Origin of the sequence: Pseudorhodoplanes sp., assembly GCA_032027085.1 — a bacterium.
Lineage (GTDB): Bacteria > Pseudomonadota > Alphaproteobacteria > Rhizobiales > Xanthobacteraceae > Pseudorhodoplanes.
Map to the genome: position 1 here is coordinate 3012908 of JAVSMS010000001.1, position 112769 is coordinate 3125676.

Genomic DNA, 112769 nt, shown 5'->3' on the forward strand with positions numbered 1-112769 from the left:
CGACGAGGACGTTGTGCAGGTGGCGTCGATTGCGGCGGTGTCGCTCGCGATCCTCGCTTTCATCTGGAAGGACCTGATGGTGACCTTCTTCGATGAGAACCATGCGCGCAGCATCGGCCTCAATACCTCGCTATTGAAGATCGTTTTCTTCACGCTGCTCAGCGCATGCACGGTGGCGGCGTTGCAGACGGTCGGCGCCTGCCTTGTCATCGCCATGGTCGTGACGCCGGGCGCCACGGCCTATCTGCTGACCGACCGTTTTGGCCGGCTCATTCTCATCAGCATCGCGCTCGGCGTGGGTACGAGTTTTGTCGGCGCCTATATCAGCTATTTCCTCGATGGTGCGACCGGCGGGGTTATCGTCTCGTTGCAGACCGCGCTGTTTCTGACGGCGTTCTATTTGGCGCCCAAGCACGGCGTTCTCGCCGCGCGACGCCGACGTCTGGCGGTGACGGAGGCGAGCGCATGATGACGGTGTTCGAGTGGGTCGCGGGTCCGCTGTCTTATCCCTTCATGCAGCGGGCGCTTGTTGTGTCGGTGATAGTGGCGGCCGTGTGCGCGGTGCTGTCCTGCTACCTGGTCCTGAAAGGCTGGTCGCTGATGGGCGACGCCATTTCGCATGCCGTGCTGCCGGGCATCGTCATCGCATATGTCCTGAACCTGCCGCTGGCGCTCGGCGCGTTTGCCGCCGGCCTCTCTTGCGCACTGTTCACCGGCTATCTGAAGGAGAACAGCCGCATCAAGGAGGACACGGTGATGGGGATCGTGTTTTCCGGGATGTTCGGCTTCGGGCTTGTGATTTTCACGAAAGTCGAGACCGACCAGCACCTCAACCACATCCTGTTCGGCAATGTGCTGGGTGTCACCCTGCGCGATGTGGTCGAGACCGCGATCGTTGCCGGCGGCACGATGCTGGTCGTACTGCTGAAGCGGCGCGATCTCTTGCTCTATTGCTTTGATCCCAATCACGCCCGTTCGATCGGATTGCCGGTGCGGGCGCTGCATTACGGCCTGCTCATTCTTCTGTCGCTTACCATCGTCGCCTCGCTAAAGGCGGTCGGCATCATCCTCGTGATAGCCATGCTGATTGCTCCCGGCGCCACGGCCTATCTGCTCACCGACAGTTTTGAGCGCATGCTGGTCATCGCCGCCGCAGTGGCGACCGTCTCGGCGGCGCTTGGCACGGTCGTCAGTTTCCATATCGACGGGGCGACCGGCGCCTGCATCGTGCTGATCCAGGCGGCCATCTTCGTGCTGGCCTTTCTGTTCGCTCCCAAGCGCGGGCTGCTGGTACGGGCCACCTGAACCTTTGCCGGTGCCGGCGCGACCAAGACAGACATGCCAATGTCTGTCGCCACGATGCGTAACCTGACACCCTTTCTCCGCCGGCACTTTCCCGGTGTCATCGCTTGTTGCGCTGCTGTCATTGTTGCGGTCATGTGGATGTGGGTCGCGCAGGAAACCATCGTGACCGTGAACGTCTTTGCCGGCTGGCGGCAGAGCGTGATTGTGTTCGGCGTGGGACTCGGGCTAGGCGGCCTCGCCGCCGAGTTGACCGCGCTCGCCGCGGCGAGTTCGCCGGGCGAAACGCCGGTTGGCAGCGTCATCATCGCCCTGATTTTCGCGCTGCCATTCTATGGTGTGATGATCCTGCTCGGCATCGCAGCGACAGAGTGAACCACCGACCGTTGGGCAAGGCGTGGGCAGCTTATGCCTACGCCTGAGCGGCGCTTCGGTGTAGATTTCGCCATCAACAAAAAGACGAAGGAGGAGACGATGCTCAAGATATTGCGCAGCGTAGCGCCGGCGCTGCTTGCTTTCGCTGCACTCCAAGGCCTCGCACCCGATGCGGCATTCGCACAGCAGCCCAAGCCGGTGTCCGTGATCGTATTTCCCGGAGGCTTCAACTGGCCGATCTGGGCGGCGCAGGAGAAAGGCTATTTCGAGCGTAATGGCGTGGCGGTGACTTTGACGCCGACGCCGAATTCCGCCTTCCAGCTCACCGGCCTGATTGACGGCAAGTTCGATATTGCGATGACGGCGATCGACAACGTGATCGCTTACATGGAGGGGCAGGGTGCAGCCAAGACGACGCAGGCGCCCGACATCATCGCCTTCATGGGCGCGGACAACGGATTCCTGCGCCTGATCACCATCCCGGAAGTGAAAAGCTACGCCGATCTCAAGGGGAAGCAGGTCTCGGTGGATGCGATGACCACCGGCTATGCCTTCGTGCTGCGCAAGCTCCTGGAGAAAGGCGGGCTCAAATACACCGACACTGAATTCGTCAGCGCCGGCGGCGTACTGCAACGCTTCCAGGCGCTGATGGAGAAGAAGCACGCCGGAACGCTGCTGATCTCGCCCTTCGAGGTGAACGCACAGGCCAAGGGGTTCAACCTGCTCACCAATGCCGACGAGGCGCTTGGCCGCTACCAGGGGCTTGTGGGGGCGGCGCGACGGAGCTGGGCGAAGGAAAACGAGGAGGCGGTCGTCGGCTATATCCGCGCTTATATCGCCGGCCTCGACTGGCTCTACGACCCGGCCAACAAGGCGGATGCCATCGCGCTCTTGCGCAAGAATCTGCCGAATATGTCGGCGGAGCTGGCCGCCAAATCCTACGACATCCTGCTCAATCCGAAGACCGGCTTCGCCCGGCATGCCGAACTCGACATCGAGGGTGTGAAGACCGTGCTTGCGCTTCGCAGCGAATACGGCGAACCGCGCAAGCAGCTCACTGACGCAGCCAAATATTACGACCTCCGATATCATGCCAAGGCGCGCGGGCAGTAAGCGCCGAAGGAATGAACGAAACGGCGCACGATTCGCGTCTCCGCCGCGCTGTCGCTGGTGACTATTTATGCGAATCACCGGAAGATGTTTGGGCCGGTTATTTCAACCGAGAAGAGGACATCATGGCGAAGAAAGCGAAGAAGGCCAAAAAGGCCAAGAAGAAAAAGAAGTAGTCTTATCGCGTTTCATAGGCCCGGGTAGCGTCCACTACCCGGGCCGTCGTCTTTTGAGGGGTGAGGCCGGAGGGTTTTCGGCCGGACGCTTGCTGCAATGGCAGGCGTTGAACATTCTGCTTTCGCTCCCCATCATCATGGGCGCCACGCGACGTAAGCCGTCTGGAGGCCCCGATGAGCGACCCGACCGTCAGGCCGCGTCCACGGACGAAGACCGCGCCGAAGACGCAGCGGCCGCCGCTCTACAAGGTGATTCTTCTCAACGACGATTACACACCGCGCGAATTCGTGGTGCAGGTGCTGAAGGCCGTGTTCCGCATGGGTGCGGACCGCGCCTACGCCGTGATGATGACGGCGCACAGGAAGGGCGCCTGCGTGATCGCCGTCTATACGCGCGACGTCGCGGAAACCAAGGCGAATGAAGCGACCGATCTCGGAAAGCAGAAGGGATATCCGCTCTTCTTCACCACCGAGCCTGAGGAATAGCCGAAATATTATAGGCCACCGAGCTGGGGGTAAGCTCGGTGGCCCGGATCGCCTGCGACGGGGGAGGGATTTCGCAGGTTCTGTCGGCTCAATGTCTGATAGCGCACATCGTTCCCCCCGATCCATCCGGCAAGTACTGAAATAACGGAGGCAAAACAAACGCCGGACGCGGTCTGAATGTTCCGTGCCAATGCGGCGGCTGACGAAAATGCGCGGCAAATGCCGTCAGTCGAAACTGACACCGAGGGTTTTTTCGGGCTGGCCGGCGGAGCGCCAGACGACCGTGCAGTCGCGGCGGATGAGGCGGTTGCGGGCCAGAGAGAGGGTGAAGCGGTCGGGCACGTCGACTGTGGCGGCGACCTGCAGCCTGGCACCCCCGCGCGAGATGTCCAGCATGATGCAGCGCTTCTCGAAATTATTGGGACCGAGAATGATCGCGGCCTGGTGGATCTTGCTGCGGGGCGAGGCGCGCGGCTTGCGCACCGGGCGCTCCGGCTCGGTCATCGAAGCATCGTCGGAAGAAGATTTCGCCGCGCGCCGGGCGTCCCAGAGTTGCAGCACACGTCGCGCCGCGTCTTGCGAGAGGCGGCAATAATCGAACAGCAACTGGTCGAACTGGAATTCGACAATGTCGTGCTGGTGCGGGCGCGACTTGAGGATCAGATAGGTCACTGACCACGGAAAGCCGGCCGCCTTGCAGGCCACCATCAGGGGGTGGTTCTGGCCGGAATCCAGAATATCCGCGACCAGTTCGAAGCTGGTCCTGCCCAGCAGGGCCAGTCCCGCCGTTGTCTGCGCGAGCTGCTCCGCCTTGCAGAATTCATGCACGGCCTTGGCGTCGAGTTGGCCCCTGGCATGCAGCGCCTGAATTTCGTGCAGAGCGGCATCACGCTGCCGGTGGATGTCGTTGTCGACCTGGTCGAAAATACGCAACAGCGTTTCATGCACATCCTTTTTGAAATCCGGCTTCACCCTTTTCAAGAGGCGCGCGCAAACCTCCTTGGTCGCGCGCATCAGCAGCCGGCGCAGGCCGGGAAGCGAAATGTCGTTCCGGGATGCAAGGATTTCGCCGAGAACCTCGTCGGTTTTCGTCTTGTCGAGGAGACGCGAATAGCCGCTGTCCGAGATGGCGGCGCCGGTATTGCCGGCGAGACTGTGCATGACGTTGCTGTCGCCGCGCTCGATCAGGATGTCGGTGACCGAGGAGCTGATGCTGTCGCGCTTGGAGACGGCGAGCAGGTGATCCTGGCTTTTGGTCCGCGCGATGTCGGCGAGATCATTGTCGGTGAGGATTTTGGATTGGGTGAGGACGGGAGATGCAACCTCGATGGCGTCGTCGCTGGCGAGCCGGCGGATGATTCCGGCCGGCGCATTTTCGGCCGCGGCCAGACGATCGCTCAATTCCGCGAGCGCCCGCGTCTCGATCTTGGCGACGAGGCGAGTGAACACGTCGTCGAACAAACTGAGTTGCTGCTCGCTGTAGCGCTCGCCATTCAGAAACAGGTCAGTGACGCGCCGCAATGTCTCGGCGGATCGGTCATGCGATCCAGAACGCAGCGATGCATCGAGTTCCGTGAGCAGGGCAGTGCCGGTCATCGGAATGCCTATGACAGCGTCGTCCCGGTCAGTTTCCGCTAAAGTCATGGAGAAACTACTAAGAGTTGCACTGCATTCACGATTCTCCGTTCGTTAATGAACCGTTGCAAAGCGACGCCGTCCGCATGGGGCTTGGTCCTTTGTTTGCGGCCTGTTTGCGGCGCGCAAACCACATCCTTCCCGCGGCGCAGGGCGCGCAGGTTTTGCTTCAGTTTTACCCCTCACAAAAATATGAGGGGTGGTGGAGCGCCGCGCGGCGCATCCATCCTGATCCGCACCTGCGGTGCGGGCGCGCGTTGACGCAGCGCGCTCGCCTCGCGGCGCTCCACCGCGGCGTTCTGATGGGGCCCGACAGCGCGGGACTGTTCCCCACCAACCCCGGGCCGCGCTTCCCGGACCGCGCACACCTGGCCGGTCCGACTTAAGCAAGCTCCTTGCGCCCCGGTCCTATTGCCGGAGGGGCGGAGCCCCGGGGCCACCCGAGTGCGGATCGTACGTTACGACCCGCCCGCAGGGCGCCGCATCCCACTCCATCCTCAAGACGTCTCCGGAAGACGCCCCTCGTGCACGGGACGATATAGGTATATTATCCTTTAGGAATAAAGTCAATAGAGGGCGAGATCCTTTATGAGAATCTTTTTTCGTCATTCCGGGGCGGCACACTTCGTGCGTGCCCGGAATGACAAGCCCTGCAGCTTCGCGCTCATGCCGCACGGCAGACTTCGCGGAGGCGAATGAGATTGCAGGGCAGCAGCATCAGGTGCAGCGCGACGACGGGATAGAGGCCCCCGGCAAAGCCATAGGCTGCGAAGGCGATGTTTGCGGCGATGCCGGTGAGCCGCAAGGCCATCATGCCGCGCATCGAAAAGGCAAGAAGGGTGAGGCCGGCGGCAATCCAGCCCAGCATGTCGACCCACATCATGCGGCTCCTGTGCGCTTGCCCAGCGTGGTGATGGTCGCGCACAGCGAAGTAGTGGTTCAAAGTTCCCTGACGCAGCCTCGCAGGAAGCTGGCTGTCAGCGCCGGGAATGACGCCGGCGTGCGCCGCATTCGGCACAGGCGTAGTGACGATAGCTGCCCGTGTCGAAATGGATGTGCGCGGAGCGGGCATAGGTCATCACCAGGCCGGAATTGTTCGCGCGCAGCCACTGGACGACAGCGGCCTTGCGGCCGGGCGCCTCGAAATCCACGGCCATCCCGTAGCGATGCATGGAGGGCCGCCGCGTGCCGGCGATGGTGGCGCCGCGCCGGCAGGTGGACACGACCTTGACCGGACCGAAGCGGCCTTCGAGCTGCGCCAGCACCGCCCGCGTCTGCGCGCTAAGACAGGCGCGCGAGACGCTGCTGCCGCCGCGCCCCGCATGCGGCCGCTGCACGACCGCGGGCGCGGCGAATGGCCATTGCCAGAGCGTCGCGTAATTGTCGGAGAAGATCTGGGCCTTGGCGGGAACGATGCTGACAGGAATCAGGAAGGCAGCGGCGAGAAGTGGGCGCATGGAATGCCTCACGTGATTGCAATGAACACGACAGCAACACGTAGAAAGCAGCGCCCAAGAAGGAAAGTTCCCCGGAAGGAGGGAGGCAGCACCTATAGGAGTAGGCAGCCGCAGGGAACAAATCGCGCCCGGACGTTATTACCGCTCGCTCCGGCGCGGTGTTTGCGTCACCGAAATGCGTCGTTCATTTCCGCGGCGAAGGAGTGGCTGGTACAACGCAGATGCGAGCGGCGCGGCAACGCTTCCCGCGTGGCTTGTTCAGGCCGTCCTCAGCTTCTTTTGCCAAGCGCAGCGCACGCAGCCGAGCCGTCTTCTCGCGCTGGGCCGTCTGTTCGATTTCATGAAAACTTTTGGTCGGCACGGCGCCTGCCTTGCCTTTGAATTGTGCTTCGGCGGCGTCCAGATGTTTCTTGTCCACATCTTCACTCTACGATTTTGCTTGTTCACGCATAGCTTCGGCTGCGCTCTATCAATGAGGTGATCTGACTGTGCAGCTTGGTTGCAGCCTGCAAGCCGCCGGTGGATTCCGCCTGCTGCAAGAGCGCCTTCTGCACCGGTTCGGGCAGATTGTGCCATTGCAACACGACAGCGGCGCCGAGATATTTCAAAACCGTGTCGTCGCCTTCAGCGAGGCGAATGGTCTGGCGGGTCATGTCTGTCATGCTGTTTACTCCATACATACAGGAATTTCGAACGCCATCGCGCTCAGAAGAGGCCCAGCAGGATCGCAGCGACGAAACCGAACACCGCGCAGATTGCGAATGTATCGAAACCGGTGGTCACGGCGATTGCCGACAGCCTCCGATCTCTGAATACTGGATGCAACATGGTGCGCTCCCTTTCTGCGGGGCGGGAGCACGTGGTCTCTCAGCCGCTGCTGCCCTTTGTGGTTATTGTTCTCATACAGCGATTTAATTCATATGGGGACGAGTCGTCTGACTTGCGAGGGGCCGGGGGAGGCCAATTTTCCCAACAATTTGCGTGGCCGAGGCTTGCCGATTGTCCTGAAACCACCATCACGCGAGCCGCTCAATCCGGCGCGGAGTCAGGCGCTTCGCGGCTGGCGAGGCAGGGATCAAGCACCGCGTGGCGCTCGTCGAGGCGCCGATAGCCACCCTTCATGAACACACGCTCGCCGACCTGCATGTCGTTCGACTGATAGGTCACGCACATGACCCGCACATCCGAACACATGACGAGATACCAGAGCGCGCCGTCGCCCTTCACCAGCGTCAGCTCGCCGGCAACCGAAAAGTCGATGCGCTCGTCCGTGGCCGGCAGGCCCTCCGCCATGGGACCGACCTGTTCGCAGGTCGCGACTGCTTTCGCCGGCTGATCCGGGGCGGAGAAGGCGGGGCGGCCGGCGAAGATGTCCTCCGCCGCGGCGGGAAGGGATGCGAGCAGGAGCAGGACGGCACAGGCGGCGCGCGGCATGGGATGACCCGGTTTGCCGCAATGCGGCGGGAGAGTGAGGAAGCCGTCGCAGGAAAAGATGGGCGGATTATGATGGCGCTCCAGATGTCGTTCGGTCCGGCACCAACGGCGAATGCCGAGGAACATCGCTGCGATGATGACGCCCGTCGCCCATGTCTGCGCCTTCACCCATCGCGGGCGTGTGCGCGCGCAGAACGAGGACACGATCGTCGTCGGCGGCTGGGTCTCGCCGGCTGAGATGGATGCGCCGCGCACATTCCGTCATCCGATTTCGGCGCCGCTTCTCTGCGCGGTCGCCGACGGCATGGGCGGACATCTGGCGGGCGAGGTCGCGAGCCGCCATGTGGGGCGGCGGCTGGCGGATACGGGCGAATATCTCGTGACTGCGCAGCGGCTGCGCGCGACGCTGTCGCGCGTCAACAACGAGCTCTACGAGATGATGGAAAAGGATCAAGACCTCGCCGGCATGGGTACGACCGTTGCCGGCCTCGTGCTGGCACGGCCGTTGCTCTGGGTCAATATCGGCGACAGCCGGATTTACCGCGCGGGCGAGGACGGCCTGTCGCAGCTCTCGATCGACGACACTCCGCCAGGCCCGCGCACTGGTCGGATCACGCAATCGCTTGGGGCCGGCGATCCCGACTGGCCGCTGCATCCGCATTTTGGGGAAGAGGCGCTGTCAGTGCCGGCGCGCTTTCTGCTGTGCAGCGACGGGCTCACCGACACGCTAAGCGACGAGGAGATCGCGGATTGTCTTGCGCTGCCCGACGGCGAAGCCGTGCTTCAGTTGTTCGATCACGCCATGCGCGCTGGCGGCACCGACAATGTATCGATTGTGCTGGTGCGGGTGGAGGAGGGCGTGTGACGCGTACCACTCAATTCATGGCCCGCATGGCGCCAACGGGCCCGCGCCGATCTCGGCTTTAGCCGAGATCGGCGTTTGATACGCGTTCGCTATAGCGGACTTGCGGTACGCGGCCCTCCCGGATTTCGCTGCGCTCCATCCGGACTACGCTTCGGGCTCGTCGCAAATTGCAGGAAGGCCTTGCGTCAATGGGGTGCCGACGGTGAGGGGACCGCTTCGCTGACCTTGGCTCGCGCAGACACAGCAGTGGAGGCGCGCCGGACGCTGCGGCTTCCACAGTCGCCGCAGGAATAGACGCGCCATGGTCCCGTGTCGAAATGCACATGACCGGACCGATAAGTGATCACCGCGCCGTTGGCATTCTGACGTAGCCAGGAGATGATCGCCGCGCGCTGTCCGGGCGGCGGCACAAAATCCACCGCCTTGCCGTAGCGATGTTGCGAGGGCCGGCCGCTGCCGGCGATGACCGCACCGGGCCGACAGGTGGAGATGACCTTCACCGGACCGAACTGTCCTTCAAACTGTGCGAGCACGGCGCGCGTCTGCGCTGTGAGGCAGGCGCGCGACACGCTGTTGCCGCGCGGTTGTTTTGGCGTGGCAGCCTGCGCTGTTTGAATCGTGCCGTTAAGAGAGGTGGTCTGGGCCTTTGCGGGAACGAGACCGGCGAGGAGGGCGATCGCAGCAGCGAGCGTTTTGTGCATGAGAGCCTCGCGTGTTGTGAATCACTGCGAGAGCAGTCGTGAGTCCAATGGCGGGCGTGTGTTTCGAGTGTGTTCAAAAGATGTGTGCATGCGTGAAAGAGGTATGACGATGCAGCGCGTGAGGTGAATATTACCGCCGCTCGTTCATGATGCGATGCACCGGCTTGATACTGTTGCGCGTGTCTCGCATTTGCGACGCTCGATTTTCAACAATGCGATAATGACCAAAACACACTGGATACATCCGCATTCACGATGACAAAGATGAAGCCCGCATTATTGAAGCGCTGCAGATCCGTGTCTCTCTACGAGATGTGAAGATGCCGGCAGCGTCAGCGGTGATGCCGACTACTCACCCGCGCGGACACGGGACGGCCGCACCAGTTTCGGAAATCCCCGATAAAGCGCCCCGTGATCACCGTCATGGTTCGCCATGCCGGGCTTGGTCAGAAGCCCGCGCGGGGCTGCGAAGCTGGTGATGCGCCGCTTCGGATAATCGTGCCAGGCGATGTTGAAGGCTGCGAGCTTCGGGAAGAACTGCAATTCGCTGTAGGGCAGGTGGTCGTGGATCCACCACGCCATCTGCGGCCAGGTCACGCCGCCGTCGAGACGATCGGCGAGCCACGGGATGACGATGCAAGCCATCGCGCCCATGCCGCCGTCGGCGCTGCGCTGATCCCAGATGTGGCGCGCGCGGTTGCGCTCATTCGAGCCGCAATTGTGATAGTGCGCGCAGCCATAGGCGTTGACCTGTGGCGAGCGATAGGCCGAACGCACCGCAATCCGTCCGAAGGTCGCCTGCAACGGCTCGAGCAGGTCTTCGCACAGCTTGCGTCCGGCTGCGACCGCAAGATCAGGATCGTCCGGCACATTGGTGAAGCCGTGCATATTGGCGATCTCGCTGTAGAGGAAATCGCGCATGTAGAAATTGGCCGACAGCCGGATGCGGCCCAGATTTTCAGCGCTGCGGACGGAGACAGGTTTGCGCATCGTTTGTCCATCGTTTGTGATGGATGATAGCGCCGCGATGCGGTCGGCGCATTCCGGTTTCTGCCCTGACGCTACAACAGTAAGGCTGTGTCAGCCTCTGCGGCCACGAAGGAAGCACGCGCATCCTCAGGCGCCACAAAATTAAGGCCGGCCTTTCGGCCGCCCTTTGGATTCGTGCAATGTCCGAGTCTTCGTCCGGGCAAGACGCGTCAGTGCATCACCGCCGCAGCGACACCGCCATCCCGTTAAGATCGAGATTGACGATCAGCCCGGTCTGGCTGCCGGAGAGCTCCATCACCGCGCCGCGCTGGTTGGTGAGGATCACCGCCTGCGGTCCGCGGATCACGGCCGCGCCCGCCGAACCCGCGCCATAGACGCCTTCGATATCCGTCGGACGGAAGATGTTGCTGACGCGGCCGCGCAGGTTGGTCTGCGACCCGCCGAAGGTGAGGCCGTAGCTCAAACCGCCGATCGAGAGTGGATAGGTGCGGCCGCGGAAGGTCAGGGTGCCGGAGCCGATAGTGCCGCCAATGACCCAGCCTGCCTTGATGAAGGAGATGCGGACCGTGCCGGTATCGGCGAAGGCGGTGGAGGAGAGGGCGGTCGCGACGATGGCGACCAAGGCAATAAGCAAGCTTTTGAAACCAAAACGTGACATGTCTTGTCCTTTCGCGTCCAAACGAGGTGTCACCTCACAATGAGACCTGTCGGGTCACCTTGTAGCCGAGTCGGGCCGGTTCGACCCGGCTTTTCAATGACCGGATATGGTCGCCGTTATCGGGAATGCCGGAGGCGACAGGTGCGTGTTCCGGGCCATAGCGGCGGCCGCTTGACTTTCTGATCCCGGGGGCGAAGAGCGGATGATTCGCCGAACGTCAGGCGAGAGGGGAAGCCCACGGCCGCACGACTAGCGAAAGGATATTGTCAGACGCGGGCAGCTTGGCCTAGCCAAATGCCCGCGCTCCGGCATGCGCGACGCCGAGATGCGTTTCAAGAATGTGGCGTTCGGACCGCAAGTTCGCGCTGTCGCCTTCATAGACGATGCTTCCGCGCTCGACGATTATGGCGCGGTCGGTGACGCTCAGGACCTTTTGCGCATTCTGCTCGACCAGAATTGCGGACATGCCTTCCTCGACGATGATGCGGCGCAGGGCGCGCATCAGCTCCTCCACCACGATCGGCGCAAGCCCCTCAAGCGGCTCGTCCAGCAGCATGACGCGCGGATTGAGCGCCAGCGCCCGCGCGATGGCCAGCATTTGCTGTTCGCCGCCGGAAAGCTGACTGCCGAAATTGAGGCGGCGTTCGGCGAGCCGTGGAAATAACTCGAAAATGCGCGGCAACGTCCAGTGGCCCGACTGCGCGACCGCGGTCAGGTTCTCCACCACCGTCAGCGATCGGAAAATGTTGCGCTCCTGCGGCACCCAGCCGATGCCGGCATGGGCGCGCTGGTCGGGCCGCAACGGCGTGATGTCGGCGCCGTCGAGGCGAATGGTGCCACCGAAATGCCGGGTGACTCCGACAATCGTGTTGATCAGCGTCGTCTTGCCCATGCCGTTGCGGCCGAGCACGGCCAGCGCCTGTCCTTGCGCCAGCGAGAACGAAAGGCCGGACAGCACGACGGCTTCGCCGTAGCCGGCCTTGAGCTTGTCGACGGTGAGCAGATCAGGCATCGGCGGCCTCGCCAAGATAGATGGCCCTGACCCGCGGATCACGCGCAACCTCGTCGGGCGTGCCATCGGCGAAGAGCGCGCCGTTGACCAGGACCGAGATGCGGTCGGCGAAATTGAACACAATGTCCATGTCGTGCTCGATCAGCAGCACGGTCACGTCCTTCGGCAGCGACATGATGCTGGCCAGGATGTCGTGGCGCTCGTCCTCGGGGACGCCGGCGGCGGGCTCGTCAAGCAGGAGCACCCGGGGCCGGCAGGCGACGGCGACCGCGATCTCCAAAAGGCGCTGCTTGCCATAGGGCAGGATCGCGGTGCGTTCGTTCATCACATCGGCGAGACGGTAGCTTTGCAGAATCTCCGTCACCTCCTCGACGATCTGCGATTTGGCCCCGACAGGCGACCAGATATCGGTGCCCAGACGCAGCCGTTCCGACACGGCCAGCGTGAGCGACTCCAGCGGCGTGAGATCGCCGAACAGCTGGTTAATCTGGAAGGTCCGCACCATGCCGAGACGGGCGCGGGCGTGCGGCTTCAGATTGGTGATGTCCTGACCTTCGAGCAGGACTTGCCCGGCGCTCGGCCGCACCACACCGGTCATGAGATTGATCAGCGTGGTCTTGCCGGCGCCGTTGGGACCGATGAGGGCGCGGCGCGCGCCTTTCTCGACCCGCAGCGACACATTGTTGGTCGGGTGGATGCCGCCATACCACTTGTCGAGCGCGACAGTTTCCAGCGCCATTGTCATTGCGAGCCATCCCGCAGGGGTGACGTCGGCGGCGCGCGGCGCCAGTCCATGCGTGCCGCCAGTCGGTGGAACGGTGCCGCCCAGGAGGCGAGGCGATCACGTCCGATCAGGACGATGGCCACGAGCAGGAGCCCGATCCAGAACGGCCAGTATTGCGGGGTGACCGCGGACAGATAATCCTGCAGCAGCTTGAACAGGATGGCGCCGATGATGCCGCCATAGAGATAGCCGGTGCCACCGATGATCAGAACCAGCAGCAGATCGGCCGAGCGCTCGAAGGAGAAGACGTCAAGCGAGGTGAAGGCCGTCGTCTGGGTCAGCAGGGCGCCGGCAATCCCCGCATAGCCCGCCGCAATGGTGTAGATCGCCACCAGCCTGGCATTCAGCGGAATGCCGATCGCCGCCGCGCGCGTCGGGTTGTCCTTGATCGCCCGCAGCGACAACCCGAAGGACGAATTCATCATGCGGCGCGCGATCAGAAAGAGCACCGCCAGCACGGCCACCGAATAGTAATAGCCGGTGTGTCCGAACATGTCGAAACGGAACAGGCCGAGCAGCGGCTTGATGGTGACGCCTTGCAGGCCGTCGGCGCCGCCGGTCAACCAGGCGTGCTTGTTGGCGAGCTCGCGCAGGACCAGCGCAACGCCCAATGTCACCATCAGGCGGGTCAGATCAGAGCCGCGCAGGACCAGAAAGCTCGCGACAAAGCCGACCGCCGCGGCCAGGCAGCCGGAAAGCAAGAGCGCAAGCAGCGGCTCGTTGACGATCTCGTGCTTAGCGAGCAGTCCGGCCGCATAGGCGCCGACGCCGAAAAAGGCCGCGTGTCCAAGCGAGACGATGCCGGCATAGCCAAGGATGAGGTCGAGCGACAGCGCGAACAGCGCCAGCCAGGCGATCTCGGTGAGGATAAGATGGCGATCGGGCGCGACGAACAGGGTGGCCGCCACCGCGGCCCAGAAGATAAGCTCGAAGGGATGCCAGGCGCGGCGGCCAGCGAGGGTTTTGCGCACCAGAGTCGTCAATGCGGGAATTTTTTCGGCGAAGGCGTGCATGGTCACCTCGCCGTGGCGCGGGCAAAGAGTCCCTCTGGACGCCAGATCAGGACCACGATCATGATGGTGTAGATAACGAAGGCGCCTAGGTCGGGCACATAATATTTGCCGGCAACGTCGGCGATGCCGAGGATGGTCGAGGCGAGCAGCGGGCCGGTCATACTGGATGTTCCGCCGACGGTCACGACCACGAGGAAAAAGACCATGTATTTGAGCGGAAAGACCGGATCGAGCCCGAGGATTTCCGCTCCGAGCGCGCCGCCAAGCCCGGCCAGCCCGGATCCGGCGGCGAAGGTGATCGCGAACATGGCGTTGACATTGATGCCAAGACCGCGTGCGACGCGCGCGTCATCGACCGCGGCGCGCAGCCGGCTGCCATAGCGGGTATGGGTGAGAATGAATTGCAGGACCGCGGTGAGCAGCCCGCACAGAACGATGATCAGCAGGCGATAACGTCCGATCCCGACGCCGAAAATCTCGAACCGCCCCTGCAGGTAATCGGGCAGCGTGATGAAGACCTGGTTCGATCCGGCAACATAGTCGGTGGCGACCACCGCCATGAAGACAAGGCCGATGGTGAACAGCACCTGATCCAGATGGCTCTTCGCATAGACATGGACATACAGCGTGCGCTCAAACAGAAGGCCGATGATCGCGGTGATGACAAAGACCAGCGGCAACGAGGCGAGAAAAGGGACGCCGAGCCGGTTGACCAGGACGAAGGCGCAATAGCCACCCGCCATGGCGAAGGCGCCATGCGCGAGATTGACGAAGTTCATCAGGCCGAGAGTGACCGACAGCCCGCATGCCAGCATGAACAGCACCATGCCGTAAGCAAGGCCGTCGAAGAGAATCGTGAGCATTCCGCCTCGCTTCTTCCCGCAGCAGGGTGGCGCGCGACGGTGACGCCGCGCGCCGCTTTGGAAGGGTCCTATTTCTTGGCGGCCTTGACCGGATCCTTGACCGCCTCGAAGGTGGCAAATTCCACATTGTGCAATTCACCACCGACCTTTTCGACTTTGCGGATATAGATATTCTGGATGATATCGCGCGTTTCCGGATCGATCTTGATCGACCCGCGCGGGCTCTCCCAGGTCATGCCTTTCATGGCGTTGACGAGCGAGTCACCGTCGGTCTTGCCGCCGGACTTCTTCAACGCCTCATAGATGAGGTGCATTCCGTCATACCCCCCCACCGACATGAAGTTCGGGCGCATGCCCGGATTGTTCTTGCGGAAGGCGGCGTCGTAGGCCTTGTTCTTTGGCGACGGATGGGCGGTGGCATAAAAATGCGCGGTGATGATGCCGAGCGCGACATCGCCATAGCGAGGGAGAATGTCGTCGTCGGTGAGGTCGCCCGGTCCGATCAGCTTCATGCCCGCCTTATCGAGACCGCGCTCGACAAATTGCTTCATCACGATGGCGCCGGCGCCGGAGGGAACGAATACGAAAATTGCATCCGGCTTGGCGTCGGCCGCCCGCTGCAGGAACGGCGCGAAATCAGGATTCTGCATGGGGATGCGCAGTTCGGCGGCAATTTGCCCGCCGCCCGCGATGAAGCGCTCCTTGAACGATTTCTCGGCGTCGTGGCCCGGCGCATAATCTGACACCATGGTCACAACCTTCTTGATGTTGTTCTTGACCGCCCATTCCGCGATGATTGAGGTCGATTGCGGGACGGTGAAGCTCGTGCGCACGATATAGGGCGAGCGCTCGGTGATGATCGAGGTGCCGGCCGCCATGACGATCTGCGGGACCTTGGCTTCGGTCGCGAGCGGTGCGACCGCAAGCGCCAGCGGGGTTAGCCCGAAGCCGGCCAGCACCTGCACCTTCTCGCTGATGACAAGTTCCTGTGCCATCCGCTTGGTGATTTCGGCATTGCCGGTGTCGTCCTTCAGGATGACCTCGATTTTCTTGCCGGCAACGGTCGCCCCATGCTCCTGCATGTAGAGGCGGACGGCGCCGATGATCTGCTTGCCGGTCGAGGTGAACGGCCCCGTCATCGGCAGGATCAAGCCGATCTTCACGGTGTCCTGCGCCTGCGCGACGGACCCGAGAGCGGCGAGCATTATTGACGTCGATATCGCAAGGATTGACTTCCTCAGCATGAGCTTCCCTCCAGTTTCACGTCTTTCATTTTTTATGTGTGCCGTTCAACGATCGAGAAAGTCGGTCGATGTGTTGTTGTTATTTTTCGTCGCGAGATACCCGGCCGTTGCTTAAGATGGCCATAACGAGAAAGGCTACCGGGAAGACCGGCAGGAGCCCCTTGACGGATGTCAAGTTTGGAAGCCTGTACACCGCGCATGAGGCATTTTGCTGCGGCGGCAGTTATGCCAATTTCCGCAAACGCGATGGCTATTGGCGATCACCTGGCCGGCTCGGCGCCATCATGTCAAATGTGTTTCGTCATCGGCGGCGACGATGTGCGAGCGAGCTTCTCTCCCTCTCACTCTTCGCGTGGATGTGCGCCAGCATCTGTGCGGATTGCGGAACGTACATCATCGCTGCAACAGCGCGAGCGGCGGTGCAGCTTGCAATGATCCTGCTATCGGCAACGACGATCAGCCGCGTTGGGAGCAAGGCTATGATCTGCTCTCCGACGGGACAGCAGCCTGTTCCTCATCAGCGGCGACGGCTTCCGCATGGAAGTCGCCCTTCAAGCCCTTCTCCTGCATCAGCATCGGATAGGCTTCGCGAAAGTCGGACTGGATGGCTTCGAACGGCACATCCGCAAACGTGCCGCGGTCCTTGAGATATTCCATGTGGCGTCGGCCGGCGCGGTCAAACGGATGCAGCAGGGAATCCGTCTGCGTGTCGAATTCGAGCGGTTTGAGATTGAGCCGCTCGCAAAGCGCCATGTCGAAAGCCGGCGTCGCCTTGACCCAGCGTCCCGCCAGATAAAGATCGGCGTAGGAGTGCCAGATGAAGATGTCGGTCTTCATGTAGTCGTGGAAGCGCGGGGAGGTCAGGTGGTTGCGAACGTCGGCATAGCCGACGCGTGCCGGCACGCCAATCGCCCGCGCACTGGCCGCAAACAACGCCGCCTTGCCGACGCAGAATCCGCGTCCGCGTTCGAGCACGGCGCTCGCGCGGAAATTGCCGGGGTCGGTCATGTCGACATAGGGGTCGTAGATGATCCCGTCGCGGATCGCATGATAGAGCAGCAAGATCCGCTCAGCCTCGCCGGCGCCCGGCTCCGCGATGCGATGCGCAAAGGTGGCCACCTGCGGCGCAGTGCTGTCGATGAAGCGGCCCGCGTCCAAATACTCTGTCATGATCCTCGTCTTTATCCTCTGCTGCATTCGGCAGTCCGCCCTTCATAACACTCAATATGGAAAGTGTCAGGCGCGCGGACGAAAGGCCTTGGGTTCGGTGTCGAGCCCGGGTGAACCGATCAGGTCAAGACAATAGGGGATGGCGGGAAATACCGCATCGAGACAAGTGCGAATGGAACTTGGCCGGCGTGGCAGGTTGACGATGAGCGTGCGGCCGCGAAGACCCGCCGTCTGGCTGGACGGGATGGCGGTCGGAACCTGTTTGAGGTTTTCCGTTCGCATCAGCTCGCCAAAGCCCGGCATCGTGCGGGTGCAGGGGGCTTCGGTGGCATCTCCACCGACCGGCGCGTACCACAACCGGCGCTCGCGCGATGAGAGACGACAAGGATCCCGATCAGCAGGCTGGCGTCAGTCACGGGCTAGGCACTTTCAGTCGGTGCATTGATCTGCCTGTTGGTTCGGCGCTGTTCGACCACAGCATGACACCAGGCACGCACGCTCTCCATGTCGGGAGAAAGTTCGGCTGCCAATCCTCCATGGAAACGATGCCATGCTTCATCGTAAGGCGGGCGCACGGCGGTCAAGACGGCTGTTCCGCTCTCGATGGCGCGCTCGAGGTTTCGCCGAAGCCCGCGACCTTCGGCTTCGGCCCTACCGAACTTGTTCAAGATCAGGAGATCGATATCCGTGGTTGATGGCCGCTCAAGCAGGGCCCCGAATTCCGCGAGGCGGCTGGTGTCGAGCCGGCATCCTTGCGCCAGCGATCCGAGCTGCTGCGAAATCTCAATCGCGGTGCCGGATGAGAGGTCCACAAGCGTCATCGCGCTGCAGGCGTTGGCCGCATCCGGCGGGTTCACCTGAATGGAACCGCCGACAATAATATTGTCGGCGCGCAGCAACGCGCCCAGACGCGCCAGAAAGTCGTCAATGCGAAATCCGGTGTGGTAGTGAATTGCGGCGAGCCGCGTGGCATCGGTGGTCGTCACGGCACATCTGCCTGCCTTGCAGCCTCGATCATGTCCTGGCCAAAAACGTAGAAAAACCAGTGCTGTGCACCTTGAGCTTAGTCAAGGGGCTTCGGCCGCAGGTTTGCTATGCGCTCCCTTTAATAAAGACAAAAAAACAGCGCGTCTCACAAGGGGAGTTAGCGATGAAGAGACTGCATAAATTTGCCGCTGCCACCGGCATCGGCATGCTCGCGTTTTTTGGCGCCGGTCATGACGCCGATGCTCAAGTCAAGATCGGGGCCGTTCTCTCGGTGACCGGTCCGGCATCGTTTCTCGGCGATCCTGAAAAGAAAACGCTGGAAACTTATGTCGAGGAGATCAACGCCAAGGGCGGCGTCAACGGCCAGAAGCTGCAACTCGTAATCTATGATGACGGCGGCGACGCCAACGCGGCCCGCACCTTCGCCACGCGCCTTGTGGAAGAAGATAAAGTGATTGCGATGGTCGGCGGCACCACCACCGGCGCGACCATGGCAATGATCCCGGTATTCGAGGAAGCGCAAGTGCCCTTCATTTCGCTTGCCGGCGCCATCCAGATCATTCAGCCGGTGCGCAAATGGGTGTTCAAGACGCCGCACACCGACAAGATGGCCTGCGAGAAGATCTTCGCCGACCTCAAGAAGCGCAACCTGACCACAATTGCAATGATCTCGGGCACGGACGCATTCGGCAAGTCGATGCGCGATCAATGCGTGGCGGTGGCGCCGAAGAGCGGCATCACCATCGCGCATGAGGAGACCTACGGTCCGCGCGACAGTGATATGACGCCGCAACTCACCAATATCCGCAACAAGGCGGCCGTGAAGGCGGTGGTCAATCCCGGCTTCGGCCAGGGGCCGGCGATCGTGACGCGCAATTATCGCCAACTCGATATCAAGCTTCCGCTGTATCAGAGCCATGGCGTTGCCTCGAAGCAGTTCATCGATCTCGCAGGTCCTGCCGCGGAGGGCGTGCGTCTGCCGGCAGCGGCGCTGCTCGTGGCCGACAAGCTGGCCGACAAGGACCCGCAGAAGAAAGTGGTCGTGGACTATTCGCGCAAATACCAGGAGAAGACGAAGCAGTCGGTCTCGACCTTCGGAGGTCATGCCTATGACGGCCTGATGATCCTCGTCGGGGCAATGCAACGCGCCAAGACTGCCGATAAGGCCAAGATCCGCGACGAGATCGAGAAGACCAAGGGTTACGTCGGCACCGGCGGAATCGTGACGATGTCTCCGACCGACCACATGGGTCTTGATCTGTCCGCCTTCCGGATGCTGGAAATCAAGAAGGGTGATTGGACCCTGGTGCCTGAGTCAGGTTCCTGAACAATCGGAAAACGGCGGCGCTAACGCGCCGCCGTTTTCGCAAGTACCACCAAGGAGCGCGAAACGGTGGCCGATTTCCTGCAGTTTCTGTTTTCAGGTCTGACTGTCGGTGCGGTCTATGCGCTGGTCGCGCTTGGCTTCACGCTGATCTACAACGCGTCCGGGATTATCAACTTCGCGCAGGGCGAGTTCGTCATGCTGGGGGGGATGTCGACCGTTTTCCTTGCGCTTGCCGGTGTCCCGCTGCCGCTGGCGGCGCTGCTGGCGGTAGCAGGCACCGTGCTGGTCGGCCTGGCTCTGCATCGTTTCGCCATTGAGCCGACGCGAGGTGCCGATGCCGTGACGCTGATCATGATCACGATCGGCGCATCGATCTTCCTGCGCGGCGCAGCGCAGGTCGTGTTTGACAAGCGGTTCCACAGTCTTCCGCATATGCTCGGTAACGAGCCGGTGCGACTCGGCGGGGCCGCCATCCTGCCGCAAAGCCTGATCGTGCTCGCAGGCGGCTCCCTGGTCGTGGTGCTGCTCTGGCTGTTCATTGACCGGACGCTGTTCGGCAAGGCCGTGATTGCCACAGCCACCAACCGGCTGGCGGCGCGGCTCGTCGGCATCAACACGAGTCACATGGTCGCGTTTTCGTTCGCGGTCTCGGCGGCGATCGGCGCGCTTGCGGGCATTCTGGTCACGCCGATCACACTGACGAACTACGACGTCGGCACGCTGCTGGCGTTGAAGGGATTTGCCGCGGCCATGCTCGGCGGCATCGGATATGCCCTGGGCGCCGTGGTCGGCGGCCTGCTGCTTGGCCTGCTCGAGGCCCTGAGCGCCGGCTATCTGTCGTCGCAATACAAGGACGCTGTCGCGTTCCTGGTCATCCTGCTTGTGTTCTTCGTCATGCCGCATGGGCTTCTCGGGCGCGCCAAGGTTGAACGGGTATGATCGCGCTCAGATTCATCGATAGCCGCTATACGCCGCTCGTTTGCGTGACGGCGTTGGTGCTGCTCTTGCCGCTTATTTTTCCGTCCGGCTTTTACTATCGCATCGGCGCCCTGGTTTTCATTTTTGCGCTGGCTGCGGTCGGTCTCAATCTGCTGATGGGATTTGCCGGACAGGTCAGCCTGGGACATGCGGGATTCATCGGCATCGGCGCCTATATGGCAGCGATAGGGCCGACATATCTGAATATTCCGTCGTGGCTCTGCATCCTGGCCGGCGCCGGCGTCTCCGGCCTGGTTGCCTTCATCGTCGGCCGGCCGATCCTGCGCCTGAGCGGCCATTATCTTGCGGTCGCGACCTTGGGTTTCGGCCTCCTGATTGCCATCGTGTTGACCAACGAAGCGGCCTGGACCGGCGGTCCCGACGGCATGTCGGTGCCGCGGTTGATCGTGCTCGGCTGGCCGGTGCGAGGCTCCGAGGTCTGGTACTGGGTCTCCGCCGCGACGCTGATCATCGGCGTTGCTCTTGCGCTAAATCTGGTGGACAGCCCGACCGGGCGGGCCCTGCAGGCGATCCATGACAGCGAGATTGCGGCGCGCGTCGTCGGCATATCGGCGGCCCGCAAGAAGCTGACCGTGTTCGTGATATCCGCAATCTATGCGTCCGTCGCAGGGTCCTATCTCGCGCTGTTCAACGGACATGTCACGCCGGATCTCGCGGGCTTTATGCGGTCGATCGAGCTTGTTGCCATGGTGGTGCTGGGCGGCATGGGCTCGGTGTTCGGCTCGATCGTGGGCGCGGCCGTCATTGTCGTGTTGCCGCAGACGCTGACAGGCTTTCATGATTACGAACAGATGGCGCTCGGTCTGATCGTGATGGGGTTCATGATCTTTCTTCGGCGCGGCATCGTGCCGACGCTGGCCATGAAGCTCGCGGGGCGGGCCGCATGAGCATTCTCGAAATCGAAAGACTCTCCGTTATTTTCGGCGGCGTTCGCGCCATCGATCAGGTCAACATTTCGATTCCGCCGGGTTGCGTTTTCTCCATCATCGGCCCGAACGGCGCCGGAAAGACCACGCTGTTCAACACCATCTCCGGTATCTACCAGCCGGCCGAAGGAGAAATACGGCTTGCCGGCGAGACCGTCACCGGCCTTGAACCCGACCAGTTGGCGCACCGGGGCCTCTCACGCACCTTTCAGAACCTGCAGGTGTTCTTCCGGCTGACCGCCCTGGAAAATGTGATGGTGGGGCGCAACCGGCACGAGACCACGAATGTCATCCATGACCTTCTGCGAACGCCGTCGGTCCTGCGGCAGAATCGTGCGACGCGCGAGGCTGCGCGCACCATGCTGGCGCGTGTGGGGCTCGCGGACGTCGCCGACAAGCCGGCCGGCTCCTTGTCCTACGGCGCGATGAAGCGCCTCGAGATCGCCCGCGCGCTCGCCACCGAACCGCAGGTGCTGCTGCTCGACGAGCCGGCGGCCGGATGCAATCCGGTCGAGACCGAGGAACTCGATGCTATCATCCGCTCGATCGTGCGCGACCGGATCACCGTCGTTCTCGTGGAGCATGACATGCGGCTGGTCATGAGCATTTCCGACCGCATCCATGTGCTCGCCAATGGCCGCAGCCTGGTTGAAGGCAGCGCCGCCGAAGTGCGTTCGCATCCTGACGTCATGGAAGCCTATCTCGGAAAGAAAAATGCACGCTCCCATGCGGTTGCTTGAGATCGACAATCTGTCGAGCGGGTATGGGCGTGTCACAGCCCTGCACGGAGTGTCGCTGCATATCGAAACCGGCGAGATCGTCAGCCTGATCGGCGCCAACGGTGCCGGCAAATCGACGCTGCTGCGGGCGATCAGCGGCGTGCAGCCGATCACCTCCGGTACGATCCGTTTCGAGGGACGTTCCATCGAACGGCTGCCGGCGCATGCGCGGGTCGCGCTCGGCATCGCTCAGGCGCCAGAGGGCCGGCAATTGTTCGGGCCGCTGACCGCGCGGGACAATCTCATGCTCGGCGCCTGGTCGCGGAAATCAGACGACTCCACGCCCGAACTGAACCGCATCTACGAGCTCTTTCCGATGCTGCGGGCGTTGAACCTGACCGCGGCCGGCATGCTGTCGGGCGGTCAGCAGCAGATGCTTGCGATTGGCCGCGCGCTGATGGCAAAGCCGCGTTTGCTGCTGCTCGACGAGCCGTCGCTGGGGCTCGCGCCAATTCTCGCGGATCAGATTCTGGACGCCATTGTGCGCCTGAAACACGAGGGCATCACCGTTCTGTTGATCGAGCAGAATGCGCGCGCTGCACTTGCAATCGCCGATCGCGCCTATGTCCTTGAAACCGGCCGGCTTACCGCAAGCGGAACCGCCGCCGAGATCGCATGCGATGAACGGATGCAGCAATCCTATCTTGGCGTATGATGCCCGCCAAGCAAGGGCTTGACCCTGATCAAGTCGGAATTAGCATCACAGCGATAACGTTATTCTGCTTCTCATCGTCCGGAGGTATTGATGAAAGAAAGCCTGCGCGCCGGAGTTTCTGAGTCAAGGCGCTTTGTCGTCGACAAGGATCGGACCATTGGATTCATGGGAGAGGAGGGCCGCGTCTACGCCACTCCCTCTCTCGTTCGCGACATTGAGCAGACCTGCCGCGACTTTCTGATCGCGCATGCCGATCCGAACGAAGACTCCGTCGGAATGGAAGTGTCCGTCCGGCATCAGGCGCCGACGCTGCCCGGCATGACCGTCGAGATCACGGTAACCGTTGCGGCGGTCGAGGGCCGCAAGGTGACGTTCGACGTCGTTGCGCGTGATGACGTCGAGCCGATTGCAGATGGCCGCCATACCCGGTTTGTCGTCGATGTCAGCAAGACCCTGGAGCGCCTGAAGGCGAAAGCGGCCAGACACGCAGCCGCGACTGTTGCATGAGATTGGGCGAGATATGGCGCAGGCCAAGCAGAGCCCCGAAAAATTCGTTTCGACCTATTGCTATCAGTGTGTCGCAGGTCCGGACCTTCTGAAGGTCCGCGTCGAAAATGGCGTGGCGACACAGGTCGTTCCGAATTTTTCCGCTGCCGAGATTCATCCCGCCGGTGGCAAGGCTTGCGTCAAGGCCTTCGGTCTCATTCAAAAGACTTACAATCCACATCGCGTCCTGCAGCCGATGAAACGCACCAACCCGAAGAAGGGGCGGGGCGAGGATCCGGGCTTTGTCCCGATTTCATGGGACGAGGCGCTCGATCTTGTTGCCGAAAAACTGCGCGCCGTGCGGGCGGCCGGATTGCTGGATGAGGCCGGCTATCCGCGCGTCGCGGCAAGCTTCGGCGGCGGCGGAACGCCGACGGCTTATATGGGAACATTGCCTGCATTCCTGGCGGCGTGGGGCCCCGTCGACATGAGCTTCGGCAGCGGCCAGGGCGTTAAGTGCTATCACTCTGAACATCTTTACGGCGAACTCTGGCACCGCGCCTTCACCGTTTCACCGGATACGCCGCTCTGCGACTATCTGATTTCGTTCGGCGCGAATGTCGAGGCCTCCGGCGGAGTCTGCGGTGTCAAGCGCCACGCCGATGCCCGCAAGCGCGGCATGAAGCGCGTGCAGATCGAGCCGCATCTGTCAGTCACCGGTGCCTGTTCGGCGGAATGGGTTCCGATCAAGCCGAAGACCGACGCGGCATTCATGTTCGCGATGATCCATGTCGTGCTGCATGAGCAGCCGCGCGAACGCCTGGACCTGAACTTTCTCAAGCATCATAGCTCGTCGCCTTATTTGATCGGGCCGGGCGGCTTCTACTTGCGCGATCCGCAGACGCGCAAGCCGCTGGTGATGGATGCAAAGAGCGCGCAGCCGGTCGTGTTCGATACGCCCGGCATCGAGCCTGCACTCGAAGGCGAGTTCACGGTCGATGGCATCGAGGTCGGTCCCGACCAGGAGATCGTGACGCATCGCGGCGTATCGGTGCAGCCGGCCTTCGCGCATCTCGTTACGCATGTGGGCGGCTATTCGCCGGAATGGGCCTCGGCCATCTGCGATGTCCCGGCAAAGACGATCCGCCGCATCTCCAATGAATTTCTCGATCACGCCCGCGTCGGCGAAACGATCGAGATCGAGGGCGAGACGCTTCCGTTGCGTCCCGTGGCCATCTCTCTCGGCAAGACGGTGAATAACGGCTGGGGCGGCTATGAATGCTGCTGGGCGCGCACATTGCTTGCCTGTCTTGTCGGCGCTCTGGAGGTGCCTGGCGGCACGCTCGGCACCACGGTGCGCCTGAACCGGCCGGCCGACAATCGCTGGTCGAGCGTGAAGCCCGGCCCGGACGGATTCATGGAATACCCCATGAATCCGACGAGCAAGGAGGAATGGGTTTCACGCCCTCCGGTCCGCAGCGCACATCGCACCTTGGTGCCGCTGGTCGCGAATTCCGCCTGGAGCCAGGCGCTCGGACCGACGCATCTCGCCTGGATGATGCAGGACGAGGATTTCGACAAACTGCCGCATGCCACGCCGCCGGACGTCTGGTTCGTCTATCGCACCAATCCGGGGATCTCGTTCTGGGATACGCGCGCTGTCGGACAGGCGATGGCGCGTTTTCCCTTTGTCGTCTGCTTCGCCTATACGCACGACGAAACCAACCATATGGCCGATGTGCTGCTGCCGGACTGCACCGATCTGGAAGGTCTGCAGCTCCTGCGCATCGGTGGCACCAAATATGTCGAGCAGTTTTGGGACTATCAGGGATTCGCGTTGCGCGATCCGGTCGCCGGTGCGCAGGGCGAGGCGAAGGATTTCACCTGGATCGCGACCGAGCTCGCGCACCGCACCGGTCTTCTGGAAGCTTATAATGGAGCTATCAATCGCGGCGCCGCCGGCGTGAAGCTGAGCGGGCCAAATTTCGATTTCTCGCTTGACCCGACGAAGGTCCACGACGTCGAGACCATCTGGGATGCGAGCTGCCGCGCGGCCAGCGCCGAACTGACGGACGGCGAGGCAACCGAAGGCCTCGACTATTTTCGCGAGAAGGGATTCCGTGTGAAGCCGTTTCCACGGCTGCAATGGTATCTCTATCCCAAGCTCGTCGCTTCCGGCCTGCGCTTCGAGCAGCCATATCAGGAGCGGCTGTTCCGCATCGGCAAGGAACTCGGCCGACGGCTGCATGAGCAGGGGATCACCTGGTGGGACCGCCAACTCGAAGAATACGAGCCGCTGCCGCATTGGCGGGATCTTGGCGGTCTGTGGGAGGGGGCGCTCGCGCGGCACTTCAAGGTTCAGATCGAGGACTTCCCGTTCTGGCTGATCACCGCGCGCAGCATGCAGTATTCCTGGGGCGGCAATGTCGGCATCCAGCTCATTCATGAGCTTGCTGGCAATGTCGCGGGCCACGGCAACGTCGTCATGAACCGTGCGGCGGCAACAGCGCTCGGCATCGCCGACGGCGACCGGGTCGAAGTGCGCTCGCCGCTCAATCACACCAAAGGCCGTGTTTTGCTGAGCGAAGGCATCCGGCCGGACACCATTCTGATGATCGGGCAGTTCGATCACTGGGCGACGCCGTTCGCCAAGGATTTCGATGCTCCGAGCATGAACGCGCTGATGCCGATGCTGCTCGACCTGACCGACGCCACCGGCTCAAGCGCCGATCTGGTCAAGGTGAAGGTCACGCCTTTGCGAGGCGCGTCATGACGCGCTGGGCGATGCTCGCCGATCTTGATCGCTGCGTCGGCTGCCAGACCTGTGTCGCGGCCTGCCGTCACGCCAACGCGACATCGCCGGCCGTGCAATGGCGCAAGGTGCTCGACATCGAGTCGGGAAGCTATCCGGATACGCGCCGGACCTTCGTGCCGGTCGGCTGCCAGCATTGCGACGACCCGCCCTGCATGCATGTCTGTCCGTCGACCGCAACGCGCAAGCGTCCCGACGGCATTGTCACGATCGATTACGATCTCTGTATCGGCTGCGCCTATTGCGACGTGGCGTGTCCCTATCAGGCGCGGTTCAAGATTGACGCGCCGCGTTTCGCCTATGGTCAGACGCCGACGGCCAATGAAATCGAGCGCGAAGATCCCGATATGATCGGAGTCGCGCAAAAATGCACATTTTGCGTAAACCGCGTCGATGCAGGTCTCGAACGCGGCCTGACGCCGGGCATGGATCCGGAGGCGACACCGGCCTGCGTGAATTCCTGCATCGCCGGTGCCCTGCATTTCGGCGATGTCGACAATCCCGACAGCAATGTCTCGCAATTGCTGGCCACCCAGGCGCATTTCCGCATGCATGAAGACGTCGGGACCGGCCCGCGCTTCTACTATCTGTGCAGCGATGCGGAGCAATCCGAGGGATCTGGTGCGGAACTGGTTGCGCAGGCGGCCTCGGAAGCGGGGCGGTTGCGTGCGCAGGGCGTCGAACCGACGCATCAGAAGCACTGGGACTGGAAGGCCGCCGGCAATTTCATGTGCGGTGGCGCCGGCACCGGGCTGTTTGTCTTTGCGGCGCTGGCCGGCCTGCAGGAACTGTCTGCCGGCTGGCTGGGCGTTGTGGCATTGGCGCTGGTCGCGGCCGGACTATTTTTGGTGCTGCTCAAGATCGGACGACCTTGGCGCGCGCTGAACGTGCTGCGCCAGCCGCAACGGTCATGGATGGCACGGGAGGCATGGATCGCCGCCGTGCTCTTTCCCGCTGCGCTAGCCGGGCTTTGGTTCGGCAACCTGCCTCTGATCGCACTCGCGGCCATCTCGGCTCTGCTCTTCCTCTACGCGCAGGCCATGATTCTGAAAGAGGCGAAGGGCATCCCGGCCTGGCGCGAGCCGTTGATCGTGCCCCTGATCGTGTCCACCGGGCTTGCGGAAGGAGGCGGTCTGTTCCTGGCGACGCTGCCGTTCATATCGGCACTGAAGCCGCTGGGCGAAACAGCTGCACTTGCGGTGATCATGCTGGTGGTTTTGCGCAGCGTGGCATGGCGCGCTTATCTGTCCGCGCTCAAGTCGAGCGGCGCGCCCGCGCGCGCATTGGATTGTCTCTTGTCCTTCCGCGTCGAGTTTCTCGTCTTCGGACTAATCCTGCCCGTCACGTCTGTCGCCGTCGGATTCGTCTCGGGCGATACCGGACCTATTCTATTCGCGTTGGCCGGCCTCGCGGTGTTTGTCGAAGGCTGGCGCCTTAAGCATCGGCTCATCACCCGCGCGGGCTTCAACCAGGGCTTTGCGCTGAAGCACGTTCCGACGCGCGGCGCCGATCGTTCCGGCGGCGCGGTCAAGCCAGGATGGCGGTTTTCATAACGCGCCGCCGAGGCGGCCGCATAATGACTGAATTTGGGGAGATCATGTGATGAACCTGCAGGCGAAGATGCGTGATACCGAGACGTTCATGTTTGAGCGGCCGGTTGAAACAATGCCGCGCGAGGCGCTCGGCGCGCTTCAGCTCAAGCGGCTGAAGGCTGTTCTGGAATATGCATATGCCAATGTGCCGCGCACCAAACAGGCATTTGACGCGGCCGGCGTAAGACCGGAGGACTGCAAAACCCTGGCCGATATTGCCCGCTTTCCATTCACAATAAAAACCGACCTGCGCGACCATTATCCGTTCGGACTGTTCGCGGTGCCGCGGACCAAGCTGGCGCGCCTGCATGCGTCGTCCGGCACCACCGGTAAGCCGACCGTGGTCGGCTATACGCATGGCGACTTAAAGAACTGGGCCGACCTGATGGCGCGCTCATTGGCCTGCGGCGGCGCGGTTCCAGGCGACGTCGTTCACAATGCCTATGGCTACGGCCTGTTCACAGGCGGACTCGGCGCGCATTACGGCGCCGAACGGCTCGGTTGCACGGTCGTGCCCATCTCCGGTGGCGGGACCGAGCGGCAGGTTAATCTGCTGCAGGACTTCAGTGCGAATGTGCTGTGCTCAACGCCGTCCTACGCTCTGAATATCGCCGAGGTGGCCGAGAGCATGGGGCATGATCTGCGCCAGTCGACCTTGCGCCTCGGCATGTTCGGTGCGGAGCCCTGGAGCGGGGCGATGCGCGAGGATCTGCAGCAGCGGCTTGGAATCCAGGCGATCGACATTTATGGCCTGTCGGAAATCATGGGCCCTGGCGTCGCCTGCGAATGCCATGTGGTGCAGGACGGCCTGCACGGCTGGGAAGACCATTTCCTGTTCGAGGTCGTTGATCCGAAAACCCTGCAGCCGCTGCCGGTCGGCGAGACCGGTGAACTGGTCATCACCACGCTGACCAAGGAAGCGTTGCCGATGATCCGCTACCGCACGCGCGACATCACGCGGCTCAGCGACGAGCCCTGCCGTTGCGGCCGCACGCATATCCGGATTATGCGAGTCACCGGCCGCGACGACGACATGCTGATCATCCGCGGCGTCAATGTCTATCCGTCGCAGATTGAGGCCGTTCTCGTCGGATTCTCGGGATTGTCGCCGCATTATCAGATTGTGCTGACGCGTGAGGGCGCGCTCGACACCATGACCGTCGAGGTGGAGGAAACCCCCGAGGCGAAGGCGGCGAACACCGATACGCGCCGAAAGGCGGACGAGGTTCGCCATCACATCAAGTCGCTGGTTGGTGTGACGTGCAAGGTGGTGGTGAAGGCGCCCGGCGAGGTGCCGCGCTCGGAGGGCAAGGCGATCCGGGTCAAGGACCTGCGCAATAAACCGCGCTGAAAACCGGACCATGATCCGATTCAATTGAATCGGATCATGGTCTCAGATTTTTTGATTGCTCTCGCATTGTTACGGCGAACCGGTTTCCACTTCGCCGGATTACGCTTTATTCCTGCGAGATCGGGGGATCGGTGTCCTGCGCCCAGCCGCTGGGCGGCGGCGGGTATTTTCGCAACAGCCGGTGCACCAGATTGACGTGCTCGGCCTCTTCTTCCACGAATTCCTCGGCCATTTTCCGGACCTTCGGATCCTTCGCCGTCTCGACGATGCGGCTGAAGAAGGAGAGGGCGCGCTTTTCGCCGGCCAGCGCCAGTTGCAGCGCATGCCAGGGCGTCATCATGTAGTGGGCCGCTGATAAATCGGCTTCCTCGGGGCTCTCGCCGCGCCGCCAGCCGCCGATCCGCGCGGCATGGGCGACGACGTCGATTTCGCCGGCCTGCTGGCGAATTTCTTCGGCATGAAGGCCTTCAGCCCTGGCAAGATCGCGGAAGACCGCCACCAGCTCCGGGTTGTTGTGCACTTCCATCTGATCGGCGAGCAGACGATAGCGTTCGACTGCGTCGATTTCGAGTTGGTAGGCGGCGCCGAACAGATCCGCCAAGGTCTCAATAGTCGGCGCGCCTTCCTTCATTGCTCGAACTCCTTCTCGAGCTCGGACGGGTCGATCGTCTCGCTGCAGATTTCCGGGCTGTAGGGACGGCGATCACCGCGATAAAGAACACCGATATTGAAGCCGTCATCGGTCATGATCCGCCGTGCCGCCCGCGCCGGGTCGTTGGTGGCGGCCACCGGCGCCGGATGGACAAGGTTCTTCCATTCCTTCTCGTCCGGCCGGAAGGTCACGCAGGGGCTCAGGATTTCCACGAAGGAAAAGCCAGGATGCTTGATTGCTTCCAACAGGATGTCGGCGGTCTGGTTCGGCTCGCCGGAGAAACAGCGGGCGATGAAGTTGGCGCCCGATGCCAGCGCGATGACGAGCGGATGGAAGGGGCGCAGACCCGTGCCGCCGGGCGACATTGCGGTGTCGAACTCCGGTTCGGTTGTGGGAGACGGCTGGCCCTTCGTCATGCCGTAAATGTGGTTGTCCATCACCACATAGGTCATGTCGACGTTGCGCCGGCAGGCATGCAGGAAGTGGTTGCCGCCGATCGAATAACCGTCGCCGTCACCGCTCGCCACAACAACGGTCAGGTCCGGTCGCGTCACTTTCAGGCCGGCGGCCAGCGCAAGCGAGCGGCCATGCACGCCATGGAAACCATAGCAGCTGGTATAGGCGGGAATGCGGGAGGAGCAGCCAATTCCCGAGATAACGGCGATCTGCTCAGGCGGCACTCCGAGCTGGGCGAAGGCACGCGTGAACGACATCAGCACGTGATAGTCGCCGCAGCCGGGGCACCAGACCGGCTTTACGTCTGATTTGTAGTCGGTCGGTTTGCAGGCAAGCTGTCTGTCGACGATTGACATCACGCACTCCATTCCATGATTGCACGATGAATTTCACCCGGTTTGATTGTCAAAGGTCCGGGCCGATTGAGCACGCGAACCGAAGCCGGTAAATCGTAGTGCGCGCGGAGATAATGGTAGAACTGAGCGCCGTGTGTCTGTTCGACGATCAGGACTCGAGATTTCCCTTTCAGAGCCGCGGCGAAAGCCTCAGGCTGAATAGGAGAGAGGAGACGAGGCGCAATAAGTGCGACATCGACGCCATCGCTAGCGGCGCGGCCAATCGCTTCTCGCGCTGCTCCGGTCAGTGAGCCCCATGTGATGATTGCGAGGTCTCCGTCACCTTCGATGGTTGCCCAGTGGTCGCCATAGACAAACTGCTGAAGTTTGTCTTGCCGCTTATCGAGTTGCGCCTGGTGGTCGGCCGCCGAACTCGTAGGAATGCCCCGCTCAGTATGGGTGAGACCGTCCGCCGTGTATTGGCCGCCGGGTGTGCCGGGAATCGCCATGGGCGACACGCCGCCGGCGGCGAGCGCGTAGCGTTTGTATCCTTCGGCGAATTCAGTGGCGCGCGTGCGGCGTCCGATGAATGCGACGTCCGCGGGACGATCAATTGCCGCACGCGCCTGTCCGACAAACTGGTCGGATAGAACAATGGCCGGCGTCTGCAGGGTTTCCGCAAGATAGGTCGCCCATTGCGTGGTGAACAGGCAATCGGCGACAGATTGCGGGGCCAGCACCAGATGTGGCGCGTCGCCGTGCAATCCATAGATGGCGATATTGAGATCAGCCTGCTCGGACTTGGTAGGGATGCCGGTTGAAGGTCCGCCGCGCATAACATCGATCACAACAACCGGTATCTCGGAAGCAGTTGCAAGCCCGAGCGCCTCGATCATCAGTGAGAGGCCAGGACCGGATGTCGCGGTCAAGGAGGGCGTTCCGCCGAAGGATGCGCCAATGATCATGTTGATGGCGGCAAGTTCGTCTTCAGCCTGCAGCAGCGTTCCGTTGACCCTGGGCAGATTCGGAGCCAGCCATTCGAGGATTTCAGTTGCCGGCGTGATCGGATAGGCCGCGGCAAAACGCACGCCGCCGCGAATGGCACCAAGTGCAGTGGTCTCGTTGCCAGACGCGAGCCAACGTTGCGCCGATGTCGGCTTGGGCGGTGCCAGGCGAAGGCCAAGAACGAGATCGGCGGCAGCCGCAAATCCGGCTTTCAATCCGGCTCGGCTCGACTCGATGGCAAGTTGTCCTTTACCCGCCAGCTGCTTTTGAAGCAGATCCGACAAAAGCTCTTCGCTCATCCCGAGCAGCTTTCCGGCGATCCCGAGCGCGATCATGTTGGGGCGCCCGTCGGTGATCGCCTTGGCCATGTCCTTCATCGGAATTTCGACGAACCGGGCTCCGGCTTTGTCGATAACTGCCGGCTTTTCCCCGCCGCGCGGATCGCCGATCACAAGGCTGTCCGGGCCGAGCTCAATCTCGGGGCCGAATCGGTTGGCGTTGAGCCAATCGATGCCGATCAACAGATCGAAACGATCGGCCATGCTTTCGACCGGCCCGGCGGCGAGACGCAACAGGGCGGCCGCTTCGCCGCCGCGGATCTGCGGACCCACGGTTCGCGTCAATAGCCCCTGCCAGCCGGCCGCACTGGCCGCCTCCAGGAGCAAATTCCCCACAGTGAGAGCGCCGGCGCCTCCGCTTCCGGCAATGGCAACGGAAAGACTGGGTGTTTCCTTCATCGCAAGAACCTTTTCCTGCAGGGCCGTGGACGATATCGCCCTCGGGCGTCCAAATACGCATTGCGATACCAATTTAACCGCTCGCCAGACCTTTTTCTTGTCATAAGTCAAGGAATAGGCGCGGCCCGCAGGCAAAGTTCGCCCCAATAACTCGGCGGAGGAACGCTATGTCGCAGGCCCCAATTCGTTGGGTAATGACTGGAAAGGGCGAGCCGCTTGCTCAAACCGTGTTCGATCCTTTGCCGCTGAAAGACGACGAGGTCGTCGTCGAAGTGGCCGGCTGCGGCGTTTGCCATACCGATCTTGGTTACTATTACGACGGCGTTCGCACCAATCACGCCCTGCCGCTGGCTCTTGGTCATGAGATCAGCGGCCGCGTTATCGAGGCGGGAGCCGACGCTCTTTACTGGACCGACAAGGCCGTTGTCGTGCCGGCCGTCATCCCCTGCGGGCATTGCGACGCCTGCCGCCGTGGCAAGCCAACCATCTGTCCCAATCAGAAGATGCCCGGGAATGACATCCACGGCGGGTTCGCAACGCATGTCGTCGTCCCCGCGCACGGACTGTGTGCCGTCGACGAAGCGCGCCTGAAGAGGGCGCGGATCGGTCTTGCCGATCTCTCCGTTATCGCCGATGCCGTCACGACTCCCTATCAGGCGGTTACGCAAGCCGGCGTCACGGCGGACGATCTTGTCATCGTCAACGGAGTCGGCGGCGTCGGAGGATATGCGGTGCAAATCGCGAATGCGATGGGCGCGACCGTTGTAGCCGTCGACGTCAATGCGAACAAACTTTCCACCATTTCCGAAAACGGTGCATCGTTGACAATTGATGCGCGCGGCATGGCAGCGCGCGATCTCAAGGCGCAAATTTCAGCCTTCGCCAAGGAGCGCGGTCTGCGGCAGACCGAGTGGATCATCTTCGAATGCTCGGGGACGCGCGGCGGTCAGGAGACCGCGTTTTCGCTGCTCAATCATGGCGCAACCCTCGGGGTCGTCGGCTTCACCATGGACAAGTGCGAAATTCGTCTCTCGAACCTGATGGCGTTTCATGCGCGTGCCCTCGGCAATTGGGGTTGCGCTCCGGAGCTCTACCCGGAAGCGCTCGACCTCGTCCTCGAAGGGCGCATCAAGATCGCGCCCTTTGTCGAGAAACATCCGCTCTGTGACATCAATCGGATCTTCGAAGAAGCCCATTCAGGCGCACTGAAGCGCAGGGCGATTCTTGTCCCCCACGCATGAGGAACGCTATGAGCCTTGAAAGCATCGTTCGCCAAGCGGCCAGCCGGGAAGCCAAGGACCATGGGCTCGTGCCCGCATCTTCGCGCGAGTCGGTCGCGAAGGGAGCGGTCATCTTCGAAAAGCGGCCGGTGAAGGACCATGCCGGACAGCCGGTGGCCGGTCTCTACAATGCGTGGATCACATTGAACAATCCTGCGCAGTTCAATTCCTACACCACGGAGATGGTCAAGAGCGTGATCCTCGCCTTCCGTGAGGCGAGCGCGGCGCGCGACGTCGTCGCGGTGGTGTTCACCGGTGCGGGCGACAAGGCCTTCTGCACCGGCGGAAATACCAAGGAATACGCCGAATATTACGCCGGCAATCCGCAGGAATATCGCAGCTATATGCGGCTGTTCAACGACATGGTGTCCGCCATCCTGGCCTGCGACAAGCCCGTGATCTGCCGGGTCAACGGCATGCGCATCGGCGGCGGCCAGGAAATCGGCATGGCCTGCGATTTCACGATCGCGCAGGATCTGGCGCGCTTCGGGCAAGCCGGGCCCAAGCACGGCTCCGCGCCGATCGGTGGCGCCACCGATTTTCTCCCCGTGATGATCGGCGCGGAACGCGCGATGGCGGCCTGCGTAATGTGCGAGCCGTTCTCCGCGCACGAGGCCTATTTCATGGGGATGATCACCGACGTCGTCCCCGCTCTCAAGGTGGACGGCAAGTTCGTCGCCAATCCGACGGTCGAGACGCAGCGCATGGTCGACGAATACGGCCGCCTGGTCTTCGGCAAGCAGAAGGCGGGCGATGCGCTGAAGGCCGGCCAGGAGCTGATGAAGCGCGGCACCGTCGATCTCAGCCTGCTCGATGAAAAGGTCGAGACGATGTGCAGCAAGCTCCTCTACACCTTCCCGGACTGCACGACGAAGTCGATCGAGGAACTTCGCAAGCCGAAGCTCGATGCCTGGAACAGGAACAAGGAAAATTCCCGCGCCTGGCTTGCGCTCAACATGATGACGGAAGCGCGCGCCGGCTTCCGCGCCTTCAATGAAGGTACGCGTGAGACCGGCCGGGAGATCGATTTCATCGGTCTGCGCCGGGCACTCGCGGCCAATACGCCGTGGAGCGACGAACTGACCGAAAGCGTGATGCCCGGAGCCGGGCAGCAACGTAAAGCCGGGTGAGCTGATGACCGCGCCACTCAAGTCCTGGGTCGAAGCCGATGGCCGCCTTTTGCGGTTGCGGCTCAATCGTCCCAAGGCAAATCTGATTGATGCGGCGATGATCGCGGCCCTGAACCAGGCATTCGGGGAGCATCTGGGCAATCCGCTTCTCTCCGCCGTGCTGCTCGATGCTGAAGGGCCGCATTTCAGCTTCGGCGCAAGCGTCGAGGAGCATTTGCCTGGGCAATGCGCCGATATGCTCGCGCAGTTGCACCGGCTGATCCTGAGCATGGTGGAATCGCCGGTGCCGGTTCTGGTCGCGGTGCAAGGACAGTGCCTTGGCGGCGGCCTGGAAGTGGCGCTCGCCGGACACTTCATCTTCGTGGCGCCAGACGCGAGTCTCGGACAGCCGGAAATGAAGCTTGGTGTGTTTGCGCCGGCGGCCTCCTGCCTGTTGCCGGAGGTGATCGGGCCGGTGCGCGCGCTCGACCTGCTTCTGTCCGGACGCAGCATCTCGGGCAGCGAAGCCGCCGCCATCGGGCTTGCCAAGGAAGCGACTGCCGATCCGGCGGGCGTGGCGCTCCGCTATTTCGACGAACATCTGAAGCCGAAAAGCGCAAGCTCGCTGCGATATGCGGTCAAGGCCGCGCGCGGCGACTATTGCGCGCGTGTGCGGGAGAAGCTCGCCGCGGTCGAGCGCAGGTATCTCGACGAGCTGATGCATACGCACGACGCGGTCGAGGGAATCGAGGCTTTTATTGCGAAGAGGGCAGTTCAATGGACGCATCACTGACGCGCTCGGCCACGGCCGGCATCGTCGCTCGTGCCCAGGACTTGTTCGAGGATCTCTCGTTCAATGCGGCGCGTGAATGGAAGGCGGCCAAGCCTGGCCGAAAGGTGGTCGGCTACATGCCGATTTACGTGCCGCGCGAGATCATCCACGCTGCCGATATGCTGCCGCTGGGCGTCGTCGGCGGCGGCGACCAGCTCGAGGTGATCCACGGCGACGCCTATTATCAGAGCTATATCTGCCGCATTCCGCGGTCGACCATCGAACTCGGCGTATCGGGCCGGCTCGATTTTGTTGACGGAATGCTGTTCCCGTCGATCTGCGACGTGATCCGTAATCTCTCCGGCATGTGGAAAATGATGTTCCCGGATGTTTATTCCCGGTATTTCGACGTGCCGCAGAATTATCGCGACGAGATCGGCGGAAATTACTACGTCAATGAGCTTGCGGAACTTCGGCACGATCTCGGCGAATTGCGGGGCAAGCCGATAACCGACGACGAGTTGCGCCATTCGATCGCTGTCTACAATGAAAACCGCAAGCTGGTACGAGAGCTCTATGCCTTCCGCGCCGAGCGGCCCTGGCAGGCGCCCGCTCCGGAAGTCTATCTGGTGTTGCGCGCGGGTCTCGTTCTGCCGGTGGAAGAGCACTCGGCAATGCTGCGCGATTATCTTGCCGCGGCCCGTGCGGAAGAGCGGCCGATGCGGGACAATTGCCGCATCGTGCTGACCGGTGCGTTCTGCGAACAGCCGCCGCTCAACTTGATCAAATCGCTGGAGCTTGCCGGCTGTTACGTGGTCGACGACGACTTGTTGTTGGTTACCCGCTGGCTGACGGCCGATGTTCCGACCGACGGCGATCCCTTGCGCAATCTTGCGACGTCCTTCCTGCACCAGTCGGAATCCACGGCGGCGAAATACGAGCCAGACCAGAAGGAAAAGGGCCAGCACCTGGTCCGGGCGGTGAAGAAGTCCGGCGCCGAAGGCGTGATCTTTGCGGCGCCCAGCTTCTGCGATCCGGCGCTGCTGGACCGGCCGATGCTGCAGCACGTCCTCAAGGACGCGGGCATTCCATTCATCGCATTCAAATACGCGGAAAATTCAGGGCAGATGCAGCCGATCCGCGAACAGGCCGGCACTTTCGCCGATTCGATCAAGCTATGGAGCGGAGCATGAGCAGGGTCATCGTCACTCCCAAAGCGGCTGCCAAGGAGGTTCTGAAAGATGCCTCCATGCAAAAGCAAAAGGACATGATGGCGGGACATTACGACCGCCTGACCAGTGCACCGGAGACCGGCGCCAAGGTGGCTTCGACCTTCGTGCCCGGAAATCTGAACGAACTGATCATGTGTTTCGACCTCGTGAACAATCTGCCCGAGGTCAACGCAATCCAGAGCGGCCTGCGGCGCCAAAGCGGCGGCTATGTGCTGGAGGCTGAGAAGATCGGTCACTCCGAGGACGTCTGCACCTACGTCAAGTCTGACGTCGGCATGATGGCGAAGGGCAACATCGCGCCGAACGGCAAGAAGTTCCCCAATCCGGATGTGCTGCTTCTGTCCTATACCGGCTGCTTCACCTTCATGAAGTGGTTCGAGCTCCTGCGCGAGCAGTACAAGTGCGAGACAATCATGTTGCACACGCCCTATATGGGCGACGGCAAGATCACGCCGAATATGGTTGAGTACATGGTCAAGCAGCTCAAGGAAGAGGTGATCCCAAAGCTCGAGCAAGTCTCCGGTGTCAAGTTCGACATCGATCGCCTGCGCGAAAACCTGAAGAAGTCGGTGACGGCGGAGGAGGATCTCGTCTGGGTGCTGCAGAGCGCCAAAAACAAGCCATCGCCGATCGACGCCTATTTCGGCGGCATCTACTATATCGGTCCGATCTTCGGCGCGTTTCGCGGCACAGACGACGCGATCGAATATTATAAGTTCTTGCGCGAGGAAGTGGCGGAGCGCATTGCCGAAGGCAAAGGCCCGGTCACGCCGGACGGCGACATGGGCAAGGAAAAGTACCGGCTGGTGGTGGAAGGGCCGCCGAACTACACGAATTTCCGGCAGTTCTGGAAGATGTTCTACGACGAAGGCGCGGTCGTCGTCGCCTCGAGCTACACGAAAGTTGGCGGCGTATACGATCTCGGCTTCCGTCACAATCCGGACAAGCCGCTCGAGACGCTCGCCGAATACTGCCTCGGCGTTTACACCAATCGCAGCCTGCCGATGCGCATCGACATGTTGTCGAACTACATCAACGAATACGAGGCGGATGGTCTGCTGATCAACTCAATCAAGAGCTGCAACAGCTTCTCGGCCGGCCAGCTTCTGATGATGCGCGAAGTCGAGAAGCGGACCGGAAAGCCGGCGGCCTTTGTCGAATCCGACCTGGTCGATCCGCGCTATTTTTCCGCCGCCAATATCAAGAACCGGCTCGAAAGCTACCTGCAGATGATCGAACAGAAGCGCGCTGGCTCGAAGGCAGCGTGAGAGGAGCGCCGTAGATGAAGACCTTTGTTGGCATTGACCTCGGCTCAACCACGACCAAGGCGGTTCTCCTGGACGAGAACCGCGAAGTCATCGGCCGCGGCATCACCAATTCGCGCTCGAACTACGCCACGGCGGCGCGGGTCGCGAGCCAGGAGGCGCGCGTCGATGCGCGCTTTACCCTGTTCCGCCGCGCGCTTGCGGGTGCTGACGGGCTTGCAACTGATCTTGATGAGTTTCTGTCGGCGCTCGAACGCGCGTTCCGTCTGGAGCAATTCGTTGAGCAGCTCGCCGATCTTGAACAGACCTGCCTTGGCCATATCAAGGGCGACCGTTTCGCTGAGGTCGAAGGCGCAGTCAAGGAGGCCCTGAGCGAGGTGTTCGAGCGGCTGCGCAAGGAGGCTCCGGAACTCTACGCGCCCGGCGCCAAGCGCAAGTCCGACTTTTTCCGCGACATCGCGGGCTCGCGCTATCACGCGCATGCGGAGGAGGTCGCGCGCGCCGCGTCCGCGCCCTACGATCTTCTGATCAACGTCTATGACAAGTCGATCATCGACGTGGAGAACAGGCCGCCGGAAGGCAACCTGAGCGACAAGTTTCGCCGTGCGCTCTCACGCATCCTTTCGGCGGATCAGTCGGCATCGAACATCCAGTCCACGATTGAGGATGCGCTCGCGATCGATCTCGAAGAGACCTATCTGGTCGGTACCGGCTATGGCCGCGTGACACTGCCGTTCTCCAAGGAACACATCCGCTCCGAAATCCTGTGCCACGGGCTCGGCGCGCATATGATGTATCCGAAGACCCGCACCGTGCTCGACATCGGAGGGCAGGACACCAAGGGGATCCAGGTCGACGAGAACGGAATCGTCGCCAATTTCCAGATGAACGACCGCTGTGCCGCTGGCTGCGGGCGCTATCTGGGTTATATCGCCGATGAAATGAATATGGGCCTCCACGAGCTTGGCCCGCTGGCCATGAAGTCGGACAAGCCTGCGCGTATCAACTCGACTTGCACGGTGTTCGCAGGCGCGGAACTGCGCGACCGCTTGTCGCTCGGCGAGAAGCGTGAGGACATCCTGGCCGGCCTGCATCGCGCCATCATTCTGCGCGCGATCTCGATCATCTCACGTTCCGGCGGCGTCACCGATGAATTCACTTTCACCGGCGGCGTGGCCAAGAACGAGGCAGCGGTGCGCGAGTTGCGCAAGCTGATCAAGGAGAATTACGGCGAGGTCACCATCAACATCAATCCGGAATCGATTTACACGGGCGCGCTTGGAGCGGCCGAATTCGCACGCCGGGCCCATGAGGGCGGCGACAGCATGGAGGAAGCGGCATGACGATTGCGGCTGGAATCGACGTTGGTACGGGCGCGGTCAAGGCTGCGATCTTCAGCGTCGAAAACGGAAAGGAAACATGGCTCTCGCGCGCAATCCTGCGCATTCGTCAGCGCGATCCGATCGAGCTTGCGCGCATCGCCTATGACCAGGCGCTGGAGGACGCAAAGCTCACTCCGAACCAGGTGGACTATGTCGCGACCACAGGCGAGGGCGAGAGCGTGCCGTTCCACACCGGGCACTTCTACTCGATGACAACGCATGCCCGGGGCGCAATCTATCTGGACCCGGAGTCTCGGTCGGCGCTTGACGTCGGCGCTCTGCATGGCCGTGCGATTTCGATCGATGAGCGCGGCAAAGTGCTGAGCTATAAGATGACGAGCCAATGTGCGTCGGGATCGGGACAGTTCCTGGAAAATATCGCCCGCTATCTCGGAATTGCGCAGGAAGAGATCGGGTCGCTTTCGCAGCAGGCCGACAATCCGGAAGTGGTCTCCAGCATCTGCGCGGTGTTGGCCGAAACCGACGTGATCAACATGGTGTCGCGCGGAATCAGCGCGCCCAACATTCTGAAGGGAATTCACCTGTCGATGGCGGCGCGGCTGTCCAAGCTGCTCAAGTCCACCGGCGCGGTTTCGGGCGTTGTGATGATGACCGGCGGGCTGGCGCTGGACAAAGGCTTGGTGGCGGCCCTCGAGGAGGACATCGCCAACATAAAAGACATGAAGACGATTGTGCGCAGCCATCAGGACTCGATTTACGCGGGTGCGATCGGAGCTGCGCTGTGGGGCGCTCATCGTTTTGAGAAACTGGCGGCAAGTGGCTTGTTGCCAAAAGCCGCTTGAACTTGAAGGAGGCAGCCACATGGCATTAATGATCACAGATGCATGCACAGCATGCGATGCTTGCGAACCAGTTTGCCCCAACAAGGCGATCTCGGCTGGCGACCCGATCTATGTCATCGATCCGATGAAATGCACCGAGTGCGTCGGTGCCGAAGATGAGCCGCAATGCAAGCTGGTCTGTCCGGCCGACTGCATTGTGCCAAACCCGGATTGGGACGAAGACAAGGACGCGTTGCTGGCCAAGTACGAACAACTGCACGCATGAGGCGGTCATGACCTTTGCGAACCGCGTAAGCCAGGTTCTGCACGACGAGCACCGCGCCACGATCGCCTTGATGGAGCGGCTTGAGCAGACGCTTGGGCGGCATCGGGGGACGCCGCCCGATCGCGCCGACGTTGCGGTGACGAAGCTCTTGACCGAGCTCGCGGTGGATCTGGAAGCGGAAGTCCAGCGCCACTTTGACTTTGAAGAAAGCCAGCTCTTTCCTTATCTCGAGGCGGCGGGCGACGAGGCCATCGGGGCGCATCTGACGTCGGAGCACCACGCGATGCGCCCGCTTGGGCTGAGCCTTGCCGGTCTTGCGCGCGATGCGGCCAAAGACGGGTTTGATCAGGAGCGCTGGAACGAGTTTCGACGTCTCGGAACCGAGTTGTGCGATCGCATGCTGTCGCATGTGCAGAAAGAGGAGATGGCGCTGCTCCCGCTGCTCGATGAGGTAATGGATCCCGAGGCTGAAGCGCGCCTTTATGAAGAATATACAGGCAATGCGTGAGGCGACCGCATGAGACCAATAGCAGCCACGACCAGTCCGGCTACGCGCGCTCTGAGCGCCGAGGATATCAGTCGTATCGTCACGATTGACCGGGCGCATACCGGGCAGTCCCGCCGCCGCTTCTTTGAAAAACGCTTCGCGGCCGCGAAAGCCAAGCCCGATGATTTCGTGCATATCGGCGTCATGAGAGGCGGCTCTCTGCGCGGTTTCATTCTGGCTCATCTGCAACGTGGCGAATTCGGTCGGGACGACGTCATCGGCGTGTTCGACGCGGTCGGCGTCGAGCCGGAATGCCAGGACCGGGGGGTGGGGCAAAACCTCATTGAAGAACTGGTGGCGATCATGCGCCAGAAGGGAGTGCGCTGCCTGCACTCCCAGGCGGACTGGACGAACCACAATCTCATTCGTTTCTTCGATGCGTCCGGGTTCTCCCTATCATCTCGTATGGTGTTGGAACGATCCGCCGCCGAGCCCCTCGTTGAGGTCATGGAGGAGGTGTGATGGCACCGCGGAAAAAATCTGACCAGCGCGCAGGAGTCACCATCCCGACCCGGCTGGGAACGGCAGCGGAGGTGAATTACGGGAAGGAGCCGAGTCCTGATTTCGGCCCCTTGGCGCGCGATCGCATACCGGTGCGAGCCATGACCGAGCGCGATCTGCGCGCCCTGATAGCCATCGACCGGCGCATCACCGGCCGGGATCGCAGCGGTTACTTTCAGGACAAGCTTGCAGAGGCGCTGGCCGATTCCGATATCCGCGTCTCGCTGGTCGCAGAATGCGACGGCGTTCCTGTCGGCTTTATCATGGCGCGGGTCGATCTTGGTGAATTCGGCCGAATCGAGCCGGTTGCGGTGATCGACACCATCGGAGTCGATCCAGATTATCATGAGAGAGGGGTCGGCCGCGCGTTGCTATCGCAGCTTCTTGTCAACCTGGCGACACTGCGCGTTGAGCGCGTGCGCACGGAGATTGACTGGCGTCAGCGCGAGTTGCTCGCCTTCCTGGACCATTGCGGTTTCCATCCGGCGCAGGAGCTCTGCTTCGACCGTGCGATCACCTGAAGCGCCCGCCGGCGTGCAACCGGCCCCCAATTGTCGTCCCGACTTCAGGTTTGCCGGACATCGGGCGATCGTCACCGGCGCCGCGCGCGGGATTGGCCGCGCCATTGCCGATGCGCTGGCTGCCGCTGGCGCCGAAGTTCACGCATTCGATGTGCAAGAGGCGGAGGAAGGATCCGCTTTTCCGCATCGGTTTCTTGAGCTCGATATTGTCGATGCCGGATCGGTGAAAGCTGCGATTGCGTCGCTACCGGGTCCGGTGACGCTGCTCGTCAACAATGCCGGCATTACACGGGATCGCTCGCTTCTGAATATGAGCGATGCCGAATGGTCGAGTGTCATCGACGTCAACCTGACCGGGGCATTCAACATGATGCGCTCGGTAGTGCCGGGGATGGCGGCATGCGGATTTGGCCGCGTGGTCAATATCACGTCGATCAATGGGCTGCGCGGCAAGTTCGGCCAGGCCAATTACGCCGCAGCCAAGGCTGGTCTGATCGGATTGACGAAGACTGCGGCGCGCGAATTCGGCAAGAGGGGCGTGACGGTCAACGCGGTTGCGCCCGGCATGGTGATGACCGACATGGCCCGGGCGCTGCCGCGAGAGGTGCTCGATCGCGCCGGGTCCGAGGCGGTGCTCACGCGGCTCGCCGAGCCTCGGGACATAAGTGATGCTGTTCTTTTCCTTTTGTCGGATGCAGCCCGATCTATCACCGGAGAGGTGCTGCGGGTGGATGCCGGGCAATATATTTAGTTAATGCTCACCAATAACGGTACCGTTTCTGTTTAATTCGGCCACTGCAAATTGTTACGCCATCCCCGGGCGTTAAAGGTTCGTATTGAACGGCTTGATCTTCCTGCAGTGAAGCTTTGCGGCTGCGAGGTCGCATAGAGCTCAAACAGGTGAGAGCAATGAGCCTGTCTGCATTCGTCCGCAAACCAAAGACATGCCCGTTCCAGCGAGCGCCGGTGATCAGGCTGGCGAGGAATGGTTGCCGTCATCGCGGGGAGATGGCCGCCAGCTCTGGATCGTGGCCGGGCGGCGCTCTGTCAGGCCTTGTACAGCTTGCGGATCGCACGCATCGCGTTGCCGCCGGTCTGCTCCAGAATGTTTCTGTAGGCGTTGAGCACGTAGTTGTCGTCCGGCAGCGGATGATAGGGCCGCCAGGGCGTCGCCAGCACCGCGTCGAAGCCGAGCGGTACGGCAAGTGTGAGGAAGGCGCATTCCAAAGACAGCTTCATGTCCGAGCCGTCCGCTGCCTTGGGCGGAAGCTGCTGGCCGATATTGGTCAGGCCGCCCATGATGTGGATGCCCTTCAGGTCCGGATCGGAGCGAATCGCACGCACCGCATCAAGCGTGGCGCGGTGCAGGCCTGTTGTGTCGGCCACCACTGCGCTGATCGAGATGTCGATGAAGATGTCGTCCATCGCCATGCCTTGCTCGGCCTGCAGCCTGAGCGCGGCGCGCCGTGCGGTCGCGATGATATCCTCTGCGGTCTTGTTAGGCTTGGCGATGCCATTGTCCACCCGCTCGGAGGCCATGACGATCACCTTGAAGGGACCGTGCGTCTTGTAGAGGTCCATGATGCCCCAGCGGTGCTCGGTGATCGAGTTGATCAGCGGCAGCGCTCCGTTGGCGCGCGCGCGATCATAGGTCGCAAGGCAGACCGCCTGCACCGCCGCGGTCGGGAAGTCGAAGCACAGCGGTACCGTCACCACGTCCTGAATGGCGCGGATGGTCCTGGCCATGAAATCCGGATCGTTAACCGCGCGTGGCCCTATCGTGACGTCGAGAAAATGCGAACCCGCCTCCACCTGCTTCACCGCCATGGCCTGGATGCCGGCGAGATCATCGTTCTCGATCAGCGTCTTTATGCTCTTGAAACCGGGATTGATGCGATCGCCGATGACGATCAGGTTGAAGGCGTTTGATTGTGTCACGATACTCTCGCTCTCTTGAATCCGATGTTGTGCATGAAGGTTTTCTGAAATTCGGTGCGCGTGCTGAGTTCGACATAGCGGCAGCTTGACGCGATCTCGGCGGCGCGCACACGCGCGCCTCGCGCTGCCAGCATCTGGCGGATACCGAGGCCCGCCGCGTTGCCGACCTGCTCGAATTTTTCCCGTGGCAAGTCCGGTAACAATCCGATCGCGATTGCGCTTCTGACATCGATGTAGGCGCCAAAAGCGCCGGCGAGGATGACGCGGTCGAGTTCGCTTTCGGCGAGGTGCATGTCTTTCAGCAGTAATTCCATGCCGGTTCGGATCGCCGATTTCGCAAGCTGCACCGCGCGGATGTCGTGCTGGGTGAAATAGACATCCTTGGCGAGGACCGCCGCGCACTGACCGCGGATTTCGGCGACGTCGGGATGCCCGGCCGCGAGCCGGCCTGCGTCGCCCAGTTCGCCTGCTTCGCGCAGCGCCGCGACTGTATCGATCACGCCGGAGCCGCAGATCCCGACCGGCTTGCCGCCGCCGATCACCGCAAGCGTCAGCCGGCCGTCCTTCACGGCAACGCGCTCGACGGCACCTTCGGCCGCCCGCATGCCGCAAGCGATATGACCGCCTTCCAGCGCCGGCCCCGAAGGGCAGGAGGCCGTCACGATCTCACCGCGCCGGATCAGCGAAATCTCGGTATTGGTGCCGATATCGACGACCAGTGCAGTTGCAAGCGACGACCACGTCGGCTCGGTGGCGAGCAGGGCGCTCACATGATCGCCACCGACAAAGCCGCCGACATTTGGAGCAAGATGCACGTAGGCGCCGGGACAGACAGACAGGCCGAGATCGCGCGCTTTTACGTCCATCGCCTCGCGCAGGGCCGCGACAAAGGGCGCACGGCCGAGTTGGCGCACCGGCAGACCGGCCAGCAGGTGGTGCATCGCAGTATTGCCGCAGACCGCGACATCCACGATGTCTGCCGCGCTTGCGCCAACGGCTTGCGCGAGATCATGCGCGATTGCATTGATCGCCGCGGCTGCCGCCGTGCGCAGATGCTCGGCCGATGCCGCATCCCGCATGGCGTGATTGATGCGGCTGATGACATCGGCGCCCCAGGACGTTTGCGGATTTTCGATGCCGAGGCTTGCGAGCCGCGTGCCGGTGCGCAGATCGATCAGGAAACCCGCGACATTTGTAGTGCCGAGATCGACGGCAAGGCCGAGCAGGGGGGCGCCTGCGGGCGCAATGCCGATGGCTTCCTGTCCGTGCAGTCTGACATTCAGCGTCCAGTCGGCTGATCGCAACATGGGTGGCAATTGCCGCGCCGCCGCGATATCGAGCGCCGTCCACGGTCGGCCTGCCGCGCGCAGCAGACGGTCCGCGTCAGACAGCGGATCTTCGAGCGTTGCGGCTGGAACAGACAGATCGACACAGGCAACGGCCGGATCAAGCACCAGTTTTTCGTGGCTTTGGGCTTCCGCTTCGGCGCGCACAACGGGAGCAAGCGAGCGCGGCTCCACCTCAATCGTGCAATCGGCGCGTGGCCGAACCTGGCAGGCGCGCACCCAGCGGCCACGCGCCTCCTGGCCCTCGCGGGCCGGACGCGGCCCCATCAGCCGGCCGTCGCCATCCTGCACTTGACCGTCCATGATCTGGACAGTGCAAGTCCCGCAGGCGCCGCGTCCGCCGCAGGCGCCGACGATGCGAAGCCCGCTGCGGCGCGCGCTCTGGAAGATCGTTTCGCCCGGCTCGGCGACGATTTCGCGGTCGAGCTGCGGAAATCTCAGCCTGTGGGGTTCGGTTGCCGGAGCCGGCGCGCTACGATCCGATGAAGAAGGTTGCGGCTGCATGACGCTGCGCTCAGGCATCCACCAGTTCGCGCGGGGCGATCTTGCAGGTTGCGCGCGAACTACATTCGTCGCAGCGCGACCAGCGCACCGCCGGCAGGTCGACGCCCGCGCCGAACATCACCGACACCGACTTGATCGGGTTCAGCATGTGGCCGCCGAACAGCCCGACGCCGATGGACTCGGCGTCCGCCAGCCGCAGCAATCCGGCTTGTGCATTGAGCGCGAGCCCCGGATCGCCCGGCCGCAATTCTCCGGCGAGGTTCAGGCCGCTCTTGCGCGCGGCAAGCAGCATGCGGTCCTGCAGCCGGCGCGACACCGCGAACAGAAGCTCGTTCGCCACCTCGTCGAGCGCCAACCCAAGCGACATGCTGCGCTCTCTGAACAGGGCTCCGACCCGCGCCTCGACGCGGGGACCGACGGTGGCGACGCCGCAGGCGAGCGCCGTCAGGCGGCCTGACTGCGGCAGCAGCTTCGGCGCATAAAATCTCTCGTCCCCGGCCCTCAGTGTTTCGGCGGCGGGCTCCTCAAGATCGACGATTGAGAAGCTGAGTGCCGGCTCGGCCAGCGACTCGCGCTCGATGAGCGCGAGCGCTTCGTCACGAAATCGCTGTTGCGATGAGCGCTTGGCGGACGCCTGTCCGGCGACCTCACGCAGCAGCGGTCCGGCCGGCAGGCTCGGCATGGCTCACGCCCCGTACTTGCGTGCGGCCTTGTACATGGCCCGGGCGTTCTCGACCGGTGTCTCGTCCGGCAGGCCGAACGCCGCGTCGAGAATGAGCTTGCCGCCTTTGTGGAAGACGTTCTCGGCGAGATGCCGGACTGCGGCGTCCACTTCGTCGGGCGTTCCGGTGGTCAGCAGCGAGGGCGAGATGTTGCCGCGCAAGGCAACGACGTCGCCCAGCACCTCGAACGCCTTCACCATGTCGGTGCGCTCGAACCAGTAGATGCACTTGCCCGCCGGAATGTCCTTGATGATCTCCAGCCGCTTGGTGCAGTCAGCCTCCCAAAGCGGCATCGGAATGATGCCGGCGTCGATCATATTGATCATCATCTTGCGGAATGACGGCCACCAGAAGGTCTCGAACTGCTTCGGTGACATGAAGGCGTCCGGCGCCCAATGGATGGGAATAAACACAACTGGGTGGTTCGACCCCTTCGCCCAGTTGATCGTCTGCTTGCTCAGAAAGATTGTGGCCTTGTCCAGTAGCTCCAGCAGCTTGTCCTTGTTGCGGAACAGGTCCTTCATCATTCCGGTAGCGCCGCGGAAATAGTCTGCGACGAAGTCATATGGCGCGATCGAGGTGCTGACATGCGAGTTGGGGAAGCCGAGCGTCGCCATGCGCTCGCTGAAGGCCACGCTGTGGGTGACCAGACGCTCCACCTCTTCCGCGGCCTTGAACAGGCGCTCGAACGCCGCGCGCACGCGCGGTTTGGCGAAGGCGCGCATGCCGCCGACCAGCCGGAAGTAATGCAGACCGGGCAGGTAAGGCAGGTCCTCCAACCCTTCGAACACACCGGCGACGCGCGGCAGATACTTGTTCAGATAGAAGGCGGTCGGATCGAAGATGAAGTCGTCGTATTCCTCCGGCTTCATGTATTCACGGTCGAGATACTGATAGGGCTGGTTGTCGCCGACCCCGTGCCCCGGCCAGATCAGCTGCTTGTAGTCCATGGCGTCGAGCACGGGACCGATGGCGGTGTTGAGCAGCAACGGGCTGCAGACATCAGGTTCGAGCTCGAGGACTACGCGCTCCGCGATCGCCGCAGTCCCTTCGTAGTCGTACATCAACTCGCGATTTGTGACGCCCGCGAACTTGGCCATCCAGAATGTACTGAACAGCGCCGTCGGCATGCGATCGGGCTGTTTCAGCGCGACGCAATCCATCAGGCGCTGCCAGCGTGCATCGTAGGCCGCCTTTGCCTGGGGCGTTTGCACCGCCGTCTGTAGGGCGTTCATTGCACCGCTCCCGCCCAGCTCTTGCAGAGGGTCACCGCTTCGACCGCATTGATCCCGAAAGCATCGGCGCCGGTATAGTTGCACACCGCTTCGTCGATCTGACCACCGCCGATCATGATCTTGCGGTTCGCCCGCATGCCCTTGCTTTCGATCGCTTCGATCGTCTCCTTCATGGAATCGAAGGCGATGGTGAGGAAGCCTGAGAGGCCGATCACATCGGGCTTGTAGCTGTCGATCTCGTCGATGAAGGTCTGCACCGGCACGTCAACGCCAATGTCCTTCACCTCGAAGCCGTTGATGTCGAGCATGAACGATACGATGTTCTTGCCGATGTCATGCAGATCGCCGTGTACGGTTCCGATCAGCACCTTGGCGAGCTTCTTGGCCTGTTCGCCCGGCGCCTGCACGATCAGCGGCTTGGCGATGGCGCCGATATTTTCGAGCATCTCGCCGGCAAGGACCAGCTCGGGAAGGAAGTATTCGCCTTGCTCGAACCGTTTTCCGACAATGTCCATTGCCATGCGGCAGAGTTCGAGCACGCGCAACGGATTGGCTTTTTCCTCGAGTAGCATGCGCTTGGCGAGTGCAACCGCGTCGTCCTCGTTCATGTCGGCAAGCCAGTCGACCAGCTGCTGCTCTTGTGTCGTCATCTCGCTCATGTTCGTACTCCGTGTCATCCAGTTGTTCAGGCTTGGAGCGCCACGTCCGCGCGTGTCGTGCGCAGCCCCGATTCGATGATGGCCTGCACGAGAACGTCTTCGTTGCGGTAGCCCATGAGATGGACGCCGCCGATGCCCTCGATTTCGGCAAGCTGCTGAATCGTCTCGACGAGAATAGTCTTCGCTTCCGCGCGCTGGTCGGCGGCGCTCTCAATTCGCTTGAGCAACGATTCAGGAATGTTGACGCCCGGCACGAGCTGCGCCATCCGGCGCAGGGCCTTGGCAGAGCTCAGCGTGCCGACACCGACGATGATGGTTGCGCGTTCATGCAGCCCGCGCGCACGCACGTCCTTCATAAAGTCGGACAAAGCCGCTACGTCGAAGCAGAACTGCGTCTGGATGAAACGCGCGCCGGCCGCGATCTTCTGGGCCAGGTTGGCGACACGGTCGCGGAACGGTGGCGCGAACGGATTGATCGTGGCTCCCAGAAAAAGGTTCGGCGGCGTCGCGATCTTGCGACCGGAATTGTAGGTACCGCCGTCGCGCATCTTGCGGGCGATGCGCAGCAGCGACACCGAATCGAGATCGAAGACGGGCTTCGCTTCCGGCTGGTCGCCCCGGCTCACATCGTCGCCCGTCAGACACAGGACATTGCGGATGCCGAGCGCGGCGGCGCCCAGGATCTCGCCCTGGATCGCAATGCGGTTGCGGTCGCGGCAGGCGACCTGCCAGACTGGCGTAAAGCCATGTTGCGTCAGAATGGCCGAGGCGGCGACGCTCGACATGTGGCAGTTGCCGCCGGCGCCGTCGGTGATGTTTATCGCATCTGCCAGTCCGGTGAAGCGCGTGGCGTGTTCGACCAGCACGGCAGGATCGGCGGAATCGGGTGGTGGCACCTCGACGGTCACGACGAAGCGACCGGAACGGCACGCCTGTTCGAAGGGGTGGATTTCACGCGGTGGCTCCGGGATTGCGGCTGTGGCCGGCGCTTGCGTCGACAGCGTGCCGTCGATGACCTGGATCCAAGTCGAGCGCCCGGCCCGGCGATGATCGAGCGGGGGGAGCGCCTTCGCGCCTTGATTGCTGTCCCAGCCTATGCGTTTGCGGCCTTCGGTCGCTTCCACCCAGACGCACCGCATCTGCGGCTTGACCTCGCACATGCCGGCCGGGCTGACGCCGCCGCAGGGGCCATTGCGCATGCGCTTGGCGCAATTGAGCGGGCAGGTCATGCCGGTCGACGAGAGCACGCATTGCCCGCACATCTTGCAGTCGAAGAAAAGGGCCTTGCTGGCGCTCTCGAGCGGCGTGAGCATTCGCTCCGCCCGGTCGGGACCTATGGCGCGCAGCGCGCCTCGGAGATGAGGTACATAGCGGGAGCAGGCGTCGTAGACACGCTTCAGGCCGAACGCGTGCCGCGTGCTCCAGTGCCGCAACGCCTCCATCTTGTCGCTGCCTCCCGGCGCCCACAAAATCTGCAAGTAGCCGATCTTGTGTCGTCTCCGTATTCGGAAACCATTCGTTGACTTATCAACTAAATGGCCCGGACGGCCTCAACCTTGATTTCAATCAAGTGCGGGCGGGTAATCTGCGCTCAATTATGCTGCGAGGCGCTGGCTAATTTTACAGCGCAACCGGTGGGCAGGAGCCCATGAGAATGGCGATTCGTCGTATCCGCGTGGAATCCTGGTTCGACGGCATCGCGCTCCATGTCGAAGGGCCGCACATGATCACGGTGGCAGACGGCACGATCACGTCAATCGTGCCAGCCTGCGAGACCGACCCTGCAGACATGTGCGGTGCTTTTGCCATGCCGGGGCTGTGCGACGCGCACGTCCATTTGTTCCTCGACGGCTCGAGGCTTGATCAGGCTGAACGGAATGCGCAGGTCCGGTCGGGCCCGCCGGAAATGCTTGCGGTCGCGCGCAAGAATATCGACGAGAGCTTCCGCGCCGGCGTCACGCTGCTGCGCGATGCCGGCGATGCCTTCGGCATCAATCACACCATGCGCCGGGAGCTTGGCATAGATGGCATTGACGGCACTGTCACGCTGCGTTCGGCCGGCACTGGATTGCGGCGTGCGGGCCGCTACGGCCGGCTTCTGGCGCGCGAGATTGGCGATGCCTGCGACATTGCGCAGGCTGTCGACGCTGCCGCGGAGACTGCCGACGATGTAAAAATTATCCTGACCGATATTGTAGATTTCGAAACGGGGGAGATGAAAGGTCCGCCTCAATTCGACCTGGATGAAATGCAGCTCATCGTTGCGCAAGCGCACCGGCTCGGACGCAAGGTCTTCGTCCATTGCAGCGGCGCAGATGGACTTGCCATTGCGGTTGCAGCCAAAGTGGACTCGATCGAGCACGGCTATTTCATGAACAGCGAAATTTTGAAGCGGATGGCCGATGCGCAGATCGCCTGGGTGCCGACCTTCGCCCCTGTTCGCTTTCAGCTCTCACGGCCGGAAATCGCCGGCTGGAGCCAGGCTGTAATCGCCAATCTCGACCGAATCCTGCGTTCGCATAGCGAGCAGGTGGTGCTCGCGCATGAACTCGGCGTGCCAATCATGGCGGGCTCGGACGCGGGGAGCCCGGGGGTCCCCCACGGCAGCGGTTTGATCGACGAGCTAAGCTATATGCGTGAGGCAGGCCTTCCCCTTGCTGCGGTGATCCAGTCCGCAACCGGAGAACCGCGCAGGCATTGGGGAATCCCGGCCACCACTCTAGGCGTCGGACAAAAGGTGGATTTGGTGCTTCTAAAGACATCGCCGTTTCCCAACCTGGGTGCCCTGCGCGAAGTGCTCGCGATCGTCAAAGGCGACATGGCTCTCGACGTCATCGCCGGTGATCCTGCGCGGCGATCCTGCTCCTTGCCGCAGGAGGCCCCGGCGCAGAGCGCAACATGGACATGAAGAGAAAGTCCAAACCGCCGCAAGTTCCAAGCCGTTCGCGCAACGTATCGCGCGCGTCCGCACAGGCTCTCGATTTCGGCACCTATATCCCGGCCTATCTGACCTTCCTCGCTGGCAAATTGTCGAGCGGTGCCTCCGCAGCCTATCGGCCGCGCTTCGGAATCGGCATCACCGACTGGCGGATCATGGCGCTACTCGCCGCCGAGCCGTGGGTCGTGGCAAGCCATATCTGCAATTCGACCGGCCTTGACAAGGCTGCAGTCAGTCGTTGCGTCCGCTCGCTGCATGGCCTCGGCCTCATCGACATTGCGCTGGACAGCCAGGATCAGCGCAAGCAGTTCATTGCGTTGACGCCCAAGGGCGTCGCTCTGCATGATCGCATCGTTGAGTTGGCCCTTGCCCGTGAACAGGCGCTTCTGGAAGGATTGTCGGAATCCGAGCGCAAGACTCTATTGCGGCTTCTGATCCATTTGGAGAAGCGGCTGCGCGCAGTCAACGCGGTGGGTGCCACACGCAAGCGAGTAAGAAAACCGTCGCCCTGTTGATCTAGGGTTGCGCGCAGCCACAGGCTGATCGACAGCTCCGCGAGCGGTTACTCGGCGCAGGATTTCGCAGAAGGTGTTCTCGCATTGATTAAGCCACTGGATGCGAGCCCGGGTCCTCATTCAGCATTGGCAAGATCGGGATAGGCGTGTGTCAGTTAGGCTGACGCTTGCGATCTCACCACGCGGTAAAGCACATCGAGTGTGAACCAGGCGAAAGCGATGGCGCCTATAATTGCCACCGCTGTGCCCGCGCGCACCAGGAGAGCGCTGTCGGCAAGGATTGCCGTTGACAGGATCGCAAGCGCCGCGAAATGGCAGCCTGCATGCAGTTTCAAGGACTGCGAGCCAGAAAGCTCCGACATCGCCGGCGGCGACTGTCCCTTTGTGCGCATCATGTGCATGGAGGCTAGGAATGGCACGATCCGCTGCAGGATTCCGAGCAGGAAAGTCAGGAGCCAGCCGAACAGGAACAGGAACCCGAACAGGGTCGCACCATTCGGGCCCGCCAATCCGTGCAAGGCCGCGAGGCCGACGAGCAGCGTCAGCACCAGCATGACCCAGGACATGCGCACCAGCACGAACGACAATCCCAGTCGCTTTCGCATTCCGGTTCGCAGCACTTGCCACATCTGCGCAAGATGGATGGCTGTTGCGAAAAGACCTGACAGGGCGGCGGCGGTGAGCCACATCGTATCAGCGGCTAATGCGCCGGCGGATCCGGCAAGAAGGGCGGTTATTGCGAGAGCAAAGGCGGCGAACGACCAGTTCTGATGCGGTGCTCCCGAGAGTGCAAACATCGGGACCAGAACATAACTGAAGCCGATGGCCAGGAAGCCCATGAAACCAAAGCCGGCCAGAATCAAATGGGCAAGAGCCACGGCGCCATGATCGGCCAGCACGCCATGCTGATAATTGCTGGCCAGCACGAGCCCCAATGCGGTGACGGTGAGGAGCGAAGCCAGCGCCGCCCAGCCATAGGCCGCAACCACCGGCAGGCTAGCGGCGCGTCGCAGATTGTCGCCGAGCAGGATGGCAAGCAGGATGAGCGCGGCAGTGACGAGGGACGCGCCGACGATCAACCCCGTCGTCTGCGCCGCATACATGCCGAATGCCTGCAATAGCAGGCCGGGCGCCAGCATCCAGAACAGAAGCTTGATTGGCCAGACGGCGGCCAGCGGACGGCGTGTGGCGACCGGCAGGAGCTGCACCGATGCACCGGCGGCCGTCATCGTGAGAACTCCCAACGTGAACACGTGCACGGCTGCCAGAACGGGGCCCAATCCGCCACGGAAACCCGGGGCCATATCCGCGCCGATAAGAAGTACAATCCATCCCAGAACGTGGCAAACCGAAGCCATGGCGAAGAAACGGAGCGGTACCGACATCGGCAGGAGCCGGCTTTTCGCGCCGCCGAGGAAGGTCGCCATGGTCATGGATGCAAGCGAACGATTTGCAGCCGGACCTCATGGTCGCATCCCGGGTCACCGCATTCTGACGGCAGGACCTCGTAGCTCCAGCCTCGTTCGTCCAACTCCGGATAGAGAAAGATTGGCTCGCGATCGAGATGGGCGATCACGCTCGATGTCTCTGGCGCATCAAGCAGCTTGAGAATCTCTATCATCGGCTCGGGCGGATTCAGGCCGCGGACGTCGATGTGAAGGCCATCGGCGCTTTGCCAGACGCGCGTCGTATCGTCCCCATGATTATGGGCATGCGTCAAGACTACTGCTCCGATTCCAAAGCCAGCTCGTTGACAAGCTTGCGGGCTATCGCCGCCGCCGCCAGGCGGCGGTATTGCGCCGATATAACCGTGGTGCGCATCGGCTGCACCTGCTTTTGCACGAGCCGGTCGATTTGCGTCAAAGTATCGTCATTGACAGCTTTGCCTAGCAAGGCCTCGGTTCCCTCAAGCACGAAGGGGCGCGAATTGGTGCCGGTCAGCGCAATCCGGAGGCGTTGAATGTTCTTGCCATCCAGAGCCAATGCGACGGCAACGCCGGCCAGTGGATAGTCGATGGCGTCCCGCACGCGGACCTTGCGATAGGCCGATTTCAGGGTGGGGGGCGGGAGGCGGACGGCGATGATGATTTCGCCATCACGAAGACTGAGATGAGCGCGCCCGTCCTCGACATAAAGGTCCGCGAGGGGCATCCACCGGCGGCCGTCAGGCCCGGCCACCTCAATTTCGGCACCGAACACGAGCAAGGCCGGAGCGAGATCGCCGGTAAAGGCGGCATGACAGCGATTTCCTTGCGGCGCCACATGGCAGACATCACCGCGGTGTTTCAGGCAATAGCCGTTGGCGTGCCGCCACCATTCGCTCTGATTGTAATAGACGCAGCGTGTATCCAGGCATAGATTGCCGCCAACGCTGCCCATCCGCCGCAGGCCCGGGCCGGCAATCGCCGCCGCGGCCTGCTGCACCGCGCGATAGAACTGCCCGACGGGGGCGTGCCCCTCCAGCTCGGCGATGGTGACGCCCGCACCAATTCTTGCGCCATTTTTCCCGATTTCAAGGCCGCGTAGTTCGCTTACCTCGGAAAGGTCCACGAGCAGCGTTGGCGCCTCCAGGCCATGCCGCACGTTGACCATGAGGTCGGTGCCGCCGGCCAGCCAGGCGCTTTCGCCGTTTTCCCGCCGAGCGGCAATCGCCTCGTCAAGGGCGCGCGGACGCGCCAGCCGGAACTCGGGCATCAGCATGCTCATGACGCTTTCCTCCTGGCTCCGGCGAGCCGCGCCTCGCGCCGGCGTGCGACCAGCGCTTCCATGACGCGGTCGGGCGTCACAGGCAACTCGTTCAGTTCGAGGCCGAGCGCATTGGCGATGGCGTTGACGATAGCCGGCGGCAAGCTCGCCAACGCACCTTCGCTCGCCTCCTTCGCCCCGAACGGCCCGTTCGGATCGTTGCTCTCGACGATATGGATTTCGATGGGGGGCGATTCCGAGATGGTCGGCACGCGATATTCCAGCAAGCTGGCATGCAGCGGCAGACCGTCGGCGTAGCGGGTTTCTTCGCTGAGCGCCTGGCCCATGCCCATCCACACTGAGCCTTCGATTTGCCCCTCGACCGCCAGCGGATTGATCGCGTGACCGCAGTCGAGTGCGGTCCAGATCTTGTCAACCGTGACCTTGGCCGTGGTCTCGTCGACGGTCACCTCAACAACGCTCGCGCCATAGCTGAAGCCCATCGTCGATCCGACGGCGCCGCCGCGATGCTTGCCGCCCTGTGCCTCCGGCGGGCAGGTGAACGTGCCGGACACGGTGACCGGCCCGCGATCGACGAGCGCCGCCTCCACCACCTCGCCAAACGGCACGATGGATTGCGGCGAGTTGCCGATCCGGAAGGTCTCGCCCACGCATTCGATCATGTCGGGCGCCGCTTCGAGCTTGCGGGCGGCCGCCTCGGTCAGGATCGCCTTCAGTTTGCGCGCGGCATCGATCGTCGCATTGCCGACCATGAAGGTGACGCGAGACGAATAGGAGCCATTGTCCTTTGGCGTGATCGCGGTGTCGGCGGCGACAACCCGGATGCGCTCGAGCGAAATGTCGAGCGTTTCCGCAACGGCAATCGCGACCATGGTGGACGAACCCTGGCCGATATCGGTGGCGCCGGTGAAAGCGGTGACACCGCCGTCGTAATCGACGCGCAGATTGACCGTCGCATGCGGCTCGCCGGTGCGATGGATTGGCTTGGCCGAGCCGCTGACGTAATGCGAGCAGGCCATGCCGAGTCCCTTGCCGGGCGGCATCTTGCCGATACGCTCATGCCAGCGGCTTGCCTGCTCGACCTTGTCCAGGCATTCGCCAAGCCCGTAACTGTTGACCATCAGGCCATTGAGCGTGAAGGTCGGCGCCTGCAGCAGGTTGGCGCGCCGCACGGCGAAAGGATCGAGGCCGAGCTCGCGCGCCATGCGATCGATCAGGGATTCGAAGCCGTGGCGCGTGATGACGCCGCCGTGACCGCGCATCGCACCGCAGGGCGGCAGATTGGCGTAGACGCGGTAGCCGTCATACTTCACCGCCGGAATGTCGTAGAGGCCCTGCAGCAGGGCGCCGGCATAGAGGATGGTGACGACGCCGTAGCCCGCGTAGGCGCCGCCGCGCTGCACAACCTCGGCTTCGCAAGCCGTGATGCGACCGTCGCGCCGCATGCCGAGTTTCAGCTTGATCTCAGTCTGCGGCCGCGCGCGATGCGTGAGAAAGGTTTCCTCGCGGGTCAGCTGCATCATCACCTTGCCGCCGGCGGCCCGCGCCAGAAGCGCGTTGACGATCTCGAAATTCAGCACCTCGACGCGGGCGCCGAAGCCGCCGCCGATGAACGGCTTGATGATGCGGATGCGCGAGGCGTCGATGTCCATGCAGCGCGCCAGCATCAGATGCAGGTAATATATGACCTGCGACACGCTCTGCACGAGCAGATGTCCGCTCACCGGATCGTATTCGGCAAGCGTCGCGTGCGGTTCGATCTGCGCGTGATTGACCTCGGCGCAACTGATGGTCTCTTCGCGAATAAGGTCGGCGGCGGCAAAACCGGCGGCGAGGTCGCCGAATTCGTTATGCACCTCGCGTTCGATATTACCGGGCTTGTTGTCGTGCAGCAGGACCGCATCGGAGGCGCGAGCTTCCGCCGACGTGTAATAGGCCGGCAGTTCCTCGACCTCGAGTTCGATCAGGCCGAGCGCGCGCTCGGCCGTTTGGGCGTCGACGGCTGCCACCGCCGCAACCGGTTCGCCCCGATAGCGCACGCGGTCGCGCGCCAGCGGATATTCGTTCATCGCGATCGGCAGCACGCCATAGGTGAACGCGCAGTCGTCGCCGGTGATGACGGCGATCACTCCGTCGAGCGCCCGCGCCTTGGAGATGTCGAGGCGGATGATCCGTGCGTGGCTGTACGGGCTGCGGAAAATGCGCCCGACCATCGCATCGTCATGCTTGAGGTCGGCGGTATAGCGTGCGCGGCCGGTAACCTTTTCGACACCGTCGATAAGAGGGACGCGGCGGCGCTCTGCGAGCGGTTTGGTTGCGGTCGTCATGAGCCGGCTCCGGCCGCGGTCTTCACGGATTCGATGATCTTTATGTAGCCGGTGCAACGGCAGAGATTACCGGACAGCGCTTCGCGAATGTCGCCATCGGTCGGCTTCGGATTTTTTCGCAGCAGCGCCTCGGCCGCCATGATCATACCTGGAGTGCAGAAACCGCATTGTGCGCCCAGCGCCTCGTGAAATGCGCGCTGCAGACGACTCGGCCGTCCTTGGGTGGCGAGGCTTTCGATGGTCTCGACCGATCGACCTTCGCAGCGGGCCGCGAGAGTGATGCAGGCAGGCACCGCTTCTCCGTCAACCAGGACGAGGCAGGCTCCGCATTCGCCACCGTCACAGCCGGACTTCACGCCGGTCAGACCGGCGGTATTACGGAGATAATCGATGAGGAGAAGATTGTCTGCGACGGCGTCTTCGCGCCAGCGACCATTGACCTGAATTCTGAGCAATCGTTTTGCGGGAACGGCCCCTGCAGTTTGCATTGGCTCCTGCTCCAGTGTGGCTGAGCACGGCCACATTCGACCGTATTGGCCATGCAGCCGCGTTCGGCCCTGGCGCACCATGACTAAAGTCAATTTGGTAATGTCTTTGAGGCCATGCTGGTTATTTCGGTACCGAAATGCCAGAATTGTCTGGTGGGCGTTCCTAGTCGGCCGACAGGGTAGAGGAGAAAGGCATGAGCGAGCCGCGCAGACAGCGTTCCAGCCGACATGGCCGTCACGACGTCCCGAAGGGTTTAGCCGACCGTGTGTCAGAGGCGAGACGGCTTTCGTTGAAGATCCGTCGCGTAAGATCTGAAGACGTTCCCGCCATAATTGCGCTCGACAAGCGGATCACGGGATTGGCGAAGCCGGAGTATTGGGAAGACGTGTTCAAGCGATATGGTCGGCGGCGGTCGCGGGAGCGCTTCTTTTTTGTTGCCGAGCCGTTGGAGACGGATGGGTCGTTACTCGGGTTCATCATTGGCGAAATTCGCGCGTGGGAGTTTGGATCGGGTCCATGCGGGTGGATTTTTGCGCTATCCGTCGAACCGAGTGCGCGGCTTCGCGGCACCGGAGAGGCATTGTTCAACGCCATCTCGGCTCAGTTCAAAGCGGCGGGCGTGACCAAGCTGCGCACCATGGTCGCGCGCGACCACCCGCTCCCAATGCAGTTCTTCCGCGGAGAAGGGATGGTGGCCGGCCCGTATATCCAACTCGAAAAGGAGCTCGGTTGATCATGATCACCGCGATCGTGAGTGAATCTTCCAGCCCCCGGGTCCGATCGTGAAACTGCAGATCGCAAGCAGGATTGCCATCTTTGCTCTGCTTGAGCTGGCAGACGAATCCGATCGTCAATTGTCGGTTGCCGAAATTGGCCAGAAATACAGGCTGTCGAGTCATCACCTGGCCAAAGTCATGAACCAGCTCGGCCGGGCCGGGATGGTCAGTGCCGTGCGCGGGGCGGGCGGCGGTTATCAATTCTCCGGCAATCCGCGACGCGTCACCTTGCTCGACGTCATCCAATTGTTCGAGCAGTTCGGATCGGAAGATGGCGAGGGGGCTGAACCGGGAGAGGGCACGTCGGAGGGTGCGATCCTGCGGCAGATCATGACTGAGATCGACGATATTGCCCGCGCAACCTTCGGGTCGATTACCATCGCCACGATGCTGAAGATGCGGGAGCGCCAAAAGAACGCGCAGCACACGCTCTCAAAACGACGCAGGCGGCAGAGCCGCTGAGCGGCTCATTAGTGCCGCGCTGCGCCCACGGACGTGGGCTATCTCAAAATGACCGAAGTCAAGGATCGCGTGGGATTCCTGCGCTCCATATTCATGCAAGGATGCTCGACTTCAACCTGATCGACTCATGCTCACACAACGTACCTATAACGCCGCCGTTGATTTCGTCGATCGCAATGTGCTCGAAGGGCGTGGCAACAAGACGGCCTTCGTCGATCCGTCGCGAAATATCACATATGCGGAACTGCTGGACGGAGTGGCGCGTGTTCGACCGCTGCTTGAGCGGTTTGGCGTCGAGCGTGAAAATCGAGTTGCCTTGATCCTGCTCGACACGGTGGACTTCCCGCTTCTGTTCTGGGGAGCCATTCGTGCCGGCGTTATTCCGGTTCTGCTCAATACACGATTGACGGCTGACCAATATCGATTCCTGCTGGAGGACTCCCGCGCCAAGGTCGCTTTTGTTTCGGCAGCGTTGCTGTCGGTGGTGCAGGAAGCGGCGCAGGGTCTCTCCACGTTGAAACAAATTGTCGTGGTTGGTGGCGGCCCGGAAAATATGCCGCGCCTTGATGTTTTGCTTGCCGGTGTGAATGCGCAGGCCGCGCCGGCAGAGACCTGCGCCGACGAGGTCGCCTACTGGCTCTATTCGTCCGGCACGACGGGCGCACCAAAAGGGGTGATGCATGTTCATGCGACCCCGCGAAACGTGTCGATGCTTGCCGGACAAGGCCGCATTGGAATTCGTGAGGACGACGTTGTCTTTTCCGCAGCGAAAATGTTCTTTTCCTACGGCCTCGGCAACGCAGTCCTCTGCCCGATGTGGGTCGGTGCGACGACGGTCCTCTATCCCGAACGGCCGACCCCGGCCACCGTCTTCGAGACATTGAGCGGCTATCAGCCGACCATGTTCTATGCCGTGCCGACCCTCTATGCGGCGATTCTCCAAGACCCTGAATGCATACGTGAACGCGGGTCGCAGCGACTGCGCCTCTGCTTTTCGGCGGGGGAGCCGTTGCCGGCGCATATCGGTGAAATGTGGCGGGCGCGCTTTGGCATCGACATCGTGAACGGCGTCGGCTCGACTGAAATGGGCCATCTGTTTCTCACCAACATTCCGGGCGCGGTGGAATATGGCACTTCAGGCGTTCCGGTGAACGGCTACGATTTGCGCCTGGTGGACGAAACTGGACGCGAAGTCGGCGACGATGAAATCGGCGAGCTGCTGGTGCGCGGGGAATCGGCGGCCGCGGGCTACTGGAACCAGCTCGCGCGGTCACGCCGCACATTCGAGGGTGAATGGACCCGCACTGGCGACAAGTACATGCGGCGCGCGGACGGGGTCTACATCTACATCGGCCGCGCAGATGACATGTTCAAAGTGAGCGGAATCTGGGTGTCGCCCTTCGAGGTGGAGGCTGCTCTCATTGCTCATGAATATGTGCTCGAGGCCGCGGTTGTTCCGGCGCAGGACGATCATGGATTGATCAAGCCGAGAGCCTTCGTTGTGCTCAAGGAGCAGCAGGAGGCGTCGCAGCGCTACATCTATGAGGAGCTGAAAGTCCACGTAAAGCGCACGATCGGTCCATGGAAATATCCGCGTTGGATCGAATTTGTCGACAGTCTGCCAAAGACGGCAACCGGCAAAGTCCAGCGCTACATGCTGCGCGATCGGCCGCTCAACGGGGGGCGTTCGCATGGCTGAACCGAAAATCCGCGCGCCCGATCTTGCTCATCTGAACTGGCCTTTCTTCGAAGAGGCGCATCGGGAATTTGCGCGGGGGCTCAGTGACTGGTCAGCGAGCGAAATCGACAAGCACGTCGATCACGCGGACGTGGATCACTCCTGCCGTGCCCTGGTGCGCGCGCTCGGCGATGCGGGTTGGCTGCGCGCGATTGTGCCGGCGGCTTATGGCGGATTGTCCGAGCAGATCGATGTGCGCCGGCTTTGTCTCGCTCGCGAAATTCTCGCGTGGCACGACAGTCTCGCCGATTTTGCATTTGCCATGCAGGGGCTGGGCACCGGTTCGATCTCGTTGTTTGGATCGGAGGCTGTGAAGAAGCGCTATCTGACAGCGACCTGCAGCGGCAGACAGATTGCAGCCTTCGCGTTGTCCGAACCGGAGGCCGGTTCAGACGTCGCCGCGCTGGCTGCGACAGCGAGCGCGGATGGGGCCACGCATGTCCGGTTGAATGGGAAAAAGACCTGGATTTCGAACGGGGGGATTGCCGACCATTACATTGTCTTTGCCCGGACGGGCGAGGGACCCGGAGTCAAAGGCTTGTCCGCCTTCGTGGTTGATGCGGATACGCCGGGGCTGTCGATCGACGGCCGTATTGAAATCACCGCGCCGCATCCGCTGGCCACGCTGAAATTTTCAGATTGCCGCGTTCCGCTCAGCCAGCGACTCGGCGCGCCGGGCGAGGGCTTCAAGGTCGCCATGGCGACGCTCGATATTTTCCGCGCGACTGTTGGCGCGTCGGCCTTGGGGATGGCGCGCCGTGCGCTCGATGAGGCGCTTTGGCGAGCGCGAACGCGAAGATTGTTTGGAGCGCCGCTCGGCGACCTGCAGCTTTCACAGTCCGCGCTGGCCGACAGCGCGGTGGATATCGATGCCGCGGCGCTGCTCGTCTACCGAGCCGCCTGGGTCAAGGACAGCGGCAAATCCCGAATCACACGCGAATCCTCGAGCGCGAAACTATTTGCAACAGAAATGGCGCAGCGCGCGATTGACCGCGCTGTGCAGATGTTTGGCGGGCATGGCGTGCGCAAAGGCATCAAGGTCGAGGCGCTTTATCGCGAGATCCGGGCATTGCGGATCTATGAGGGCGCCAGCGAGGTGCAGAAGGTGATCATAGCACGCGAGATGCTTAAGGCGGATTCGGCTGAAACGAGGATCGAGCAAGCGGCAGGTTGACATGGCACATAAAGTGAAGACGCGGCTCCGGCCGGCAGACACCGGCAGTATGTTGCGGATGACAGTCGCAGATGGCGTGGCGATGATCACGCTGGATCGACCGCCGGTGAACGCGATCAGCGAGGAATGGCTCTGCCAGTTCAACGGATTGCTCGATGAACTCAACAACCGTTCCGATTGGAGAATTCTGCATCTGCGGTCGGAACAGAAGGTGTTTTGCGCCGGCGCCGATCTCAATGAAATGCGTGATCGAATGGGCACACCGGACGGTCCGGACCGCATGTACTCGTATGTGGCGGCGATCCAGCGGCTGTTCGCGCGGATTGAAACCTTGCCGCAGGTCACGATCGCCGAAATCGGCGGAGCCGCGCTGGGGGGCGGACTTGAACTTGCGCTCGCCTGCGATCTGCGCATCGCGGCGAACGAGGCCAAGCTGGGGCTGCCGGAGGCGCGCCTCGGTCTCATTCCGGGGGCCGGCGGAACCCAGCGCCTGACCAAGCTGTGCGGTCGGCCGGTTGCGGAGCGGCTGATCCTGGGTGCCGAAATCATCGATGGCGCCAAAGCGCACGAACTGGGTCTTGTGCAATGGGCGGCACCGTCCGCCAAGCTACCCGAGCGTGCGCTCGAAATCATCCGCCGCGTATCATCATTGCCGGCCGGCGCGCTCATTGCGAGCAAGATGTGCATCGCCGCAGCCAGCGACGGCGGGCGCAACGGCTATTCAGAAGAACTTGAAGCGACACGCCGCCTGCTGGCGAGCACCGACACCCGTCAGCGCGTGGAGGCGTTTCTCGCCGGCGTGACGAATGACTGGGGACAGATCAAGAAAGGAAACGCGCGATGAGGCTCGAGGGAAAAACTGCTCTGATCACTGGCGGGGCGTCAGGGATCGGCCGCGCGACCGTCCTGGAGTTCGCCCGCAGCGGCGCGTCTGTGATATGTGCCGACGTGAACGACGAGCAGGGAATGGCTCTGCAGCGAGAGGCCGCCAGCACAAACTTCGCCGTGGAGTTCGTCCATGTCGATCTTTCCAGCTCCGAGTCCATTCACGATTGCGCCTCGAAAGTGCTGAACAAGCATCCGCGCGTCGATATTCTCGTCAATGCCGCCGGCTGGAACGACATTCAGCCGTTTATCGAGAACAAGCCCGGTTATATCGATCGGGTGATTGCGATCAATCTCGGCGGGACCGTGCATCTGACACATGCACTGCTGCCGTCGATGATCGCCGCCGGGAAAGGCAAGATTGTCAATGTATCGAGCGACGCCGGGCGCGTCGGCAGCAGCGGTGAGACGGCCTACGCCGCCGCCAAGGGCGGAGTCATCGCGTTCACAAAATCGCTCGCGCGCGAGATGGCCCGCCATTCCATCAATGTGAACTGCGTCTGCCCAGGGCCGACCGACACGCCCATGCTGCAATCGCGGCCGGAGAAGCTCAAGGAGGCGTTCGTCCGCGCGATTCCCTTCAAGCGGTTCGCCGAGCCGCGCGAAATTGCAGACGCTGTCCTGTTTTTTGCCGGACCGCGTTCCGACTATGTCACCGGCCAGGTGCTGAGTGTGAGCGGTGGTCTCACGTTTGCGGGTTGAAAGAGGAGATTGATGATGTCGAAAGATAAGGCCGTTGCTGCGAAGTCAGGGAACGGATCAGCCGCGCCCGACACGAGCAAGCGCTTCCGCCCGCAGCGTGTTGATTTTGCAAACTTCAAGCCGCGTCACTTCCTCTGGCAGCGCGACGGCAAGGTTGCGACGATCACGCTCAACCGGCCCGAACGCAAGAACCCGCTGACGCTGGAATCCTATGCTGAGTTGCGGGACATGTTTCGCGATCTGGTCTATGCGGATGACATCAAGACGATCGTGGTGACAGGCGCGGGCGAAAATTTCTGCTCCGGCGGCGACGTGCACGAGATCATCGGCCCTCTGGTCGAGATGCAGCGTCGCGGTGACATGAGTGGACTCCTTGCATTCACCCGGATGACAGGTGATCTCGTCAAGGCGATGCGCGCCTGTCCGCAACCGATTGTCACGGCGATCGATGGCGTCTGTGCCGGCGCGGGAGCCATCCTCGCCATGGCCTCCGATCTGCGTTACGGCACCGCCCGCAGCAAGACCGCCTTTCTGTTCGTGCGTGTCGGCTTGGCCGGCGCCGATATGGGAGCGTGCAACATGCTGCCTCGGATCGTCGGCGTCGGCCGCGCTTCCGAGCTGCTGTATACGGGCCGCTCGATGGACGGGAACGAAGCGGAGCGCTGGGGTTTCTTCAACAAACTCTGCGAGCCGAACCGCGTGCTCGAAGAAGCGCAGGCGATGGCAAAATCACTGGCGGACGGTCCGACCTTCGCCCATGCCATGACCAAGCGCTGCATCCATCAGGAATGGAACATGGGCGTCGATGAATCGATCGAAGCCGAAGCGCAGGCGCAAGCCATCTGCATGCAAACCAAGGATTATGAGCGAGCCTACGAGGCGTTTGTCGCCAAGGCCCGACCGGCCTTCGAGGGCAACTGAGATCGGGCAGGCTGTTTGATCCGGCAGGACCTCCTGCCGGATCGTTCCGCAAGTATCAGGAGAAAGATCTACTCGGCTGTCAGGCGATCGCGGGGCTCAGCGGAATCGGACGTGCGGATGGTCAAGACCGTGCACAGATCCATCGATACGATGTGCTCACGCATCATTTTCGCAAACCTGTTGCGAAGGTGAGACTGGGTCCTCCGCCAACTGCTCTGGTAGAGATGCGACGCTTCCGCACATAGCCGCAACAGGGACTCATGCTCGGCCTGATGTTTGATGCACAAGGGTCGTCCGACCTCGGCCAGCAGCATCCTTTCGCGCTCGAAATGCCCTTGCATGGCTTTTTTCAGCCGGGCGAGGTGAAGGGGAAATTCAAGCCGACTGCAGTTCACCGCCCGCAGCCAAAGGTCTCCGATAACCGCATGATCGGCATCGATGTCCGGGTGACCCAGGCTGTGGCGGCGATCGATAAGAGGAGTGCTCATCCCGACGGTTCCGCCGCTAATATCTGTACTTTATCGTACGATAACGAAAGCGGGAGAGGGAACCCCATTAAGGAAATTTATATAGACTAACGCCAATTGAGTTTGATCCAGATCAAAGCATGTGGCGGTATTCCGAAATCTTTTGTTGTATGGCTTCCACTAGGCTCGCCATTGAGAGATCGCTGGATTAGCAAAGACCCAGATGAGCGCTCTGACCCCGGAAGACATTGAAATCGTCTCGCGTATTGCCGTTTTCGGCGGCTTGCAGCCGGAAACCCGGAGTCGATTGATTGCTCCTGCCACTATTGTCACGCTCAAACATGGCCATCCGCTGTTCCGACAGGGCGATCCGGGAACCGCCTTCTTCATCGTGGTCGAAGGCTGGATCAAGCTGTTCCGGATCACCATTGCCGGCGAAGAGGCGGTCATCCACGTCCTGACCAAGGGCGAAAGCTTTGCCGAGGCAGTCGCCTTTACCGGCAATCGATATCCGGCAACGGCCGAAGCGGTCAGCAACGCGCGCGTGGTGCGCATCCCGGCTGATCATGTCGTGCGATGCATACGCGATACGCCAGACATCGCCCTGGCCATGATCGCCTCGACGTCATCGCATCTGCGCTTGCTGGTGCAGCAGATCGAGCAGCTCAAGGCACAAAGCGGCATACAGCGCGTCGCCGAATTTTTGGTGTCCCTGTGTCCGAGCGACTGCGGAACGCACACGATCGCGTTGCCTTACGACAAGACACTGATCGCAGGACGTCTCGGCATCAAGCCCGAATCGCTGTCCCGCACCTTTGCCAAGCTGAGAGCGGTGGGCGTGGAAGTGCGCGCGTCGCATGTGATCGTCAAGGAAGTGGCAAAACTTCGCGATCTTGCGGACAGCGAGCACATCAGGATTCCGAGTAACGGGGGCTGCGCGCGGCGCTAATCGCGATGCCGTTGATTGAGATGGCAGGTCCTGCGGAAGAGGGATGCATCCGCGTGATTTTTGGGAGGGTCGATAATGTCTGCACGCGTTCTGCTGCCGGAAGGGTGGGCGCCGCCGATTGGCTATGCTAACGGCCTTGAGGTTCCCGCGGGCCGGATCGTATTCATTGCCGGCCAGGTCGGCTGGGATGCGCAGCAAAAATTCCAGACTGAAGAACTGGTGCCGCAATTCGAGCAGGCGCTGAAGAATATCCTGGCGATTCTTGCCGAAGCCGGCGGAAAGCCGGAGCATATCTGCCGCATGACGGCCTATTGCATCGACAAGCCCGAATACCTCAAACGCCGGTCCGAGCTGGGCGGCGTCTGGCGCCGGCTGATGGGCAAGCATTACCCCGCGATGAGCATGATCTTTGTCAGCGATTTGCTTGATGCGCCCGGAAAGATCGAGCTTGAGGCCACGGCTGTCCTGCCTCGCTGAGAGGCTTGGCCATGCGAATGGCCAGCCGGAAAGCCGTCAGCGCAACAGTGACCTGATCTTTGGCAGTACGGCGGCCTGCCAGCGGCTGGCGCCGGACTGCTGTTCGACAATTTCTCCGTCGGCGACAACGAGCCAGAGTGGAACCCCCGTGCCGGGGCTGAGGCGGTCGCGGAAAGCGCGAAGATCAGCCGGCCAATATTCGTCCTTGAGGAGATCGAACAACGCCGGAGACTTCACTTCGCGGTAGGTGATTCTCTGGAATTCCGCTCCCGCCTGGAAAAGCGCGCCGTCCTCGCGCTGCCATTTGCGGCAGGGCGCACAATCTTCCGCGCCAACGTAGAGAAGGGTGACGTCGTGCGCGCCGGGTGATGGGGAATTGCTTGTGGCAATGACCCACGTGGTCACGATGCCCGCGATTGCAAATCCAGCGATCACACTCTTCCGGCTGCGCATCAGCCGCGTCTCCGGCGTCTTGTCCCCATCTTGAAAATGATCTTTGACCGGCCACCAAGGTGCCTTGACTGATGTCAAGTACGCATCGCGCGAGGAGGAGTTAGTTTTAGCAAACAATAGAGGTTTGCCATGACGACGAAGGATTCAAGTCCGGCTGCGGCTCACCAAGATGAGAGTGAACCCATCCCGCTGATGCAGCGGATCCTCGACAACCCGCTTCTGCTGCTTTTCCTCGGCGTAGCGATTCCAACGCTGCTCTATCATTTGTGGGCCGTGATGGAGATCGTGGCCATACCGCTCGCGAAATAACCTAGGCAGTCAAGGGGAAACATTATGGCCGTCGCACCGCCCGAACACCGAATCTGGTGGAAGGAGCCTATCGAAAAGGTCGAGCTGATCTGGATCGGTCTCGCCTTCCTGTGGTGCCTGTTCATGTTCGGCTTCATGATCGCGTGGCACTTCATCGGCCAGCAGAATCTCAGCCCCGAAGCCTACAGAATTTCGCCTTCGGCCTATGAACAGAAGGTCGACGAGTTCACCAAGAAGCACCAGGTGCGCGAGGAGCAGGGCGTGCCGGTGGTGAAGCCGCCGGCGGGTTCGGACATCTATATTCTCGGCAGACTCTGGCAATGGTGGCCGATCCTGGAATTGGAACAGGGGCAGAGCTACCGCTTCCATATTTCGTCGATCGACTGGCAGCACGGCTTTTCGCTGCAACCGATCAATATCAATCTTTCCGTTCATCCAAACTATGAGCATGTGCTTACCCTGACGCCGACTGACGTTGGCGAATTCGGCATCATCTGCAACGAGTTTTGTGGGATCGGCCATCACCAGATGACCGGCAAGGTTTACGTCGTTCAAAAGAAGGCCGAAACGGGGTCACGCATGGCTGAAGGGGAGAAGCGGCAATGACAGCGGAAACCACCGTTGGCGTCGCCAGAGCGCCGTCCGAGTCGCGGACCTGCCAGTTCACCGGACTGCGCGTCGACATCGCCGCGCAGACTTTGATCAAGGCAAACGCCGTCGCTGCGGTCATTTTTCTTGCGATAGGAGGTTTGATGGGCCTCCTGGTCGCGCTCACGCGCTGGCCCGCCGTGCACCTTCTGCCGGCGGAATGGTTCTATCTCGTGCTCACCGGACATGGAGCCAACGTTCTCCTGTTCTGGATCATCTTCTTTGAGATGGCGGTGCTTATCTTTGCATCCACCATTCTGTTGAATGCCAGACAGGTAATGCCGAAACTCGCCTGGCTCGGTTTTGTCCTCATGGTCGTTGGCGCGCTGATGACGAATGTCTCGGTGCTGCAGGGCGAATCAACGGTGATGTTCACCTCCTATCCGCCGATGATGGCCAAGCCGCATTTCTATCTGGGCTTGATCCTGTTCGCCGTCGGCGCGCTCATCGTCACCGGATTGTTCTTCGCTAACCTGATCGTGGCGAAAGAGGAGGGCGCATTCCAGGGCTCGATGCCGCTGGTGACCTTCGGGGCGATGACCGCGGCCATCATCGCCGTGTGGACGATCTTGTCAGGCGCGGCGATCCTGCTTCCGACATTGCTGTGGTCAATGGGGTGGATTTCTGACGTCGATACGCTGCTCTACAAGGTGGTGTGGTGGGGCATGGGCCACGCATCGCAGCAGGTCAACGTGTCGGCCCATGTGTCGCTGTGGTATCTGGTCGGCGCGCTGGTCCTGGGAGCGAAGCCGCTGTCGGAAAAGGTCAGCCGGACCGCATTCTTTCTCTACATTCTCTTCCTGCAGCTTGCCTCGGCGCACCACCTGCTTGCAGAGCCGGGCTTGTCCGTCAGCTGGAAGATCGTGAACACCAGCTACATGATGTACCTCGCCGTGCTCGGGTCGATGATCCACGGTCTCACGGTGCCGGGATCATTTGAAGCCGCGCAGCGCAAGAACGGCTATGACAAGGGCGTGTTCGAGTGGCTGCGCAAATGCCCGTGGGGGAATCCGGCCTTTTCCGGAACATTCCTCTCGCTCGTGATGTTCGGGTTCATCGGCGGTATTTCCGGTGTTGTGCTCGGCACAGAGCAGCTCAATGTGCTCATGCACAACACGATCTACGTGCCCGGCCATTTTCACGGCACGGTGGTCACCGGCACGACGCTCGCCTTCATGGCGGCAACCTATCTGGTTCTGCCGTTGATCTTCCAGCGCGAAATCATCTGGCCGAAGCTGGCCAAGATCCAACCCTATCTGTTCGGGATCGGAGCTGCCGGGATTTCGCTGTTCATGATGGGGGCTGGCACGCTGGGCGTTCCGCGCCGTCACTGGGACATCACGTTCAGTGATGCGGAGCTGTCTTTCGCACACTCGGCCGGCGCTTTCCTGATGATGGGGCTCAACGGTATCTTCGCCATCATCGCGGCTCTCGGCGGTATCCTCTATGTGCTGATCGTAGTCGGCACGGTATTGTGGGGGCAGAAGATCACGAGCGGTCACAAGCTGACCTTCCCGCTGCATGCGGGTGGTGGCGCCGTTGCCTCGCATTACGGCAGCTACATGCCGCCCAAGCTGCCTGGGACGATTGTGCTGGTGGCGATCTTCTTCGTCTCCTTCGTGCTCTACTACTTCATCAACTGGAAGTATCTCTCTGAACTCTGGCTGTTCCGGTAATCGGCACCGCCGGACTAAAAGGAAGGAATTATGCTCGCCGCGCTTCGCATCACCTGCTCGCTCCTGAAGCTCAGGATCGGTGTTGCGATCGCGGCGAGTGCACTTGCGGGTATTGCAGCGGCGGAGGGACCACATCTGTCCCTGATTCAGGCGTCAGCACTGACATTGGCGGTGCTTGGGGCCTCCGGCGCTGCTGGCGCGTTCAATCACTATTATGAACGCGAGACAGACCGCCAGATGACGCGCACGCGGTCGCGGCCCTTTGCCAGCGGTCTTCTGCGGCCGAGCATAGGGTGGCCGATCTCCTTTGCTGTTTTGCTGATCGCGTCGCTGGCGCTTGCGGCTGCTGCAGGCGGCCTTGTGTCGTCGTTGTATGTATTCCTTGGCGCCTTTACCTATGGCGTCGTCTATACGGTGTGGCTCAAGCGACGCAGCGTCTGGAACATTGTATTGGGCGGCTTGGCCGGAAGTTTCGCGGTGCTGGCCGGTGCGGCCGCTGTGAATCCCACATTGCAGCTTTATCCGGTGGTGCTGGCGCTCGTGCTGTTCCTGTGGACGCCGCCGCATTTCTGGAGCCTGGCAGCGGCCAAGGCGGACGACTATGCCAAGGCTGGCGTGCCGATGCTGCCGGTTCGGGTCCCGGAGCGGGTCTGGACGCTCGCCATTCTGCTGCACACGGCGGCTCTCGTCGCAATCTCCCTGATTCCGCTCTGGTATGGGAGAGGCCCGATCTACGGCATCGGTGCAGGTCTGGGCGGAGCCTGGTTTCTCTGGAAGAGCGTTGAGCTCTACCTGCGGCCCAACCGGCAGACAGCGATTAGCAATTTCTTCGCCTCGCTGATCCAGTTGGTGCTTCTCGTTCTCGGGGTGGTGCTCGACTCGGTCCTGCAACCCTTCGGTTAGGCCATGCGCAGAACCGCGCTTCTTGCCCTCTGGATAGCTGCGTCGCTCGCGGCGCCGTCGGCGGCGGCAGCAGATACGGCGGCGGGCCGACTCGATCCGCAGCGCGTCATCGAGCGGAGCGAGGCGGCCATCGGGCGCAGCATGGGCGCCTATTCGCTGACCGCCACGACCGGACAGACCATTTCGCTTGCGGCGCTGCGGGACAAGCCGCTCGTCGTGAGCATCGTCTATTCCGCCTGCAGTTCAGTCTGCCCAATCACAACGCAGCATCTGATCAGCGCCGTGGAGCAGGCGAACCAGCTGTTCGGCCCGGACCGATTCAATGTGCTCACCATCGGCTTTGATGCGCGCAACGACACACCTGCGCGGATGGCGCATTTCGCTTCGACCCAGGGCATCACGGCCCCGAACTGGAAAGTCGCGAGCGCCGACGCCGGGACCATCAGCGCCGTGCTTCGGGACTTGGGCTTCAGCTATGCAAGCGTTGCCGGTGGTTTCGACCATATCACGCAGACCACCATTCTGGACCGGGACGCCAAAATCTATCGTCATGTCTATGGCGACGAATTTCCAATTCGCATGTTCATGGAACCGCTGCGCGATGTCGTCCATGGCAGATCGGCGCCTCTGACAGTCTCCGGGTTTGTGGACCGGCTCAAGTACATCTGCACAACCTATGATCCGGGGGCAGGCCGCTACAAAACCGACTATGGGCTGGTATTCGGGAGCGCAATGGGCGGCATTTTGCTGTTGATGTTCGGCCTTGTGATTCTGCGGGAGTGGCGCAAGACGTGTCGCAGCGCATGAGTGTTGGTTGTCCCTTGACAAAGACGGTGCCTCTCCGACCGTTATGCTTATACTAACGATAAGGAGAGACTGATGTGATCGGCGCAGTGCGGGCCGTCTTACGGCGAGGATTCGAACTGATCGAACAGCCGTTCGACGCGGTATTTGGGCCGTCGCTCAATCCCTTGAAGCAGCTCGGCGCTCTCGGCTTTTTTTTCTTTTGGATCGTCGCCGTCAGCGGCATCTATCTGTTCATTTTTTTCGATACCGGCATCGAGCAGGCATATTCATCCGTCCAGTATATGACGGTGGATCACTGGTATCATGCCGGCGTGATGCGCAGCCTGCATCGTTACGCCTCAGACCTGATGGTCGTGATGGTGGCGACTCATCTGCTGCGTGAATTTGCATACGACCATTATCGCGGAGCGCGCTGGTTCTCCTGGTTCACCGGACTGCCGATCATTTGGCTGCTCTATGCGAGCGGCATTACCGGCTATTGGCTGGTCTGGGACCGGCTCGCCCAGTATGTCGCCGTCGTGTCATCCGAACTGCTCGACTGGCTGCCGATCTTCGGCGAGCCGATCGCGCGCAATTTCATATCGACCGGCACACTCACCAGCCGCTTCTTCACGCTGATGGTGTTCATGCATGTCGCCGTTCCGCTGTTCCTGCTGTTTATCATGTGGGTTCACATCATCCGGATTTCGCGTCCGAAGGTGAATCCGCCGCGCATGCTCGCCGGCCTTTCGCTCGCGGCCCTGATCGCCGTGTCGCTCTGGAAGCCGGCGGTGTCGCAAGGCCCGGTGGATCTCAGCAAGGTGACGGCTGAAATCGGCCTCGACTGGTTCTTTCTGCCGCTCTATCCGTTGACCGATATCTGGGGAAATGGGAGTGTGTGGGCCTTTCTCGCTGCGTTTTCGGTGATGATCGGCTTGATGCCATGGCTGCCGCCGCTGCGGCGAAGCAAGGTGGCAGAGGTCAATCTTGATCACTGCAACGGCTGCACCCGCTGCGTCGAGGACTGCCCCTACGAAGCCATCAGGATGGTTCCGCGCACCGACGGGTTGCCGTTCCCGGCGCAGGCGCAGGTGAATCCGTCGCTGTGCGTTTCGTGCGGCATCTGTGCGGGCGCGTGCCCATCGTCGACGCCATTCCGGCGCACCGAAGATCTGGTCACGGGCATTGATCTGCCGGACTATTCCATCAAGATGCTGCGCGAGCGGACAATCGCGGCCTGTCAGGCGTTGCAGGGCCCCACCAAGGTCCTCGTTTTTGCATGCGAGCACGGAGGCGCCGCAGGACGCGTCGATGGTACGGTTCACCTGCCGTGTGTGGCCATGGCGCCGCCTTCGCTGATCGACTTTGTGCTGAGCCGCAAGCTGGCCGACGGTGTGGTGATGGCCGGTTGCGCGGAATCGGCGGGCTTCAACCGTCTCGGCATTGAGTGGACGAAGCAGCGCTTCGCCGGCGCGCGTGATCCCTATTTGCGGGCGCGGGTTCCGCGCGAGCGCGTAGGCACGGTCTGGGCGTCGGCGCTGGCACAGAGCAAGGCCAATTCTGAAATCGCCGCCTTCACCGAGCGGGTCGCGGCCCTGCCGCCCGTGACATTGCAGTCGCCGCTGCCGCCGAGCAGCCCTTCGCCACGGCTGCGGTCGCAGCCTGCGCGTGTTTCGGAACCGGCGGAGGTGGCGGATGACTAGTTGGCTGCGACATGCCGGCCAGTTCATATTGATCGCCGCGCTGTTTGCGGCTGTCGCGGCCTTTTCGAACTGGCCGACCTACCGGACCATTCCTGAGGGACATGCGGTGATCATGCTCAGCTTCGTGCACGGCTCTGATCGACGCGCGGAATGCCGCCGCCTCAGTCCCCAGGAGATTGCAAAGCTGCCTCCCAACATGCGGCGTGTGCAGGATTGCCCGCGCGGCCGGCGGCCGATCTATATTGAGCTGGATCTGGGAGGGCAGACGGCATTCAAGGCCAGCCTGGCCCCGACCGGCATCGCCGGCGACGGTCCCTCGAAAGTCTACGAGCGCTTCGTTGTCCCCGCTGGCGAACACGACATTGCGGTACGTATGCGTGATACATCTCGTGCCGAGGGTTTTGATCACGCCCGCAAGGAGCGGGTGACGCTTGCCGCCGAGCAGATGCTTGTGGTCGACTTCCGGGCTGAGAGCGGTGAATTCGTATTCCGCTGAGAGGCGAGGGTCATGGCGCTGTTGCAATGGAAAGACCAGTACAGTGTCGGCATCGAGGCCGTCGATCATGAGCATCGCGAGCTGATTGACCTGATCAACCGCTTGCATGAGGAGTTCACAACCAAGCGCTCAAAAGATACGGTTGAGGCGTTCTTCGGCGATCTGTTCCGAGGCATTTCCGCTCACTTTGCGCTCGAGGAGCGGTTCATGCGTGAGCAGCGCTACGGCGAATTACCTCAGCACAAGGCGGATCACGAGCGCCTGCTCGACGAAATCCGCGACATCATGGAAATGACGCGGGAGAACGATAGCCTCGGCCAGGCCGAACTGGCCAGGCGGCTTGATGCATGGTTCTCGCGGCATTTCGAAACCCACGACGCGGCCCTGCACAAGGCGCTTGGTACGCATCCGCATTGACGGCGGTGACGTGAAGATCGCAGGCGTCGTACAAAATTCTCCGTTGAGTTTGCCCCATAGCAAACTATAGCTCGGCTTTTGCTCATGCAGAGATGGGCTTGATTGAAGTCAAGGCACTTCAGCTGCGTCATGGGGGATAGCTTCTCTCAAACGAATGCCGTCACTGCCGCATGAGAAGCGGGAGAGGTCGGCAGGGGACGTGAACATCAACGCGGGGCTGAGCATGGTGACGATCAGACTTTTGGCGGCTTTCTCTGTGATTGCGCTCGCACCGAGCCTCGCTTTCGCGGACGACCTTGCGGCCGGTGCAAAAAGTTTCAAGAAATGCACGGCGTGCCACGATGTTGGCCCGTCGGCGAAGAACAAGGTCGGCCCGCTCCTGAACAATCTGGACGGCCGCAAGTCCGGTACGGTTGAAGGCTATAATTATTCGGCCGCCAACAAGAATTCCGGCATCGTCTGGAACAACGAGACATTCCTTGAATACATCAAGGACCCGAAGGCCAAGATTCCCGGCACCAAAATGGTGTTTGCTGGCATCAAGAACGAAACGGAAGCGCGCGATCTCTGGGCCTATATCAAGCAGTTCGGTTCGGACGGGCAGAAGAAATAGAAGCTGCGAAAAGGTCGAGGAACGGGCCCCGCAGGCAGCAAAAAAACGCCCGTCCGAAAAGACGGGCGTTTTCGTTGCAATATCAAATTCAAACGATTGCAGACCATTGAAGTTCGATCCGATATCATCAGCACCTACCGCGCAGCCGTCGTCAAACGCGCTGCAAAGGGGGCAGGTGCTGGATGTGAGCGCATGAAAGATAGTCGGAAGAGTCAGCAAACTCATCTCGCTGCACGTCCACTCTCTGGTGTCAGAACAGCCTGACAGTTCCCACGCGCTGAACGATAGGCAGCGCGCCTCACGCCTGCCCGCGTTTGGCAACAGGCCTTAGCAAGCCGACCAATCCGACCATCATAATAAGGCCCGCCCACACAATAGATGCTTCTTGTTGCTGTTCCGCCAAGTGCATTCCGGCGGCGCAAACGAGCCATCCGTACAGAGCCAGAAAGCCCATTCCGGATATGGCGACCTTGATGAACATGCCGAGCGACAGGGACGTGAGGGCGGCCTTGTGGAATATATAAGAGCCGGCAGCATTCGGGTGAAAGCCCATAAGCCACGGCGCCCAGCGGCCGAGCCAATGGGTTGCGGAAGCTCGGCTGGCACGGGCTCCAATGATTGATCCGGCCGCGAAGCTCACGAACAGTCCCGCCGTCGAGCCGAGCCACACCGCCAGGAGCAGAGGTGTCAATTGTGCGGCCGAACAGCTGGTGGACAACAGCACCCCCAGGATCAGAAAGGTGCCGGGAAAATAGAAGCCGATCAGATAGATCGCTTCCAGTGCGGATGCGACAAAGACAAAATAATTATTCGGAGCGAGATAGAGCCTGATGAAATCGAGAGGCCGAAAATCCGTGCCGAGAATGAGTGCGATGCAAAGCGCGCCGCCGAACAGATGAATCCAGTAAACTAGGCGCGAGGGCGGCGTGTCGTTCATACGGCACGCCTACCGGCGCAGTATGGTCGCAAAATGTCGCTTCGGCTTCGACCAAAGGAAAGGCCGGTTCCAAGGTACCGGCCTTTCTGAATCACGATGTGTGAGCTGCCTGCTCCTGCTGCCAATTCCTAGACTCTACGAACACCCCGTCGTCGATCCGCAGGTATCGCACTTCATGCAGGTGCCGTTGCGCACCAGTGTGTAGTTTTGGCATTCGCTGCAGGGATCGCCTTCATAGCCCTTGGCTTTCGCCTCCGCGCGTTTTTCGGCGGCGGCCGCTTTCGCGGTTGCGGCCGGCGTCTGCCAGGGCAGGTTCTCCAGCGCCTGCGCGGGGGACAGTTTCTGCTCCGGCTCGGCCTTGAGCGCCACCGCGCCCGAGAAGGCGGTCACGTTGCCGGTGGGCTGCGGCGCGGCGGCCGCCTGCTGGCCGGAACCGCCCGACATGACAACGAGCTTGTCGGTGCGCGAGCGGGTGAGACCCTTTGACAGATATTTGGTTGCGGGATTGGAGGGCGCCTTGCCTTCCTCCACGCCCTTGCCGAGCGCGTCGAACTGGCCTTCGGTCGGATCGACATGGGCGAGATCGAAGCGGCCCATATAGCTCACCGCGAGTTCGCGGAAGACATAGTCGAGGATCGAGGTCGCGAACTTGATCGAGTCGTTGCCCTGCACCGGGCCCGAGGGCTCGAAGCGGGTGAAGGTGAAGGCATCGACATATTCGTCGAGCGGCACGCCATATTGCAGGCCGAGCGAGACCGCGATCGCGAAGTTGTTGATGAAGGAGCGCAAGGCCGCGCCTTCCTTGTGCATGTCGATGAAGATTTCGCCGAGGCGCCCGTCATCGTATTCGCCGGTACGCAAATAGACCTTGTGGCCGCCGACCACGGCTTTCTGGGTATAGCCCTTGCGCCGATCCGGCATGCGCTCGCGCTCGCGGATCACGGTGACGCGTTCGACCACCTTCTCGATCACACGCTCGGCGAGCGCCGAGGTGCGCGCCGCCATCGGCTTGTCGAGGAAGCTCTCGACATCTTCGTCCTCATCCTCCTCGTCGGCGATGAGCTGGCTCTGCAGCGGCTGGCTGAGTTTCGATCCGTCGCGGTAGAGCGCGTTGGCCTTCAGCGCCAGCTTCCAGGACAGCATGTAAGCCGACTTGCAGTCCTCGACCGAGGCCTCGTTCGGCATGTTGATGGTCTTGGAGATCGCGCCGGAGATGAAGGGCTGCGCCGCCGCCATCATGCGGATGTGGCTCTCCACCGACAGATAGCGCTTGCCGGTGCGCCCACAGGGATTGGCGCAGTCGAACACCGCGTAATGCGCAGGCTTCAGGTGCGGGGCGCCTTCGACCGTCATCGCGCCGCAGACATGGATGTTGGCGGCCTCGATCTCGCGCTTGGTGAAGCCGAGATGGGTGAGGAGATCGAAGTTCGGATTGGCGAGGTCGGCCGGCGAGACGGAGAGGGCGTCGCGCAGGAACTGCTCGCCAAGCGTCCACTTGTTGAACACGAACTTGATGTCGAAAGCCTTCGGCAAGGCCTGTTCGACGAGTTCGAGCGCATCCTTAGTGAAGCCCTTGGCCTTCAGCGTCGAGTGATTGATCGCCGGCGCGTTGGAGAGATTGCCGTGACCGACGGCATAGGCCTCGATCTCGGCGATCTCGGCTTCGCCGTAGCCGAGCGCTCGCAGCGCCTCGGGAACGGCGCGGTTGATGATCTTGAAGTAACCGCCGCCGGCAAGCTTCTTGAATTTCACCAGCGCGAAGTCGGGCTCGATGCCGGTGGTGTCGCAATCCATGACAAGGCCGATCGTGCCGGTCGGCGCGATCACAGTCGCCTGCGCGTTGCGATAGCCGTGCTCTTCGCCGAGCGACAGTGCCTTGTCCCAGGCGAACTTGGCGTGCGCGACGAGCTTGGGATCGGGACAATGCGCGGCTTCGAGCGGCACCGGCGCGACCGAGACATGCTCATAGCCGACGGCAGCTCCATAAGCCGCGCGGCGGTGGTTGCGCATCACCCGCAGCATATGCTCGCGGTTCTTCTCATAACCGGGAAAGGTACCGAGCTCGGAGGCCATTTCCGCCGAGGTGGCGTAGGAAATGCCGGTCATGATCGCGGTCAGTGCGGCGCAGATGGCGCGGCCGGCATCGGAGTCATAGGGAATACCCGACGACATCAGGAGCCCGCCGATATTGGCGTAGCCGAGACCGAGCGTGCGGAATTCGTACGAGAGCTGGGCGATTTCCTTGGACGGGAATTGCGCCATCAGCACCGAGATTTCGAGCACGATGGTCCACAGCCGCACCGCGTGCTCGTAACCCTCGACGTCGAACTGCTTGGATTGCTCGTCACGGAAGGTGAGCAGGTTCAGCGAGGCGAGATTGCAGGCCGTGTCGTCCAGGAACATGTATTCCGAGCACGGATTGCTGGCCCGGATCTCGCCCGAGGCTGGGCAGGTGTGCCAGTCGTTGACGGTCGTATGGTATTGCAGGCCGGGATCGGCGCAGGCCCAGGCCGCATAGCCGATCTTCTCCCACAGCGCGCGCGCCTTCAGCGTCTTAGCGACGCCCTTCTTATTGCGCCAGGTGAGGTCCCAGTCGCCGTCGCTCTCGACCGCCTTTAGGAAGTCGTCGGTGACGCGCACCGAGTTGTTTGAATTCTGGCCGGAGACGGTGAGATAGGCCTCCGAGTCCCAGTCGGTATCATAGACCGGGAATTCGATGTCCTTGTAGCCCTGGCGTGCGAACTGGATCACGCGCTGGATGTAATTGTCCGGCACGAACATCTTGCGCGCCGCCTTGATCTCGCGGCGGAGGGCAGGGTTCTTCTCCGGATCAAAGCAATCGTCGTCCGAACCCTCGCAATTGACGCAGGCCTTCAGGATCGCCTTCAGGTGCTTCTGGTTGATCCTGGAGCCGGTGACGAGGGAGGCGACCTTCTGCTCCTCCTTCACCTTCCAGTCGATATATTGCTCGATGTCCGGATGGTCGGCATCAACCACAACCATCTTCGCCGCGCGGCGCGTGGTGCCGCCCGACTTGATCGCGCCGGCGGCGCGGTCGCCGATCTTCAGGAAGCTCATCAGGCCGGACGACTTGCCGCCGCCCGACAGCTTCTCGCCTTCGCCGCGCAGGCGCGAGAAGTTCGAGCCGGTGCCGGAGCCGTATTTGAACAGGCGCGCTTCGCGCACCCACAGATCCATGATGCCGCCTTCATTCACCAGATCGTCGCTGATGCTCTGAATGAAGCAGGCATGCGGCTGCGGATGCTCGTAGGCCGAGTCGGACTTCATCAGCTCGCCGGTCTCGTGGTCGACGTAATAGTGACCCTGCGAGGGGCCGTCGATGCCATAGGCCCAGTGCAGGCCGGTGTTGAACCATTGCGGCGAATTCGGCGCGCACATCTGCATCGCCAGCATGTAGCGCAGCTCGTCATAGAAGGCCTGCGCGTCGGCCTCGCTGTCGAAATAGTGTCCCTTCCAGCCCCAATAGGCCCAGGTGCCGGCAAGACGGTCGAACACCTGCTTGGAGGAATGCTCACCGACAAAGCGCTCGCCTTCGGGCATCTCGGCGAGCGCCGACTCGTCGGCCACCGCGCGCCACAGGAAGGAGGGAACAGAATTCTCTTCGATCTTCTTCAGGCGCGCGGGCACGCCAGCCTTACGGAAATATTTCTGTGCCAGAACATCGGACGCCACCTGCGACCAGAATTCGGGGACCTCGACATTGTCGAGCCGAAACACGACGGAGCCGTCCGGATTCTTGATCTCGCTCGTGGTCAGACGGAATTCGATCTCCGCGTAGGGAGACTGACCCTCTTTGGTGTAGCGCCGCTCGATCTTCATCGTCTTCTTTCGTCCCGTTCTTGCGCCGGCATTATTGCACCGGCCCTGCACCGTGGCGCGGGTCCTGTCCGCTGCGCCGCCCGGCCCGTTTCTCTGTTGTCAGTCTCATCCTGTACGCAACGCGGGGAACCGTTGTTTCGGCCACCCCTTTCTCTCCCGCGGCGGTAATTAGCCACCGCAGGTCACGCAAAACCCAGCCCCGCCAAGGTCATCCCGGCAGGAGTCCAGTCTCTCCAAGCTGTTGTTGAAGCCGCGGCCGGAGACTTCGGACTACTTCCGCCGAGGTGGACGCAAAACCTAGGACAGACTCGCCAGATACGTCAAGTAATAGTCGGAGAGTCTGAATCAAACACTAAATCTGGTGTTTCGCCTGTTAATTCCGGGGACGACTCGTCCGCCGGTGAGCCGAGTATCGGCGCGGTTTTCCGGATTCGCCAAGCGCAAAAACGGATCCCCTGTGGCTTGCGGTTATAAGTTCGGAGAGGCCCCAAAAATGGGGCCTCGGAGCCTTGCTTGATCCAAGGCAGGGCGGCAGGGCGCAGGTATCCCGGTCGCTGCGCGCGGCTGTGCCGATCCGATCGCGCACCGATTCTCATCGTGCTTTCATTGGCTTACGGCAGGACAATGCAGCAAATATCCGGGACCGGGCCGTTTATTCCTGAAGAATGAAGGTCACCTTCAAATTCACCCGATATTCGTCGATCTTGCCGTCCTTGATGACGCATTTCTGGTTCGCGACCCAGACGCCCTCGACATTCTTCAGGGTCTGCACCGCCCGTGTGATGCCAACCTGGATGGCGTCTTCAAAGCTCTTCTTGGATGCGGAAATGAGTTCGGTGACGCGGGCGACAGCCATGAAATCCTCCCGGGAAATAGCTGGAAATGAAGCTGTTGGGCCGACGGCTTGAGCAACGACAAAACAAGTTGTTTTGGGGCCGGGCGGTTCCATGCGGGCCTGTTGGCCGCGCTGGACATCAGCGAGGGCAGGTGGCATTCAACCCGCAGTAAACGGACGGACAGCGATGAAAAGCCTGCTGCTGAAAATCTTTACCTGGTGGAACGGCCAGACGCTCAATACCCAGGTCTGGACCTGGCTCTATGGCGAGCTCGTCGGCACCGATGAATTCGCCAACCGCTATTACCGCACCAAGGGCGGCAAGATCGATCCGGTACTCGGTTTCGAGCGGCGCTGGGTCATCTACAACGGCTATGCCGAGGCCTCGACCATTCCGCCGGCCTGGCATGGCTGGATCCATCACATCGTCGATGTGCCGCCCACAGAAGAACAGTACACGCCGCGCGCCTGGCAGAAGCCGCATCGTCAGAACATGACTGGCACGCCCGGGGCTTATCGGCCGTCAGGTTCCACGTTGGTGCATGGTCGCCGCCCGAAGGCGACGGGCGACTACAAGGCCTGGACGCCGGGGCGTTGATCGGCACAAACCGCAAATAAAAACGCGGCGCCATCGGCGCCGCGTTTTGCTTATGGGAGCCTGCGCTCGCGCCTACATCGTCCCGGCAAGGCCCAGCTGCTTCACGAGAGAGCCCCATTTCTCGCGTTCGGAGGCGAGATATGTCTGGATACCGGCGACATCAGGCGTGTCGACCGGAATGAGGCCGATCTTTTCCGTGAGCTTGATCATCTCCGGGTCGGCCATGATCTTCTTCATTTCCTTGTGCAGCCGTTCGACGACGGGCTTCGGGGTGGCGGCCGGCGCAAACAACATATGCCAGGACACCGCTTCGAAATCCGGCGCCTTGGCCGCTTCCGCGAAAGGCGGCACGTCCGGCAGGGACGGAATGCGCGTTGTCGCGGAGACCGCGAGCGCGCGCAGCTTGCCGTCGCGGATCAGCGGCAGCGAGGCGCCGGCTTCGGCGAAGCCGAGCTGCACATGTCCGGCGGCGATGTCCTGGATGGATTGCGGCGTGTTCTTGTAGGGCACATGCGTGAGCTCGAGCCCGAACCTCTTCTTCATGTATTCGATGGAGAGATGCTGGGCGACGCCGGCGCCGGGCGAGGAATAGCTCGGCGGCGTCTTGCTCTCTTTCACATATTTGATGAGCTCGGAAACCGACTTGGCGGGCAGATCGGGATTCACCACCAGAATGAAGGGCGACTTTACGTAGAAGGAGATCGGCACGAAATCCTTCACGTGATCATAGTTCACCTTCTTGTAGAGGACCGGGTTGATCGCCATCGCCGACGAGGTCGAGACCAGGAGCGTGTAGCCATCCGCAGGCGCGGTCGCGACCGCGGCGGCGGCGAGCATCAGCGCGGCGCCGGGGCGATTCTCGACCACGACCGGCTTGCCGAGCGCGCCCTGCAGCTTGTCGGCATAGATCCGCACCAGCGAATCCATGCCGGAGCCGGCGGCGAGCGGGACCACAATGGTCACGGGTTTGGTTGGATAGTCCTGCGCCCGCGCGGGCAAGCTGACCGTAGCGGTCATCGCCAACGCGCCGACAAGCGCGCAGCGGACGTGTGTCCATGTCATTTGAAACCCTCCCATCATCGCACCGCCGCGGCGGCACCTATCGTCTTCTCGGCATCCAGGCCGGGACGATTTGTTGCACGTAACAATGCGCGCTAGAAAACGCGCCGGCAAGGCGGACTTTGGAACCCATGTCCCGTGTGGCAGGACAGCCGGCGGCAACCCAAGGTTCCGGCTTCGCCGGCATCGCCCTTCCGCCGCCGCATTCGGCGTGTTAACCGGACACCACCATCCGCGGGGCCAGCGGTTTGACCGGGACTTTTCCATGCATTCTGCGCTGAAACGACTGACCGGGGCAGGCCGGACTGCCGTCGCTTCGGCTGCGATTCTGGCCGGCTGCTCACTGCCGGTTTTGGCTCAGTTCGGCACCATTTTTGGCGATCCACCGCCGCGGCCGCCGGCCAACGTGCCCAGCCGTCCGCCGGTAGCGGACCCGCGCGACGACCAGTTTTTCGAAAGGCGGCAGCAGCCGCTTCCGCCGCGCTCTCAGCAGGACCCCTCCGGCCGAATTGGCCCGGGCCGGCCGCCATCGCAGGCGATCCAGAGCGAGCCGCTGGCACCGCCGCCCGGCGGCATCGCCGCGCCGGAACCCTCGCGCCAGGCGACGCCGTCCCCGACGCCCGGTCTGCCGCCGGGCGTGCGTCAGCCGCGCGGTACGCCGCAGCCGGCCAACACCGCCCCGCAGCCGGGCGACGAAATCATTTCCGAGCCGCCGACGCAAAAGATCGAGAACCAGCAGGCGGTGTTCTCCGGTCTCGACAAGATCACCGGCCGCATCATCTCGTTCGATGTGGCGATCGGGGAGACGGTGCAGTTCGGTGCGCTGCAGGTGGTGCCGCGCGTCTGCTATACGCGTCCGCCGACCGAGACGCCGAACACCGACGCCTTCATTGAAGTCAGTGAAGTGACCCTGCAGGGCGAGGTGCGCCGCATCTTCACCGGCTGGATGTTTGCAGCGAGTCCGGGCCTGCATGCGGTGGAGCATCCGATCTACGACATCTGGCTCACCGATTGTAAGCAGCCGCTGACCAAGGTGGCGGAAGATCCGCCGCCTGCGCCGGCGCCGCAACCCGCGCCGCAACGTCAGCAGCCACAGCCGCGTGCCCCGCAGCAATCGCAGCCGCCGGCACAGCAGCGTCCACAGCCGCGGCCCCAACAACAACCGAGTTCGCTCGAGCGCGCCTTCCCGACGCCGATCCGGTAGATTTTTCGCTGCAACAACGGGAACGCAATTACGCGATGTGGTCGAGCGTTTGCGCGCCGGTCACGGGGCCGTCGCCGATCGCAAAGAAATCGCCTTCGCCAGTGAGTGCCGTTTCCAGCATCCTGTGATAGCGGAGCTTGGAGATTTCGACGGCGCCAAACGTCTTCAGGTGATCGGTGACAAACTGGGTGTCGAGCAGAATGAATCCGCCCACCCGCAGCCGCGCCACCAGATGCACCAGCGCAACCTTCGATGCGTCGCGCGCGGTATGGAACATGCTCTCGCCGAAAAAGGCGCGACCGAGCCGCACGCCATACAATCCGCCGACCAGGGTGTCGCCGTCATATGTCTCGACCGAGTGGCAATGCCCGATCTCGGCTAGCCGGAGATAAAGCGACCGGATGCGGCGGTTAATCCAGGTGCGGGTGCGATCGGCGGCCGGCGAGGCGCAGCCGTCAATCACGGCCTCGATATCGCGATCGACGTGGACGGTGTAGCGGTCACTGCGGATGGTGCGGGTGAGCCGCTTGGGAACATGGAACCTGTCCAGCGGAATGATCCCACGCTCGTCCGGCTCGATCCAATAGATCGAGGGGTCTTCTGCGCTTTCCGCCATCGGGAAAATGCCGCAGGCATAGGCCTTCAGCAGCACCTCCGGGGTGATCTCGACAAAGCCGGTATCTCGCGCGGTTTCGCGGCTGGCCATTTTTTTTATGTAACCCTCCGGGACGGGGAAGGGAATTGGCGATTAGGCCGCAACCGGCAGCGCTTGAATGTTCCGGAAGTGGACATCCCGGAACTGAGTTCCCGCGTCCCCTGGGGGCACGGAACTGCCGCCCCGGGATTGCCGGTTAACACGCGGTTATCCATGCTCCCGTTAAATTCTCGACACTTTAAGAACAAATGAGCCCGACAGCCTTTTTCCCCTAGTAGCGTTGCGTATGGGGAAGTCCATGGACGGGGTCCAATTTGACGAGTCTGGAATGGACGAGTCCAGTCAATCTGTCTGTGTCCTGCTGGTTGAGGATGAAGGACTGATCGCAGAAATGATCAGCCTTGCTCTGGAAGACCGGGGCTACCGCGTCTGCATTTCCGACAACGCCGACGATGCGCTGCGACTTCTCGCTTCCGATGAGCCAATCGATATCCTGTTCACCGATATCAATCTGCCGGGCAACATGGACGGCGCCGTCCTCGCCGTGAAAGCGCGTGAGATACGGCCGGATCTGCCCGTCATCTTCGCATCCGGTCGTTGGAGCCTTTTGGACAAGCTGCAGACAATTCCGCATTCTGCCATTCTGCCGAAGCCGTACAGCGTCACCCGCGCCTGCGAGGCGGTGAAACTCCTGCTTGATGGCGCGCGTCCGGCGGAGTCGCTATCCGTTTAGCTTGTCCATGAAGTCCAAGGGCAGCGGGAACACGATCGTCGACGAGCGTTCGCTTTGGCGATAGCAATCGCTACATAGGTGGCAAAACGCCATTCCCAACGAAAGAGGAAATTCACTGGCCGGTCATCACAAGGGCGGTGGGATCACGGGTCCGGGCTATGATCTCCTCCTGCATGCTTCGCCATGAGTGACCCTGCAGACACCGCCAATGTTATCATTCGGCCGCCGATCGCGTGGGCGCTTGCGGTGCTCGTGGGGCTCGCCCTGCAATGGGTCGCGTCCTTGCCGTTCCTGCCGGCCTCAGTACCCGCAGGCTGGGTCGGCGGGATGGTGTTCGTCCTTGCGCTGGCGCTGCTCGCCTGGGGGATCGCTACCATCACCAGGGCCGGCTCGAACGTGCCCACCAACATGCCGGCCACCACCATCGTCCAGACCGGACCCTACCGCTTCACGCGCAATCCTATCTACCTCGGCATGTTTCTTGGGCTTGTCGGTCTCGCCATTGCCTTCGACAGTCTTTGGCTGCTCGGGACGCTCGTGGCCTTCGTCCTCGTCATTCGCTACGGCGTGGTCGCCCGCGAGGAAGCCTATCTCGAGCGCAAGTTCGGCGATGTCTATCGCCACTACCGCACGCGCGTACGGCGCTGGCTGTAGGGGCGATTGACGGGCCCTAGCTCAAGTTGTCCATGCCGCCTTGCGCGAGGAAATGCTCGAGCCAGTGGATCGAGTAATTGCCGTCGAGAATGTCCTGGTTGCGCACCAGGGTGCGGAACAGCGGCAGGGTGGTTTCGACGCCGTCGACGACGAATTCATCGAGCGCACGCTTCAGCCGCGCCAAACATTCCTGCCGCGTCTTGCCGTGCACGATCAGCTTGCCGACCATTGAGTCGTAATGCGGCGGGATCTTGTAGCCCTGATAGGCGGCGGAATCGACGCGCACACCCATGCCGCCGGGCGGATGATAATGCAGGATGGTGCCGGGCGAGGGACGGAAGTTAAACGGATTTTCCGCGTTGATCCGGCACTCGATGGCATGGCCGTGAAACTCCACGTCGGCCTGTTTGCAGGGCAGATCGCCGCCGGCCGCAACCCGGATCTGTTCCAGGATCAGGTCGATATCGGTGATCATCTCGGTCACTGGATGCTCGACCTGGATGCGGGTGTTCATCTCGATGAAATAGAACTCGCCGTCCTCGTAGAGAAACTCCACGGTGCCGACGCCGAGATACTTCACGTCGCGCATCGCCTTTGCGACGATCTCGCCGATGCGGTCGCGCTGCGCAGTGTTGAGCGCAGGAGATGGGCTTTCCTCCAGCACCTTCTGGTGTCGCCGCTGCAACGAGCAATCGCGCTCGCCGAGATGGATGGCGCCGCCGCGTCCGTCGCCCAGCACCTGGATTTCAATGTGGCGCGGTTTCTGCAGGTATTTTTCGAGATACACGGCGTCATCGCCGAAGGCGGCCTTCGCTTCCGAGCGCGCGGTCGAGAGCGCAACGCTCAATTCCTGCTCTGAATAGGCGACCTTCATGCCGCGTCCGCCGCCGCCGGCGGCGGCTTTCACCAGCACCGGATAGCCGATCTCCTTTCCGATGCGCAAAGCCTCATCGTCCGAGGTGACGCCGCCTTCCGAGCCGGGCACGACCGGAATGCCAAGCCGCTTGGCCGTGCGCTTGGCCTCGATCTTGTCGCCCATCAGGCGGATGTGTTCGGCCTTGGGACCGATAAAACCGATATTGTGCTCGGCGAGAATTTCCGCAAAGCGCGCATTCTCCGACAGGAAGCCGTAGCCGGGATGCACCGCGTCGGCGCCGGTGATCTCGCAGGCCGCGAGCAGGGAAGGGATATTCAGATAGCTGTCGCGTGCGGCAGGCGGCCCGATGCAGACGCTCTCGTCGGCGAGGCGTACATGCATGGCGTCGGCATCGGCGGTGGAATGCACGGCCACCGTCGGGATGCCGAGTTCCTTGCAGGCGCGCAGCACTCGGAGCGCAATCTCGCCGCGATTGGCGATGAGGATCTTGTCGAACATCGTTATTTGTACCCTCGCACCGTCATCCTGAGGTGCCCGCGCGGTGCGGACCTCGAAGGAAGGCGGCAACGGACGGGCCGTCGTCCGTGGAGGCTCGGGCGTCGACCGAGTGCCTCCGGGTGACGGCAAAAGTTCGCGAGCGACGAAGCATCACTCAATAATCACCAGCGGCTCGCCGAATTCGACCGGCTGACCATCCTCGACCAGGATCTGCGTGACGGTGCCGGCGCGCGGCGCCGGAATCTGGTTCATGGTCTTCATCGCTTCGACGATCAGCAGCGTGTCGCCGGCTTTCACCACGGTGCCGACGTCGACGAAGGGCTTGGCGCCGGGCGAGGGCGCGAGATAAGCGGTGCCGACCATCGGTGAGGGCACGGCGCCCGGATGCTTTGCCAGGTCATTGGTCGCCGTCACGACATGCGCGGGTGCCGCCGCCACGGGCGCCGCGACCACCGGCGCCGCCGCAACCATGCGTCCGCCGCCGCGGCCGACACGAATGCGCGTTCCATCCTGCTCGATCTCGATCTCCGACAAGTTGGTCTCGTCGAGCAGCTTGGCCAGATCTCGGATCGCATCCTGGTCGATCGCGAGCCTGCTCTTCGGTTTGTCGTCTTTCTGCGGACCGCGTGCCACGTCCTTCAACCCCACATTATTTTTTCGATTGTTCGATGATCGTCGCAAGACCATTGATCGCGAGCGCGTAACCGTTGACACCGAAGCCCGTCAATACCGCCTTTGCGACCTTCGAGATCAGCGAATGCTGGCGAAATTCCTCGCGGGCGTAGATGTTGGTGATGTGAATCTCGATCACCGGCAGATTGGACGCGATCAGCGCATCAAGGATGGCGACCGACGTCGTGGTGTAGCCGGCCGGATTGATGATGATGCCCGCGGCCTGCTTCGCCATCGCTTCCTGGACGGCATTGACGATTTCGCCCTCGAGATTGGATTGCCGGAACTCGACGGCGAGGCCATGCGCCTTGGCAGCCTCCCGGCAGAGTGCTTCCACATCCGCCAGGGTCGTGCGGCCATAGATGTCGGGCTCACGGGTACCGAGCAGATTCAGGTTGGGCCCGTTGAGGACGTAGATCGTCTTGGCCATTAGGCTTGGAGCGTCGGACTGGCGAAAACCGGGATTGGGGCGGGGCGCCGCCGTCCCGCGGGGCCCGTTATAGGGGGCTCCCCGCGTCAGGGGAAGCCTGAACGCGGAAGCCCTGCCGGCGGTCTGGCCAGCTGAAAAACATAGTTAAAACGCGGTCCGGCGGGGTTTCCGGGCCTAACAGGTGGCCTTGCCGCAGCGGGCGGTGTTGATCTTTTCCTTGAGGCTCGCAAGGCCCACGGCGCCGATCACCACGTCGTCGTTGATGACATAGCTCGGGGTGCCGTTCAGCCCCAGCGTCTCGGCGAGCTTGAAGCTTTCCTCGAGCGCCGCGCGCACCTCGGGACTGTTCATATCCTTCTCCAGCCGCGCCATGTCGGCGCCAGCCTCCTTCGCCGCGGCGAGGGCCCGCGTCTTGTCGGCCTGGCCGCGGCTGCCGAGCAGCTTCTGATGGAAGTCGAGATATTTCTTGCCACTCTTGTCCTGCAGGGAGAGCGCGGCGGCGACCTGCGCGGCCTGCACTGAACCTTCGCCGAGTACCGGGAATTCCTTCAGCACGATCTTCAGATTCGGATCGGTCTTCAAAAGATCCATCATGTCGGCCATGGCGCGTTTGCAATAGCCGCAATTGTAGTCGAAGAACTCGACCATGGTGACATCGCCCTTCGGATTGCCGAGCGTGACCTGGCGCGGCGAATTGAAGATCGCTTCCTTGTTGGCCGCGATAGCGCCCTTGGCCTTTTCGGTTTCCGCGATGGCCTGGCGCTTCTCCAGTTCCTGCATGACGTCCTGCAGCACTTCGGGATTCTTCAGCAGGTAGTTCTTGATGATGGCTTCGATTTCGGCGCGTTGCGCCGGGTTGAAGTTCTGCGCCTGAGCCGCGTGCAGCGACATGATGAGGGCGCCGGACATCACGGCCCCGGCAATAAGGCGAAGAGGGAAAATCATGACATCATCCTTTTGGAGCGTCAGCGGCGACGCATCTGCGCTGACTCGGGAAGTTTGGTCGATACAATGTCGTCGGCTTTCACCCATCCTGGCGTACCGACCGGAAAACGGGTCTTGGCGCGCGCGGCAAGTTCGCGCGCGGTCTTGATGTCGCCGCGATAGAAGGCGGCCTGGGCGGACGCGAGATCGGCCTGCGCCAGGTCGCCCTTGCGGCCATAGGCCATGGCGAGCTGCTGGTAGCCGGCAGGCGCTTCCGGCTCCCGCGCCAGCGCGTTGCGAAGCATGTTGACGGCTTCGTCGGCGTTGGCCGGATTGTTGGTGCCGACCAGCGCCTGCCCGAGCATGATCTGGATCAGCGGCGCATTCGGAACCATCTGCACGGCACGGCGCAGCGGGGCGACGGCCTCCGCGGCGCGGCCCGACTCCATCAGGGCCTGACCCTTGAGTTCATGGAAATAGGGATTGCTCGGGTGCTGCGCGATCAGCGCGTCGATATGCTGCACCGCCGTCTGCAGATTGCCGTGCTTGTAGGTGGAGATGGCGCGCGCATAGCGGGCGGGCAGCGAGCTGTCGTTCTGTGGATAGCGCCGCATCACCGTCGCCGGCGGCTCCATGAACCCGGAAATCTTCGCCCGCATCATGTCGTGACGCAATTGCAGTTCGGCCGGATCCTTCTTGTCCCAGAACTTGCTGTCCTTGGCGATCTGGGTGAGGGCGGCGACGCGTTCGGCCGGCATCGGATGCGACTGCGCATAGGGGTCGGCATGGCGCGCAGTGAACATCATCTGGTCGGCCATGCGCTTGAAGGTATCGTACATGCCCTTGGCTGATTGGCCGGTGGCGTTGAGGAATTTCACCGCCGCGCGGTCGGCCTGCTCTTCCTGGCTGCGCTGATAGGAGAGAACGGTGCGCAGCGCTGCATGTTGCGATCCGGCGATTGCCGCCGCGCCCGCCTGACCGGCACCGCTGCCGCCGCCGCCCGCGACGATGGCGCCGATGCCCAGCAGCATGCCGATGATCGCCATCGTCTGCGCATTGGCAAGTTCGTCACGCAGGCGCGACAAGTGCCCGCCGGCAATGTGTCCGGTTTCATGTGCCAGCACGCCGATAATCTGATTCGGCGTTTCCGATTCCATCAATGCGCCGGTGTTCACAAAGATGCGCTTGCCGTCCATGACGAAGGCATTGAAGGCGCGGTTGTTGATGATGACGACCTTGATGTTCTGGTTGCTGAGACCGGCCGTGCGCAGGATCGGCTGCGTATAGTCGCGCAGGAGCTGCTCGATCTCGGTATCGCGGATGACCGGCATGTTGCCCTGCGCCGCGGCCGGTTGCGGCAAGCTCGTGGCGGCGAGCGCGGCGGCGGTGAAAACCGAGACGGCGCGGGACGCTGGCCTAAGGCGGCGCGTCCTGATAGGGAAATCCACGGCTGTCATGTCGCTGAATAGGACCTTTCGGGGCAACCTAGAGAGGCGTCCAGATGACGTCAAATCACGGCTAGGGTCATGTCCTGGTTAGGCGACAAGAGCCGCGCGAATACGGCAACAGCGGGGCGAAAGGCGCGGTCCCGGCGCGTCAAAACGAACCAAATCAGATGCTGGATCGAGCCAAATCCTTGTTGATACCCGCCGCACGCAGTGACGTGCCGCCTTTCATGGTGATGGATGTCATCGCCGCGGCGACGCGGCTTGAGGCTCAGGGCCACCACATTATTCACATGGAGGTCGGTCAGCCGGCTGCGGCGGCGCCACGTACGGCGATCGAGGCCGCGCGGCGCGGGCTCGACGGGCCGCTGCGCTACACCGAGGCGCTCGGATTCGGTTCGCTGCGGGCGCGGATCGCGCGGCATTATGGCGAGAGTTACGGCGTGACGGTCGATCCGGGGCGGGTGATCGTTACAACCGGCTCATCCGCCGGATTCATTCTCGCCTTCCTGGCGATGTTCCAGCCGGGCGACCGCGTCGGCATCGCCAATCCCGGTTATCCGCCGTACCGGCACATTCTCACCGCGCTCGGCTGCGAGCCGGTGCTGATCGAAACTGACGCATCTACGCGCTGGGCGATCACACCGGAGACGCTACTCGCCGCGCATCGGAAGTCGCCGCTGGCCGGTGTGCTGGTTGCAAGCCCGGCCAATCCGACCGGCACCATGATGACAGCCGAGGCATTGGAGGAATTGATCCGCGCCGCGGAAGACGCCGGCATCCGCTTCATTTCAGATGAGATCTATCACGGACTCGATTACGCGTTTCCGGCGGCGACCGCGCTCGCAATTTCGGATTCGACTCTCGTCATCAATTCCTTCTCCAAATATTTCTGCATGACCGGCTGGCGGATTGGCTGGATCGTGGCGCCGGAGCCGCTGGTCCGTCCGATCGAACGCCTGCAGGGCAATCTTGCGATCTCGGCGCCGACGCTGGCGCAGATCGCGGCAGAAGCGGCCTTCGAGGGGCGCGAGGAGATGGAAGCTGTGAAACACGGCTACGAAGAGAACCGCCGCATCCTGATCGAAGGTCTGCCGAAAATCGGCGTCGACAAGTTCCTGCCGGTCGATGGCGCCTTCTATCTCTATGCCGATGTCTCGCGCTTTTCGGACAACTCGTTCGATTTCGCGCGCCGCATGCTGGATGAAGCGCATGTTGCCGCAACGCCCGGCGTCGATTTTGATCCGGTCAACGGACATCATTTCATCCGCTTCTGCTATGCCGGCTCGCAGGCCGATATTCATGACGCGGTGGCGCGGATCGGGACGTGGCTGCATACCTGAGACCGGCGTTCCGCCGGATCATCGTCACCGCGCTCTTCATCGCCGCGGTCTACGGTCTGCTTGCCTATGTCGTTCTCCCCGCGGCTTGGACGCATTACGAACATCAGCGGGGTCTAGCCGGACGCCCGATGGTGACGCAGACCGCGCAGGGCATTCCGGGCGATGCGCTCAATGTCGGATTGGTGGGCACGCGTGAGGATGTCATCCGCGCCATGCATGCGGCAGGCTGGTATCCGGCCGATCCGATTACGTTGAAGACGAGCATCGCGATCATCGGCAGCGTGTTGCTCGATCGTGCCTACAAGACTGCGCCGGTCAGCCCGCTTTATTACGACAAGCGCAAGGAAGATCTTGCGTTCGAGAAGCCGGACGGCAAGAGCGCCGACCGACGGCATCACGTGCGGTTCTGGCAGGTGCTGGAGAAGGGCGAGGAGGGGCGGCCGGTCTGGCTCGGCGCGGTGACGTTCGATCGCAGCGTGGGTCTCAGTCGCTACACGGGGCAGGTGACGCATCACATCGCACCGGACATCGACGATGAGCGCGACGGTCTGATCGCCGATCTGGTCAAGGCCGGCATGGTGACCGCGATCTATCAGGTCACCGGTGTCGGGCCGACGCTGAACGGCCGCAATGGCGAAGGCGATTTCTATTACACCGACGGAGAGATCAAGATCGCGCGACTGGTCGTGGACGGACAAAAGGTGGAGACGCCGCCGGTCACGCTGGATTCGCCTGCGCTGGTGCAATGGAAGGACGCGCTCTGGCGCGGCGTCAACAGCGCGGTCTCGCCCTGACGGGGCACGCAACCATCTCCGTCTCCGCGCGTTGAATCTTGCCTGACACAGGAAATTCCCATGCAAATTGGATTGGGTCGGCTCGTCCTGCTGGTTGCGGCGATCGCTGCAGCCATTTTTGTCTTCCAGCCGCAGATCCGTCAGGCATTGTATTCCGACACAACGCCGCGAGCGGTGGAGGCGCGCGGCAACCTTTCGGAAGCCGAACAATCCACCATCGCATTGTTCGAACGCGTCTCGCCCTCGGTGGTGCAGGTCGTCGTGGCGCAGGGCAGCGGCTTGCTGCTTGATCGCGATAGCCTGCCGGAGGATTCGATGCCGGGCCACCTCGGCACCGGCACCGGCTTCATCTGGGACGACGCCGGACATGTGGTGACGAACGCGCATGTCGCCGGCAATGCGAAGCGGGTGGCCATCCGGCTGACCTCGGGCGAAATCCTGCAGGCGGACGTGGTCGGAATCGCGCCGAACTACGATCTGGCGGTGGTGCGGATCAACACGCGCGGAAAACTGCCGCCCCCGGTTGCCATCGGCAGTTCCGGCGATCTGAAGGTCGGGCAACATGCCTTCGCCATCGGCAACCCCTTCGGGCTGGACCAGTCGCTCACCACCGGCGTCATCAGCGCGTTGAAGCGGCGCATGCCGACCTCCGCCGGCCGCGAGATATCCAACGTCATCCAGACTGACGCCGCCATCAATCCCGGAAATTCCGGCGGACCGCTGCTGGATTCGGCAGGCCGGGTGATCGGGGTCAACACCGCCATTATTTCGCCCTCCGGCACCAGCGCTGGCATCGGATTTGCGATCCCGATCGACGTCGTCAACCGGATCGTGCCGGAACTGATCCGCAACGGCCGCGTGCCGACACCGGGCATAGGCATCGTGACCGCGAGCGAGGAAATCTCCGCGCGCACCGGGGTGGAGGGAGTCATCATCGTTCGCACCGCGCCGGGCTCTCCGGCGCAGGAGGCGGGGCTGCGCGGCGTCGATATGCGCACTGGCCAACTCGGCGACGTCATCGTCGCTGTCGACGGCAAGCCGGTGCGCCGCCTGTTTGATCTCACCGACCTGCTTGAACAGAAAGGTGTCGGCGGAGAAGTCGAACTGACGCTGCTGCGCGAGGGCTCGCGCCGCACGGTCTCGGTCAAGATCGTCGATATCAGCCGCAGCAGCTAGGTTGCCCATCGGGCGGCGCGATAGCTGTCACTCGCGCAATGCAACGTCATGATGGTCGAGCCCCTGTTCGGGGATCGACCATTGCCTGCGCAAATCCGTCAGCGTCGTTTCGACATGCCGCCAGAAATCCCAGTCCGGAGCGAAGGTGTCGACGGTGCAGGTCTTGCCGGCCGCCCAGGCGTGCCAGAATTGATCCGGATCGAACGCGCCCTGCGCCGATTTCGCCACCGGATTGATCTGGATGTCGAGATGCCATGAGAAGATGACCGGCAGGATGTGCCCGGCCATCGGCTGATGCGGGTGCATGCCCGCCGTGAACGTCGATACCAGCAATTCGCCTCGCGCAGTGGTGTTGTAGCCGCTCAGCACGTGCGCGGAATCATGCGGCACCCCGAAGGCGAAATTCAGTCCGTTGGGCGCGCCCGGGAAGTCGTAGCCGTTGCTGCGATAATGCTCATAGAAGGCATGGCCGAAGGTTCCCGGCGTGAGCTGCGCCAGTTGCTCGAAGCGCGCGACCAGGCTCGGCTCCGGCTTGTCCTTGTAGGGGACGAGCCAGGCCGTTTCGTCGGCATCCGCACCCCAGTCCTTGCCGGTGATGCTTTCCAGATTGGAGCGCACCATGTGGGCGAGGGCCTCTTGCACATGGCCCTGTGCGGCTTCAGCGATGTCGTCGATATACCCTTCACGCAGGCTGAACGCGTTCGCGTAGTCAACAACCTTGGCGATTTTCGCCTTGTCCAGCCTGCCGTCGACGAAGGCCATAATGGTCACGAATTTCAATGCGTTCTCGCGCAGGGTGGGGTCGGGGATCACCGTTGCGAGCGCCGGAGGGGTGACCGCAATCAGGTTTGCGACATCGGGCGGCTGCTCCTGCCCAAACAGATAGAGCGACGCGCCGGCAAGGGTGCGCTTATCGGCCTCGCTCAGCGCGCCACCGGTTTCCGCCACCGCGCGCATCGCGCCGAGAATGGCGGCAATCTGCGCCGGTGTTGCGCCGGCGATGAAGGGATTGACATCGGAGCGGTCGGGCATGCCGGAAACATCCTTCAGAGATCGTCGCGACGCCAGACTTGCTAAACAATCATATCACGTTCCCCGAGGCGTTGGAATTTACGGGCTGCTTTGTGATTGCGGGCGGGCGGGGAGTCACCCATGATCGCCCCGCATGCATTACCTTCACGAAAGCTATTCCTGGCTGGTCCCGCATATCGCCGCCTATGGCGCGATTGCGATCTTCGTTATCATCTATTTCGAATCCTTCGGCGCTCCCCTGCCGGGTGAGACCGGGGTGATCGCGGCAGCGTTGCTCGCCTCCCAGGGCGAATTGTCCGTCGTCGCGGTTTATGTCGCCGTGTTGTGCGCCGCCATCCTCGGTGATTCCACCGGCTTTCTGGTCGGCCATTTCGGTGGCCGCCGCCTGCTGCAGACATTCGGCCCTTACATCAAGCTCACGCCTGACCGTCTCGATATGCTGGAAAAAAAATTCCGCAAGGGCGGTCTCTGGTTTGTTGCGGTGGCGCGCTTTCTGCCGCTCTGCCGCCAGCTCAACGGAGTCATTGCGGGATCGATGGCGATGCCCTGGCATCTGTTTCTCGCCGCCAATGCGACGGGCGCCTTCGCCTGGACCACGATCTACGTGCTGGGCCCGTATTTCTTCGGCCATCTGTTTCACCATGCGGCGCGCTAGCCCGCATGCGTCACACCACATCGGGCGCGCTTGCCTTTGCGGAACGCCGGTCTAAACAGGGCGGCAATACGTGCGACTGCGGGAGAAAACGATGAGCGATGCAAGCGCGCCGGTGCTGTTGTCATCGAGCGGCGATCACATCCAGCGCGGCAAGGCGCCGTCCGATACGCTGTTGATTGGCACGGCCGACGGCGTGTTCATTCTCAAGCATGACGAAAAGGGCGACTGGACGCTGGCCCATCGTGCACTGCAGGGCGTGCCGCTGGCGGCTCTCACGCGCCTGCAGAACGGCGCGCTGATTGCGGGCTCGCACGGCGTGGGCGTCGCGCGCAGCGATGATGGCGGTGTCACCTGGCAATGGAAGAACAAGGGCCTCACGCAATTTGATATCTGGTCAGTGCGCGCCGGCCCGCTCAACGGCCGCGAGCTTCTCTATGCCGGTGCCATGCCGGCGCATCTCTTTGTCAGCGAGGATGCCGGCGAGAGCTGGCGCGATTTGCCGGCGTTGCGCGAGGTGCCGGGGCGCGAGCACTGGTTCTTTCCGCCGGCGCCGCATCTCGGGCACGTGAAGGACATCGTGGTTGACGGCAATAGGCTGTACGTCGGCATCGAGGTCGGCGCGCTCCTGGTGTCGGAGGACGAGGGCAGGAGCTTCACTGCGCTGCCGGTTGATCCCGATCCGCGCGAGGTTGACCTGCATCGCGTGCTGATCCACCCGAAAAAGCCCGACCGTATCCTGATCTCCAACGGGCTCGCGGGCACCATGGTCAGCGAAGACCGCGGCCAGACTTGGCAGCGCGGATTGAATCCGCCCGGCATCGATTATCCTGACCCGCTGGTGATGCATCCGGACGATCCGGAACTTCTTTTCATGGCCGGCGCGGTCGGCTGGCCGCCGCACTGGTACAAGATCGGCCGCGCCCGCAGCAAGATCGCGCGCAGCCGCGATGGCGGGCATACGTGGGAGCGTTTGCTGGGCGGATTGCCGGACGGCCAGCGCGCCATCTTCGGCGGGCTGACGCTGGAGGCCTGGGACGGCGGCTTTGCTCTCTATGCCGCCGACAGCGACGGTCAGGTCTTTGAAAGCCGCGACGGCGGCGACCATTGGCAGATGATTGCCGAGGTTGGGCCGGTGTCGAAGGGCGATTTCTACAAGGCGCTGGCGAAGGGCCGCCCGCCGATCGCCAATCTCGACGGCATGACCTTCGGCGACAAGGCGAAGGCTCGCATCGCAGCGGCGAAAGTGTAGGGATGACGCGCAGGGCAGCCCTGGCTTCTTTTTATAGCGCGCACACCTACATAAATTCTCCGAACAACCGGAGTGCGCCTGATGCTGGATGTCTCCGCAGCATCCCTGACCGATTTCGAAGAGCAGGATAGTCCGCGAACCGCGCCGCCTGAGGACGGCGACGCGGCGATTCTCGATGCCTATTCGAATGCCGTGATTTCCGTCGCCGACAAGGTCGGCCCAGCCGTCGTGCGCGTGGAAACCCGCCGCGCCGACGCCAAGGGCAATGGGCGGGGCGGCGTCGGTTCCGGCGTCATCATCTCACCCGATGGCCTGGTGCTGACCAACAGCCACGTCGTCGACGGCGGTCGCGAGGTGCTGCTCACCGATTCCGAAGGCCGCGAGATGGAAGGGCGCGTCCTTGGCAATGACCGCGACACCGATCTGGCCCTGTTGCGCGCCAATGCCGGCGACAATCTGCCGTTCGCTCTGCTTGGCAATTCGAAGAAGCTCAGGCGCGGCCAGCTTGTGGTCGCGATCGGCAATCCGCTCGGCTTTGAATCGACGGTCACGGCGGGCGTGATCTCCGCGCTCGGCCGTACTTTGCGCGCGCAGAGCGGGCGGCTGATCGAGGACGTGATCCAGACCGATGCCGCGCTCAATCCTGGCAATTCCGGAGGTCCGCTGGTCTCCTCGCATGGCGAGGTTGTCGGCATCAACACCGCCATCATTCTCGGCGCGCAGGGCATCTGTTTTGCCGTGGCGAGCAACACCGCGGAATTCGTACTCAGCGAACTGATCCGGCATGGCAGGGTGCGGCGCGGCTTCATCGGCGTCGCCGGCCAGACCGCGGCGATCCCGCGGGCGCAGGCACGGGCGGCGGAGATCGAGAACAGGTCGGGCGCGATGATCGCGGGTCTTGAGGCTGGCGCTCCGGCTAATGTCGCGGGCTTGCAGACGCTCGACGTGATCGTGTGCGTCGATGGCGCGCCGGTGACCGGTGTCGATGATCTGATCCGCCTGCTGAATACCGATCGCATCGGCCGCGATGTCACCTTCGATGTCCTGCGGCGTGGGCGGCTACGCACGTTCAACGTGAGGCCGGAGGAGCGTAAAGTCGTCAAATCCTGACACCGTGCGAGGTTGTGAGCCATGACGAGCGCATTCAAGGTCGGAGACCATGTGACATGGAATTCCGAAGCCGGGCGCGTCAGCGGCAGGATCGTCAGGGTGCACAGGAAAGACGTGATCTGGAAAGGCTACACGCATCATGCGAGCCGTGACGAGCCACAATATGAAATCCAGAGCGACAGGACCGACCACGTCGCGTTGCACAAGGGATCGGCGCTGAAACGCAAGCGGTCGTGACTCCTTCATCGTCATGCCCCCGCAAGCGGGGCATCCAGTAAACTATTGAAGAGAGTGTGTTACGGGATCGCCCGCTTCGGCGGGCGATGACAACGCGTTTAGAATAATTTTTCCAAGCCATCCCGCTCTAACGTAGGACCATGGCACATCCGTTCTTCACCATCGGCCATTCCACGCGCTCCATCGCCGACTTTGTGGGGCTGCTGCAGGGCGCGGAGGTGCGCCTGGTTGTGGATGTGCGAACGGTTCCCCGGTCGCGCACCAATCCGCAATTTAACCGCGACGTGCTGCCGGACACGCTCGCCGCATTCCAGATCGGATATGAGCATGTCGCCGCGCTCGGCGGCCTGCGCGGGCACAAGCACGATGTGCCGCCGGAGACGAATGCCTTCTGGACCAACCGGAGCTTTCACAATTATGCCGACTACGCCATGACCGAGGCCTTCCGCGCCGGTCTTGCCAGGCTGCGCGTGCTCGGGCGGGAACGGCGCTGCGCCATCATGTGCGCTGAGGCGGTGTGGTGGCGCTGCCATCGCCGCATCATCGCCGATTATCTGATCCAGGCCGGCGAGACGGTGCTGCACATCCTCTCGGCCGACCGCATCGTGCCCGCGACCCTGACGCCGGGTGCCCGACCCGAAGCGGACGGGACGCTGGTCTATCCCGCCGCGGCCTGAAGGCTCCTCCCGGCAGGCGTGGTTTCTCAGCGTCGTCCTGGAATCAGAAAGCCGTCACGCGCTCAGTCGTGACGGCTTTCCGTGTTGCCGGCAGATCAGCTTGGAGGAAAACCTGCCGGCTGATCTCAGACCTTGAGGTTTTCCGCAGATTCTTTGCCGCGATTTGCGACAATCTCGTACTCGACCGTCTGTCCCTCATTGAGAGTGCTCAGACCCGCGCGTTCGACCGCAGAAATATGGACGAACACATCCTTCCCGCCACCCTGCGGTTGGATAAAGCCATAGCCTTTGGTCGGGTTGAACCACTTCACAGTACCTTTAGCCACTCGATTTCTCCGCTTCGATGAACATTCCTTTATAGCACGATGGCCAAGACATCGCGAGGACCAATATCTAGGCAATTGAAATATAATGTCGTGCGAGACAGCGGACGAACGATCCCAATACCGCCGCAATTGTCCCTTCGCCCGGCGACCGAGTATCATTGCTATATAGTCGGTATCGACCGTCGGAATCCGCCGAAAACGAGCTTTTCCTTCAGCGTGGACACCTGGACCCGGTGAGGGGGCGGTGCGGAACGTTATCTCTTTGGGGCTTCCTCCACTGAAGGAATGCGCTGATGACCAAGGACCTCATCGTGCGCGCGCCGCCGCCATCCGATCATCTGCATCCGCTGGTCCATGTCGCGATCGTGGGCCTTGTGCTCGTGTTCACCGGGTCCGCTTTTGTCGCTTTTCCGACAATGGCGACGCCGGTTATCTGCTCGCGGTGGTGACGGATTTCTTTACCGTCGCGGTGGCGATTCCCTATTTGCTGTGGCGTATCTGGCTGAAACTCACTGGCGCGGAGCCAGGTGCGGAAGAATCGCTGCATGACTGGGCGGTCGCCGAATGCCACACGTGGCAAGCCGGCTCAAGGGCCGTGACGCAGCGAGCCAGACATTGCTCCCGATCGCGGCGGCGGCCTTCGGCATGACGGCCATCGGTGCGGTGCTGCTGCTGGTCGCGCATCACATCGTCTAAGGCACGATGCGATCAGCTGAACGGTTGCGGCGAAGGGCAGCAGCCGCTCAGAAGAAGGCGAGGGTACGGATTTCGATGCTCTCGCGCGGCCGCGCATGCGGCGGCGCCGTCGGATCGTCGAAGGCGGTGTGTGCGCTCCAGCGTGCGCGGCCGTCTTTCAGGGAATCATAGACCTTGAACACAATCGCCTCATCGCGCCGCATCAGCGGGAACCAGTACCATTGATGCGCCGGATTGTAGGTGACGGCGTAGGTCTGACCAATCCGGTTCGGATAGCGGCGCTCGGAGATAACAAGGTCGTCGGGCGAGATCGTGCGGGCGTCGCACAAAGCCAGCGGGAAACTTTCGACCGGATGCCGAATCGGCCGCCACACCTGGATGATGGCAAAGCGGCGCGACAGAAGATCGTCGGCTTCATCGGGGAGGATATCGCGCACCCGCTGCGGTCCCGACCATTCAGTGTAATCGTTGTGCACGCGCGGCACGACCTCGCGAATTTTTCGCGCTTCGCGTTCGGCGTGATCCGCGGTGCGCAAGGTATGGTCGAACACAACAACGCGCCTGGCGCCGCTCTCGGCTTTGATCAGCGCCTCCATCTCAGGGTAATAGACCTGCCGCACTTCGTCTTCGCTGAAGAAATCCGCGACCTTGGTGGCGTGATCGACGAAACGGAATCCCTCGCGGTCCAGTGTGAACCCCTTCGCGTAGGGCCGTCCGTTCCGGATCAGCACGCGGCGGGAGTCCCTGGTGCCGCCGGAACGCGCGTCAGTCGAGCCCGGACCGCCGGTCTCGGTGAAGATTTTCTCGCCATTGTCGACAATGTAATTGAGTGTCGCTTCGAGGTCTTCGGCTTGTGTTTCCTGTCGCGCAAGCTGGGCCACGGGATTGCTCCTCTGCTTGAATGCGGGAGCTGTATCTAGGCACGCGCCGCAAAGCACAACAGAGGCGCAACTGGCACGAAAAATCTATTGTTGCGCCGACCGAGAGATCGGATGCAGCGCACAACACCGCCGCTGAGGAAAGAAAAACTCTACCGCAAAGCCGCGGCAATATTGCCGCCATCGACTGTCGTCACATCGGCGGTGGTCTTCAGCGCCAGCGCCTGATGGAGGAAGGCCTGCGCGACGTCTTCAGCGGTGACTTCGCGGGCGAGCAGGTTGCCGGACATATAATCCTTTTCCGTCAGTCCGCGCGCCTTCGAGCGCGAGGTGATCATCTCGTCGGTAAGCAGGCCCGAGCGCACGCGGTCGGCATTCACCGCATTGGCGCGGATGCCGTCGCTGCCATAGTCGAGCGCATATTGACGGACGAGGAAGAGGGTGGCGGCTTTCGGCAGGCCATAGGGACCGAAATTTGGCCCCGGATTGATCGCCTGTTTGGAGGTGTTGAACAGGAGGCACCCGCCGGTGCCCTGTGCCAGCATGATTTTCGTCGCCGCCTGCGCCACACGCTGATGGCCATAGAAGTTCAGTTCGAAGCTCTTGTGCAACACGGCTTCATCGACCTCGCCGATCCTGCCCTGCCAGGCGGCGCCGGCATTCGAGACGACGATGTCAACACCACCGAAATGTTCGACCACATTCTGAATAGCGCGTTTCACGGATGCGGGATCGGTCACGTCACAATGCACGGCGAGCGCGGCGCCGCCGATCGCCTTGGCCTTTTCCTTGGCCGCATGCTCGTCAAGATCGAGCAGGGCAACTTCGGCGCCCGCCGCGGCAAAAGCCTTGGCTGTGGCAAAACCGATCGCGCCGGCCGCACCTGTAATGACGGCAACTTGTCCGGCCAGCGGCGGCTCCTTCGCCGAACCGAGCTTGGCCTGTTCCAGCGACCAGTATTCGCAGTCGAACATGTCCTCTTCGGCGATCGGGGAGAAGGTGCCGATCGCTTCCGCATCGGTAATGCCTTCGACGGCGGCTTCGGCAAGGTCGGCGGCGATGCGCGCGTCCTTTTTCGTGCGGCCGAGCCCGAAGAGGCCCAGACCGGGCACGAGGATCACGCGCGGCAGCGGATCGAGCATGGTCTTTGTGCCGCCGACGCGTTCGTTATTGCGGTAAAAATAGACCTTGTAGTTTTCGATGAATTTGGTCGCGGCCTCATGGGCGGCGCGGCGGAATTCGTCGAGCTTGCCGTCTTCCGGCGCGGGCGCGATCATCGGCCAGTCCTTGGTGCGAATGGTGTGATCGGGGGTGATCACGCCGGCCTGGCTGTAGCGCGCAATGTCGGCGCCGTTGACGAAATTCAGGATGGCTTCGCTCGCGCGGAAATCGAGGATCAGCCGCCGCCAGGCGCCTTCGATCTTCTCGTCCTTGAGCGACGCCGCGCCGCGCAGGATCGGCGCAACGTCGGCAAGCGAGGCCGCGCGCTGCGGCAATTGCGCGGTGACGAAAACGGCCTTGCGGTTCTTCTGCAGCCGGTCTTCGGCGCGCGTGACCATCTCGATCATGCGCTCATAGGCCTCCTGCGCGCTTGCGCCGAAGGTGAAGATGCCGTGCTTGTCGAGGATCAGACCTTCGACCTTGAGATTTGTGTCGAATACGGCAGCGGCTTCCTTGGCAAGGCCGAAGCCGGGCATGATGTAGCGCACAAAGCCCATGCGGCTGTTGTAAATCTCCTCGCAGAGCTCGCGGCTGTTGGGCTGGTCGACAATGCCGAGCACGGCCGTGGAATGCGTGTGATCGACGAATTTGTGCGGCACGAAGGCGTGCAGCAGGGTTTCCACCGACGGGTTGGGCGCCATCGGATCGAGCAGGTTGGCGCGCTGGACTTTCACCATGTCCTCGTCGGACAGCGTGTCGAGATCGCGCAGCTTCTTGAGATTGTTAAGCCGCACCGCGGGCAGGCCGGCCGGCTCGATTGTGCCCATGTCCCAGCCTGAGCCCTTCACGCAGAGCACGTCGGTCTCTTCGCCCTGCAGGTCCTTCACGCGCGTCTTCACCGAGGTGTTGCCGCCGCCATGAAGCACCAGCCTGGGATCGCGGCCGAGCAGACGCGTGGTGTAGACGCGCAAGGCGAGGTCCTCGTTGATGCCCTTGCGCGCATAGTGATCGATGGCGGCCTTCGCGTCGGCGGCGACAAATGCACTTTTCATGCAACTCTCCTCGCGCGCCGATGCCACGGGGCGCGTCGCAATTCCAATATCAATCACCCGAAACCAGCGGGGCGGATTTGACATTCGCTCCCCGCTGGCCGCGAGTCATGTCAGCGAATGTCAAATCCAAAGCTCCACTAGGATTTTTTCTTTGCTGCTGGTCCCTCCAACATTTGCATAAGAACCCGCCGAAACGGGGATGCAAATTTTGGAATTGGACCGCTAGCCGCGTCTCGACCACCAGCCGAAGCGGCGCGGCTTTTCGGCCTGTCCGGCCTCGTCTGTCGCGGCCGGGGTTTCTGCAGGCGCTGGAGCCGGAGGCAGGGCAGAAGGCGTGTCGTCGGAGCCGCTGCTGAAGATTGGCGCCGGCTCGCGCACCGTCGAACGGCGGCGCGGCTTCTCCTCCGTTTCGGCAGCCGGCGGCGCACTCGTCACCGGTTCGGCCGGCGGGGCTTCGTAAGGCGGCTGCTCGTCGTTCACGGCCTCCTCATAGGGCCGGATTTCGCGCGGCTGCGCGTCAGCCTGGTAGGCGGGGCTTTCTGCCTGGCCCTCGCGTTCCACGGGCTGCGGATGGCCATTGCCGTTCTCGTCGCGGCCGCGGCGATTGCGGCGTCCGCCGCGGCGCCCGCGCCGCCGGCGGCGGCCTTCGCCGTCGCCACGCAACTCCCGGCCGTCCTCGTCGAGACCGGGCGCCTCGATCTCGCGGCCGTCATCCTCGACGGCATCCTCGCCATGCTCAACGCTGTGTTCGGCAACGGTCTCACGCGGTTCGCTGTCGCGCCCGCCGCGACCGCGCCGTCCGCGCCGGCGCCGGCGGCCTTTGCGTTCGCCACCGGGCTGCTCGGCATCCGCGGCCTCCGCTTCGCCTTCCGCCTCGACGGCTTCTTCCATTTCCTCTTCGAGAATCTCGTCTTCCTCTTCCTCCTCGGCATAGGGCATGACGCTGTCGGGCTTGACCGTGATCAGCGCCTTGGCCTGTTCGAGCGTCATCACCTGCTCGCCGCGGTCGATGGCGAATGGCGGATGGCCGGTGAGGGTGGGATCGGTCGTGACCGTGATGGCGACCCGGAAGCGCTCCTCCAGCGTGCGCAGATGCGCCCGCTTGTGATTGAGCACGTAGATAGCGACATCCGAGCGCGTCCGCGCGATGAGATTGTGTGTCGCGCCCTTGAGCAGAGTTTCCTCCAGCGAGCGCACGAGCTGTAGCGCGACCGAGGAGACCGACCGCACATGACCGGTGCCGCCGCAATGCGGGCAGATATCGGTCGAACTTTCCAGCATCGAGGAGCGGATGCGCTGGCGCGACATTTCGAGGAGACCGAAATGCGAGATGCGGCCTACCTGGATGCGGGCGCGGTCGCTCTTCAGTGCTTCCTTCAATTTGCGCTCGACCGCGCGATTGTTGCGGTTCTCGTCCATGTCGATGAAATCGATGACGATCAGGCCCGCAAGGTCGCGCAGACGAAGCTGCCGCGCAATTTCGGCGGCGGCTTCCGAATTGGTCTTGAGCGCCGTCTCCTCGATCGAATGCTCGCGCGTCGCGCGGCCCGAATTCACGTCGATCGCAACCAGCGCTTCCGCCTGGTTGATGACGATATAGCCGCCCGACTTGAGTTGCACCGTCGAGGAGAACATCGCATCAAGCTGCGGCTCGATGCCGTAGCGTGTGAAGATCGGCTGCGCATCGTGGTAGAGATGGACGTTCTTGGCATGACTCGGCATGAGCATGCGCATGAAGTCCTTGGCTTCACGATAGGCATTCTCGCCCTCGACGATGATGTCGTCGATGTCGCTGTGATAAAGGTCGCGGATTGAGCGCTTCACCAGCGAGCCTTCCTCGTAGACGAGGGTGGGGGCGGTGGATTTCAGCGTCAGGTCGCGCACATTCTCCCACAGCCGCAGCAGATACTCGAAGTCGCGCTTGATCTCGGTCTTGGTGCGGCTCGCGCCCGCCGTGCGCAGGATCACGCCCATGCCCTCCGGCACGTCGAGCCCCTCCGCTACCTCCTTCATCTTCTTGCGGTCTTCGGCGCTCGTCACCTTGCGGCTGATGCCGCCGCCGCGCGCGGTGTTGGGCATCAGCACGGAATAGCGGCCGGCGAGCGAGAGATAGGTGGTCAGCGCCGCGCCCTTGGTGCCACGCTCTTCCTTCACCACCTGTACCAGCATCACTTGGCGGCGCTTGATGACTTCCTGGATCTTGTAGTGGCGGCGATAGCGGGGCGCGCGCTCCTGCACTTCTTCCAGCGCGTCGCCGCCGACGGATTCAACGACCTCTTCTTCCTCTTCGTCGCCGTTCTCCTCCTCCTCGTCGTCGTCTTCGTCCTCGTCCTCGTCCTCGTCGTCGTCATCATCATCATCGTCGCCGTTTTCACCGCTGCCATTGCCGTTCTCTTCGGCCTTGGCGTCGACGTCGGCTTCGACATCGGCCGCGTCGGCGGAAGCTTCCACAGTCACGTCAGGCTGAGCGGACGTATCTTGGCTGGCTTCTTCAACGGGCAGCGGAACCTCTTCCGAAGTCGGAAGCGGTACGACAACGTCTTGCGCGGCTGCTGACTGCGCCAGCTCTTCGATAACGGATGTGGTTTCGTCCGCTAACGGCTGTTCGGGAGACGCTTCGCCGGCGGTCTCCTGAGATAACGGTGCGGTGTCTTCGCTTACAACGACAGCGTCGCTGTTGTCCTGCTGCGGATCAGCGAATGGATTGGGGATCGTCTCATGCGGCTGATCTTCGCCTGCAGGTTCAATGGCGGTTGTCGTCTCGTCCGTGAGCGGGGCGCTGCGCATGACGTCACGATGACGATTTCGGTCGGCACCACGACGACGATGCCGATGGCGTCCGCGCCGGCGTCCGCCGCGGCTTTCGCCATTGCCGTTCTCGTCGTCCTCGCGCGACAGGCGCTCTTCCTCGAGTAGCGCCTGACGGTCCGCGACCGGGATCTGGTAGTAATCCGGATGGATTTCCGAAAAGGCGAGAAAGCCGTGGCGGTTGCCGCCGTAATCGACGAAGGCCGCCTGCAGGGACGGCTCGACGCGGGTGACTTTCGCTAGGTAGATGTTGCCGCGCAGTTGTTTGCGCGACGCCGATTCAAAGTCGAATTCCTCGACACGATTGCCGCGCAGCACGACCACCCGGGTCTCCTCCGGATGGGTCGCATCGATAAGCATTTTGTTGGGCATAGAAAGGTCTCTCGGACCGCGCAGCTTGCGTCCATGACCGCAATGAATGCGGATTGCGACGCTGTGACGCGCGGCCGCTTGTCATGATTGAATGAGGGAAGGGAATTGCGTTCTGGCTGCTGGCGCGAACGGCAATACCGCGGCTTGCGCGGCGGCATTGTGCAAGCTTGAAAAGCCCCGATGGCGCGTATGCCATAAATTCAAAACCCGTGCGGGCGGCTGCAGCATCGAGGCGCAACCGCAGTTAGTCATTGCTCACGGCTCAGTCGAAACGACGCTCCTGAGAGCGCCGGGACCGGTCGTCCTTCGACTCAAAACTTAAATCCCGGGCATTGGCCGATCAGGTCGTCCGCCGCCTGCCCTTGCAGGGGGTCGGTACCGACCGTGGCGCCCGCCGCCTCTGCTGCCGGACCTCTCCGGAGCCTTCGTCGAGGCGGGCGTGCCGGATGCCCGAACGCGGTACAACCGGACCAGTAAACCGTCAGCACATCCTTATTAGGGGGCAGGGGCCGGAATGGCAACGGCCAAATCCGGCCCGCCTCCTGAACACTCAAGCTATTGTTACTGCGCGCTAAATCAAGAGGACACAGCCGCTCGCTGCAGCTTCGCTGGCGGCCTGCGCCCCGCCGCCAACATTAATGTGACGCGAATGTGAATCGCTTTGCCCCGATTTCCGACCCCGCGTCTCGAACATGTCCGCATCAGGGGGCTAAAGTCGGGCCGTCCTTGGAGCACCTGGTCGGTGAGAACTTGGGTTCGCAGGCGACACGCGAGTTGCATTCAATGTGGAGGCATTCATGAGCATTTTCGGGAAAATCATGTCGGCCATTTTCGGCTCCAGTGAAGCCAAGGCGGCGGGCGGTCAAGCGGCGGCTCCGGCCGAGGGGACGACAGGTGCCGGCGGCGCGGCCGCCGCCACCGCGGCGCCGATGGCGCAGGTCGATGTCGAGAAGGTCGTGTCCGAGATGGCTGCGAAGAAGAAAGAGAAGCTCGACTGGCGCAAATCGATCGTCGACCTGATGAAGGTCCTTGATCTCGATTCGGGTCTCGGAGCCCGCAAGGAACTCGCCAAGGAACTTGGCTATACGGGCGATATGAACGATTCTGCCAAGATGAATATCTGGCTGCACAAGCAGGTGATGAACAAGCTTGCGGCCAATGGCGGCAAGGTGCCGGCGGATCTGAGGGACTGATCGCGCAGCAGCCAACGCCGCCCCGCAAGGATTTGCGGGGCGGTTTTGTTTTGTCGCTCAGCGCGGCGCCGCGCCCACCGCGCCGCCGCCGCTGGTTGGCGGAAAGATCGTCTTCCAGTCGTTCTTCATGCTGATCAGCGGCCAGCCTTTCGACTTGGCCTCATCGAGGCCCTTGTCGAGCCGTCCGATCTGCGAATTGCGGTCATAGGCATATTCGCGCTCGGCGTCGTCGTGATGGACGTAGAGCGCAAGCCGCGCGCCGTCGCCGGCTGCCACATATTGCAGCATCTGCAGATCGCCGTCGGAATTGCCGAAGGCGATGATCGGGCGGCGGCCAATGAAGCGATGAATGCCGACCGGCTTGCCTGGCCCGTCGTCGATGAATTCAACTTTGGTTTCCTTTAGCAATTCGGGCTTGCCGTCCTTCAGTTCGAATTTCGTGACGCCGGAGGAGCCGACAACCTGTTCGGGCGGAATGCCGTAGACCTGTTCCGTCCAGGGCCGCATGAAATCGATTCCGCCGCCGGAGACGATGAAGGTCTTGAAGCCGTTGGCGCGCAGATATTGCATCACCTCAAGCATCGGCTGGTAGATCAGGTCGGTGTAGCGTCGGTGGAAGCGCGGATGCTTGGCGGTCGCCAGCCAGTCCTTCACCGAGGCCTCGAACTGTTCCGTGGTCATGCCGCCATGCGTTGCGGCGATCACCTCAAGCAATCCTTTTTCGCCGGCCGTCGCTGCCGTTTTCACGTCGCCTTCGAGCAGCGCCTTGAACGGCTGCTGCGTTTTCCATTCCGGATGCCGCGGGGCCATTGCGCGGATGCGGTCAAACGCAAACGCCATCTGGAAATAGAACGGCTGCTCGCACCACAGGGTGCCGTCATTGTCGAAAGCGGCGATGCGCGCTTCGGGCGGCACATAGCCCATATTGCCCTCGCGCGTGACGCGGGCAACAAAATCGATGATCGCTTTCTTCGTTGCGCCATCGTTCCATGAGGGCAGGGGATCGGTCTGCGCGAGGCTGATCCCCGGCGACATGCCGAACATGACGAGTGCCAGAAACAATAAATGGAGAATGCGTTGCATGAGCTTGTCTCCACGTTGATCCAGTCGTTTACGTTGCGCGTTCGCCGTCGGGCTCCTATCGCTTCGCCTTTGGCAGTTCCTTTTCGGATTCCGCGAGCCCCTGCGCCGGAGCGATCATGGTCGCCGCTGCAGGAGAATCGAAGTGGAACCAGGTCTTGGCCAGCACCTGTTGCCTGAGGGGCTGGTCGATATAGGGCGCGATCAGCGTCTCGAACGCGAATTCGTTGGTCCGGTACTCGTAGCGGCAGCGTTTGGCCCGGCCCTCGGGAAGCTTGCCGGTGGACGTGGCGTCGGCGAACAGCGCGGGATCCATCCCATAGGCCAGACACCAGCGATTGAAATAGCGCTGGGCTGGCAGGTCATGCGTGTCGGCGATCAGTCGCAATTCCGGGGCTTTGCTCTGCTCCTCCAGGGCCTCGTCGCCGGCGACGATCGACGCGCCGAGGATGAGCCGCCGTGCATCGGCTTTGCCGAAATGCAGCAGGATATAGGTCGCGATGTAGTCGGCGACTTCTTCCTCTCGGCCGAAGAAGGGAATGTCCAGCACCTCGACGAGCGCGTGGCCAAGCTCGTGCAGGAACACCTCGACCGTCGGGCCGATCATGACGTCGTGTGGTGTGAGGCCCTGAAGCACTCCCTTCGGCGTGTATTTCTGGATGTACTCGAAATATTCGTAGCAAACCTTGATTGCGTCTTCCCAGAAATACGCATTCGCCACGCCGTTGCATCCCTCAACCTTGAGCGTGATCCTTTCGGGCAGGCAGATGGGGCTGAGAAATTCCTGCAGGTGTTCGAGGAGACGGCGATTTTTCAGCATCGCCTGGAGTGGCAGATGCGCCGAATTTTTCGGCTCCACATACTGATAGTCGAACTGGCCGGTCTTGAGGCCCGTCTGTTGCTTCGCCCATGCGGGCGGCATGCACGATGGCGCCGGTGACGGCTGCGCGGAAGCGGGCACAACGTATGCAGCCAGTCCGATCAGGGCCGCCACCAACGAGACTCTCGATATGCAACACTTCGACATTCGGGCGCTCACCTCACTTGCGCATCATGGCGGACTGTGCCGGAGACTGCTTCTGCGCCGGCGAGAAGTTGAGTACGACCCAGAAGTTCCAGCCTTCCGGCCGGTTCTCGGCCTCGAATTCCCAGTAGCTTTTCACGTTCAGCAGACCCTGAATGTCAGTGCCGACCGGAAAGATATATCCGATCTGCGGTCCGATGCCGCCTACGCGCGACTTGAACGGGCCGAGCGTCGCGCCGGCGCCGCTGTCGCCGGTGATCTGTTGGTACCAGTAACCGACCGCGCCGACGAAGAACTGCTTGTTGAGGAATTGCGAAATGCCCCAGTCGGTATGCCAGTCGATGCCGTTCTTGTAGTCGATATGCGTGTTTTCGAAATTGTAGGTGAAGCCGGTGACGACGGAGAATTCATGTCCCTTCGTTGGATCGAAATAGGTGTAGCCGGCGCCACCATCCAGCGCCCAATGCCCAAACCCGAGATTGACCAGCCGATGGGCTTCGTAGGAACCAACCGGCAAATTTGTCATGCCGTAAACCATGTAATTGTGAACGCCATGATTCCACCGGAGCGACGGCCACAGCAGAACATCGCCGAAGGCGTCCAGCGACTGGCTGACGCTGCGCGACGTGGCAAAGCCGATCGGGCCCAGCGCGCCGGTGATGTTCGCGTTGACCTCCGCCTGTTGCCGGCCATAGGCGGCGATCAGGGCGATCGAGAACTGGCCGCCCAGGATCGGCTCCGCCGCCGTGTAGCTCGGGCCGCTGAGCACAAGATCGGCCTTCGCATCCATGGTGGCGTTCAGGCTGACGTTCAGATTTGCCGTCTGGTTGCCGAAGCGGATCGACCGTGAGGCTGCGACATTGCCGCCGGCCGACACGTCCGTGTGATAGTAAATCGTCGCCCAGCTCCAGCCCGCCGTCAGCGGCGCCGCGGCCAGACTTCCATACGCTCCGGGCAGCCAGAAACTGACGCCGCCCTGGTCGGCGGACGCGGGCGCACCGCTTGCTACCAGCATCATGAGTCCGAGAACACGTCCCAGCGTCCTGCTCTTGCGTCTCATACTATGCCCCCCTGTTGTTCGAATCGACTTCCTGGAAGTTTCCCTCAGAACGGATTGAGACAAAGCCGAAGAAGAATGTCACCCAGCCCGCTACGTTGACTCTCTGCGCGAAAGGATGATTGCGGCGCCTGACGATGATACCCGGCAGCATCGCCATGAAGACGATGACGAAGATCGTGCTCGCCGCCAGCACGATCAGGACGATCCCGGCGACGATGTCGAGGCCGGTCATGATGCCGTTCCCACGCTGCCGGATTTCGCGGGCTCGCGTTCGCGCTCCCGTTCGCGCATCTCGCCGATATCCTTTTCCAGGAAATAGTTGAGCAGCGTGCGGATGATCGCGATCACCGCGAGGCGCCCGACATCGTCCCACGTCGGCGCGATCGAGGTCTCGATGATGTCGGCACCGAGCTGAAAGGTGAGGGCGGCGACCAGCCAGCGTCCGAAGCGCAGCCAGACCGCGCGCTTTTCGTGGCCGTCCGGCTCGCCGAATATCAGCCTGAGGCCGCCGATGGCCGCCTCGATCGTGCCGATGATGACAATCAGCAGCGCGATCGCGTCGATGATCGTTGCCGCAAACTCGGTCGCGAGCGCCAGCCACCCCTTCATGAGTTCAAGCGTGGTCAAAGACTTTCCTCCGGTCGTTCACCGCGAGTTCCGATGGAACTTGCGAGCGTCGGGAGTTCCCGCGTGTCCCAAAAGACACGTCACCTCGAGATGAGAGGCATTTTCTCCTGCTGGTTGAGGCGTGCGGCGAAAAGTGTATTGGCCCGGCCGCGCCGAGGTGACAGCGTGATGACAGGGCGATTCTTATCTGGGGGAAGACTTGGCTTTCGATCCGATGCCGGCGGGCGGCAGTGGCCCGCATGGACCATTCTGCACGAGTTGCCGTGAGCCCATCGCCGAAGGGCAGCGCAGCATCCGCATCGACTTCGGCCACGATCCGCAGGGCCATCGCGGGCTGAGCGGGCTCTACCACGAGCGGTGCGGCCGGCCGTTTCAGTCGCTGGCGCACGCGCTGCACGTGCTGTCGTTCAGGCCGTTCTAGACGAAGCATTGTCTTGCGCCTCATGCAGTCGCGGGCGGCGAGGGCAATCCCGCCGCCCGAAGCAGCATCAGCCTCCGCCGGCCGTCTCTCTCATTTTCTCGATCGCCTCGTCAATCGTGAAGCTGTTCGGCTTCTGTATTGGCGGGAAGTCCTTGAAGGTTTCCGCGAATTTTGCCGCGATCATGTTGATCGTGAAGACGATGTAGTCGCGGCGGAGGAACCACTCCCAGTAGGTGTTCGACGTGATTTCGGCGAACTCATACGGATCGGTCCGCAGGTTGTAGAGCTTGGGAAGCCGCAGCCGCGTGAACGGCTCCGCCCACACCTGGAGCGTGCCCTTGCATCGCTGCTCCATGAACACAACCTTCCAGTTGTCGTAACGCAGCGCGATGATGTCGCCGTCGTCGCTGATATAGACGAACAGCTTGCGTGGACTCTCCTTCTCCTGTCCGGTGAGGTAGGGAAGCAGATTGTAGCCGTCGATGTGGTTCTTGTAGGTGCGGCCGCAGGCCTGATAGCCCTTCTTCGCCTTCTCCACGATGTCCGGCTCGCCGGCGGCTGCAAGGAAAGTCGGGAACCAGTCATGGTGCTGAACGATCTCCGTCGAGGTCTGCCCCGGCCTGATCTTGCCCGGCCAGCGCACGATCATCGGTATGCGGAACGCGCCTTCCCAGTTGGTATTCTTCTCCGAACGGAACGGCGTCATGCCGCCGTCCGGCCAGGTGTTGCGGTGGGGCCCGTTGTCCGTTGAATACTGCACGAATGTATTTTCGCTTATGCCGAGCTCGTCGAGCAGATCGAGCATCTGCCCCACATTCTTGTCGTGATCGACCATCGTGTCATGATAGGGCGACTGCCAGCGGCCGGCCTGGCCGAGGCTTTCCTTCTTGGTGTGCGTGTAAAGGTGCATGTGGGTGGTGTTGAGCCACACGAACCACGGCTTGCCGTCGGCCTCGGCGCGCTTGATGAAATCCTTGGCCGCCGCAACGAACTCGTCGTCGCAGGTTTCCATGCGCTTGCGCGTCAACGGGCCGGTATCCTCGATCTTCTGCCTGCCGACCTTGCCCCAGCGGGGCTCGACCGTTGCGTCGTCCTTGTCGGTCGCCCAGGAATGAATGACGCCGCGCGGTCCATAATTCTTGCGATAGTTTGGATAGTCCTTTTCCGGCGGGTAGTCGTACATCTCCGGCTCTTCCTCGGCGTTCAGGTGATAGAGATTGCCGAAGAACTCGTCGAAGCCGTGATTGGTCGGCAGCATGTGGTTGAGATCGCCGAGATGGTTCTTGCCGAACTGCCCGGTGGCATAGCCCTGGTTTTTCAGGGCGCCGGCAATTGTGAGAGCCTTCTCGGTCATCCCGATCGGGGCGCCGGGGAAGCCCACTTTTGAGAGGCCGGTCCGCAGGACGCTCTGCCCCGTGATGAAGGACGAACGGCCGGCGGTGCAGGATTGCTCACCGTAACTGTCGATAAACATCATGCCTTCCCTGGCGAGACGGTCGATGTTCGGCGTCCGGTAGCCCATGAGTCCGTGCGAGTAGCAGCTCAAGTTCGAGATACCGATATCGTCGCCCCAGATGACGAGGATGTTGGGCTTTCCGCTTTTGGCCATTGTCAATTCTCCCTACTGCTTCCGGGACTATGGTTGCTTGGGTTCACATATTTGCCTCTGCGATGATCGTTGGAGAGCGGACGGCGGGATCGCTCCCGCCGCCCGAAACGACGCATTACCTGCTGCCGCCCGTCGCACCCTCACGCAGCTTTTCCAGCACCTGGTCCACGCCGAAGGAACCAGCGGCTTGGCTCGGCGGGAACTCCTTGAACGTCGCCAGGAACTCGCCGACGATGTGCTGCGCGGGTACGCAGATAAAGGCATGGTCGAACCACCAGTCGTAGTATGTGTTCGATGTTATATCCGCGCGCTCATACGGATCGGTCCGCAGATTGAAGAGCTTGGGAAACCGTAGCGTCGTGAACGGCTCACCCCAGATCTTCAACGTCCCCGTAGCGCGCTGCTCCGAGAAGACGAACTTCCAGTTGTCATAGCGCAAGCCGACCAGATCGGAGTCGTCATTGAAGTAGAAGAACTCCTTGCGCGGACTCTCCTTCGTCTGGCCGGTCAGCAGCGGCAGCAGGTTGTAGCCGTCGAGATGCACCTTGAAGGTCGCATCGCCGACCTTCATGCCCTTGAGCAGCTTCTCCTTCACGTCGGGAATTCCGGCCGCGGCCAGCAGCGTCGGCGCCCAGTCGAGGTGCGCCACGATCTCGTTGCAGATGGTTCCGGCCTTGATGTGGCCAGGCCACCTGACCATGCAGGGGACGCGGAAGGCGCCTTCCCAGTTCGAATTCTTCTCGTTGCGGAAGGGCGTCATCGCGCCGTCCGGCCAGGTGTTCATATGCGGACCGTTGTCGGTGGAATACATGACGATCGTGTCGTCCGTCATGCCCAGGTCGT

General features: G+C 62.2%; 119 protein-coding genes and 1 pseudogene (2 of these 120 running past the window's edge). 65 read left to right on the top strand and 55 right to left on the bottom strand.

Going from position 1 to position 112769, the window contains the following annotated elements:
• The 6 genes from RO009_14505 to clpS form a co-directional block, all read left to right on the top strand.
• On the top strand, positions 1-469 hold the 3' portion of the coding sequence (locus RO009_14505; protein ID MDT3686243.1) for a metal ABC transporter permease. The gene continues 407 nt to the left of window position 1, outside the view; the window shows 469 of its 876 coding nt (coding positions 408-876); its start codon lies beyond the left edge, outside the window; the stop codon is at positions 467-469.
• Entirely contained in the window at positions 466-1305 is an 840-nt protein-coding gene (locus tag RO009_14510) for a metal ABC transporter permease (protein ID MDT3686244.1), read from the top strand. The genes RO009_14505 and RO009_14510 overlap by 4 nt, the downstream gene beginning before the upstream one ends.
• Positions 1306-1344: 39 nt before the next feature.
• Positions 1345-1677 (top strand): hypothetical protein, encoded by a 333-nt coding sequence (locus RO009_14515; GenBank protein MDT3686245.1) that lies wholly within the window; start codon positions 1345-1347, stop codon positions 1675-1677.
• Positions 1678-1776: 99 nt separating this feature from the next.
• Complete coding sequence (locus RO009_14520) at positions 1777-2790, top strand: ABC transporter substrate-binding protein (GenBank protein MDT3686246.1); 1014 nt, start codon at positions 1777-1779, stop codon at positions 2788-2790.
• An 11-nt stretch (positions 2791-2801) separates the two neighbouring features.
• The gene (locus RO009_14525; GenBank protein ID MDT3686247.1) at positions 2802-2963 is read left to right on the top strand and encodes a hypothetical protein; all 162 of its coding nucleotides are present in this window, start codon (positions 2802-2804) and stop codon (positions 2961-2963) included.
• A 174-nt stretch (positions 2964-3137) separates the two neighbouring features.
• Positions 3138-3449, top strand: coding sequence for an ATP-dependent Clp protease adapter ClpS (gene clpS, locus RO009_14530; GenBank protein MDT3686248.1), 312 nt, complete (start codon positions 3138-3140; stop codon positions 3447-3449).
• A gap of 225 nt (positions 3450-3674) precedes the next feature.
• On the opposite strand, the gene RO009_14535 is transcribed toward clpS, so the two are convergent.
• The 7 genes from RO009_14535 to RO009_14565 all read right to left on the bottom strand — a co-directional run bounded on the left by RO009_14535 (position 3675) and on the right by RO009_14565 (position 8143).
• Positions 3675-5045, bottom strand: coding sequence for a DUF2336 domain-containing protein (locus tag RO009_14535; protein ID MDT3686249.1), 1371 nt, complete (start codon positions 5043-5045; stop codon positions 3675-3677).
• 703 nt (positions 5046-5748) lie between these two features.
• On the bottom strand, positions 5749-5967 hold the full coding sequence (locus RO009_14540) for a hypothetical protein (protein ID MDT3686250.1): 219 nt from the start codon (positions 5965-5967) through the stop codon (positions 5749-5751).
• Between the two features lie 94 nt (positions 5968-6061).
• A complete protein-coding gene (locus tag RO009_14545; GenBank protein MDT3686251.1) occupies positions 6062-6541 on the bottom strand; it encodes a D-Ala-D-Ala carboxypeptidase family metallohydrolase in 480 nt (159 codons plus the stop codon).
• Positions 6542-6725: 184 nt separating this feature from the next.
• Positions 6726-6959, bottom strand: coding sequence for a hypothetical protein (locus RO009_14550; protein ID MDT3686252.1), 234 nt, complete (start codon positions 6957-6959; stop codon positions 6726-6728).
• 25 nt (positions 6960-6984) lie between these two features.
• On the bottom strand, positions 6985-7203 hold the full coding sequence (locus RO009_14555) for a hypothetical protein (protein ID MDT3686253.1): 219 nt from the start codon (positions 7201-7203) through the stop codon (positions 6985-6987).
• Positions 7204-7246: 43 nt separating this feature from the next.
• Entirely contained in the window at positions 7247-7369 is a 123-nt protein-coding gene (locus tag RO009_14560) for a hypothetical protein (GenBank protein ID MDT3686254.1), read from the bottom strand.
• 201 nt (positions 7370-7570) lie between these two features.
• A complete protein-coding gene (locus RO009_14565; GenBank protein MDT3686255.1) occupies positions 7571-8143 on the bottom strand; it encodes a hypothetical protein in 573 nt (190 codons plus the stop codon).
• On the opposite strand from RO009_14565, the gene RO009_14570 reads away from it, so the two are divergent.
• Positions 8109-8840, top strand: coding sequence for a protein phosphatase 2C domain-containing protein (locus RO009_14570; protein ID MDT3686256.1), 732 nt, complete (start codon positions 8109-8111; stop codon positions 8838-8840). The genes RO009_14565 and RO009_14570 overlap by 35 nt on opposite strands.
• 185 nt (positions 8841-9025) lie before the next feature.
• Here RO009_14570 and RO009_14575 read toward each other — a convergent pair whose 3' ends face one another.
• From RO009_14575 to RO009_14625, 11 genes and pseudogenes are all read right to left on the bottom strand, one after another.
• The gene (locus tag RO009_14575; GenBank protein MDT3686257.1) at positions 9026-9541 is read right to left on the bottom strand and encodes a D-Ala-D-Ala carboxypeptidase family metallohydrolase; all 516 of its coding nucleotides are present in this window, start codon (positions 9539-9541) and stop codon (positions 9026-9028) included.
• Between the two features lie 348 nt (positions 9542-9889).
• Entirely contained in the window at positions 9890-10531 is a 642-nt protein-coding gene (locus RO009_14580) for a hypothetical protein (protein ID MDT3686258.1), read from the bottom strand.
• Between the two features lie 217 nt (positions 10532-10748).
• Entirely contained in the window at positions 10749-11189 is a 441-nt protein-coding gene (locus RO009_14585) for a hypothetical protein (protein ID MDT3686259.1), read from the bottom strand.
• A 286-nt stretch (positions 11190-11475) separates the two neighbouring features.
• Positions 11476-12201 (bottom strand): ABC transporter ATP-binding protein, encoded by a 726-nt coding sequence (locus RO009_14590; protein MDT3686260.1) that lies wholly within the window; start codon positions 12199-12201, stop codon positions 11476-11478.
• Positions 12194-12946: an ABC transporter ATP-binding protein gene (locus RO009_14595; GenBank protein MDT3686261.1), complete on the bottom strand. Its 753-nt coding sequence runs from the start codon at positions 12944-12946 to the stop codon at positions 12194-12196. Before RO009_14595 ends, RO009_14590 begins: the two co-directional genes overlap by 8 nt.
• Entirely contained in the window at positions 12943-13998 is a 1056-nt protein-coding gene (locus tag RO009_14600) for a branched-chain amino acid ABC transporter permease (GenBank protein MDT3686262.1), read from the bottom strand. The genes RO009_14595 and RO009_14600 overlap by 4 nt, the downstream gene beginning before the upstream one ends.
• A 2-nt stretch (positions 13999-14000) precedes the next feature.
• The gene (locus RO009_14605) at positions 14001-14861 is read right to left on the bottom strand and encodes a branched-chain amino acid ABC transporter permease (protein MDT3686263.1); all 861 of its coding nucleotides are present in this window, start codon (positions 14859-14861) and stop codon (positions 14001-14003) included.
• A gap of 68 nt (positions 14862-14929) precedes the next feature.
• Positions 14930-16066: an ABC transporter substrate-binding protein gene (locus RO009_14610; GenBank protein ID MDT3686264.1), complete on the bottom strand. Its 1137-nt coding sequence runs from the start codon at positions 16064-16066 to the stop codon at positions 14930-14932.
• A 516-nt stretch (positions 16067-16582) separates the two neighbouring features.
• Positions 16583-17275 carry a transglutaminase family protein gene (locus RO009_14615; protein MDT3686265.1) on the bottom strand — a complete coding sequence of 231 codons (693 nt, stop codon included), beginning with the start codon at positions 17273-17275 and terminating at the stop codon, positions 16583-16585.
• Between the two features lie 66 nt (positions 17276-17341).
• Positions 17342-17602 (bottom strand): annotated as a pseudogene (locus tag RO009_14620) (molybdopterin adenylyltransferase).
• Between the two features lie 92 nt (positions 17603-17694).
• Positions 17695-18261, bottom strand: a complete 567-nt coding sequence (locus tag RO009_14625; protein ID MDT3686266.1) for a DUF2478 domain-containing protein — start codon at positions 18259-18261, stop codon at positions 17695-17697.
• A gap of 206 nt (positions 18262-18467) precedes the next feature.
• Here RO009_14625 and RO009_14630 point away from each other — a divergent pair, with 206 nt between their 5' ends.
• From RO009_14630 to RO009_14670, 9 genes are all read left to right on the top strand, one after another.
• Positions 18468-19589, top strand: a complete 1122-nt coding sequence (locus RO009_14630; GenBank protein MDT3686267.1) for an ABC transporter substrate-binding protein — start codon at positions 18468-18470, stop codon at positions 19587-19589.
• Positions 19590-19655: 66 nt separating this feature from the next.
• Positions 19656-20528: a branched-chain amino acid ABC transporter permease gene (locus RO009_14635; GenBank protein MDT3686268.1), complete on the top strand. Its 873-nt coding sequence runs from the start codon at positions 19656-19658 to the stop codon at positions 20526-20528.
• Positions 20525-21475, top strand: coding sequence for a branched-chain amino acid ABC transporter permease (locus tag RO009_14640; GenBank protein ID MDT3686269.1), 951 nt, complete (start codon positions 20525-20527; stop codon positions 21473-21475). Before RO009_14635 ends, RO009_14640 begins: the two co-directional genes overlap by 4 nt.
• Positions 21472-22254, top strand: coding sequence for an ABC transporter ATP-binding protein (locus tag RO009_14645; GenBank protein ID MDT3686270.1), 783 nt, complete (start codon positions 21472-21474; stop codon positions 22252-22254). Before RO009_14640 ends, RO009_14645 begins: the two co-directional genes overlap by 4 nt.
• Entirely contained in the window at positions 22247-22948 is a 702-nt protein-coding gene (locus RO009_14650) for an ABC transporter ATP-binding protein (GenBank protein ID MDT3686271.1), read from the top strand. The genes RO009_14645 and RO009_14650 overlap by 8 nt, the downstream gene beginning before the upstream one ends.
• 90 nt (positions 22949-23038) lie before the next feature.
• Complete coding sequence (locus tag RO009_14655) at positions 23039-23455, top strand: LysR family transcriptional regulator (GenBank protein ID MDT3686272.1); 417 nt, start codon at positions 23039-23041, stop codon at positions 23453-23455.
• Positions 23456-23468: 13 nt separating this feature from the next.
• Positions 23469-26207, top strand: a complete 2739-nt coding sequence (locus RO009_14660; GenBank protein ID MDT3686273.1) for a molybdopterin-dependent oxidoreductase — start codon at positions 23469-23471, stop codon at positions 26205-26207.
• Positions 26204-27799 (top strand): 4Fe-4S dicluster domain-containing protein, encoded by a 1596-nt coding sequence (locus RO009_14665; GenBank protein ID MDT3686274.1) that lies wholly within the window; start codon positions 26204-26206, stop codon positions 27797-27799. The genes RO009_14660 and RO009_14665 overlap by 4 nt, the downstream gene beginning before the upstream one ends.
• Positions 27800-27848: 49 nt before the next feature.
• The gene (locus RO009_14670; GenBank protein ID MDT3686275.1) at positions 27849-29189 is read left to right on the top strand and encodes a phenylacetate--CoA ligase; all 1341 of its coding nucleotides are present in this window, start codon (positions 27849-27851) and stop codon (positions 29187-29189) included.
• Positions 29190-29295: 106 nt separating this feature from the next.
• On the opposite strand, the gene RO009_14675 is transcribed toward RO009_14670, so the two are convergent.
• The 3 genes from RO009_14675 to RO009_14685 are packed head-to-tail and all read right to left on the bottom strand — an operon-like array spanning position 29296 to position 32374.
• Positions 29296-29820 carry a ferritin family protein gene (locus RO009_14675; protein ID MDT3686276.1) on the bottom strand — a complete coding sequence of 175 codons (525 nt, stop codon included), beginning with the start codon at positions 29818-29820 and terminating at the stop codon, positions 29296-29298.
• Positions 29817-30653 (bottom strand): 2-oxoacid:ferredoxin oxidoreductase subunit beta, encoded by an 837-nt coding sequence (locus RO009_14680; protein ID MDT3686277.1) that lies wholly within the window; start codon positions 30651-30653, stop codon positions 29817-29819. Before RO009_14680 ends, RO009_14675 begins: the two co-directional genes overlap by 4 nt.
• Positions 30653-32374 carry a 2-oxoacid:acceptor oxidoreductase subunit alpha gene (locus tag RO009_14685; GenBank protein ID MDT3686278.1) on the bottom strand — a complete coding sequence of 574 codons (1722 nt, stop codon included), beginning with the start codon at positions 32372-32374 and terminating at the stop codon, positions 30653-30655. Before RO009_14685 ends, RO009_14680 begins: the two co-directional genes overlap by 1 nt.
• 167 nt (positions 32375-32541) lie before the next feature.
• Here RO009_14685 and had point away from each other — a divergent pair, with 167 nt between their 5' ends.
• Genes had through fabG form a run of 12 tightly spaced genes read left to right on the top strand, consistent with a single transcriptional unit; the run spans position 32542 to position 42802 of the window.
• Positions 32542-33615, top strand: a complete 1074-nt coding sequence (had, locus tag RO009_14690) for a 6-hydroxycyclohex-1-ene-1-carbonyl-CoA dehydrogenase (protein MDT3686279.1) — start codon at positions 32542-32544, stop codon at positions 33613-33615.
• Between the two features lie 8 nt (positions 33616-33623).
• Entirely contained in the window at positions 33624-34784 is a 1161-nt protein-coding gene (gene oah, locus RO009_14695) for a 6-oxocyclohex-1-ene-1-carbonyl-CoA hydratase (GenBank protein MDT3686280.1), read from the top strand.
• Between the two features lie 4 nt (positions 34785-34788).
• Positions 34789-35556 (top strand): cyclohexa-1,5-dienecarbonyl-CoA hydratase, encoded by a 768-nt coding sequence (locus RO009_14700; protein ID MDT3686281.1) that lies wholly within the window; start codon positions 34789-34791, stop codon positions 35554-35556.
• Entirely contained in the window at positions 35541-36728 is a 1188-nt protein-coding gene (bcrC, locus tag RO009_14705) for a benzoyl-CoA reductase subunit C (protein ID MDT3686282.1), read from the top strand. The genes RO009_14700 and bcrC overlap by 16 nt, the downstream gene beginning before the upstream one ends.
• Entirely contained in the window at positions 36725-38035 is a 1311-nt protein-coding gene (gene bcrB / locus RO009_14710) for a benzoyl-CoA reductase subunit B (GenBank protein ID MDT3686283.1), read from the top strand. Before bcrC ends, bcrB begins: the two co-directional genes overlap by 4 nt.
• Positions 38036-38049: 14 nt before the next feature.
• Positions 38050-39375, top strand: a complete 1326-nt coding sequence (bcrA, locus tag RO009_14715; GenBank protein ID MDT3686284.1) for a benzoyl-CoA reductase subunit A — start codon at positions 38050-38052, stop codon at positions 39373-39375.
• Positions 39372-40217, top strand: coding sequence for a benzoyl-CoA reductase subunit D (gene bcrD, locus RO009_14720; GenBank protein MDT3686285.1), 846 nt, complete (start codon positions 39372-39374; stop codon positions 40215-40217). The genes bcrA and bcrD overlap by 4 nt, the downstream gene beginning before the upstream one ends.
• Positions 40218-40236: 19 nt before the next feature.
• Entirely contained in the window at positions 40237-40482 is a 246-nt protein-coding gene (locus tag RO009_14725) for a YfhL family 4Fe-4S dicluster ferredoxin (GenBank protein ID MDT3686286.1), read from the top strand.
• A 7-nt stretch (positions 40483-40489) separates the two neighbouring features.
• Complete coding sequence (locus tag RO009_14730; GenBank protein ID MDT3686287.1) at positions 40490-40990, top strand: hemerythrin domain-containing protein; 501 nt, start codon at positions 40490-40492, stop codon at positions 40988-40990.
• 9 nt (positions 40991-40999) lie between these two features.
• The gene (locus RO009_14735) at positions 41000-41491 is read left to right on the top strand and encodes a GNAT family N-acetyltransferase (GenBank protein MDT3686288.1); all 492 of its coding nucleotides are present in this window, start codon (positions 41000-41002) and stop codon (positions 41489-41491) included.
• Positions 41491-42051, top strand: coding sequence for a GNAT family N-acetyltransferase (locus tag RO009_14740; protein MDT3686289.1), 561 nt, complete (start codon positions 41491-41493; stop codon positions 42049-42051). The genes RO009_14735 and RO009_14740 overlap by 1 nt, the downstream gene beginning before the upstream one ends.
• Positions 42038-42802, top strand: coding sequence for a 3-oxoacyl-ACP reductase FabG (gene fabG / locus RO009_14745; protein ID MDT3686290.1), 765 nt, complete (start codon positions 42038-42040; stop codon positions 42800-42802). The genes RO009_14740 and fabG overlap by 14 nt, the downstream gene beginning before the upstream one ends.
• 296 nt (positions 42803-43098) lie before the next feature.
• Here fabG and RO009_14750 read toward each other — a convergent pair whose 3' ends face one another.
• Genes RO009_14750 through RO009_14775 form a run of 6 tightly spaced genes read right to left on the bottom strand, consistent with a single transcriptional unit; the run spans position 43099 to position 49933 of the window.
• Positions 43099-43989: a dihydropteroate synthase gene (locus tag RO009_14750; GenBank protein MDT3686291.1), complete on the bottom strand. Its 891-nt coding sequence runs from the start codon at positions 43987-43989 to the stop codon at positions 43099-43101.
• The gene (locus tag RO009_14755) at positions 43986-45857 is read right to left on the bottom strand and encodes an ASKHA domain-containing protein (GenBank protein ID MDT3686292.1); all 1872 of its coding nucleotides are present in this window, start codon (positions 45855-45857) and stop codon (positions 43986-43988) included. Before RO009_14755 ends, RO009_14750 begins: the two co-directional genes overlap by 4 nt.
• A complete protein-coding gene (locus RO009_14760) occupies positions 45850-46521 on the bottom strand; it encodes a hypothetical protein (protein ID MDT3686293.1) in 672 nt (223 codons plus the stop codon). Before RO009_14760 ends, RO009_14755 begins: the two co-directional genes overlap by 8 nt.
• A gap of 3 nt (positions 46522-46524) precedes the next feature.
• Positions 46525-47796, bottom strand: coding sequence for a uroporphyrinogen decarboxylase family protein (locus RO009_14765; protein MDT3686294.1), 1272 nt, complete (start codon positions 47794-47796; stop codon positions 46525-46527).
• Positions 47793-48455: a cobalamin-dependent protein gene (locus tag RO009_14770; protein ID MDT3686295.1), complete on the bottom strand. Its 663-nt coding sequence runs from the start codon at positions 48453-48455 to the stop codon at positions 47793-47795. The genes RO009_14765 and RO009_14770 overlap by 4 nt, the downstream gene beginning before the upstream one ends.
• Positions 48456-48481: 26 nt before the next feature.
• The gene (locus RO009_14775) at positions 48482-49933 is read right to left on the bottom strand and encodes a methylenetetrahydrofolate reductase C-terminal domain-containing protein (protein MDT3686296.1); all 1452 of its coding nucleotides are present in this window, start codon (positions 49931-49933) and stop codon (positions 48482-48484) included.
• 176 nt (positions 49934-50109) lie between these two features.
• Between RO009_14775 and RO009_14780 the strand changes: the two genes are divergently transcribed.
• Entirely contained in the window at positions 50110-51363 is a 1254-nt protein-coding gene (locus RO009_14780; protein ID MDT3686297.1) for an amidohydrolase family protein, read from the top strand.
• Positions 51354-51908 (top strand): MarR family transcriptional regulator, encoded by a 555-nt coding sequence (locus RO009_14785; GenBank protein MDT3686298.1) that lies wholly within the window; start codon positions 51354-51356, stop codon positions 51906-51908. The genes RO009_14780 and RO009_14785 overlap by 10 nt, the downstream gene beginning before the upstream one ends.
• Positions 51909-52063: 155 nt before the next feature.
• On the opposite strand, the gene RO009_14790 is transcribed toward RO009_14785, so the two are convergent.
• From RO009_14790 to hcrC, 5 genes are read right to left on the bottom strand one after another with little or no spacing between them, the layout of a single operon-like run.
• Positions 52064-53341, bottom strand: coding sequence for a hypothetical protein (locus RO009_14790; GenBank protein MDT3686299.1), 1278 nt, complete (start codon positions 53339-53341; stop codon positions 52064-52066).
• Positions 53338-53628, bottom strand: coding sequence for a DUF2249 domain-containing protein (locus RO009_14795; protein MDT3686300.1), 291 nt, complete (start codon positions 53626-53628; stop codon positions 53338-53340). Before RO009_14795 ends, RO009_14790 begins: the two co-directional genes overlap by 4 nt.
• A 2-nt stretch (positions 53629-53630) precedes the next feature.
• Positions 53631-54614 (bottom strand): 4-hydroxybenzoyl-CoA reductase subunit beta, encoded by a 984-nt coding sequence (hcrB, locus tag RO009_14800; GenBank protein MDT3686301.1) that lies wholly within the window; start codon positions 54612-54614, stop codon positions 53631-53633.
• Complete coding sequence (hcrA, locus tag RO009_14805) at positions 54611-56941, bottom strand: 4-hydroxybenzoyl-CoA reductase subunit alpha (protein MDT3686302.1); 2331 nt, start codon at positions 56939-56941, stop codon at positions 54611-54613. Before hcrA ends, hcrB begins: the two co-directional genes overlap by 4 nt.
• The gene (hcrC, locus tag RO009_14810; GenBank protein ID MDT3686303.1) at positions 56938-57429 is read right to left on the bottom strand and encodes a 4-hydroxybenzoyl-CoA reductase subunit gamma; all 492 of its coding nucleotides are present in this window, start codon (positions 57427-57429) and stop codon (positions 56938-56940) included. The genes hcrA and hcrC overlap by 4 nt, the downstream gene beginning before the upstream one ends.
• Positions 57430-57623: 194 nt before the next feature.
• On the opposite strand from hcrC, the gene RO009_14815 reads away from it, so the two are divergent.
• The 10 genes from RO009_14815 to RO009_14860 all read left to right on the top strand — a co-directional run bounded on the left by RO009_14815 (position 57624) and on the right by RO009_14860 (position 65981).
• The gene (locus RO009_14815; protein MDT3686304.1) at positions 57624-58163 is read left to right on the top strand and encodes a GNAT family N-acetyltransferase; all 540 of its coding nucleotides are present in this window, start codon (positions 57624-57626) and stop codon (positions 58161-58163) included.
• Positions 58164-58212: 49 nt separating this feature from the next.
• On the top strand, positions 58213-58668 hold the full coding sequence (locus RO009_14820; protein ID MDT3686305.1) for an Rrf2 family transcriptional regulator: 456 nt from the start codon (positions 58213-58215) through the stop codon (positions 58666-58668).
• Between the two features lie 127 nt (positions 58669-58795).
• Positions 58796-60367 carry a benzoate-CoA ligase family protein gene (locus tag RO009_14825; protein MDT3686306.1) on the top strand — a complete coding sequence of 524 codons (1572 nt, stop codon included), beginning with the start codon at positions 58796-58798 and terminating at the stop codon, positions 60365-60367.
• Positions 60360-61580 carry an acyl-CoA dehydrogenase family protein gene (locus RO009_14830; GenBank protein MDT3686307.1) on the top strand — a complete coding sequence of 407 codons (1221 nt, stop codon included), beginning with the start codon at positions 60360-60362 and terminating at the stop codon, positions 61578-61580. Before RO009_14825 ends, RO009_14830 begins: the two co-directional genes overlap by 8 nt.
• Positions 61581-61638: 58 nt before the next feature.
• Entirely contained in the window at positions 61639-62424 is a 786-nt protein-coding gene (locus RO009_14835; GenBank protein MDT3686308.1) for an enoyl-CoA hydratase/isomerase family protein, read from the top strand.
• Positions 62421-63167: an SDR family NAD(P)-dependent oxidoreductase gene (locus RO009_14840; protein ID MDT3686309.1), complete on the top strand. Its 747-nt coding sequence runs from the start codon at positions 62421-62423 to the stop codon at positions 63165-63167. The genes RO009_14835 and RO009_14840 overlap by 4 nt, the downstream gene beginning before the upstream one ends.
• 15 nt (positions 63168-63182) lie before the next feature.
• A complete protein-coding gene (locus RO009_14845) occupies positions 63183-64088 on the top strand; it encodes an enoyl-CoA hydratase family protein (GenBank protein ID MDT3686310.1) in 906 nt (301 codons plus the stop codon).
• Between the two features lie 260 nt (positions 64089-64348).
• Positions 64349-64666: a hypothetical protein gene (locus RO009_14850; GenBank protein MDT3686311.1), complete on the top strand. Its 318-nt coding sequence runs from the start codon at positions 64349-64351 to the stop codon at positions 64664-64666.
• A 112-nt stretch (positions 64667-64778) separates the two neighbouring features.
• Positions 64779-65504 carry a Crp/Fnr family transcriptional regulator gene (locus tag RO009_14855; protein MDT3686312.1) on the top strand — a complete coding sequence of 242 codons (726 nt, stop codon included), beginning with the start codon at positions 64779-64781 and terminating at the stop codon, positions 65502-65504.
• A 75-nt stretch (positions 65505-65579) separates the two neighbouring features.
• A complete protein-coding gene (locus tag RO009_14860; protein ID MDT3686313.1) occupies positions 65580-65981 on the top strand; it encodes a RidA family protein in 402 nt (133 codons plus the stop codon).
• A gap of 36 nt (positions 65982-66017) precedes the next feature.
• Here RO009_14860 and RO009_14865 read toward each other — a convergent pair whose 3' ends face one another.
• Positions 66018-66434, bottom strand: a complete 417-nt coding sequence (locus RO009_14865; protein MDT3686314.1) for a hypothetical protein — start codon at positions 66432-66434, stop codon at positions 66018-66020.
• A gap of 129 nt (positions 66435-66563) precedes the next feature.
• On the opposite strand from RO009_14865, the gene RO009_14870 reads away from it, so the two are divergent.
• The 9 genes from RO009_14870 to RO009_14910 all read left to right on the top strand — a co-directional run bounded on the left by RO009_14870 (position 66564) and on the right by RO009_14910 (position 73985).
• Complete coding sequence (locus RO009_14870; protein ID MDT3686315.1) at positions 66564-66743, top strand: hypothetical protein; 180 nt, start codon at positions 66564-66566, stop codon at positions 66741-66743.
• Positions 66744-66767: 24 nt separating this feature from the next.
• Positions 66768-67349 carry a hypothetical protein gene (locus tag RO009_14875; GenBank protein MDT3686316.1) on the top strand — a complete coding sequence of 194 codons (582 nt, stop codon included), beginning with the start codon at positions 66768-66770 and terminating at the stop codon, positions 67347-67349.
• Complete coding sequence (locus RO009_14880; protein ID MDT3686317.1) at positions 67346-69067, top strand: cbb3-type cytochrome c oxidase subunit I; 1722 nt, start codon at positions 67346-67348, stop codon at positions 69065-69067. Before RO009_14875 ends, RO009_14880 begins: the two co-directional genes overlap by 4 nt.
• A 30-nt stretch (positions 69068-69097) precedes the next feature.
• Complete coding sequence (gene cyoE / locus RO009_14885) at positions 69098-69970, top strand: heme o synthase (GenBank protein ID MDT3686318.1); 873 nt, start codon at positions 69098-69100, stop codon at positions 69968-69970.
• Positions 69971-69973: 3 nt separating this feature from the next.
• Positions 69974-70777, top strand: a complete 804-nt coding sequence (locus tag RO009_14890) for an SCO family protein (protein MDT3686319.1) — start codon at positions 69974-69976, stop codon at positions 70775-70777.
• A gap of 74 nt (positions 70778-70851) precedes the next feature.
• Entirely contained in the window at positions 70852-72459 is a 1608-nt protein-coding gene (locus RO009_14895; GenBank protein MDT3686320.1) for a cytochrome b N-terminal domain-containing protein, read from the top strand.
• A complete protein-coding gene (locus RO009_14900) occupies positions 72452-72955 on the top strand; it encodes a hypothetical protein (protein MDT3686321.1) in 504 nt (167 codons plus the stop codon). Before RO009_14895 ends, RO009_14900 begins: the two co-directional genes overlap by 8 nt.
• Before the next feature lie 12 nt (positions 72956-72967).
• Complete coding sequence (locus RO009_14905) at positions 72968-73372, top strand: bacteriohemerythrin (GenBank protein MDT3686322.1); 405 nt, start codon at positions 72968-72970, stop codon at positions 73370-73372.
• A 223-nt stretch (positions 73373-73595) separates the two neighbouring features.
• On the top strand, positions 73596-73985 hold the full coding sequence (locus tag RO009_14910; protein MDT3686323.1) for a cytochrome c family protein: 390 nt from the start codon (positions 73596-73598) through the stop codon (positions 73983-73985).
• Positions 73986-74283: 298 nt separating this feature from the next.
• On the opposite strand, the gene RO009_14915 is transcribed toward RO009_14910, so the two are convergent.
• From RO009_14915 to RO009_14925, 3 genes are all read right to left on the bottom strand, one after another.
• Complete coding sequence (locus RO009_14915; protein ID MDT3686324.1) at positions 74284-74922, bottom strand: hypothetical protein; 639 nt, start codon at positions 74920-74922, stop codon at positions 74284-74286.
• A gap of 135 nt (positions 74923-75057) precedes the next feature.
• Positions 75058-78762 carry a vitamin B12-dependent ribonucleotide reductase gene (locus tag RO009_14920; protein MDT3686325.1) on the bottom strand — a complete coding sequence of 1235 codons (3705 nt, stop codon included), beginning with the start codon at positions 78760-78762 and terminating at the stop codon, positions 75058-75060.
• 652 nt (positions 78763-79414) lie between these two features.
• Positions 79415-79618, bottom strand: a complete 204-nt coding sequence (locus tag RO009_14925; GenBank protein MDT3686326.1) for a dodecin family protein — start codon at positions 79616-79618, stop codon at positions 79415-79417.
• Between the two features lie 166 nt (positions 79619-79784).
• On the opposite strand from RO009_14925, the gene RO009_14930 reads away from it, so the two are divergent.
• Positions 79785-80195: an NADH:ubiquinone oxidoreductase subunit NDUFA12 gene (locus tag RO009_14930; GenBank protein ID MDT3686327.1), complete on the top strand. Its 411-nt coding sequence runs from the start codon at positions 79785-79787 to the stop codon at positions 80193-80195.
• A gap of 72 nt (positions 80196-80267) precedes the next feature.
• Here RO009_14930 and RO009_14935 read toward each other — a convergent pair whose 3' ends face one another.
• Positions 80268-81257: a tripartite tricarboxylate transporter substrate-binding protein gene (locus RO009_14935; GenBank protein MDT3686328.1), complete on the bottom strand. Its 990-nt coding sequence runs from the start codon at positions 81255-81257 to the stop codon at positions 80268-80270.
• A gap of 262 nt (positions 81258-81519) precedes the next feature.
• Here RO009_14935 and RO009_14940 point away from each other — a divergent pair, with 262 nt between their 5' ends.
• Positions 81520-82458, top strand: a complete 939-nt coding sequence (locus RO009_14940; GenBank protein MDT3686329.1) for a DUF2155 domain-containing protein — start codon at positions 81520-81522, stop codon at positions 82456-82458.
• Positions 82459-82486: 28 nt separating this feature from the next.
• On the opposite strand, the gene aat is transcribed toward RO009_14940, so the two are convergent.
• Complete coding sequence (gene aat / locus RO009_14945; protein MDT3686330.1) at positions 82487-83164, bottom strand: leucyl/phenylalanyl-tRNA--protein transferase; 678 nt, start codon at positions 83162-83164, stop codon at positions 82487-82489.
• Positions 83165-83441: 277 nt separating this feature from the next.
• On the opposite strand from aat, the gene RO009_14950 reads away from it, so the two are divergent.
• The gene (locus RO009_14950) at positions 83442-83846 is read left to right on the top strand and encodes a response regulator (protein ID MDT3686331.1); all 405 of its coding nucleotides are present in this window, start codon (positions 83442-83444) and stop codon (positions 83844-83846) included.
• 183 nt (positions 83847-84029) lie between these two features.
• Positions 84030-84500, top strand: a complete 471-nt coding sequence (locus RO009_14955; GenBank protein MDT3686332.1) for an isoprenylcysteine carboxylmethyltransferase family protein — start codon at positions 84030-84032, stop codon at positions 84498-84500.
• 16 nt (positions 84501-84516) lie between these two features.
• On the opposite strand, the gene accC is transcribed toward RO009_14955, so the two are convergent.
• The 5 genes from accC to RO009_14980 form a co-directional block, all read right to left on the bottom strand.
• Positions 84517-85875 (bottom strand): acetyl-CoA carboxylase biotin carboxylase subunit, encoded by a 1359-nt coding sequence (gene accC / locus RO009_14960; GenBank protein ID MDT3686333.1) that lies wholly within the window; start codon positions 85873-85875, stop codon positions 84517-84519.
• Between the two features lie 150 nt (positions 85876-86025).
• Positions 86026-86508, bottom strand: coding sequence for an acetyl-CoA carboxylase biotin carboxyl carrier protein (accB, locus tag RO009_14965; GenBank protein ID MDT3686334.1), 483 nt, complete (start codon positions 86506-86508; stop codon positions 86026-86028).
• A 16-nt stretch (positions 86509-86524) separates the two neighbouring features.
• On the bottom strand, positions 86525-86977 hold the full coding sequence (aroQ, locus tag RO009_14970) for a type II 3-dehydroquinate dehydratase (protein ID MDT3686335.1): 453 nt from the start codon (positions 86975-86977) through the stop codon (positions 86525-86527).
• Positions 86978-87151: 174 nt separating this feature from the next.
• A complete protein-coding gene (locus RO009_14975; protein MDT3686336.1) occupies positions 87152-87919 on the bottom strand; it encodes a DsbA family protein in 768 nt (255 codons plus the stop codon).
• A gap of 23 nt (positions 87920-87942) precedes the next feature.
• Positions 87943-89358, bottom strand: a complete 1416-nt coding sequence (locus tag RO009_14980; protein MDT3686337.1) for a M48 family metalloprotease — start codon at positions 89356-89358, stop codon at positions 87943-87945.
• Positions 89359-89516: 158 nt separating this feature from the next.
• Here RO009_14980 and RO009_14985 point away from each other — a divergent pair, with 158 nt between their 5' ends.
• The 3 genes from RO009_14985 to RO009_14995 are packed head-to-tail and all read left to right on the top strand — an operon-like array spanning position 89517 to position 92659.
• The gene (locus RO009_14985) at positions 89517-90689 is read left to right on the top strand and encodes an aminotransferase class I/II-fold pyridoxal phosphate-dependent enzyme (protein MDT3686338.1); all 1173 of its coding nucleotides are present in this window, start codon (positions 89517-89519) and stop codon (positions 90687-90689) included.
• On the top strand, positions 90686-91483 hold the full coding sequence (locus RO009_14990; GenBank protein ID MDT3686339.1) for an LssY C-terminal domain-containing protein: 798 nt from the start codon (positions 90686-90688) through the stop codon (positions 91481-91483). Before RO009_14985 ends, RO009_14990 begins: the two co-directional genes overlap by 4 nt.
• Positions 91484-91543: 60 nt before the next feature.
• Complete coding sequence (locus tag RO009_14995) at positions 91544-92659, top strand: trypsin-like peptidase domain-containing protein (protein MDT3686340.1); 1116 nt, start codon at positions 91544-91546, stop codon at positions 92657-92659.
• 27 nt (positions 92660-92686) lie between these two features.
• Here RO009_14995 and RO009_15000 read toward each other — a convergent pair whose 3' ends face one another.
• Positions 92687-93691: a hypothetical protein gene (locus tag RO009_15000; GenBank protein ID MDT3686341.1), complete on the bottom strand. Its 1005-nt coding sequence runs from the start codon at positions 93689-93691 to the stop codon at positions 92687-92689.
• A 133-nt stretch (positions 93692-93824) separates the two neighbouring features.
• Between RO009_15000 and RO009_15005 the strand changes: the two genes are divergently transcribed.
• The 5 genes from RO009_15005 (at position 93825) to RO009_15025 (ending at position 97619) form a co-directional block, all read left to right on the top strand.
• Positions 93825-94346 (top strand): DedA family protein, encoded by a 522-nt coding sequence (locus tag RO009_15005; GenBank protein ID MDT3686342.1) that lies wholly within the window; start codon positions 93825-93827, stop codon positions 94344-94346.
• 91 nt (positions 94347-94437) lie between these two features.
• Positions 94438-95595 carry a hypothetical protein gene (locus RO009_15010; protein MDT3686343.1) on the top strand — a complete coding sequence of 386 codons (1158 nt, stop codon included), beginning with the start codon at positions 94438-94440 and terminating at the stop codon, positions 95593-95595.
• A gap of 81 nt (positions 95596-95676) precedes the next feature.
• Positions 95677-96705 carry a trypsin-like peptidase domain-containing protein gene (locus RO009_15015; GenBank protein MDT3686344.1) on the top strand — a complete coding sequence of 343 codons (1029 nt, stop codon included), beginning with the start codon at positions 95677-95679 and terminating at the stop codon, positions 96703-96705.
• Between the two features lie 21 nt (positions 96706-96726).
• Entirely contained in the window at positions 96727-96942 is a 216-nt protein-coding gene (locus tag RO009_15020; GenBank protein ID MDT3686345.1) for a DUF2945 domain-containing protein, read from the top strand.
• 140 nt (positions 96943-97082) lie between these two features.
• Entirely contained in the window at positions 97083-97619 is a 537-nt protein-coding gene (locus RO009_15025) for a DUF488 domain-containing protein (protein ID MDT3686346.1), read from the top strand.
• Between the two features lie 125 nt (positions 97620-97744).
• Here the strand turns inward: RO009_15025 and RO009_15030 are convergent, their stop codons facing one another.
• Positions 97745-97945 (bottom strand): cold-shock protein, encoded by a 201-nt coding sequence (locus RO009_15030; GenBank protein ID MDT3686347.1) that lies wholly within the window; start codon positions 97943-97945, stop codon positions 97745-97747.
• A gap of 293 nt (positions 97946-98238) precedes the next feature.
• Between RO009_15030 and RO009_15035 the strand changes: the two genes are divergently transcribed.
• Together RO009_15035 and RO009_15040 are read left to right on the top strand one after the other, a co-directional pair.
• The gene (locus tag RO009_15035; protein MDT3686348.1) at positions 98239-98394 is read left to right on the top strand and encodes a hypothetical protein; all 156 of its coding nucleotides are present in this window, start codon (positions 98239-98241) and stop codon (positions 98392-98394) included.
• Positions 98395-98509: 115 nt separating this feature from the next.
• Positions 98510-98641, top strand: coding sequence for a hypothetical protein (locus RO009_15040; GenBank protein MDT3686349.1), 132 nt, complete (start codon positions 98510-98512; stop codon positions 98639-98641).
• Positions 98642-98688: 47 nt separating this feature from the next.
• Here the strand turns inward: RO009_15040 and RO009_15045 are convergent, their stop codons facing one another.
• From RO009_15045 to RO009_15055, 3 genes are all read right to left on the bottom strand, one after another.
• The gene (locus RO009_15045) at positions 98689-99522 is read right to left on the bottom strand and encodes a CmcJ/NvfI family oxidoreductase (protein ID MDT3686350.1); all 834 of its coding nucleotides are present in this window, start codon (positions 99520-99522) and stop codon (positions 98689-98691) included.
• Positions 99523-99671: 149 nt separating this feature from the next.
• On the bottom strand, positions 99672-101732 hold the full coding sequence (locus RO009_15050; protein MDT3686351.1) for a bifunctional aldolase/short-chain dehydrogenase: 2061 nt from the start codon (positions 101730-101732) through the stop codon (positions 99672-99674).
• A gap of 222 nt (positions 101733-101954) precedes the next feature.
• Positions 101955-104912 (bottom strand): Rne/Rng family ribonuclease, encoded by a 2958-nt coding sequence (locus RO009_15055; protein ID MDT3686352.1) that lies wholly within the window; start codon positions 104910-104912, stop codon positions 101955-101957.
• A gap of 797 nt (positions 104913-105709) precedes the next feature.
• On the opposite strand from RO009_15055, the gene RO009_15060 reads away from it, so the two are divergent.
• A complete protein-coding gene (locus RO009_15060) occupies positions 105710-106105 on the top strand; it encodes a DUF3597 domain-containing protein (GenBank protein MDT3686353.1) in 396 nt (131 codons plus the stop codon).
• A 57-nt stretch (positions 106106-106162) separates the two neighbouring features.
• Here RO009_15060 and RO009_15065 read toward each other — a convergent pair whose 3' ends face one another.
• The 5 genes from RO009_15065 to RO009_15085 all read right to left on the bottom strand — a co-directional run bounded on the left by RO009_15065 (position 106163) and on the right by RO009_15085 (position 109896).
• Positions 106163-107149, bottom strand: coding sequence for an HAD family hydrolase (locus RO009_15065; protein ID MDT3686354.1), 987 nt, complete (start codon positions 107147-107149; stop codon positions 106163-106165).
• 94 nt (positions 107150-107243) lie between these two features.
• Positions 107244-108107 carry a DUF4344 domain-containing metallopeptidase gene (locus RO009_15070; protein ID MDT3686355.1) on the bottom strand — a complete coding sequence of 288 codons (864 nt, stop codon included), beginning with the start codon at positions 108105-108107 and terminating at the stop codon, positions 107244-107246.
• 118 nt (positions 108108-108225) lie between these two features.
• Positions 108226-109269 (bottom strand): transporter, encoded by a 1044-nt coding sequence (locus RO009_15075; protein MDT3686356.1) that lies wholly within the window; start codon positions 109267-109269, stop codon positions 108226-108228.
• A gap of 1 nt (position 109270) precedes the next feature.
• Entirely contained in the window at positions 109271-109501 is a 231-nt protein-coding gene (locus tag RO009_15080) for a DUF3302 domain-containing protein (GenBank protein MDT3686357.1), read from the bottom strand.
• Positions 109498-109896, bottom strand: coding sequence for a DUF1622 domain-containing protein (locus RO009_15085; GenBank protein MDT3686358.1), 399 nt, complete (start codon positions 109894-109896; stop codon positions 109498-109500). Before RO009_15085 ends, RO009_15080 begins: the two co-directional genes overlap by 4 nt.
• Before the next feature lie 199 nt (positions 109897-110095).
• On the opposite strand from RO009_15085, the gene RO009_15090 reads away from it, so the two are divergent.
• Positions 110096-110317, top strand: coding sequence for a hypothetical protein (locus RO009_15090; protein MDT3686359.1), 222 nt, complete (start codon positions 110096-110098; stop codon positions 110315-110317).
• A gap of 67 nt (positions 110318-110384) precedes the next feature.
• On the opposite strand, the gene RO009_15095 is transcribed toward RO009_15090, so the two are convergent.
• Positions 110385-111926, bottom strand: coding sequence for an arylsulfatase (locus RO009_15095; GenBank protein ID MDT3686360.1), 1542 nt, complete (start codon positions 111924-111926; stop codon positions 110385-110387).
• A 115-nt stretch (positions 111927-112041) separates the two neighbouring features.
• Positions 112042-112769 carry the end of an arylsulfatase gene (locus tag RO009_15100; protein MDT3686361.1) on the bottom strand. It continues 814 nt past the right edge of the window, so only the last 728 of its 1542 coding nucleotides appear in the window; its start codon lies off the right edge, out of view — the gene reads right to left on this strand; it ends in the stop codon at positions 112042-112044.

Coding starts and splice junctions, on each gene's coding strand:
- had (MDT3686279.1), top strand. CDS start 32,542: ATGTCGCAGGCCCCAATTCGTTGGGTAATGACTGGAAAGGGCGAGCCG.
- RO009_14840 (MDT3686309.1), top strand. CDS start 62,421: ATGAGGCTCGAGGGAAAAACTGCTCTGATCACTGGCGGGGCGTCAGGG.
- RO009_14645 (MDT3686270.1), top strand. CDS start 21,472: ATGAGCATTCTCGAAATCGAAAGACTCTCCGTTATTTTCGGCGGCGTT.
- RO009_14920 (MDT3686325.1), bottom strand. CDS start 78,762: ATGAAGATCGAGCGGCGCTACACCAAAGAGGGTCAGTCTCCCTACGCG.
- RO009_15075 (MDT3686356.1), bottom strand. CDS start 109,269: ATGAGACGCAAGAGCAGGACGCTGGGACGTGTTCTCGGACTCATGATG.
- bcrA (MDT3686284.1), top strand. CDS start 38,050: ATGAAGACCTTTGTTGGCATTGACCTCGGCTCAACCACGACCAAGGCG.
- RO009_14765 (MDT3686294.1), bottom strand. CDS start 47,796: ATGAACGCCCTACAGACGGCGGTGCAAACGCCCCAGGCAAAGGCGGCC.
- RO009_14670 (MDT3686275.1), top strand. CDS start 27,849: ATGAACCTGCAGGCGAAGATGCGTGATACCGAGACGTTCATGTTTGAG.
- RO009_14605 (MDT3686263.1), bottom strand. CDS start 14,861: ATGCTCACGATTCTCTTCGACGGCCTTGCTTACGGCATGGTGCTGTTC.
- RO009_15035 (MDT3686348.1), top strand. CDS start 98,239: ATGACCAAGGACCTCATCGTGCGCGCGCCGCCGCCATCCGATCATCTG.
- RO009_14560 (MDT3686254.1), bottom strand. CDS start 7,369: ATGTTGCATCCAGTATTCAGAGATCGGAGGCTGTCGGCAATCGCCGTG.
- RO009_14555 (MDT3686253.1), bottom strand. CDS start 7,203: ATGACAGACATGACCCGCCAGACCATTCGCCTCGCTGAAGGCGACGAC.
- RO009_14770 (MDT3686295.1), bottom strand. CDS start 48,455: ATGAGCGAGATGACGACACAAGAGCAGCAGCTGGTCGACTGGCTTGCC.
- RO009_14980 (MDT3686337.1), bottom strand. CDS start 89,358: ATGACAGCCGTGGATTTCCCTATCAGGACGCGCCGCCTTAGGCCAGCG.
- RO009_14535 (MDT3686249.1), bottom strand. CDS start 5,045: ATGACCGGCACTGCCCTGCTCACGGAACTCGATGCATCGCTGCGTTCT.
- RO009_15055 (MDT3686352.1), bottom strand. CDS start 104,912: ATGCCCAACAAAATGCTTATCGATGCGACCCATCCGGAGGAGACCCGG.
- RO009_15025 (MDT3686346.1), top strand. CDS start 97,083: ATGGCACATCCGTTCTTCACCATCGGCCATTCCACGCGCTCCATCGCC.
- RO009_14600 (MDT3686262.1), bottom strand. CDS start 13,998: ATGCACGCCTTCGCCGAAAAAATTCCCGCATTGACGACTCTGGTGCGC.
- RO009_14915 (MDT3686324.1), bottom strand. CDS start 74,922: ATGAACGACACGCCGCCCTCGCGCCTAGTTTACTGGATTCATCTGTTC.
- RO009_14675 (MDT3686276.1), bottom strand. CDS start 29,820: ATGAAGGAAGGCGCGCCGACTATTGAGACCTTGGCGGATCTGTTCGGC.
- RO009_14900 (MDT3686321.1), top strand. CDS start 72,452: ATGACTAGTTGGCTGCGACATGCCGGCCAGTTCATATTGATCGCCGCG.
- RO009_14700 (MDT3686281.1), top strand. CDS start 34,789: ATGACCGCGCCACTCAAGTCCTGGGTCGAAGCCGATGGCCGCCTTTTG.
- RO009_14730 (MDT3686287.1), top strand. CDS start 40,490: ATGACCTTTGCGAACCGCGTAAGCCAGGTTCTGCACGACGAGCACCGC.
- RO009_14855 (MDT3686312.1), top strand. CDS start 64,779: ATGAGCGCTCTGACCCCGGAAGACATTGAAATCGTCTCGCGTATTGCC.
- RO009_14575 (MDT3686257.1), bottom strand. CDS start 9,541: ATGCACAAAACGCTCGCTGCTGCGATCGCCCTCCTCGCCGGTCTCGTT.
- RO009_14985 (MDT3686338.1), top strand. CDS start 89,517: ATGCTGGATCGAGCCAAATCCTTGTTGATACCCGCCGCACGCAGTGAC.
- RO009_15070 (MDT3686355.1), bottom strand. CDS start 108,107: ATGCCGCCCGCATGGGCGAAGCAACAGACGGGCCTCAAGACCGGCCAG.
- RO009_14815 (MDT3686304.1), top strand. CDS start 57,624: ATGAGCGAGCCGCGCAGACAGCGTTCCAGCCGACATGGCCGTCACGAC.
- RO009_14950 (MDT3686331.1), top strand. CDS start 83,442: ATGGACGAGTCCAGTCAATCTGTCTGTGTCCTGCTGGTTGAGGATGAA.
- RO009_14595 (MDT3686261.1), bottom strand. CDS start 12,946: ATGACAATGGCGCTGGAAACTGTCGCGCTCGACAAGTGGTATGGCGGC.
- RO009_14860 (MDT3686313.1), top strand. CDS start 65,580: ATGTCTGCACGCGTTCTGCTGCCGGAAGGGTGGGCGCCGCCGATTGGC.
- RO009_15095 (MDT3686360.1), bottom strand. CDS start 111,926: ATGGCCAAAAGCGGAAAGCCCAACATCCTCGTCATCTGGGGCGACGAT.
- RO009_14665 (MDT3686274.1), top strand. CDS start 26,204: ATGACGCGCTGGGCGATGCTCGCCGATCTTGATCGCTGCGTCGGCTGC.
- RO009_15065 (MDT3686354.1), bottom strand. CDS start 107,149: ATGTTCGGCATGTCGCCGGGGATCAGCCTCGCGCAGACCGATCCCCTG.
- RO009_14735 (MDT3686288.1), top strand. CDS start 41,000: ATGAGACCAATAGCAGCCACGACCAGTCCGGCTACGCGCGCTCTGAGC.
- aroQ (MDT3686335.1), bottom strand. CDS start 86,977: ATGGCCAAGACGATCTACGTCCTCAACGGGCCCAACCTGAATCTGCTC.
- RO009_15080 (MDT3686357.1), bottom strand. CDS start 109,501: ATGACCGGCCTCGACATCGTCGCCGGGATCGTCCTGATCGTGCTGGCG.
- bcrD (MDT3686285.1), top strand. CDS start 39,372: ATGACGATTGCGGCTGGAATCGACGTTGGTACGGGCGCGGTCAAGGCT.
- RO009_15050 (MDT3686351.1), bottom strand. CDS start 101,732: ATGAAAAGTGCATTTGTCGCCGCCGACGCGAAGGCCGCCATCGATCAC.
- RO009_14955 (MDT3686332.1), top strand. CDS start 84,030: ATGAGTGACCCTGCAGACACCGCCAATGTTATCATTCGGCCGCCGATC.
- RO009_14910 (MDT3686323.1), top strand. CDS start 73,596: ATGGTGACGATCAGACTTTTGGCGGCTTTCTCTGTGATTGCGCTCGCA.
- RO009_15060 (MDT3686353.1), top strand. CDS start 105,710: ATGAGCATTTTCGGGAAAATCATGTCGGCCATTTTCGGCTCCAGTGAA.
- RO009_14870 (MDT3686315.1), top strand. CDS start 66,564: ATGACGACGAAGGATTCAAGTCCGGCTGCGGCTCACCAAGATGAGAGT.
- RO009_14655 (MDT3686272.1), top strand. CDS start 23,039: ATGAAAGAAAGCCTGCGCGCCGGAGTTTCTGAGTCAAGGCGCTTTGTC.
- bcrC (MDT3686282.1), top strand. CDS start 35,541: ATGGACGCATCACTGACGCGCTCGGCCACGGCCGGCATCGTCGCTCGT.
- RO009_15040 (MDT3686349.1), top strand. CDS start 98,510: ATGCCACACGTGGCAAGCCGGCTCAAGGGCCGTGACGCAGCGAGCCAG.
- RO009_14610 (MDT3686264.1), bottom strand. CDS start 16,066: ATGCTCGCCGCTCTCGGGTCCGTCGCGCAGGCGCAGGACACCGTGAAG.
- RO009_14785 (MDT3686298.1), top strand. CDS start 51,354: ATGGACATGAAGAGAAAGTCCAAACCGCCGCAAGTTCCAAGCCGTTCG.
- RO009_14510 (MDT3686244.1), top strand. CDS start 466: ATGATGACGGTGTTCGAGTGGGTCGCGGGTCCGCTGTCTTATCCCTTC.
- RO009_14865 (MDT3686314.1), bottom strand. CDS start 66,434: ATGCGCAGCCGGAAGAGTGTGATCGCTGGATTTGCAATCGCGGGCATC.
- RO009_14630 (MDT3686267.1), top strand. CDS start 18,468: ATGCTCGCGTTTTTTGGCGCCGGTCATGACGCCGATGCTCAAGTCAAG.
- RO009_14875 (MDT3686316.1), top strand. CDS start 66,768: ATGGCCGTCGCACCGCCCGAACACCGAATCTGGTGGAAGGAGCCTATC.
- RO009_14580 (MDT3686258.1), bottom strand. CDS start 10,531: ATGCGCAAACCTGTCTCCGTCCGCAGCGCTGAAAATCTGGGCCGCATC.
- RO009_14780 (MDT3686297.1), top strand. CDS start 50,110: ATGGCGATTCGTCGTATCCGCGTGGAATCCTGGTTCGACGGCATCGCG.
- RO009_14825 (MDT3686306.1), top strand. CDS start 58,796: ATGCTCACACAACGTACCTATAACGCCGCCGTTGATTTCGTCGATCGC.
- clpS (MDT3686248.1), top strand. CDS start 3,138: ATGAGCGACCCGACCGTCAGGCCGCGTCCACGGACGAAGACCGCGCCG.
- RO009_14740 (MDT3686289.1), top strand. CDS start 41,491: ATGGCACCGCGGAAAAAATCTGACCAGCGCGCAGGAGTCACCATCCCG.
- RO009_14930 (MDT3686327.1), top strand. CDS start 79,785: ATGAAAAGCCTGCTGCTGAAAATCTTTACCTGGTGGAACGGCCAGACG.
- RO009_15020 (MDT3686345.1), top strand. CDS start 96,727: ATGACGAGCGCATTCAAGGTCGGAGACCATGTGACATGGAATTCCGAA.
- RO009_14995 (MDT3686340.1), top strand. CDS start 91,544: ATGCAAATTGGATTGGGTCGGCTCGTCCTGCTGGTTGCGGCGATCGCT.
- RO009_14890 (MDT3686319.1), top strand. CDS start 69,974: ATGCGCAGAACCGCGCTTCTTGCCCTCTGGATAGCTGCGTCGCTCGCG.
- hcrC (MDT3686303.1), bottom strand. CDS start 57,429: ATGCAAACTGCAGGGGCCGTTCCCGCAAAACGATTGCTCAGAATTCAG.
- RO009_15005 (MDT3686342.1), top strand. CDS start 93,825: ATGCATTACCTTCACGAAAGCTATTCCTGGCTGGTCCCGCATATCGCC.
- RO009_14640 (MDT3686269.1), top strand. CDS start 20,525: ATGATCGCGCTCAGATTCATCGATAGCCGCTATACGCCGCTCGTTTGC.
- RO009_14850 (MDT3686311.1), top strand. CDS start 64,349: ATGCTCGGCCTGATGTTTGATGCACAAGGGTCGTCCGACCTCGGCCAG.
- RO009_14685 (MDT3686278.1), bottom strand. CDS start 32,374: ATGAAGGAAACACCCAGTCTTTCCGTTGCCATTGCCGGAAGCGGAGGC.
- RO009_14845 (MDT3686310.1), top strand. CDS start 63,183: ATGTCGAAAGATAAGGCCGTTGCTGCGAAGTCAGGGAACGGATCAGCC.
- RO009_14925 (MDT3686326.1), bottom strand. CDS start 79,618: ATGGCTGTCGCCCGCGTCACCGAACTCATTTCCGCATCCAAGAAGAGC.
- RO009_14540 (MDT3686250.1), bottom strand. CDS start 5,967: ATGATGTGGGTCGACATGCTGGGCTGGATTGCCGCCGGCCTCACCCTT.
- RO009_14830 (MDT3686307.1), top strand. CDS start 60,360: ATGGCTGAACCGAAAATCCGCGCGCCCGATCTTGCTCATCTGAACTGG.
- RO009_15000 (MDT3686341.1), bottom strand. CDS start 93,691: ATGCCCGACCGCTCCGATGTCAATCCCTTCATCGCCGGCGCAACACCG.
- RO009_14570 (MDT3686256.1), top strand. CDS start 8,109: ATGATGACGCCCGTCGCCCATGTCTGCGCCTTCACCCATCGCGGGCGT.
- bcrB (MDT3686283.1), top strand. CDS start 36,725: ATGAGCAGGGTCATCGTCACTCCCAAAGCGGCTGCCAAGGAGGTTCTG.
- RO009_14680 (MDT3686277.1), bottom strand. CDS start 30,653: ATGTCAATCGTCGACAGACAGCTTGCCTGCAAACCGACCGACTACAAA.
- hcrB (MDT3686301.1), bottom strand. CDS start 54,614: ATGAGCATGCTGATGCCCGAGTTCCGGCTGGCGCGTCCGCGCGCCCTT.
- RO009_14790 (MDT3686299.1), bottom strand. CDS start 53,341: ATGACCATGGCGACCTTCCTCGGCGGCGCGAAAAGCCGGCTCCTGCCG.
- RO009_15010 (MDT3686343.1), top strand. CDS start 94,438: ATGAGCGATGCAAGCGCGCCGGTGCTGTTGTCATCGAGCGGCGATCAC.
- RO009_15015 (MDT3686344.1), top strand. CDS start 95,677: ATGCTGGATGTCTCCGCAGCATCCCTGACCGATTTCGAAGAGCAGGAT.
- hcrA (MDT3686302.1), bottom strand. CDS start 56,941: ATGACGACCGCAACCAAACCGCTCGCAGAGCGCCGCCGCGTCCCTCTT.
- RO009_14515 (MDT3686245.1), top strand. CDS start 1,345: ATGTCTGTCGCCACGATGCGTAACCTGACACCCTTTCTCCGCCGGCAC.
- RO009_14760 (MDT3686293.1), bottom strand. CDS start 46,521: ATGCCGAGCCTGCCGGCCGGACCGCTGCTGCGTGAGGTCGCCGGACAG.
- RO009_14520 (MDT3686246.1), top strand. CDS start 1,777: ATGCTCAAGATATTGCGCAGCGTAGCGCCGGCGCTGCTTGCTTTCGCT.
- oah (MDT3686280.1), top strand. CDS start 33,624: ATGAGCCTTGAAAGCATCGTTCGCCAAGCGGCCAGCCGGGAAGCCAAG.
- RO009_14935 (MDT3686328.1), bottom strand. CDS start 81,257: ATGACATGGACACACGTCCGCTGCGCGCTTGTCGGCGCGTTGGCGATG.
- RO009_14725 (MDT3686286.1), top strand. CDS start 40,237: ATGGCATTAATGATCACAGATGCATGCACAGCATGCGATGCTTGCGAA.
- RO009_14525 (MDT3686247.1), top strand. CDS start 2,802: ATGAACGAAACGGCGCACGATTCGCGTCTCCGCCGCGCTGTCGCTGGT.
- RO009_14585 (MDT3686259.1), bottom strand. CDS start 11,189: ATGTCACGTTTTGGTTTCAAAAGCTTGCTTATTGCCTTGGTCGCCATC.
- RO009_14660 (MDT3686273.1), top strand. CDS start 23,469: ATGGCGCAGGCCAAGCAGAGCCCCGAAAAATTCGTTTCGACCTATTGC.
- RO009_14835 (MDT3686308.1), top strand. CDS start 61,639: ATGACAGTCGCAGATGGCGTGGCGATGATCACGCTGGATCGACCGCCG.
- RO009_14880 (MDT3686317.1), top strand. CDS start 67,346: ATGACAGCGGAAACCACCGTTGGCGTCGCCAGAGCGCCGTCCGAGTCG.
- RO009_14590 (MDT3686260.1), bottom strand. CDS start 12,201: ATGCCTGATCTGCTCACCGTCGACAAGCTCAAGGCCGGCTACGGCGAA.
- RO009_14615 (MDT3686265.1), bottom strand. CDS start 17,275: ATGACAGAGTATTTGGACGCGGGCCGCTTCATCGACAGCACTGCGCCG.
- RO009_14545 (MDT3686251.1), bottom strand. CDS start 6,541: ATGCGCCCACTTCTCGCCGCTGCCTTCCTGATTCCTGTCAGCATCGTT.
- RO009_14755 (MDT3686292.1), bottom strand. CDS start 45,857: ATGCCTGAGCGCAGCGTCATGCAGCCGCAACCTTCTTCATCGGATCGT.
- cyoE (MDT3686318.1), top strand. CDS start 69,098: ATGCTCGCCGCGCTTCGCATCACCTGCTCGCTCCTGAAGCTCAGGATC.
- aat (MDT3686330.1), bottom strand. CDS start 83,164: ATGGCCAGCCGCGAAACCGCGCGAGATACCGGCTTTGTCGAGATCACC.
- RO009_14940 (MDT3686329.1), top strand. CDS start 81,520: ATGCATTCTGCGCTGAAACGACTGACCGGGGCAGGCCGGACTGCCGTC.
- RO009_14905 (MDT3686322.1), top strand. CDS start 72,968: ATGGCGCTGTTGCAATGGAAAGACCAGTACAGTGTCGGCATCGAGGCC.
- accC (MDT3686333.1), bottom strand. CDS start 85,875: ATGTTCGACAAGATCCTCATCGCCAATCGCGGCGAGATTGCGCTCCGA.